This is a genomic window from Pelagihabitans pacificus (genome assembly GCF_009371985.2).
GTDB classification, from domain to species: domain Bacteria; phylum Bacteroidota; class Bacteroidia; order Flavobacteriales; family Flavobacteriaceae; genus Pelagihabitans; species Pelagihabitans pacificus.
Map to the genome: position 1 here is coordinate 1 of NZ_VIKU02000002.1, position 115,343 is coordinate 115,343.

The window sequence follows — 115,343 nt, forward strand, 5'->3', positions numbered from 1 at the left end:
GTCACCTCGGCCGCGGCATTGCCCGCGGCATCGGTGGCGTTGTAATAAATCGTGTAGCTGCCGACCGCGTCCACGAACTCCGAGGCGTCGATAACGACCTGGGAACCATCGTCGGTGGTGGCCCCCAGTTCGGTATAGCCCGCTCCCAGTTCGATCTCTTGCGGATTGGCCCCTATCAAGGTGATCACCTGTGCCGTGGTGTCGGTCTCCACCACATTCACTGTCCGGGTCACCTCGGCCGCGGCATTGCCCGCGGCATCGGTGGCGTTGTAATAAATCGTGTAGCTGCCGACCGCGTCCACGAACTCCGTGGCGTCGATAACGACCTGCGAGCCGTCGTCGGTGGTCGCCCCCAGTTCGGTATAGCCCGCGCCCAGTTCGATCTCTTGCGGATTGGCCCCTATCAAGGTGATCACCGGTGCCGTGGTGTCGGTCTCCACCACATTCACTGTCCGGGTCACCTCGACCGCGGCATTGCCCGCGGTATCGGTGGCATTGTAGTAGATGGTGTAGCTTCCCACCGCATCCACGAACTCACTCGCATCGATGATGACCTCCGAGCCGTCGTCGGTGGTGGCCCCCAGTTCGGTATAGCCCGCGCCCAGTTCGATCTCTTGCGGATTGGCCCCGATGAGCGTGATGAGCGGCGGGGTGGCGTCGGTCATTACCACGTTGACCGTCCTGGTCACCTCGGCCGCGGCATTGCCCGCGGCATCGGTGGCGTTGTAATAAATCGTGTAGCTGCCGACCGCGTCCACGAACTCCGTGGCGTCGATAACGACCTGGGAACCATCGTCGGTGGTGGCCCCCAGTTCGGTATAGCCCGCGCCCAGTTCGATCTCTTGGGGATTGTCGCCATTTAGAGTGATGATTGGCGGTGTAGTGTCATTACAGTCTACACTAAAGGTGGTCTGAGGGTCTACACCTGAGTCCAACGAAGTACTCGTAAAATGATTAACGTCGTCCACTTGAATACAGAACAGGTCAGGGTTGCCGTCGCTGTAAAATATAGTAATGGCATTGTTGTTTCCGTTCTGTATATTAAAAGAGGTCAATTGATTATCCGCCACGTCGATGTGTGTCAATGCATTGTTTTGGCTTAGGTCGAGCGTTGACATTTGGTTCACTTGAGCTTCTAGAATACTAAGCAGTGGATTCTGTGATAGGTTTAGCGCGCTTATTTCATTGAACTCACAAACCAATGAAGTAAGGTTGCCATTTTGGCTGACATCAAGTGCTGTCAGTTGGTTATCACGACAATTGATTACTTCCAAATTTACATTCTGGCTCAAATCCACACTTGTCAACCTATTAAGACCGCAATTAAGCGTTAGAAGGGCTGAAAAATCCTCGATACCCGTGAGGTCCGATATATTTTGGTCAGAGACGTCCAGTTCAGTGATTTGGTCAATGTTCACGGTGGGCACATAATCATCCGGGGGCCCTGAGTCGTAGCCGAGGTCAATCAAAGCCTGTTCAAAATTATCGTCGGGAACGAAAGTTCGGGCCAAGGCTGTGTCACAGTCCTCACTGAAGATGGTCTGGGCATCGATGTTGGTCCAATTTGCGGTCGCAAAAACTACGTCGCTCACTGAAATGCACAGGAGGTTCGGGTTGTCATCCGCGTCAAATAAAGTGATATTTGAATTATTACCATTACGTATGTCAAAGCTTTCCAATTGGTTATTCCCGGCATTTACATTTTCCAGCATGGGGTTTTGACTGGCGTCCATCTCGGTCAATAGGTTGCCTGCAAACCACAAGGTTCGCAACACTGAATTTGCATCCACTTCCAAAACGGAGAGTTGATTGTTATTGGCATAACATGATTCGAGGGCCGTATTTTGACCGAGGTCCAAGGCTGTCAACTCGTTGTCGTTGCAATTGAGAAAATTTAAATCTGGATTTTGCGATATATCTAGGGCCGTCAATCGATTAGCGGAAATATTCAAAGTCTGTAGGATTGTATTTTGATCTAGATCTATGGTGGTCAACTGGTTTTGTCTACAGCTCAAACTGACCAACGCGGAGTTCTGCCCAATATCTAATGCTGAGAGTTGGTTAGCATCAAGCCACAGACTCTCAAGCACGGAATTAAAGCTAAGATCCATAGTACTGAGCTGATTGCCGTTTGCCTGTAATTCTATTAAGGCTGTATTGTTACTGACGTCTAAATCCGTGAGCTGGTTGCTATTGACATTGAGCACCTCCAGAGCAATGTTTTGGCTAATGTCAATACTGGTCAACTGGTTGCTACTACAGGTCAAGAATCTTAAATTCTCATTTTCGGTCAAACTCAAGGTGGTCAATGAATTTCTGAAAAGGTTGAGCGTAACCAATGCGGTAAAATCCTCGATGCCCGCCAGGTCTGAAATACCTTTTGCGGGAATATCCAAAGTACCTACATTTTCAATGTTAGCAGTGGTAACATAATCATTCAAGATATCATCTAAGCCGAGGTCGATCAATGCCTGCTCGAAGTTGTCGTCGGGGACAAAGGTTTGAGGGCCCAACGGTATACTGCAATCTTCACTGAAACGACTGGTCGTATCTATATCGGTGAAATTTTCAGAGGCATAGACCAAATCATCAATATTTATACACTCCAAATTAGGATTGTCAAATGTTCGAAAAACAGTCATGTTCGTATTGTTGCCATTGCGGACATCGAGTGTCGTCAATTGGTTTGAAGAGCAGTAAAGCTCGGTCAGCGCATCGTTGTTGCTCAAGTCAAGAGCCACCAGTTTGTTCTCTATACAGGCAAGCGTTTCAAGGGCCACATTCACCCGTACATCAAGCTCGGTCAACTGGTTGACACTACAATCGAGTGTTTCTAGATTTGTGTTTTGCGCCAAATCTAGCATTTGCAGTACGTTGGAGTGGCATACGAGGCTCGTCAGGGCAGTATTTGAACTTAAGTCCAGTTCGGTAAGGGCATTTATAGCGCAGTTCAGGGTTCGCAAGGCAACGAAATCCTCTATCCCGGTTAAGTCGGTAATTCCCTGATTGGAAATATCCAAAATGGTAATTCCAGTAATGTTGGTCGTAGGCACGTAGTCATCAGGGATACCCATGTCATAACCAAGATTGATCAAAGCCTGCTCAAAAACGTCGTCCGGCACAAAGGTGACAGCGGCACTACAATCGTTGCTGAAGCGCGTTACCGCATCAATTTCGGTAAAATTGGTCTGTGCATAAGAGACATCACTGACGGTTATACATTCCAAGCGTGGGTTACCGACCGTTTGAAATGAGGTGATATTTGAGTTGTTTCCGTTGTCGATGTTGAGTTTTTCCAGTTGATTATCACTAGCATCAAATGATGCCAAGTTACCATTAGAGCTTAAATCCAATTCGGTCAAAAGGTTTTGTGAACAGGCTAAACTGCTTAAGTTATCATTTGAATCAACCGCTAAGCTTGTCAGTTGATTTTGGGAACATCTAAAAGTAGCTAAATCCGGATTTTGACTTACATCAATGCTTGTAAGTCTGTTGTTGGTAATGTTTAAAAGCCGTAAGGCCGGGTTTCGAGTAAAATCAACACTATTAAGGCGGTTGGCCGGGGCATTTACATGAGTCAGGTTTACATTGTTTCGTAAATTTAAGGAAGTAAGAAGGTTGTTGGCACACTCGAGTCGCGTAAGTGCGGTAAATGCCTCTATGCCCGTAAAATCCGAAATTCCGTTGTTGGAAACATCCAAGATGTCAAGGTTATCGATGTTGGCAGTGGGTACGTAGTCATCCAATCCCGTGTTGTCGTAGCCCAAATCGATTAGGGCCTGTTCAAAATTATCATCGGGTATGTAGGTGACATTATCGTCGCAATTCGTTCTGTAATCCGTTGAAGCATCTTTCGCTGGCCAGTTAGCAAGGCTATAAGTGACATCATCAACTTCAATACATGCCAGATTGGGGTTATCGGTACTATCAAAGCTTACTATTGAGGTGTTGTTGCCATTTCTAAGGTTGAGCTCGGTTAATTGATTGCCAAAGCAGAGTATTTCTAAAAGATTGTTATTCTCGCTTAGGTCCAGTCTTGTCAAACGATTGTTGAAACAACTTAAAAACATTAATGAACTGTTTTGGCTTAGGTCTACACCCGTCAATTCATTTTGGGAACAGTCCAAACGTTCCAAGACACTGCTTGAGCGGGCTGCCAGGAAGCTCAACTGGTTGGAGCTGCAGTCCACTACCTGCAAAGCCACATTCTGGTTCAGATTCAAGGATCTTAACTGATTGTTGCTACAGTTCAGCGTTGTGAGATTTGTAAAAGCTTCAATACCCGTAAGGTCTTCGATGCCTCGACCGGAGATATCGAGGCCTGTAACACGAACGATGTTCGCAGTCGGTACGAGCCTGTCCAATGGCGCGCTATCGTAGCCAAGGTCTATTAGAGCCTGTTCAAAGTTTGCATCGGGTATGGCGGTGTTCTGTGCCCCTACATAAGTACTTAATGATACGCTTAATACAAGTAGTAGTTTTTTCATAAAGGCATTTTTTAGTGTTACTATTTGGTGGCCGTATGAAACAAAGCTATATCTGTGCGTTTTTGGGCAATGCCAAAATTGTCGCACATCCTAACAGATTTGTTCCTGATTGCATTTTTTTGGGGGGAATGGCAAATCGTAATCCTTGGACTTTTCGTCCGGGCAGGCACCCGAAGTGGTTGGGAGCTCCTGGATTATCTTACCACAGCTAACTTATAGCTTCCTTATCACACTACTATCTATGAAAACTACGAGGGTAAAAAAATCTATGAATTCCTGTAGGAAGGTGCATTTTATACCACGTGCCATGGAAAAGAAAAATCGGTTGGTCGCTAATTTTGAAAAAAGGGAGGTAAACGCTATTGGTCCAACTGATATTCCAAGGCGATGCGCACGAGCCCAGCGGTATTTTTGGCCCCCAGCTTGCTCATCATATTCCGACGATGGGTTTCTACGGTGCCAAAACTTATGAAGAGCTTTTCGGCAATTTCCTGGGTGGTATATTCTTCTAAAATTAGTTTCAAAACCTCTTTTTCCCTACGTGAGATGCTGGGAAAGGGACTGGTCTTTTTTTGGCCACCGCCACTGGCGATGCTTTTTACGACAATGTCATTGACGGCCTTGTCCAAGTACATTTTACCTTGGTGTACCGTCTCGACCGCTTGTATCAATTCCTCCTGTCCCGCATTTTTGAGCACATAGCCTTTGGCTCCCCTGGACAGCATCATTTTAATCAAGCTACTTTCCTTGTGCATGGAAAGCGCGATAATTTTCAATTCGGGATTTTTGACCAACAGCTGTTTGCAGGTTTCCATTCCGTTCAGGCCGGGCATATTGATGTCTAGCAATACGACCTGGGCACTTGTCTTTGGAATCATTTCCAAGGCTTCTTCCCCACCGGTGGCGCTTCCGATTACGGAAATATGGTCGTGTTCCCGGAATAGCAATTCCAAACCCTCGATGACCATTTTGTGGTCGTCAACAATAAAAACCTGTATCATAGCGGTATGCTTATGCTGATAGTGGTTCCTTTTCCCAATTCTGAATCCCAATCGATATCCCCATCCAGAAATTCGACCCTACTGTTGATGCTTTTGAGGCCCAAGCCTCCTTTTGTCAAGGCCTCTTCATATAAAAACCCTTGTCCATCATCTTCCACAATTAGTTTTAGCTCTTTTTGATGGTCGAGAATTTGGATGAGAATATTTTTTGCCTCGGCATGTTTTCGGATGTTGGAGATGATTTCCTGGACCAAACGAAAGATCATTACCTTTTTTGAATCCTCCAAGGTATCGAATTTTCCGGCAAATTCCACGGTCGTCCCGTATCCTTCCCCGTTCAGTTGTTCGGCCAAATCCTCGATCGCCCCTTGCAGTCCCGAAATGGAAAGGGCATGGGGCACCATATTGTGTGAAATGCGCCGTACTTCCATACAGGCTTCATCGATCAGCGTATTCGTTTTTTGGGTGAGATCCAATTCCTCTATTTTTTGTATTTCTTTTTGAATCGTGGCAAAGTGGTTTTTCACGGTACTCAATAATCCGCCCAAACTATCGTGAAGGTCGTTGGCAATCCGAAGCCGTTCGGCCTCCTGCCCCTCGATCATGCTGTTCAGGGCCAATAACTTATTTCTTTGTTGCAACTCGATTATTTTTTGTTTTTGCAAGGCTTGTGCCTGTATGGCGATGGTACGTTGGTACTTGATGCGTTTTGTGAAGAAAATGACCGTTCCCAGCAACAATAGGGCAAGTGTTCCTATTGCCAATAGAATTTGATTTTTTTGTAATTCTTTTTGTTCAATAACCAATTGCTGTTCGGCAATTATTCGTTCTTTATTGGCGGTCTCGTATTTTTTTTCCAATTCAAGGATCTGCTTGTTCATTCCAATATCCAAAAGGGAGTCCTTGAGATCCATTAACGACTTTTGATATTCAAACCCCTCTTTGAACGTTCCATTTTTTTCATTCACCTCGATAAGTCCCTCGTAGTTCATCTGTCTTAAAGGCTTGGAGCCTATTTGATTGGAAATGTCAAGACTCTCCAAAAGATATTTCTTTGCCATTTGTGCTTTACCTAGTTTGATGTAGGTCGTTCCAACTTTGTTCAGCGATATGGCTATATTGTTTTTTGAGGGCATATCTTTTCGAATTTCCAAAGCTTCCATTTGATACCTCAATGCTTCTTCATAGTCTTCCTCCACATATGCCAAATGGCCAAGATTTTCCGTAACGGATGCGATGCCGTCAATGTTGTTCTCTTTCTTTTCAATGGCCAAGGATTTCAGAAGATAGTCCTTTGCCGAATCAAACTGTTTTAATTCGGCAAAGGTATTTCCCAGACTCTCATAAGTCATGGACAGACTGATTTCCCGACCGGCTATTTTTTCAAAGATTTCCACAGCCTCCTTGTAATTCTTGATTGCCTCCTCTTGTTTGCCCACTTTTCTCAAGATATGACCGATGGAATTCAACACCTCGGCTGCACTAAGTATGTTGCCCCTACTTTTGTGTATTTCCAGTATCTCATAAAAGATAGACAGGCTTTCAGCAAAATTTCCTAATTTTTGATGGATTACCGCGGTTTGGAAAAGACTGGAAGTGACGTCCAAAGAATCGGGATTTGCTTTGGAATACGCAGCTGATTTTTCAAGAAATTCCAATCCCTGGTCATAATTACCTTCGAACCTACTGATAACCCCGTAGTAAAAATTCGATTTGGCTACTCCTACCCCCACTCCGGCATTCCGAGAAAATTGTATTAGGGAGTCAGTATATAACCTGGCGGAATCAAGCTTTGTTCTTGTAGTTGCATAGGCCCATATCACTTCCCCATAATTATCGATTTTCTGAATCAGGGAATCCTTGTGGGTATTCGTTAAAACGAGCTTAAGGCTATCAAGTCTATGATCGTTTTGGGCATGTACATTGGATAAGGGTACAACAAGTAAAAAAAGAAATGATAAGAACCTTTTCATATGGAAAACAAAATAAACAAAATGACCGTATCGCTCGTTTAGGAATAGGGTCATTTTTTTGATAGCATGCTCATCGTATAAATCTTGCTGAACCCAATAAGTACCTATGACGGAAAAGTAATAAAACCAATAAACTTTTCTTGCCCATAGCGTTGTTTAGAGGACAGCTGTATTTCACTTTCAGCATCCTGTAATTTATCACTTTATTACCAAACTAGCCCAGTATTGGTGTAACAAGTGGGGGCTTCCTTGTTCATTTGGCTTTGACCCCCCATTTATTTTTGCACATTATTTAGCATAACCAAATTCATAATCGAAAATACGTCCGCTATTTCCATTAATTGTCATATCAAAACCTATTTTGGGTATTTTTCCATCAAAGAAGCGCAAAGCGGCCAATACCGCTCATTGTATTCGCCGTACATCGCTTTGATTAAGTCGTAAGGACTTCATCAGGGAACCGAAGTCGCTCAAATCTATATTGGAAGTAAGTTCAAGGATTTCAGAAGGAAAGGCCACTATCCTGAATATCTGGTCGCGTAGCAAAAAATCGGATTCTTCCCAGATGGAAAAATCGAAGTTGTAAACCAGCATTCCTTGGTCGGTAAAATACGGTCTTGGCAGTTGCCGCCACACATCTAGGTCATCACTGGTAATGAACTCAAGCCGATACACCAATACCACATCGTCGTTTTCTATCGATTCATCGTTTGCAAACGTTTGGAAAGGTGTGGCGTACCAATTTGCAGCTGGATTGAATAGAAGATCGGTTCCTATTTCGAAAATTTGAATCGGTGCCGCATCGACGCCGTCCATACCGTTTATTCCATCAACCCCATCGGAGCAAGAACCGGCGACCAAAATAATCATTAAAAATGCTAGGATATTAAAGGCTTTTTTTTTCATGATATTGGTTTAATGGTGAATTGATCCTAATATAATGGGTCTACCGAACAGAAATATCCATGAAATCCGTGAAGCGTAAAAAATCTATGAATTCCGTTACCGAGACCTATCCATTCAAAATTGATTCCACTATTGGAAGAACGTTCTAAAGAACCTGCTTTTGAGTACGGCAATCACCAGGTCACCATACAGGTGCCGGCCTGGAAAGACGATCGTTCTTGTAGCGTTAGAATGATATCGTTATCGAGGGAATGCTATTGGAAGATGTTTTTAATACCCGACAAAATGGTAAAACAAGCTTCTTTTCAGGGGTAGTAAAACTTCATATGGAACAGGCCAAACACAAAACAGCCCGCTTGTAGGCGGACTGTTTCTTCGTTGCTGTTCTGTCTTTAAAGTCTTAGTTATCATCTACCGTTTCGGAGGTAGCCTCGGCTTCCAATACGAAATCCTGTACCGTCTTGTTAGCGGCTACAAGGGTTACCTCCAAAGTGTCGCTCGATACATAGCCGTTCAGTTCCGCCAAGACCTTGTAAACTCCGGCATCGAGCCCCATGATGGCATAGTTACCGTCTACGTCCGAAAAGGCGGTCGTATTCAGTGTATCACCAGCGATGACCGAAATTTGGGCACCTTCCAAAGCCGTGGACATTTCTTCTATTACCTCACTAACGTTCCCGGTCAAGGTACCGGCCGTAGAGAGGTTACTCGCTTTGATAACCGGCTTGAAATTAAAGCCTTGAATACCCTCTACTTTGTCAATGCTTCCCTTGGCCACGAAAGAACGACTCACATCGAAATCAAGCAGCAGATCGGATGAAAGTCCGCCTGCCACGATTAAGCCGGGTTTGATGAATACTTTGATGCCTGTTTGTTCCCCGCTAGGCACTTTTAGGTCAAATATTCTTCCATCGGTCAGGACAACGTTGATTCCTTTCACATAGACCCGCACTAAGTCATAGGTGCCGGCAGGCACTTCGAGGTCGGCCAGCATCGCAGTGGTGCCATTGGTGAGTTCCAACAGGTTTACGTTAACATCGGTTTCCATCAGAACTAGGAAGGGGGAACCTTCCTTTATATCGCTATTCATATTGACATCATCGTTGGTAGCCTCCGAGTCCATTTTTTCCGAGACCATTCTGGCCTCTATCTTAAAAACGGTCACATTGGCCTCGGCGACCAGATCATAAGGAAAAGGTGCGTCGGTGAGTCGAACCGTCAATCTGCCCATTTCATCCGTTCCGGTTGCTTCACCATCATCTGAACAATTGATAAAAAGTAGTGTACATGACAAAAAAATTGCATAAACAAGCGTAGTCTTCATATTTGGGATCTTTAGTTTACGGCAGGGCACGATGTACCCTGCAATCGATTTTATCCTTTGTTAACAATACGGATTCGCGATACCCTACCCTAATTTTATGATTTTCGATGAAATGCACTTTCTACTTGAAACAGCTGGCTTTTTTAGAAGATATAAGTGCCAAACCCCGGTGATTGCCAGTATCGGCATTCACCTGCACCGGATTAAGAGATGATTTAGGAAACTGGCCCATTTAGCGCTATGTCGATCGAACCGCTCACAAAATATCGCAATATCGCCTCTTACATCTTGCGAGATTTCAGGATGATGTGCCAACATTGTAGTTGTGGTCCTTACAGAGAGTAGTGTCTTCCCGTGATGTTTGTTTTATTCCGAAGCGTTCTCTCCAAACGTATCATTCAATAGGCGTTTTAAGGCCTCCCATGATTTTTCATCGGCTTCCGCATTATACTCCAAGGGTAAATTAAATTTTTCCCCCAAAGCAGTGGCCTCCTTGCTGGTATAGGCATGCTTGGCATTCTCGTAGGCGATGTACTTATAATCCGCTTGAATGCTATCCATTGCTCTGGTGAAGTTGGCAACGGATTCAGGGGAAACGAAGGGATCGGCCGCACCATTTGCCACCAAGACCTTGGCCTTTAATTTTTCATTCGGCATAATCGGCAATTGTACCCCACTGTGAAAGGCCGCTACCGCATCCAGGTCCTTTCCGGCATTTGCCATAGTTAAAACCACACTCCCACCGAAACAGTATCCGATAGCGGCGATTTGGTCCATAGCAACGGTAGGATTGTTTTTTAGCACTTCCATGGCCGCGTCGAAACGCGCCTGGGCGGCCTCTATATTGCTCATCACCATACCGGAGAATTTTCCGGCATCCTCGGGATGGGCTGCTTGCTTGCCATTTCCGTACATGTCGACGGCAATGGCGGTATAGCCCAGTTCAGCTAACATATCCGCTCTTTCTCGAACATACTCGTTGTGACCCCACCACTCATGTACCACTAAAATACCGGGGCGCTTCCCATCAACATTTTTATCATACACCACATAACCCTTCATTTCGGTAGAATCGGTGCTATAGGTAATTTCCTTTCCTTCCAATAGCGGCTCCCTTGAAATCGTCTCTTCAGCTGCTTTTTTTTCTTGGGTGTTCTGCTTACAGGCCAAAAATGCGACCAAAAAGATGGAACAAACAACTTTTAACTTTCCCATACTGACTCTTTCTAATATTAAATTAAAACTAATTTGGATTCAAAAGCTATTGCCGGTGCCCAATGATTGACACCGGATGAACCGTACGTAATTCTTCACGATACATACGGTTTAACAACCAATGAGCACACAAAGCCGATTTGAAGGTACAAAAAGCAGCTCTAAACGGCAATTTCCCTTTGATCACAAAGACATTTTTTTAAATGGCAAAAACGGTTTGCGGCCCGGATTTTCAATCAAGCACTCCCCTGGTCTTTTGAGAGACCAATATCAAACAGACACTCCCTTTAGTACATTCATCATACAGTCTGGATTACATTTCCAGTATGGGTTTGATTACCTTACCCTCTTCCATATCGGCTACAGCCTCGTTGATGTTATCAAAGGGATAGTATTGTACCAGTTCGTCGAACGGAAAACGACCTTGCTGGTACAGCGCTATCAGGCGGGGAATGAATATTTTGACAGTACTGTCTCCTTCCACCACCCCGACCACTTTCTTTCCGGTATTGATCAGTTCGTTGGCATCAAACGCATATTCGGTACCCCCTTCCGGGGCCCCTACTACGGCCAGGATGCCTCGATTGGCCAACACGTGAAAGGCGGATTCCGCCACTGCCTTGATGCCTGATGCCTCAACGGCATAATCCACTCCCACTCCTGTGAGTTCTTTTATGACCTTAGGAGCATCCTCCTTCTCGCTGTTCACTAAATGGGTGGCCCCTAGCTTTTCGGCAAGCTCCAAACGGGACGGATTAATATCAACGGCAACAATGGTGGAGCAACCTACATTTTTAGCCGCCATAATGGCCGAAAGACCCACCGAGCCGACCCCAAAGATGGCGATGCTGGTACCCGCCCGTGGATTTAGGGTGTTCATGACGGTACCAGCCCCGGTTTGAATACCGCATCCTAGGGGGCCCAATAGTCTTAAATCTACTTCTTTGGTCACCCGCACCGTATTTCGTTCGTGGGCCAACGCGTAGGTTCCAAACGACGACTGCTGAAAAAAGGCGCCGTTCAGTTTCTCATCATTCCCTTTAAATATGGCATCGCCGGATGCTTGTCTTTTGTTCATAAAATTGAGCGGTTCCAATTGAACACAATACGAAGTGTCTCCTTCGCGACAAGGTCTACAGCCTCCGCAAGACCCGAAGGACAGAACGACATGATCTCCCACAGCCAAATCGGTTACATGACTTCCCACTTTTTCAACCACCCCGGCTCCTTCGTGGCCCAAGACCACAGGATAGTTGGAGGGCAACTTTCCTGCCTTCACCGAAAGGTCGGTATGGCACAATCCCGTAGCTACTACCTTAATCAATACTTCGTGGGCCTTGGGATCGTCGATTTCCACTTCTTTAAAAGTAAATTCCTTTTCTTTTGATGCCACCACGGCAACTTTTGTTTTTGTCATCGTTCCTAGTTTTATAAATCCGTTAATTTTTTCCGCTTTTTTAAGCTTCGCCCCTTGCGGGGTAATCGTGCTCAAGGACATAATCGATACCCTTCAAAAGGTTTTCAAATTCGGGTCGTGCAAAGGGCATACTTTGGATGGAAGCGCTGTACAGGGTTTCATCTGGACGTATTAAGAACAATCCCGGTTCGATGAAGATTTCAGGCTCCTCCTCCTTTATACCCTTGGAAATATACAAACCCCATTTTCGGGCCTCTTCAATGGGATATTCGTATCCGATGGGAAGATCCTTCACCTCCCACTCCCTATAAGCGGTTTTTGCCTTCTTCTCCGAATCGGAGCTGATGGCGATAAGATTGATGCCACGTGCGGTAAACGCTTCTATTCTATCCTGAAGCTTTTGTAAGTACCTTTTACATACCGGGCAATGTAACCCTCTGTAGAATACCAAGAGCGTGAAATTTTTCGGTGTTTGTTCCTGGAGCGACCATCGGGTGTCGTTAACCAAATCTAATTCGAGGGTTGGTACGTTTTGTTGCGTTTTTAGTTTCATAGCGTGATTTTTTATCAGTTTTATTTGCATGACCGACGAGCTCACAAGTACGCCTAACAGCCCGGCAGAGAGGTCGCGGTCGGCTAAGATGGCTCTGGCTTCTATTTGTCAATATGTGAGGTGGGAGCCAGCAAAACCCGAACGCTTTTAAAGATTTTGGGCTGGCCAAGGGCAGCCTAGAAATAACCTTAAGTTATTCCCAAAAATAAACTGATGGAGCCCATTTCATGTGCTGTATCGCTACAATTAATGCTGTTTACGCTTTTGGTACCGCCGTCCGTGTTGTGGTTTGAATGGGTGAGAAGGTGATTGAAAACCCCGATTCCATAAAGAGTACCCCTTTTCCGTTTTTACGTAACGAATGAAATCTTACCTTGTCTATTCTAACAGAACCAAAAAAAATGCTGGAAGTAGCCTATAAAATCGATCACACCGATGTTTTGGCCAAGGACATTGCCAATGCCATTGGGCAAGAGTTTAACGCACCAAGATTTGAGACTAAAAATGACCAAATTGAAGCAAGTGTAGAATTTTATAGACTACACGAGAATCTTTCGATTCAATTAAGTCAATTTCATCAAAATCGACCCGTAGTGGTTAGGCGACTAGGTACGGATAACGATGACCTCTTGATTCTGGATTTCCATTTATCCGGTACCGCAAAACTTAATGTCACGGACCATAGAATTGACGATACGGCAAATGGCCTAACCCACGGCGCCTATTTTGCAAATGCCAGTGTGGAGTCTTATGCAGAGTTTCCAGCAGGATTTTACAATCAACAATTTCATATTGTATTGGACAAGCACTGGATGGCCAGCTTCTTTTCCGAAGAAATAAAATCGCTACTGGAAAAGATTGAAAAGGCTACGCCGTTTTTTATGTATGAACGATTGAACAGTAGCATCACCGTTATTTTACTATCCATATTCAAATCTAATCGTCAAAGCAGTTTCCGTAAATCATTTCTTCATGGAAAGACATTGCAAATTTTGTCATTATTTTTTGATAAAATTCAGAACCGTGGGAAACACTTGCAACTTGGGGTTTCAAGTTATAACGATGTTTCGCGTTTGTTTGAACTTATGATTTATGTGGATAAAAATTTGGGTGAAGAGTTGAAAGTTTCCTTTCTTACTAAAAAAATCGGGTTCAGCGAAAGCAAACTGCAGAATCTATGTAAAGCGGTATACGGCAAAAGCCTGTTAAAAGAAATAACAGAACGCAGGATGATAAGGGCATTGGATTTATTCGCCGAGAATGGGGATTCCGTTTCCACTGTGGGGTATAAATTGGGTTATACCAACATGAGCCACTTTTCAAAAGCATTCAAAAAAATACATGGGTTTTTACCCTCCGAGTATCTCAACAGATAGTCGATCCAAAACTTTACATTTTATGGTTTTGGGGCATCGGCTTACGCTTTTTTAGCGGTGAATTAGTAAGTGAAATTTTATAATTGCAACGAAATTTTGTCATGGACAACAAAAAGATTAAAACGCTAGTAGTAATAGTCGTATCGGTTCTTGTAAGCTGTTCTATCGAAGCGCAACTAGGTATCGAACATCCAATATATAAACAAGTTTCGAAATTGGATAGCCTTTTGTTCCAAGAGGCCTTTAATAAATGTAATACCGATATACTTCATGGTTTAGTTGACCCTGATTTTGAGTTCTATCACGACCAATCAGGTTTTAGCGAGGGAAAAGAGCAGTTCATTAAGGGCATTCGAAACAATATTTGCGCTCTTGATTACAAACCTCAGAGAAGATTGACCAGTCAAGGTTTTCAGGTCCATCCTTTACTATCTGGAGGAGAAATCTACGGTCTTCTGCAAAAGGGTGTTCACGAATTCTATGCCATAGAAGAAAACAAAGAACCTTATCTGACCAACATAGCTGATTTCGCACATTTATGGATTAAAAAAGATAATGATTGGCTTTTGAAAAGGGTATTGAGCTACAACCACAAGACCCCCGGGCAAATGAAAAATGACATAGATGGAATTATTGAAGAAGCGTCTTTTTCATTTGAGGTCCTGAGAAAAGAACACCATATTCCAGCAATGGGAGTTGCCATCTTAAAAAACAACAAATTGCAACGTATTGGCGTATACGGGGAATTGGAGCGCGGAGTAACGGCGCCCTATGATGCCATTTTCAATGTAGCTTCCCTTACCAAGCCCATCGTAACTATGCTCACGTTAAAATTGGTTGAAAATGGTAACTGGGATTTGGACCAACCTTTATATAACTATTGGACAGACCCAGATGTTGTAGATAACCCAAATAGCAAAAAACTTACTACACGCCACATCCTTTCCCATCAATCGGGATTTAAGAATTGGCGGCGTCAAAATAAGTCCGGTCGATTGGAATTCGATTTCGAACCAGGACACGGTTTTCAATACTCTGGAGAAGGGTTTGAATATTTAAAAAATGCGTTGGAAGCAAAGTTTGACAAGAAACTGAAAGAACTTGCCGATTCTCTTTTGTTTCGACCACTAAAAATGGACGATACGTATTTCTACTGGAACGAAACCACTGATGAAAGTCGTTTTGCAAAATGGCACGATAAAGATGGGAAAGTTTATGAAACCTATAAAAACAAGTCAACAAGTGCTGCAGACGATGTATTGACAACTTTGGAGGACTACGGTCGTTTTGCGGAATACGTTTTGAATGGCGGTGGCCTTTCAAAAGAACTGTTCAATGAGATGGTCGCGCAACAGAATGGAAAAGAGCACAACATTAAAATGGGTCTGGGCTGGGAAATCCTTCCCAATCTGGAAGATGACCAGTACGCACTATTGCATACCGGTGGGGATAAGGGCGTAAATACCCTGATTATGCTCTTGCCAAAAACAGGGGAAGGTGTGGTTGTTTTTACTAATTCCGATAATGGTAAAAATGTGTATTTCCCCATCATCGAAGAGACGCTGAGCCTTGGAAAGCAAATAACAGGTAAAGCTGAATGATAGTTAAATGAAAAATGACCAACGACCTTTATTTGAGGATATAAAATCGGGAACCGAGTTCAAACGATGGTATTGGTTGAAAGAAGAGTTGGTAGACATTTGTAAACATTCCAACCTTCCATATTCAGGAGGCAAGTTTGAGCTGCAAGATAGAATTGCCTACGCTCTTGACAATAATGGTGAATTGCTTCAAAAAACCACGTTAAAAAAGGACTCAAAGTTTGATTGGGCGAAGGCAAACCTAACTCTAGAGACCATCATAACAGATAATGTCACCTTTGGCCCCAACTTCAGACGGTTTATGAAAGATCATATTGGCAGGAGGTTTTCCTGCCACAGTGATTTTATGGATTGGGTAAAGTCTAATTCGGGAAAAACCTTAAAGGATGCTATAGAGCAATGGAAAGTACTTGAGGACCGAAAAAAAAACCCAAATTTTAAGCGTGAAATCGCCGACCATAATATGTACAACCAATATACCCGGGATTTTTTGAAGGATAACCCTGGGACGACGATAAGGGATGCCAAAAAATATTGGCTGTTAAAACGACAGCTTCCCACAGATACTGGATTTATACGCTATGAGCCGAGTGACCTTAAACTATAAACATTGATAATCATTAACAGACTGAACCAATATGACTAAACTAACCCAACAGATGCTTTTTTTAGTAGGAGTTTTGCTGGCTCAAACTGCTTTTGCCCAAGATGATGAAAAGATTGAAATCTCCATACTAGGAACCTTTCATTTCGACCAATTTCATGATGGTGAAAGTGAAACTAACAACTTTTTTGGCGTCAAAAGACAACGAGAAATAGATACGGTGCTTGAGAAATTGAAAGCCTTCAACCCGAACCAAATCTATATTGAACGCGAACCGCGATACCAACCCCAAATAGACAGCCTTTATGGGCTTTACAAAACTGACAAACTCAAATTAAATGAACTTAAAAATGGTGCAGGCGAGGTGTATCAATTGGCGTTTCGACTGGCAAAAATGCTCGATTTGGAGGCCCCAAAATGTGTGAATCATTACGAAAGCACCTCGCAAAGCCTGATAAGTTCAGGCAGCAATATTGAAAAGTATCAAAGTGCATTAATCGAGTTTCAGAACCTGGGCAGAAGTGTTGTGGGCAATTTTCTAAAGGGTGAAGCCGCATTATCGGAAACCCTTTTAAAGATGAACCTGCCTGAGAATATTGCGCTATCCCATCAATTATTGTTCAACATCCCAGCTTATGTACAAGAGGGTGAATTCGCTTCATATGATACAATTGACGAAGAAACTATCGACAAAAGATATATTGGCGCTGAGTTCATATCCCTTTTTTATGAGCGTAACCTAAAAATATATTCCAATATCCTTAACACTCCACTTCAGCGTAACGGCCAACGTATTTTGTTTATCACCGGGCAAGTGCACGTAGGTGTGCTTCAAGAATTATTGGGGAAGAACGATCACTTTGCGGTTATTGAATCTGCTGACCTATTAAAAGACCACCCATAAAAATGAAGAAAATTAGCGTTTGCCTATCGATAGTAGCACTGCTTTTGATTTCCTGTTCGGAAACCAAAAAAGAAACCAATCAGGATAATGGACTGTCCACCTTCAAGAAAGAAATGACCGATTTGAAGGCCTATTTCCAAATACCTGGAATGGCCGTTATCGTAAAGAAAGATGATGAAATTATTTACGAAGACTACTTAGGCTACAGTGACATTGAGGCCCAAATAAAAGTAGATAGCACAACGCTGTTTCCAATTGCATCCCTGACCAAAGTGTTTTCTGGGATTACAATGATGTCATTGGTTGAAGAAGGAAAGCTTTCATTGAACTCGCCGGCCAACGAGTTCTTTGAAAACGACCCTTTTGAAAAGACCATTCAGGTAAAACATATCCTTTCGCACACTTCACAGGGAATACCACCTGGTGAGAACTTTTATTACAGCAGTCGGTTTGGAGCTTTGACCAATATCATTGAGAAGGCATTGGGCGATACATTTGAAGCCGGAATGCAAAGAAAGGTTCTCAGTCCCTTAAAACTTCAGCATACATTTTTTCTAAAGGATTCTAATTCTTTGAATACTAGAAAAGCGCCATTTGCCAAGCCTTATATTCTTGATGACGGTATTCAAGAGGGTTTTGTCGATTTTGGCTTTTCCACTGCTGCAGGTCTGGTTTCCACGGCCCGTGATTTAACGAAAGTGGACAATGCTCTGGATAATAATAGGTTGATTCCCGAATCATCCAAAATCCAAATGTTCTCAGCTTTTAAAAATGGATTGCCTTACGGCTATGGTATTTTTACCGAAAGCTTTGAAGGGAAAAAAATAGTTTGGGCGTATGGGCAATATGATTGTTATTCCAGCCTTTGGTTGAAAGTACCGTCTGAAGATATCACCTTAATAGTAATGGCAAACAACAATTTGATGAGCGACCCTGCTCGCTTGATTTATGGGAATGGGACTTCCTCCCTGTTCGTACTCAGTTTACTGAAAAATTTAGTCTTTGAACAGGAAGAAATGCCACTCTTTGAAGAAAGTAATAGTGGAATTACCCTTAAGTCTGCATTATATCGTGAAAAATTAAAAGCACAGGCATTGGCCGCTTCTTTTATGGCGCGGTACGATGTCAATGAATTTAAGGTGAGTAAAAAGTTATTGAATCACCTCTTCACAAAATATCCGGACTATCTAAAGTATGCAGACCTGGCATTACTACACAATCTGTCCTTTTTAAAAGAGGTGGCTTTTCACAGAGGCTTGGGCGAGTTCAATGACTTCGACACACAGTTGGTTGCGATAGGTGAAAAACTCTTGCAGCAAGATGCAAATAATCCTTATGCTAATTATTATCTGGGCAGCTTTTATGATAAAGCCGGTGAGCCAGAAAAAGCCACGATCTATTTTCAACGCATCGTAGGTGCCAAGAACTTTTCAGAAAACTGGTACACTGTTGAAGCGCAACAAGGGTTGAACAATCAATCTAAAAATCAGGACTAAATGAAACGTGTTTTAAATATTCTCGGTATTCTCATTCTAGCGTTACCTGCTTTTGGTCAGTATTCTATCTCAAAAGAGAAGCGGAAAAAGATTGATTCATTACTAAGGCAATATGATGGTAATCGACCAGGCTATGCCCTGGGGATTGTTCAAAATGGAGCATTGGTGCATTCCAAAGGGTATGGAAAAGCCAATCTCGATTATAACATACCAATAACCGATAGTACTGCTTTCTATATCGGTAGTATGGCCAAGCAGTTTACGGCAGCTGCATTGCTCATTTTAGAATCGGAAGGTAAGCTAGATTTCAAAAAATCGATTAAAGAGTACCTACCCGACTTCACAACATATAATTACGAAGTCACCATCGAACATCTTATCCACCACACAAGCGGAGTGCGGGAAACCAACTCTTTGCAGCTTTTTCAAGGTATTGACGGGAATTTTGAAGAAGTTTTTTCAACGGATGATTTATACGGACTCATTAAAGCGCAAAAGGAGCTCAACTTCAAACCAGGCTCAGAACACCGATACAGTAGCGGGGGTTATGCTGTTCTGGCCAAAATCATTGAAAAAATCAGCGGCCAATCCTTGCGTGCATTTTTGGAAGAACGCGTCTTTGAACCCCTAGGAATGAAGGATACTTTCGTCTGTGATAACCATAATGAGGTCGTACCGAACCGTGCGGTAAGTTACTGGCCTGTTGACAATGGCAGATTCGAACGACGAGTGCAAGTATTCGATGCTTATGGGGATGGCGGCATCATCACAACCGTTGAGGATTTGTTAAAATGGGACGAAGCATTCTATAAAGATGTATTGGGGGTAAAAAACTTTGCTGCAAAAATGTACCAAAAAGGAATACTGAACAACGGTAGTGAAATCGATTATGCGCGTGCGCTCAATGTCTGGGAACACAAGGGGCAAAAGGTGGTACAGCACAATGGGGGTATGCTGGGTTTTCGGGTGGATATGGTACGTTTTCCCAAACAGGGGACCACCATAATCCTTTTGGGAAATTCCGCCTTTCTCAATCCTACGGGGGATGCCCTTAAAATTGCCGAGATAATCCTTGAAGGTGTTTTTGAAAATGAAACCTTGGATGACAATGTTGTTCAAGAAAACACACAAAATATCAATATACCGGAATCCATTTCCAAAGAACGGGCAGGCTATTATTGGACCGACCAAATGAACTATTACCGAAGGATTTCCTTTCAAAACGACAGCCTTTTTTTGGATAGTGGAAACTATGCGCAAAAACAATACTTGCGACCTATTTCGCAAAATGAATACCTATTGCATTGTTCCCATGGACAAACGCGACTACTATTCGGAACAAATGATGACCAAGCACCCTTGGCCATCTATTTTGGGAGCACACGGCGGACCTTTAGAAAATTTGATGCCGCAGCTCCTAAAAACATACAGGAATTAGCCAAATATGTAGGTGTCTATAAAAGTGAGGAATTACAGACCACCTATACTTTTTTTAAACAGCAAAACAAATTATTCCTAGGAGTCAACAATAAACGGCCGATGCAGGTGTACCCTGCCGAACCCAATAGCACAGTGGTCTGGAACGGCAATGAAATGCTTTGGATTGGGTTTGGTGAAATCAAATTTGACATTGATGAGCGAAGAATCGTAAAAGGATTTGCTATTGGAGACCAACGCGTAAGTGGCGTGTCTTTTGAAAGAGAAAAAAACAATCAGTTAAATTAATAACATTTCCCTATTTCAAGTTGCACTAAAATTGCGCTGTATTGAGGAGAAAAAGGGTTTACCTTGCATTCGCCGGTACATCCCGATAGGGAATCCCAAGGAAGCATTCAAATCTTCACCGCGCGAAAAAGAGTGGCCGACTTTTTGTTATACTTGCGACCGTTCAACCATTTGGTTGAAGGCTCCAAGAAAAACAAAAACCCACAACCGATGTTGCGGGTTTCCATTTGCGGAGGAAGAGGGACAAGAACCAAAGATTTAAATAATTGAATATCAGTTATATAAATTCTACTATTTTAAAGACACTCACCGATTTACTCACCTATATTTAACCACTATTCTAATTAGGAGATATTCAAAATTTTCTTAAGGACTTTTGGCACATTCGATTTGGTCTTTTACCAAAGTTGTAATTTTATGTCAAATTGAAATCAGAACTAGAAATACGTGCCCTGTAAATGGACGAATCCACATTACTTCTGGAGTTTTATGAATCACTTGAAGGCATAGAATCTTTAAATATTTGGAATATTCAAAATGGTTTAAAAACTGTAGATAAATTTAGAGAATCAAATTGTCTATATCAGATTATTTCAGAGAGAAAAGCGTTAAGTTTTAATATTAATATGGGCATATTGGAAAGTAATGCCCAATTTGTTGACAAAAAAGGGAAGATTCAAAAAACAAGACTTACTGAGGATGATATTGATTACTTCAAAGGTCGACTCAGCGAAACTTCAAATGTAATATTGAAGTCAAGATATGCACATCTTATTTGGCAAGAATGCCACCATAAAAAATACTCCAAAATTGCAATAGAAAATACATCCAATCAATCAATTTGATAAAGGCAAAAGAAATTAGGGAATTGTCTATCATTCTTTCTGAAATTGCATACTTGTCTCATAAAACAAAAGAACTTCAGAATGAAGCAAGGGAGATTATTTTAGAACTGGCAAATGAACTTCCTATATGGGTCAAATTAAATATTCTGAGTTTAATTCTTGAGAGTAAATTGTTTCGAAAATCAGAGTTAAAAAAGGTAGCCAGAAGTATACCTGGCTGGCTTGAGGAAAAAAATCCGACATCATATTTTGCGAACAAGAATATTTTAGAATTGAGCCTAAAGCTCTATGAAAAAGTCAATATTTCAACCGAAAGCATCTACGAAAAGCTCGCAATTAACGAAGACATTATTTTACAAGAACATCCAAAAGATGAAGATTTTATAAAATTTACAACGATTGGTAATAAAGCCAGATTTTATAAAAAACCTGGCAAAATTAAAGAATCAAATAAATTATTTAAAAAGTATAATCGTCTAAAGCAAAAAGTTAAACTTAGGCACATTCAATATACACTGGATGAAGAGCATACGGAAATGTTCAATAAATTCCTCAAATGGAAATCTAAAATTATTCTAGATTGGCCTACTGAATCCATTCTTGCCTATTTTTCGGTTGATGAGGACTTACTCATTGACCCTGAAAAAAATGAAAAGATTGCCAGAGAGAGAATGAAAGACTCCATTCACAGTTTGTTTAAAACCAGTGTATTTGATATTAATAGTAATTACAGAGAACTAACTGATGATGAGAAAATCGATAAAGAAATAGTTCAATCTTATACTATATCACTTGGCATTGGTGTTGAAAGTCTATTTAAAAAAGTATTCACAGAGGGTATTATTTCAGGTAAATTAAACTACTACAAGATTTACCAATATTTAGAAAAACATACATGGTTTAATTTGAAGTTTAAGCGCAGTATGGGACTTCGAGACTCTGATGAGGATACCTCATGGCTGACACTATTGGCGCCCGGAATTCAGAATTTATTCTCACAGTATGAGCATTATATTTTAATGAACACAAATAGGGTCAACAATCTAATATTAGCACTAGATTCTTTAACCCTGAAATTTGAAGGATTGCTACGAGATTTCATAAGACTATGTGGAGGCCATACAACTACTGAGAAAAGAGGGGTGTTGAGAGAACAATTGCTGGAGGAACTGTTGGAGAACGATATTGTGAGAAAACATTTTTCAATTAAAGACATTACTCTGTTTAAACACTGTTTTACAAAAAAAGGTAAGGATATTAGAAATAATGTAGCTCATTCGTTTATGGAGTTCTCAGATTATACCTTACAAGCAACATTGCTCGTCTTTTTCTGTATATTGAGAATAAGCAAGTATACTTTTGAGGAGAAAGCCCATAGTAAATAGTCCTTCTGGAGATTTATTAGTAACGGTGCTCATAAAAGGCGTTAGTAATGAAATAGTAAATTATAATGCGCCTTCCCCCAAATCTAACCATAACTTACCCTGCGCCGGATCCTATTTCGATTTTATAGCGTCCAGATAGGTAAGCGTGAATTAAAATCGAAATAGGGCGCAAGTGCTAAGATTCTTTTTTTAATCCAGGAAACAACACACCTCTTATATAGTTTTTTGAATTCTCGGGATTACCTTTTTACCTGAGAATCTTCTAAAACAACCTTCTTTTCAACGTTAAAATTTTCTCATTTTTCTTAGTAGAGGATAGTAGCTACTAATTTAAAATTCATGAGTAAGTCAAGATGTGTCTTTTTGTTGCCACAAAGACATCTGGCTTTTCTCCCTATAGGCGCAAAAAAAATGCCCTTTTTGGTCAAAACTAGCATTCATTGATTTGCAAAAGCGAGCGAAACGAAGTTTCGTGCTGCAAGTCCCAATCCCGATAGCTATCGGGAACCAAACTAATCTGCTGGCGAGGCCAATTAATATTTTTCCGTGATTTTTTCATAAAAAATTTCCCATAAATAGGGGCTTCCCAGCGTTTTTTCGTAAAAAATCACGGAAAAGCAATTTTGCCCAGCAATGTATTTAATTGATAATCAATTGTATATGAATTATAACACCGCTTTAGCGTGTTATCCTCTTGCTATACAAAATTGGTCTACTTCGTATCCCTAATTTCGAATACCGGTAAACCGGCTTTCAAATACAAAAGTAGGATGCGCCCTATCCTGTTTTTGTCAACCCTGCCTTGGGCGAGGCAGGCGCTTATCTATCGGAACTCTACAAAAACAGGACAGGATCCGCGCGCAGAAGTTAGGGGTATGATTTGGGGGTAGATCATAATTTCAATGTTATCCAAATTGCAGAAATGGAAATACCAGGAATAACGGTAACTACTAATCACAATTTAAACCACCATCGGATATTGTCCAACCGTAGTTAGTCATAATGTTTTGTCTTGCGGATTCCGAGCTGCAATATTGACTGTTACCCCCATCAAAGGACACATTAACTTGTAAACTAGTCAGACTATTCCAACCTTCCAATAAAGCATCATAATTTAAAGTCGACAATTGCGTACCATCAAAAATATTGGTCATATCCTTAACTTCAGAAACATTCCAAGAACCTAAATCTTGGTCAAAAGATGTAGCAAAAAGGAACATATAGCTCATATCGATTACATTGGACACGTCCCATGCACCAATATTTTGGTTAAATATTGTGTTGGATGCAAACATCCACTGCATAGTGGTCACTTGCCCAGTAGTCCAATTCCCAATATCCTGATTGAATGCCGAGGTCTCACTGAACATACTGCCCATATCTTTCACTGAGCTAACATCCCATCCTCCAATATTCTGATTGAAAATGTCGCAGCCTAAAAACATACCTGACATATCTTCTACCTTGCCCACATCCCATGAGCTAATATCCATATTAAAAGCGTCACATTGAGCAAATAGAGCTCCCATATCTGTAATTGTAGATACATCCCAAGAATTTATACTGAGGTTACCTTCCAGTTTACGACATAAAGAAAACATCTCATTCATACTTGATACCATACTAAGGTTCGGTAGATCTGTAGCGAGGACATCCAGATTATCACAACCAGCAAACGCTAGCTCCATAGATGTCCATTCACCAGAACCCCATTGATCTACGGATATTAAATTCTTACGTACACCCGTCGATGTAAATTGATAGTTAAAATAGATTCTTGGAAATTGACCTGTTATTTTTACCTGATAGGTTCCTTGTTCTTGATATACATGAGTGGCGTCACCGGTCAAATTACTCTCTGTTTCTCCATCTCCCCAATCTATACTATAATCATAAATCTCACCTGAAAAGGTAGGAATTACAACTGTAGGTTCAGATGGAGTTCCCAGTTCTGTGTTCCATGTAGTTATAAATGCGCTAGCAGATGGCTCCTCCAATACTTCCACGGTCACCTGAGCCTTTATTTGCGCATTTTCATTGGATGTCACAGATATTATAGATGTACCGGGGCCAATAGCAGTTACTTTACCTGAATTGTCCACACTGGCAATAGCTTGCTCACTACTTTCCCAATCTATGGACTTGTTGGTTGCATTTGCAGGCTGCAAAGCAGCCGATAATTGCTGGAATTCACCCACGTGAAGGGTAAAATCAGATTGAACAATATCTATTCCGGTAACGGCAACGGTAGGATCTTCTTTGGGAATCGGGGTATTGGTAGGGCTATCCTTGCTACAGGCACTATTCAATAGGAGTATCAGAAATAATAGGAAAGGGACAACAATTTTATTATTCATAATTCGCGAATTATGAGCTGGACTTAGAAACTGTTTCGATTTTAGTTTATACAATTGGCCAGCTTCAAATGGTAAATGTTCTACAAGAACGATAAAAAAACATAAAAATTCTTTGTTCTAGCCCTATTTTTTATTGAGATAATAGAAGATTGGATAAATGAGATAAAATTAACTAAAGAAATGTGAATCAAATATGATAGGTAATAAATTAATAGATTACACTACTTTTTATTTTGTGCTCTGAAGCACATCCTTGGTTTTCAATTTATCTCTGAGCATCTGCATATCCTGGCTCACCCTTTTATTCAAAATCTTGGCATAGTGCTGAGTAGTTCTGAGATTTTTATGCCCCAACATTTTGCTTACCGATTCGATTGAAACTCCATTTGAGAGCGTTACCGTTGTGGCGAATGTATGTCTGGCTAAGTGCGTAGTAAGATTCTTTTTAATACCACTGATATGGGCAATTTCCTTTAAGTAAGCATTCATTTTTTGATTCGTTAGTACTGGAAGTACTCTATCATTTTTTAAATCTGGACTATATGCATGTTTGTTTAGGATTGCCTGGGCTGTTGGAAGAATAGGGATGTTTGCCTTTGATTTAGTTTTGGTCCGCGAGGTATTAATCCATAATTCGCCATCAATTCCCTTATTGATATCCTCTTTTGATAATTTCTTGACATCGGCATAGGCCAAACCCGTGAAGCAGCAGAAAACGAAGATATCTCGTACCTGTTCCAGCCGGAGGGTATGGAAATTCGTTTCTAGGAGATGGTCAATTTCTTCTCGGGAAAGATATTCCCGTTCCACATTTTTTAAGCGCACCTTCCATCGGACAAAGGGGTCTTTGGTAATCCAATCATTGGCATAAGCAATGCGAATGATCTTCTTGAAGTTGACCACATATTTGATTGCTGTGTTATGACTACACTTTCTGACAGCCTTTAAATAATATTCAAATCCTGTGATAAACTTGTGATTGACATCCTGGATTGGAATGTCATCCTTTTTATAATCGTGCTTAATATACTCTGCCAGATGTTTCTTTGCCGTTCGGTAACGCTCTGCAGTACCAGCTGCAAAATCCTGCCCTACGAGTTGCTCTACTTGGTTGTTGTGTTCCTGAAAAACCTCCAACAACATTTTTTCCGGCTTCTTTTTCCCTAAATAGGTGTCCTTAAGCATTACGGCCGTTACATGCCTGTCTTCATCAATGAGCTTGTCATAGAGTTTTAAGATCCTCATTCGGATGTTGCTCATATGCGAATTTACTTCCCTAAGTTCGGGAGTATTACCTCTCATCTTCTCTTTGGAGGTGTCCCATTTGGCTATATCTACCTTCCTTCGTATGCTCAGTTCGGTACGCCTTCCATCCACCGTAATCCTCATATACAACGGGGCTTGGCCGCGTTTATTGGCATCATTTCGCTTCGGATAAAAAAGGATGGAAAAGGAGTCATTCATAGGTGAGTGGTTTTTATTCACCTAAAAGGTACAAAAAAAGGCTTTAAAATGACTAATTCTTTAACATTTTAAGTATCAGAATATCAGTGATTTAACCCTCTAATCGGTGAGTACTTTTTAACAATGGAACTACTCACCGAATCACTCACCTATTTGTTGCAATTAAATGATATTATTTGAAATCAATAAAAATGAAAAACCCTGTAAATCATCGATTTACAGGGTTTATGGTAGTCTTTGATTGCTACCCAGCGGAGGAAGAGGGATTCGAACCCCCGGAGGTGTGACCCTCAACAGTTTTCAAGACTGCCGCATTCGACCACTCTGCCATTCCTCCAAAAAAACTACCACTAAAATCGAGGGACTTGCCCGTCCGAGCTTCAGCGTTGGAGCGGCAAATATAGAAAGGATTTTCTTTTCGTTAAAGTGTTTCGTCAGAATTATTCCATAACAAAAAGTTTCAATTATGAGCTACATTCTTCCGGCGACTTTCAAGCTTTTCATAACTTGACACCATGAAAAAGCCTTTGGTCAGTATCTTGATTCCTTTCAAAAACACGGAAACCTACCTTCCGGAATGCCTTCAGTCGATACTGGACCAAACCTATGACCACTGGGAAGTATGGGCGGTCAACGACCATTCTACGGACGGTAGTCTCAAAATACTAAAAGCATTTTCCCAAAAGGATGACCGGATTCACCTGCTACTCAATGAAGGCAATGGCATTATTGAGGCCTTACGTACCGCATATAATAAAAGTCAGGGCACGTTGGTGACAAGAATGGATTCCGATGATATTATGACGTCGAACAAGCTACTGGTGATGGTAGCGGCATTATTGGAATACGGACCGGGCCATCTTGCGGTCGGACAAGTGAAATATTTCTCCCATCGGGGTATCAGTAATGGGTACGAACGTTATGAGACTTGGTTAAACGGACTCATAGAACGAGGGATTAATTACAGTGAAATCTATAAAGAGTGCGTTATCCCCTCCCCTTGCTGGATGGTGTATCACGAGGATTTAGATGACTCTGGAGCCTTCGAATCCGACCGATATCCCGAAGACTATGATTTGACCTTTCGCTTTTATGAAAAAGGATTGAAATGTATCCCCTGCAACCAATTACTACATTATTGGAGGGATTACGATACCCGCACCTCCCGTACAAGTGAGCATTATGCCCAAAACTATTTTTTGGATATCAAACTGCACTATTTCCTCAAGCTGGAACATGACCGACTACGTCCGTTGACCGTGTGGGGCGCGGGAAACAAAGGAAAAGAAATCGCTAAAGGACTTCTGGAACGTGGGGTCGATTTTTATTGGCTCTGTGACAACCCCAATAAAATCGGTAAGGAGATATACGGTAAAAAAATGCTGCACTTCGAATATCTGAAGAAGCTGAAATCACCCCAAAGCATTATCACTGTTGCCAACGAGGAAGCACAGTGCATGATTCGGGCTTATTTTTCCGATTTGGGTCAAGAACCGATGAAGGATTATTTCTTTTTTTGCTAACGGCCTGGGCAGTGGGAAAGAACCAACCTTTAAGTTTTCCTAAATATCAAAACTTTTGGCCCTGAACCTTGAACTTTAACCCTTGAATTCCCTACATTTGCGCAATCAACATAGGAAATGCAGTTTAAATATCCGGAACTCCTTTGGGCCTTACTTCTACTCCTGATTCCTATTTTTATTCATCTTTTTCAACTTCGAAAATTTCAGAAAACACCCTTTACCAACGTCAAGTTCCTCAAAAAGGTAGTTGCCGAATCGCGCCGTAGCAATACCTTGAAAAAATGGTTGTTGTTATTGACACGACTGTTGTTGCTTACCGGTCTCGTACTAGCCTTTGCACAACCTTTTTTTGCGGAAAAGTCGGCTTTAAGGGAAAAAGAAATTATTGTCTACCTAGATGATTCGTTTAGTATGCAGGCCAAAAAAGAAGGCACCCCCTTGCTAGATGATGCCATACAAACCTTGATTCGATCGGTTCCCAAAGACCAACGCTTTACCCTTTTCACCAACGAACAGGTTTTTAGGGATGTAACCATTGAGGGTATACAAAATCAGCTCTTAGCAGTATCCTACAGCTCAAAACAACTAAATCTGGAAGAGATTTTTCTAAAGGGAAGTACCTTTTTCAGCCAAGATGCGGCCACCGAAAAGAACTTGATCGTGCTTTCCGATTTCCAGACTAGGATAGCTTCTTCAAAGACCGATTCCCTCATCGGAACCATCACCCATTTGGTCAAAATGACACCCGATAAAAGGGATAATGTTTCATTGGATTCGGCGTTTATCGCAACCACTACTGCAGGAAACAAAGAACTCACGGCACTTCTTTCTGCGAACGGGGCCATTGAAAGCACGCCTGTTTCCCTATTTAATAACGACACCTTAATCGCTAAGACTTCCGCTGGCTTCAACGATGAAGGAAAGGCAACCGTCAATTTTACGCTTCCCGAAAATGAACGTGTAAACGGAAAGCTTACCATCTCTGACAACGGTCTGAGCTATGACAACCAATTGTATTTTAATCTCGACAGAAAAGAAAAAATTAATGCGCTTTCAATAGGTAGTGCAGACGCTACTTACCTCAGGCGGATTTTTACCGATGATGAATTCCAATTCGATAATTTCCCCCTATCAAACTTGAATTACAGCGATTTAGCGCTTCAAAACCTGATTGTTCTGAACGAATTGGAACGGATTCCAACCTCCTTGATTACCAATTTAAAGTCGTTTACCGAAAGCGGAGGGCACTTGGTCGTGATTCCTGCGGATAATTGCGACCTACCTACCTACAACGCCTTGCTTTCAGGCTACTTTTCGACTAATTTGGTCCAAAAGATAAGTGCCGAACAAGACATTACCAACATCAGTTTCTCGCACCCCTTATACCGAGACGTGTTCGAAAAACAAGTGTCGAACTTTCAATACCCAAAAGTATCCCAATATTACGGTATTCGGACCAATGCTCCCAAACTACTCGCTTTTCAAGATAAAAGCCCATTCTTGGTGGGGAATGATGGCGTATACATTTTCACCGGGTCTATTGCCCCGAAGAACTCAAATTTCATCAACTCCCCTTTGATTGTTCCGACCTTTTACAATATGGGAATCAATAGCCTTAAACTACCTGTAATCTATAGTGTGCTGGGCGAACAAGTCAATCTGGATATAAGCACTGTACTAGCGAAAGATCATATTCTTAAAGTGACTAAAGAGGGCTATGAATTTATACCCCGGCAACAGTCGATGCCCAACAAGGTTACCCTCACTTTTGACGGCAGTCTTAACGAAGATGGTATTTACAATATCAAGGACGATGATCGTATCTTAAGAAATCTAAGTTTCAACCATCAAAGGAAGGAAAGCGTATTGACCTATTTGGCTACCGATCAATTGCAGGGAAGCTCAAATTCCCCATCGATAACTGCCCTTTTTGAAGAGATGGAAAAAGACAACCGTATCACCGAGCTTTGGAAATGGTTTGTTATTTTAGCGTTGTCAATGTTGTTTGTCGAAATCCTAATCCAAAAATTAATTCGATGAACGCCGACCAATTTCGGGAACCGGAAGGCAAAATCATCGAAGTACTATCAATGATTCTCAAGTACCATAGACTTATCCAGCCAATATGAACATACTTCTTAAATCGGCCAAAATCGTTGACTCCGACAACAAGGCGCTTCATCTAAAAAAAAGGGATATTCTTATCAAAAATGGCTTTATCGAAAGAATCGCCGCCAACATAGCACCGGAGGGTAAATCCAAGATTATCGATATAAAGAATCTACATGTATCAAAAGGGTGGTTCGATAGTAGTGTCAGTTTCGGGGAACCCGGCTACGAAGAACGGGAAACAATCGCCAACGGACTCTACACTGCAGCTAAAAGCGGATTCACCGATATTGTACTAAACCCAAATAGCTCCCCCGTTCCCGATAGCAGCTCCGATATCGTTTTTTTAAAAAATGCAGCTAAGAAGCACCTCACCGGACTGTACCCCTTGGGTACTTTGACCAGTCTGGCAGGGGGCGAGCATCTTGCGGAGCTCTACGATATGAAAAATGCAGGGGCCGTTGGTTTTTACGATTATAAAAGTCCCATCGCCAACTCAAACCTTTTGAAAATCGCCTTACAGTACAGTCAAAATTTCAGGGGATTGATTTATTCGTTTCCGTTGGATAGCAAAATAGCGGGCAAAGGCGTCGTGAATGAAGGCCATACCTCGACGAAGTTAGGCCTTAAGGGAATTCCCGCCCTATCCGAAGAACTACAGATTGCCAGGGATCTTTCCATCTTGGAATACGCGGGAGGCTCCTTACATATCCCGACTATATCCACGATCGGTTCGGTAAAACTGATAGCGCAGGCTAAAAAAAAGGGAATGGATGTGACGTGTAGCGTCGCCATACACAACCTTTGGTTTACAGATGAGGTTTTGGAGGAATTTGACGCCAACTTCAAGGTAATGCCGCCATTGCGCACCAAAAGTGACAACAGGGCCTTGATAAAGGGGTTAAAAGACGGAACTATCGATTTTGTAACCACTGATCATACTCCTGTAGACATCGAGGAAAAACGGGTCGAGTTTGATAATGCATCGTATGGGACCGTGGGGCTTGAGAGTGCGTTTGGCATATTGAACAAGCTATTCGATATGGAGACGACCATCGCTTTGCTTACAAGGGGAAGGAAGCGTTTCAAGGTGCCTTCGCCACTCCTTGGTCAAGGAGCATTGGCCAATTTGACCTTGTTCGAACCAGATACGGAAAAAATGTTTCAGCCAACCGATTTACTCAGCACTTCAAAAAACTGTGTGTTTGTTGGAAGCAAGGTTAAAGGCGTTGTTTATGGAAGTATCAAGGGAGAAAAAGTAATAATCTGACTATTTTTATGTTTTAACTGGAAATCAAACTTAAATTTAACATTATGGATCAACAAACAAAAGAAGCAGGTAAGACAATGGCCATTATTGCGTACATCACTTGGATTGGCCTGTTAATCGCTTTTATCATGAATAACGATAAAAAGAACGAATTTGCCGCTTTTCATATCGGACAGTCCGTACGAGTGGCCATACTTGGTTTCGCTAATGTAATACTAGGCCAGTTTCTTCCATCCGGATTGGGAATCATTTCTACGGTCATCTCCTTGGGCGTTCTCGTACTATGGATTTTAGGCCTGGTCAACGCTATTAATTTAAAGGAAGAGCCACTACCTATTATCGGAACTATAGGGGCGTAATTCCAATAATTGGATATTATTTGAAAAGAGGTTCAACGGGCCTCTTTTTTTTGTCAAGTATGCCTGGTTGGCCTAACTTTGAAGTATGAATGCTAAAGTAGAAGGAAAAACCACCGCCATCGTTGCCTATTTGACCATTGTTGGTGCATTGATCGCCATGAGCATGAATTCGGAACCTAGACATGCCTTTGCACGTTTCCACACCCGTCAGGCATTCGGACTTCACCTCTTTTTTCTAGGCTTTGCCATCTTTTTAAGTCAGTGGTTCAATGTGTATGCTTGGTACGGACTGTATATCTGCTACATTGTGCTATGGGGCTATGGCTTTATCGGGGCCATCTCCGAAAAAACGAACTCGGTCCCTGTACTCGGTCCTTATTTTCAAAAATGGTTTACCTTTATCCCGTAGCATGACCACCGCACCCCTTTCGCTCGAACATCTGATAAAACCCTCGACCCTGGAACAGGGGAAACCACCGGTTATCTTTCTTTTCCACGGATACGGCAGCAATGAGGAAGACCTCTTTTCGTTTGCCCCGGAACTACCGCCTGAGTATGCCGTCATTTCAGTTCGCGCCCCCTACCCACTCGAACCTTTTGGATATGCCTGGTATGCTATCCATTTCGATGCACCACAGGGTAAATGGAGCGATGATGAACAGGCCAAGGATTCACGAGAAAAAATAGTGACTTTCATAGAGGAAGCCTGTAGCACCTATCAGTTGGATTCAGATGCGATTACTTTGCTAGGTTTCAGCCAAGGAACAATTTTGAGTTATGCGGTTGCCTTATCCTATCCCGATAAAATCAAAAACGTTATTGGTTTGAGTGGTTATGTCAACCAACGTATACTGGTCGATGACTATCGGGAAAAAGACCATTCGAATTTGAATATTTATGCCTCGCACGGGCAAGTAGACCAAGTAATCCCCCCTGCTTGGGCACAACAAATACCCGAATTTCTAGACCGGCTTGGTGTCTCACATGTATACGAAGAGTTTCCCGTAGGCCATGGTGTATCACCGCAGAACTTTTATGCCTTTAAAAGCTGGTTGGAACGCAACACTTAATTGCTCCTGGTGTATAAGAGATGGTCTATCAAGGTGAAGTCGACCCCCAAATCGTCGTTCAGCTCATACTTTATCAAGAGCTCGCCCCAGTACTTCCCATCCGAAAAATCGGTAATGATCCATTTGTGATTGAGAAGTTTGATTTTATTGATTTTGAAGTCGCTCTCCATTCCTTCATAAGGAATTAGGGGGTTGTCGCCCTTTCGCTCGTTCGTTTCCAGCAGTTTGTCCGCGATATAACGGGAAGGATCCTCCAAGTTTAGATGGTCATAATAGGCAAGGGCATCATCGTTGTTCTGCAACGAAAAATATTGCATATCGAGCACTTGTAGTTGCGCTTTCTGGACCGAATCCTTGAGCTCGACTATATCTGTTTCCAATTTCTCGATAGTAGCATCCTTGGCTTCTGCCATCTTACCGCTACTCACAAAGAGGTACAGGCCGATCAAAGCGGCAAAAATAAATAAGTAAAGGAATATTTTATTTTTCAAAACGCGTGTTTTTTGTGAATCAAACGAATTGAAAGCTACTGTGGAGTTCATGACCCCAACCTGTTTTCAACGCTATTTACATTCGATTTTTTGTTGGACTTTTCCGTCGCTATAATTCTACTACCAAATTATCATAGGCCAAATGTACGCCTTTCGGTAATTTTTTTTCCACCTCGTCATGAAATCCGAGTAAATGGCTTATGTGAGTAAAATAGGCTATTTCTGGCCGCACTTTTTCAACGAAGGCCAAGGCTTCTTCCAAATTAAAATGCGAGTGGTGCGGTTCTTCCCTAAGTGCATTGATTACTAGAATTTTCGATTCCATAATCTTTTCCAGCTCTTTCTCCTCTATGGTCTTCACATCGGTAAGATAGGTAAAACCGCCGATGCGAAAACCGAATACCTGAAGACGGTTATGGTAGGCCTCGACAGGTATTGCTACGGTGTCACCAATCTTAAAAGGCGTATCTTTTTCAATGGTATTAATCGCTACGGCCGGTGCCCCTGGATACCGATTCTCATCTGCAAAAATGTAATCGAACCGTTTTTTCAAAGCGGCCACCACCCGTTCATGGGCATAAATCGGAATGTCGCCCTGGCGAAAGAAAAATGGGCGTATGTCATCGATTCCCGCCGTATGGTCGGCATGTTCGTGCGTGAAAAGAATGCCGTCTAACCGAGACACTTTATGGGTCAGCATTTGTTGTCTAAAATCGGGGCCGCAGTCGATCACATAGTTGTAGTTTTCCCAGGAAACCATGACCGATACCCGAAGCCTCTTGTCCTTGGGGTTTTTACTTAGACATACTGGGTGGGTACTACCGATAACAGGCACCCCCTGCGAGGTGCCGGTGCCTAAAAAAGTGATTTTCAAACCAGACTTCATCCAACGTCAAATTTATAACATAATTAGTTAAAAGATGCCTCGAACTTCTTAACTTTGTTGCCATAATACGAATGGAACAGTACCCGGAAAACGAATCGGAACGTACGATGTCCTATCTAGATTGGTACGAATAGCAAAATCCACAAAATGGCTTCAGTTCTAAAAAGGGACACCTCTTTTGAAAATATTCCCTCGATTAAGGCAAAAACACTTCGCATTAACCTAAATCCCGATATTTATGGAACTTTTGCCGAGATTGGAGCCGGGCAAGAGACAGCACGACACTTCTTTCGGTCTGGAGGAGCTTCCGGAACCATTGCCAAGGCAATGAGTGCCTACGACAAGGACTTTAGCGATGCCATTTACGGATCGGAAGCGGATGGGAGGTATGTTACCCAAGCGAGGTTAAAGCGAATGCTGGCCTATGAAATGGAATTAATGGAAGAACGTATCTCTAGGGAGAGACATCCCGAAAGACTCTTTTTCTCCTATGCCAACACCGTGGCAACCATCGACTTCTCCAAACGCTACAAGGGCCACGGATGGGTGGGTATTCGTTTTCAGTTAGACCCTGCCCAAAAAGAGTTCGATGAGATCATTCTGCACATCCGTTTCAAGCAAAACGAAGCCCGACTTCAGCAGGAAACCCTGGGAACGGTCGGGGTAAACCTTATTTACGGCGCCTTCTACAAATACGACAAGCCGCGAAAACTGTTGAGATATTTGTACGATCACATCGACAAGGATACCATCGAAATCGATATGATAAACTTTTCCGGACCAAATTTCAAGGATGTCGACAATCGATTGATGAGTCTTCAGCTCATACGAAACAACATGACCGATGCGGTAATGTTTGGCCCCGATGGTAATAATCTATTGCCAGCAGCCGAACTCTACAAAAAAAACATATTGGCTTTAAGGGGTAGTTTTAGGCCAGTGACCAAAGTGAATACCGATATGTTTCACAAGTCCTATGAAATTTTCATACGAGATCCATCGGTAGATCAGGAAAAAACAATTATCATTTTTGAAATCACGCTTAGCAATCTAAAGGCATCAGGGGAAATCGATGAGCAAGATTTTTTGGACCGGGCCGAACTATTATGCTCGTTGGGACAGACAGTGATGATTTCGAAATTTCAGGAATATTACAAGCTGGTCGAATATTTCAATAACTATACCAAGGCCAAGATCGGGTTGACCATGGGCGTAAACAATCTGGTCGATATTTTTGATGAAAAATACTACCGTCATCTTAGCGGTGGCATTTTGGAAGCCTTTGGAAAACTATTTTTCAAGGACCTACAGGTATACCTCTACCCCATGAAGAATACGGAAACCGGGCAAATTATGACCAGTAACAATGTGAAGGTACACCCGAGAATGAAGGAGCTCTACAAGTTCTTTAAGTACAATGGGAAAGTGATGGACATTATCGATTATGACCCCGAGATCATGCACATTTTTTCGCGTGATGTACTTAAGAAACTCATGAATGGTGAAGACGGTTGGGAAGAAATGTTGCCCGAAGGAATTGCCGAGATGATCAAAGAAAAAAAGTTGTTTACCAGAAAACAACTTCCGGAGAAGGTGGAAGAAGTAAAAAAATAAAGGGTCTGCCTATTTATTATCATAAGCAAGACCCCATTTGACAAGAAATAAAAGCTCTTAATCAAGCAGTTGTGCTGCGTGGTCTTTGGTCTTTACCTTCTCGATAACCTTGGAAACCGTTCCCGTTTCATCGATAACGAAAGTCATTCTATGAATGCCATCGTACTCCCTACCCATAAACTTTTTGGGACCCCATACGCCAAAAGTATTGATTACGGTGTGATCCTCATCTGCCAATAGAGGGAACTGAAAGTCGTATTTCTTTTTAAAGTTCGATTGTTTTTTCTGGGAATCGGCACTCACCCCCAATAAATGGTAGCCTTGGGCCTGAAGTTCGGCATAATTATCCCTCAAATTACAAGCCTCTGCGGTACAACCCGGGGTGTTAGCGGCCGGATAAAAGAAAACGATGACCTTTTTTCCTTTGTAATCCGATAGATTAATGGTATTTCCATCTTGATCTTTAGCCGAAAAATCCGGAACTTTGTCCCCTACTTTTAAAGTATTCATGGTGCAGTCTTATTAAATGTGTTATGTTTATTATTTTAAATACAAAGTTAAACAAAAATGACCAAAGCAGAAAAGGTTCAATTCGCTATACAAACACTTCAGGAGTTATATCCCGTAATACCCGTTCCCCTGGAACACAAAGATCCGTATACCCTATTGGTAGCCGTACTTATGTCGGCCCAAAGCACCGATATTCGGGTAAATCAAATAACGCCTCTCCTATTCGCCAGGGCCGATAATCCCTATGATATGGTGACGCTATCGGTTGAAGAAATTCGAGAAATCATCAAACCAGTAGGACTTTCGCCCATGAAATCCAAAGGCATACATGGACTATCAAGAATACTAATAGAGAAGTATGACGGTCAGGTACCCAAAGACATTGCCCTTTTGGAGGAACTGCCGGGCGTAGGTCATAAAACTGCCAGTGTGGTGGTTTCCCAAGCATTTGGTATTCCAGCATTCCCGGTTGATACGCACATACATCGCCTACTGTACCGCTGGGGATTTTCTAGTGGAAAAAATGTGATACAGACTGAAAAGGATGCGAAAAGACTGTTCCCAAAAGAGTTATGGAACGACCTTCACCTCCAAATCATTTGGTACGGCCGTGAATACAGTCCGGCACGCGGTTGGGACCTGAACAAGGATATTATTACCCGGACTATCGGAAGAAAAGAGGTGTTGAATACATACTACAAAACAAAAAAGGCCCGTAAATAACGGGCCAATTTTGCTTGTTGGAATGTTTTTAATTCAAGTTGTTCTCGAAACTTAGACTGCCGTATTCAACAATGTGAAGTGATTTGGAAAAATCCAATAAAAACCTCACCGTTTCAGGTCGAGCCTTTGTTAGTTCACAGTCATTTTGATGTTTAGCGTAGATTTTTTCCATATTGATGATCGTATAGTTATACTTAAATAACGCCACCAATATATAATTATTGTTCTACCCTGAACAAGTTCTCTTAGCTGGTCAGAACAATGTTGTGTTTGTCGATTATTTTTCGCAGGTTGATCAATGCATAACGCATGCGCCCCAATGCCGTATTTATGCTTACTCCGGTGTTCTCGGAAATCTCCTTAAAACTCATATCCTTGTAAATGCGCATTAGCAAAACCTCTTTTTGATCATCTGGAAGTTCCTCGATGAGTAATCTTAAGTCAGTATCGATTTGGTCTTTGATCAATTGTTTTTCGGCATTTAGCTTATCATCACCGATAACCGAAAAGATGTTGAAATCTTCGTTGCCTTCGAACATCGGCATACGTTTATTTCTTCTGAAGTGGTCGATGATCAAATTGTGTGCAATACGCATCACCCATGGCAGAAACTTTCCCTCTTCACTGTAGGTACCTTTTTTCAAGGTCTTTATCACCTTTATAAAGGTGTCTTGAAAAATATCTTCGGTCACATCCCTATCCAACACTTTGGAATAGATAAAACTGGAGATTCGTTGGTTGTGTCTGTTGATCAATATTTCCAACGCTTTCTCGTCTCCACTTATAAAATTATTCACTAATACTGAGTCTTCAACTTGAAATTCCATACAAACAAGGTTTTGGTTAAGTTAGGGGCCTTCTCGACTGGGAAAGCTTTTGATAGTTTTTAGTTTTTCATGTTAAAACATGCCTTTGTGAAAGACTGTTTCGATTTTTAATTATGACCTAAAACTAGACAATACCCCATCTTTGGGAAAAACAATGTTGTAAAACCACTTGTTTTTGATGTGAAATCGCACTTTCTCTAATCCCAATACAATTTATCCAACTATTGGGCGTTCCGCTCGAAAGCAAAATCATCGATAAACGGTCTAGTCTTATCACTGGGGAACCCCTTTTCTTTTCAAAAAGGTCATAAAAAAAACCCCGACCAAATGTCAGGGTTCATTACAAAAGTGGGCCAATAATTTAATTCTTATGACTTTCGAACACTATTCCTTTTACTTTCGAGATGTGAAGCGATCTGGAATACTCCAATAAAAAATGTATCGTATCCGGTTTCGCTTTCACGAGCCTACATATTGTTTTATCATTCGCGTAAATGTCTTCCATAATATCTTAGCATTGTTTCTGATAAGGATAACGGTACTAAGATACTTATAGTGGTCCTGTTCGACCTTTTGCAAATTAATTCGTTAAAACAATGTTGTTCTTATCTATGATTTTCCTGAGATTGATCAATGCATAGCGCATTCGCCCCAGGGCAGTATTGATACTAACCCCAGTTATCTCGGAGATTTCCTTAAAACTCATATCCTTATAGATACGCATGAGCAATACTTGCTTCTGATCTTCGGGCAGTTCCTCGATCAGTAGATTCAAATCACAATCGATTTGATCTTTTATAAGCTGTTTTTCGATATTGAGGCGGTCATCGCTTACGAACGAAAATATGTTAAAGCTATCACTTCCCTCGAACATGGGCATCCTACTGGTCTTTCTAAAGTGATCAATAATGAGGTTATGCGCTATACGCATCACCCATGGCAAAAACTTGCCCTCTTCGCTGTAGGTACCCCTTTTGAGGGTTCGGATTACCTTTATAAAGGTGTCCTGAAAAATGTCTTCGGTGATATCGCGGTCGTTGACTTTGGAATATATAAAACCGCTGATGCGTTGGTTGTGTCTGTTGATGAGTGTTTCGAGCGCCTTTTCGTCTCCGTTGATGTATCTTTTGATCAGTAGGGAATCGTCGATAAGTACTTCCATAACAATTACTTTTTTGGTTACAACTACAGACCTTTCTGGGGAAAAAAGTCTTTAAGGTTATTCCTTGAATTCTAAAAAAGTAATTGTTGATCTATAGGCTTTTAACGTTTTGTTATGTTCAAATATAGAAAAAATTAAGTGGAACAAACAAATTTGTGCTGTAAGAAATATAAAATTACATAAGGTGCCGAGCACTGCTAGCTAAAAATTAGCGCTTGTCGTATCTTTGCCAATATTCAAAAAAACATGCCCGCAATTACAGAAGTAAACCCCAAGGAAAACATTATTATCAAGGGTGCCAAACTCCACAATTTAAAAAATATCGATGTTGTCATCCCTAGGAATAAACTCGTGGTAATTACAGGTTTGTCGGGTTCAGGCAAATCCAGTCTTGCCTTCGATACTTTATATGCCGAGGGGCAAAGAAGGTATGTAGAAAGTCTTTCATCATACGCCAGACAGTTTTTGGGCAAACTCGACAAACCAAAGGTGGATTATATAAAAGGTATCGCACCCGCTATCGCCATCGAACAAAAAGTAAATTCGACCAACCCCCGTTCTACGGTGGGCACCACCACTGAAATCTATGATTATCTAAAACTGTTGTACGCCCGTATCGGGAAGACCATCTCACCCATTTCCGGTAAGGAAGTTAAGAAACATTCGGTGACCGACGTCATCGAACATATAAAGGAATACGAGGCCGGAACCAAGCTGTTGCTATTGGCTCCCATTACGATAGATGAAAAACGAGACTCCCTGAAATCACTTCAGTTACTATCGAAACAAGGGTATGCGAGAATCAAATATCAGGGAGAAGTAATGCGGATAGATGCTGCGCCCCGGGATATCGGAAAGCAATTCTATCTGGTGGTCGATAGGATTATCACACAAGATGATGAGGATTTTTACAATCGCCTGGCCAACGCCGTCGACAGTGCCTTTTTTGAGGGCAAGGGTGAATGTATCATAGAGGAACTCTCCAACGAAAAACAGACATTTTTTAGTAACAGGTTCGAATTGGACGGCATGTCGTTCCCAGAGGCCAATGTTCACCTTTTTAGCTTCAACAACCCCTACGGCGCCTGTCCCAAATGCGAAGGTTATGGGGACGTCATTGGCATCGACGAAGATTTGGTGGTTCCGAATACCGCCTTATCCGTTTTTGAAAATGCCATTTTCCCATGGCGTGGCGAGAGCATGGGATGGTACCGTGACCAACTGGTTAACGCCGCCTACAAATTTGATTTCCCAATTCATAAACCGTGGTTTCAATTGACGGAAGAACAAAAGGAACTCGTTTGGAAAGGTAATGACCATTTCATCGGACTGGATAAATTTTTCTCCATGTTAGAGGAAAAAAGCTATAAAATCCAGAACCGGGTAATGCTGTCCAGATATCGCGGGAAGACCCGATGCAATCTTTGCAAAGGCAAGCGCTTGAGAAAAGAGGTCGGTTATGTTCAGGTCCATGGCAAATCGATTTCGGATTTGGTCGAATTATCCATCGAAAAACTGATTCATTTCTTTGGTGGGCTTACATTAAGTGCCCACGATGCAAAGATTGCGTCTCGTTTACTGAAAGAAATCAATACCCGACTCGGTTTTTTGAGCAAGGTAGGATTGGGATACTTGACCCTTAACCGAAAATCGAATACACTCTCCGGTGGGGAAAGTCAACGTATCAATCTGGCCACCTCTTTGGGCAGTAGTTTGGTAGGGAGTATGTACATCCTTGACGAACCCAGTATCGGACTTCATCCAAAGGATACCGAGAATTTAATCGAGGTACTCAAGTCTTTGAGGGATCTTGGCAATACCGTCATTGTGGTGGAACATGACGAAGATGTCATGAAAGCGGCCGACCAAGTTATCGATATTGGTCCAGAAGCCGGTACGCACGGTGGGGAAGTTGTTGCCACCGGAAGCTACGACGAGATACTCGCTTCCTCCTCACTTACGGCGAACTATTTGAATGGTTCTGAAGAAATCCCCGTTCCCAATACAAGAAGAACGTCTAAAAGTTTTATCGAGATCAAAGGTGCCCGGGAAAACAATCTGAAAAACATTGATGTCACCTTTCCTTTAAACATGCTCACCGTTATTACCGGGGTTTCCGGAAGTGGTAAAAGCACCCTAGTCAAAAAACTGCTATACCCTATCATCCTAAAGGAAGTCGGAGGATATGGGGAAAAGGCTGGGCAGTATACCGCTGTGGAAGGTAAATATCAGTCTATCAAGCACGTGGAATTTGTAGACCAAAATCCCATTGGGCGGTCCTCACGATCAAATCCTGTCACCTATATCAAGGCGTATGACGATATTAGAACCTTATTCGCTAACCAGAAGTTGAGTAAGATCAGGGCGTACCAAGCCAAACACTTCTCCTTTAATGTAGACGGGGGGCGTTGCGAAAAGTGTAAGGGGGAAGGCGAAATCACCGTGGAGATGCAGTTTATGGCCGATGTACATCTCGAATGTGACACTTGTGACGGTAAGCGCTTCAAAAAGGAGGTATTGGAAGTAACCTTCGAAGGGGCATCTATCGATGATGTATTAAATATGACTATTGATGACGCCATTTCGTTCTTTGAACAACATAAACAGACAAAAATTACCTCCAAACTAAAACCATTGCAAGATGTAGGGCTTGGATACGTTACCCTGGGACAATCGTCCTCGACCCTCTCCGGTGGGGAGGCGCAACGCATCAAATTGGCTTCCTTTCTGGTAAAGGGTACTACCAAGGACAAAGCACTGTTTATTTTTGATGAACCGACCACGGGACTTCATTTTCACGACATCAAAAAATTACTCAAGTCCTTCGATGCCCTCATTTCTAGTGGGCATTCCGTCATCGTAATCGAACATAACATAGAACTCATCAAGTGCGCCGACTATATTGTCGACCTGGGACTTGAGGGTGGTGAAAATGGCGGCCAACTGCTTGTACAAGGCACTCCAGAGGAACTGGCAAAGGACACTATTTCGCACACGGCCAAGTATTTAAGGGAAAAGCTGTCCCGATCGAATTAAATTCCCTGGTCAACAAATTAATGAAAAGGGAATCTCCCTCAAAGGTCGTTTTCGATTTTTTACGAATCTGTTAGGGTATTTTTTGCCCCACTAAGTCCATTTTTTACTACTGCAATATATAAAGTACAACACCTCCAAAAAAGCAGTATGTACTCTAAAACACCTATTGTTTATTTTTCATTGAACTATATGAGCTACCAGTTTTAATTTTATATTTATTTGATAATGAGATACTTATAATAAAAATAAATTTCTGGCACGCTGTTTGGTATATACTAATCGAATGCGAATAATTCCATTCAGAACCGCCCTGTCAAGTGGCAGGCTTAAAACCTTATATCATGAAAAAATTCGTACTCTTTTTTTCGGCCCTTATTTTAGGTACCAGTGGTATCATGGCCTCCAGTACAGTAGAAAATAAGGTTGCCGAACGCAATGCTTATCGATACAACAACTCTTTCATCTTTGTGGAAGAAGGCATTACGTTTTCAGTTTATCCAGATGGTGAGTTTGATTTCTATATCGATAATTATATTAGTGGTCGTAGAAACGGTGTTACGTTTAACTCCGGATTTGATTATAGTCCCTATGCCCAGTACGATGATTATGGTGCTGTAATTCAGGTAGAGAACGTACCTATCTTTTACGACTATTACGGCCGTGTCACCCAAATAGGAGGTGTGGATATTAACTATCGTAACGGTCGGGTTCGAAGACTGGGTGGTATGTATGTGTATTACAACAATCGTGGTTTCTACGATTACCACACCGGGTTCATCAACGTGTACAACAGGTTTTATGTGTACAGGCCGTTTCACGCCTTCTTTGCCAGACCTACTTTGGGATTCTGTTTAGTGTATAACAGACCATACAGAAGGTTTTACCGACCCTTCAGGTACACCTATTACAGGCCCTATCGATTTAATCATAGAAGGGCGTATGCCAAAATCGGAAGAGAACATCGATATAACAACGTACGACGTGAAAGAGCTTCGGTTTATAGAAATGACAAACGAGTTGCTTTACGGGACAATACCAGAAGGTCTTCCAACATAGGCCGTAGCAACAGAACCGTAGCCAGTAGCCGAAACGATAGAAAGGTTCGAAGTAGCAATTCGGTACGAAGGGACAATGCCATTCGGAGCAGAGGTGCAGCCAGAACGAACGATGCCGTACGCTCCAATCGTTCCTCGAACAACCGTATTGCCGGAAGAACCGCCGTGGATCGCAGCAAGCGAATCGAGAGCAGGAATATCGAAAAAGGAACCGTGCGTTCGAACAACGGAAATAGAACAGTTACCAAAAGGTCGTCTACGGTACGTTCGCCCAGACAGAATACCGTTTCCAAAAGAACGGTTACGCGAACCCCGAAGAAAACCACGGTAACCCGAAGCACAACCAAGTACAAAGCGCCTCAGCGCAGTACGAAACAACGTACGGTACGTTCTTCGGCCCCGAAGCAAAGTAGAAAGACGGTTTCTAGAAGTACTTCTAGCAGAAGGGTAAGCAAAGCCCCGGCAAGAAGCAGTAACAACACTAGGGCTACGAGATCAAGAAGTACTAGAAGACAGTAATAAAGAAATAAAGATAGTTTTTAGGTTGGTTAGTTGTTTACCTCCGTAGTGGATTCGTCCGCTGCGGAGGTTTTTTTTAATCATTCGTATATCCTCCCTGAAATGGGCCGAAGAGACTTTTCCCCTGCCCCGACGAAGTATTTGAGTATCGAGATTATTTAGGTAATTCTTATTCCAATATACCTACACTGATAATCAAATGGTCGATTGAACCACGACCGTCGTTTCGTAATCTACTCCATTCACGAGTGGCGCCCGGATTGGTTTGTCTATTTACTTCCCTACCGCCTTGACAACTTTGACTTTGACGGATTTACTGATGGGTGTCTTGCTCTTATCCGCATAGTGGTTAAAGGGAACGAGCACATTGGTTTCGGGGAAATAGGCTGCCAAATTAGTTCGAGGAATGTTGTATGGCACCACCAAAAAACGATTCGCAACACGCGGGGTACCGTCATAAGTGCTGATAATGTCTACGAGATCAAGCTTTTTCAAGTTATGTGCCCGAATATCCTCTTGGTTCATAAACAACACCCTTCTTTCATTATATACACCCCGATACCGATCATCAAGACCGTAAACAGTGGTATTGAACTGGTCGTGTGAGCGAATCGTCATCAGAATAAACTCATCTTTTTCAAGCCGATGGTCGGGTAATGGGTTGATCGTCAATTGTGCCCGTCCCTTCGGCAACATACTGAAATCAAGTTCCCGCACATTGTTCGGCAAATAGTAACCCACCCCTTTTGAACGTTCGTTGGTATTATCAAACCCTTTGGCCACCTTATCAATACTATTTCTAATAAGCTCATAGTTTTCACCCATAGCCTTCCAATCGACGGGATGCTTCCCTTCAAAATACGTGTGTGCCAATTCGGCAATCAATTCCGGTTCGCTCTTGATATTGTCGGAGGCGGGCTTTAAAAGTCCACGGGATTGCCGTACGCGGCCCATGCTGTCTTCCATGGTAAGGTACCTTAACGTCCCGTTTTTCGTGTCTTTTTCGGAACGTCCAAATGTGGGCAATATCAAGGCGGTTTCCCCTGTGACCAAATGAGTGCGGTTCAATTTAGTGCTGATCTGTACCGTCAAATTACAGTTTTGAAGCCCTTTGGCGGTATATTCCGTATCCGAAGCGGCCATCAGAAAGTTCCCCCCTAGACAGATAAACACCTTTGCCCTACCCTCGTACATGGCCTCCATTGCCCCTACGGTATCTACCCCTTCCTTGGAGGGGGGCACAAAACCTAAATGCTTCTCTATTTTTTTATTGAGGGTTTTGTTTACGTAATGCATGATACCCACACTCCGGTCGCCTTGTACGTTGCTATGACCCCGCACCGGACAGGTACCCGCATTCGGTTTCCCGATGGCACCTTTGAGCAATAAAAGGTTCACGAATTCCTGAATGTTCCGCACGCCATTTTTGTGTTGGGTAAGGCCCATGGCCCAACAGACCACGATGTTGGAGTTATTGGCCAAAAGTTCGACGGTTTCATCGATTTTGCTTTCGGCAACACCACAAGCGTCTAAAAGATATGCCTCCCGATAGTTATCGAGATCCGCAAGCAACGACTCGTAACCCGCTACATATTTTTCAATAAACGAATGATCAAAAACATTTCCTTTCTTGGCATCCAATGTAGCCAGCTTTTTTAGCAGTAGCTTTACCAACGGAATGTCCTGATTGATTTTTACCTGAAGATGAATATCGGCCATATCTTCCCCCGGCCCTATCATCCCTTTTAATTTCTGCGGATTTTTGAAGTTGACCAATCCGGTTTCTTCCAGTGGATTGATGCTGACAACCTTGCCGCCATTTTGTTTGCATTTTTCAAGGGCGGATAACATGCGGGGATGGTTTGTCCCGGGATTCTGTCCCGCCACTATGACGACCTCCGCTTCGTAGAGATCTTCCAACTTTATGGATCCCTTTCCAATACCCAGGGTTTCGGAAAGCGCTACCCCGCTCGATTCGTGGCACATGTTGGAACAGTCGGGCATATTGTTTGTGCCAAAGGCGCGGGCGAACATGCCGTAGAGGTAAGCGGCCTCGTTGCTCGAACGGCCCGAGGTATAGAAAATGGCCTCATCCGGGGAATTCAAGCCTTTCAAATGATCGGCGATCAATCGATAGGAGTCCTCCCAGGAGATGGCTTCATAATGCACTTGCCCCGGTCGTAACACCAAGGGTTCCGTAATGCGGCCAAACTTGTTTAACTGATAGTCGGTGAGTTGGGACAATTGCTCCACCGAATACTTTTTGAAGAAATCGCTGTCGATATGCTTGGTTGTGGCCTCATCGGCCAATGCTTTCGCCCCGTTTTCGCAATACTCGGCAATTTTGGAAGGATTTTCAGGATTGGGCCAAGCGCAGGAGGGGCAGTCGAAACCATCTTCCTGGTTCATTTCAAGTAAGGCCCTCATCGATCGTAGGACCCCCATTTCCTTAAAGCTATGCCTGAGGGCTTCCTTAACGCCTAAAGGCCCCGCAGAATGTGTCATTGGTTCCTCAATCCTGATTTTTGAAAATTCCTCGGAACCCCGAATAGAGACCTTTCTATAAAACACCTTGTCTTTCATCCTTTACATTGCCGTCCTAGTCTTTCAACTTCCTTAATTCTTTCCCGACCGTCTTGCCGGCTTTTTTAAATTCCTTTCCTATTTGCTTGGCAACCGGTTGTATCTCCTTGCCTATTTTCTTGAATTCCTTTTTTAGGGCCCTTGTCCATTTCCTATACTCTTGGTCCGATTTTACTGTACGTACCGCGTTCTCCCCTTCCTTATACACTGCTTTCATTCCATTTTTGACCTCGTTTTCATCAAATTCCGTCTTCAATTTCACCCAACCACTTTTCACATCCACTTCTAACTGGTCCGCAGCGGTTTTCACATTGAATTCGGTGCCCTTTACCCATACCGTTCCATTTTTGGTACTCACCACAAAATCCGATTCCCCTTTGGCCACTTCAAAAAAGGCCTCCCCTTCCAAGGTAACTTTCCTTGGTGTAAAGTTTTCATCATAGGAAAGTAAGGTATAGTGATTTACTAAAATCAAGGAGCCATCGGGCAGCGTGGTCGCTTCAAAATTATCCTGGGTCTGCACCTCGACTCCATCATCACTGCAGGAAGAGGCGAAAAGCAGCATTCCCCATAAAAAACCAATCGAGAGGTTCCTAAGATTCATATCAATACGATTCGAGCGTTCATAAAGCAATCTGGACGTTTATTGCGTCATATTTTTACGGTACAATTCTGGGCAGCCGATTTATAGATCGCCTCGACCACCCGAATGTCCCTTAGCCCTTCTTCTCCGGGAACCAGCAATGGGGTTTTGTTCATAATCGCGGCAGCGTCCTCATCCATCTGCTTGGCCTGCTGGCTTTTCAACGGAAAATTGATGATGGTCCCATCGGACATACTTCCCTTGTTCCCTCCATAGGAAGAGTGGGGTTCCATCTTAAGCCATCCCCTGTCATAATTCACTTGCAGATAGTTCATACGAATTCCAAAACTGGTATGGCAAGCGGCGAGGGCACCGCTTGGGAATTCCAATTGGAACAACATCGTTTCCTCAACCTCATGATAAATTTCGGGTCTTGTAGTCGATGCCTGGGCTGAAACCGAAATGGGCTCCTCCCCGGTCGCCAATCGGGCCCCTTGCAGGGCATAGACCCCCATATCGCCCATGACCCCACCGCCCATATTTTTCTTCTGTTTCCAGTGGTCGGACCTACCATCAAAATAGCCCGCTGCAGAGGCAATCATTTTTACCGGACCAAAGGGCTTTTCCCTGGCGACTTTCATATAGGCCTGGATGTTGGGATCGTGTTGACAGCGGTAGCCGATGGCCAACTTTACCTTATTATTCGCGCACTCCTTGATCATCGCCTCACAATCGGCCACCGAGGGTGCCATGGGTTTTTCGCACCATACGTGTTTTCCTGCCCTGGCGGCCCTTATGGTATACTCGGCATGCATAGAGGGCGGAAGTACCACGTAGACTACGTCGATATCCGGATTATTGGCGATCGTTCCAAAATTTTGATAGTCATACACGTTACCATCCTTGATGCCATACTTCTGCTGCCATACCGGAATTTTATCCGGGCTACCTGTAACAATACCCCGAAGTTCACAGTTTTGGGTCAATTGCAACGCCGGGGCCAACACATCGGTGCTATAATAGCCCAGGCCCACCAAGGCGACACCTAACTTTTTATTTAGGTGTCTTTTAGACGAGAGTAGTATACCGGGGGCTATAGCGGCAGTGGCAGCCAACATGCCTGTTCTTATCATGAATTTTCTTCTCTGTGTTCCCATCCTTTACTGTTGAGGTTTTAAATTACGACAAGAAGGGGAATAAATCAATTATCCGTTATGAAAACGTTCATAACAGGTCGTCATCCCCTTGTTTAAAATGGATTGCTTTGCATTTCACGATTTATTGTCTTTCTTCGCTTAAATTTAATCGCTATGACCTTATTTATCGACATGGATGAAGTGATTGCCGACACTTATATGGCCCACATTGAAATTTACAACAAAGACTTCGATGGCTCTTTGACCGTTGAGGAGTGTATGGGCAAGGAAGTTTGGCAATGCGTACCGGAAGAACATCAAAAAAGTGTTCGTGACCATGCCAAGCAGGAGGGTTTTTTCATCAATCTAAAACCCATAAAGGATAGTAAGGAAGTTCTACAGGCTCTACATGAAAAATACGCGCTTTTCATCGCGTCGGCCGCCATGCAATTCCCCAATTCCCTTAGGGAAAAATCACAGTGGTTAGACGAGCATTTTCCCTTTATCCATTGGAAAAACCGGATACTTTGTGGTAATAAACATATCTTGAAAGGTGACCTTTTGATAGATGATAGAAGTTATAATTTGGATAGCTTCGATGGAGACACCCTTTTATTCACCTCTCCCCACAACATTCATAGTAATGGCCACCCAAGGGCCAAAAACTGGTTGGAGGTTGCAGATAAGCTGCTATGAGGAAGTACGCCGAGATAGAACCGAAGTAGGGATTCGAGGAAACAAAACCGGATGCCCCATTAGTTTTTCTTGAAAAACTTGGAAATAACCCCAAACACGTCCTCGGAAATGCGTAGGCGATACAAAACCCCTGTATACAACAAGATCATCAAAATAGCCTTGAGGCCAATATTAATGATTGCATGAAAAGGAAACCGCACGTAATAAAAAATCGCAGCGGTCACCAGTAAAAGGGCAAAAACTTTCAAGGTATCGTTGGAGAAAGGCAGAAGGCCGTATTTCCATCTCACGAAAAGAAGTTTTATGAGGTTGTAAATCAAAAATGCGGAAAAACTGGCAATCGCGGCTCCTTTAAGCCCGTAGGCAGGAATCAGCCATAGGTTGAAAAGCACCGTCAACACCGCGAGCCCGACACCCATGAAAAGCACTGCTTGAAAGTAATCCGAATTGTATAGAATAGAATTATTGTTTCCCATTATGGCATCGGAGACCTTTGCCATTCCAATCCAAAATACAATTACCAGTCCGCCCCGATAGCTTTCCGGTAACAAGGTATACAAATCGTTCAGGTTTAGTAGAAGCAGTACAAACAAAAAACCGCAGATAAGGAACAGGGTGAGGGAGCTTTTCCGATACAATTGTTTCAAGGCACCCATGTCGTTTTCATTCAACAGTTTGGCCGTCAAAGGATACGTGATTTGATGCATGGCCCGAGTAGGGACTCCTACGGCCGACGCCATAAAGCCGGCAACACTATAATACGCTACGTTCTCTATCCGGATGTACTGGTTGAGCATCACCTTATCAACTTCCAGCAGCACGATTGCAGTAGACCCTCCTAAAATGATGAGGGCGCTGTAGGTCAAAATCTTACCCATATTTGTGGGGAAATTGAAAGATAGCTTCGGCATTCGCAAACGAAAGGCAGATAGTTTCATAAAAATCGTTCGTGCCAAATAGAGCCCGACCAGTGACTTGATAAAGAAATCGACTGTGATGAGATCAAAATAGAGCAGTACCAACAGAAGGGTCTGACCAAGACGACAAAAGAGCTCTTTCATAAAATTCCCAAAAACCGATTTCATGTGAATACGGGCCCAGGCGTAGAATACCTCAAAATAAGCCATGGCCATTCCAATGAGAAAAATATACCAGACATAATCCTTTACCACCGGATTTTCACGGGCCAAAAAATTGCCTATGGCCTCGTTGGCCAAAAATGAAACCAAGGCCATCGGTACGATCAGGACCAATGGTAAGAGCAGCATCAGGGTAAGGAACCCCTCTTGTTTTTTAGGGTCGTTAAAACCACTGTAAAACTTAACCAAGGTGTTGGGAACACCGAAAGCCAAGAGTGGCATTAGGATAGTAGAGGCCGATAAAATAACCTGTATAAGGCCATAATATTCATCCGCCATGAAATTAGTATACAGGAATAAGACATTGATGGCACCGATACCAAAACCCAGATAGGTAACGATCGTATTGTTCATCGATTGTCGAAATACGATTCCCATTATAACAGTTTGGTGAGTTCTTCGGTCAATGCCTTTCGACTATAGCGCTCAATATGCTTCCCCTCAACATACAGGCTTCCCTTTTTATAGGCCTTGTACCATTCCAATACCAAGGCTTTAAGTCCTGATCGCTCTTGATAATCGAATGCCTGACCTGTTTGGGTTTCCTCAATAAGCCTACTCGCTTCCCATCCTTCGGGGCCCAAGGCCAAAATAGGCCTTCTGGCCGCCATATATTCAAATAGCTTTCCTGGAACGATACCTTTGGTCTCAATGGAGTCGATTTCAACTAAGAGCAATACCTGTGACCGTTGCTGTCGGCGAAGTGCTTCGGCGTGGGACAGATAGCCCCTCATTTTGATATACGGCGCCAATTCATAGCGATATAGGGTATCCAGCACATCTTTACTGACTACTCCTATAAAATCCAATTGTAGGTCTGCCCTGAAAAGTTCATTCTCGGCACATATGTCGGAAAGTACTTTCCAAAGGTTTTTAGGATTTCTTCCTGTAAGCAATGAACCGATATGCGATATCGTGAATCGTTCATCCAAATTAGCGCCCCCTATATAATCCGAATCGTAGCCATTGGTGATCACGGTAATTGGTTGTTTGGTAATTCCCTCGAATTCCTTTTTGGTGGTGCGACTCGTAACTATGAGCTGATTCGCGTGGTTCAGCACTAAACGCTCTAGTTCTTCGTGTTTTTGTTGTGACGATTTCGTAAGTCGAAGTTTCTTGTGGTATCCTATGGATGTCCATGGGTCACGAAAATCCGCCAGCCATTTGATGTTATGAAGCTGCTTCAGCTGATATCCTATCAAATGAACGCTATGGGGCGGACCGGTGGTGATGAGGGTATCTATGGATTCTTTCCCCAACAATTCCGATAAAAAACCAACCGACGGTTTTATCCAATATTTTCGTGCGTCGGGGATAAAGAGATTACCACGTACCCATAGCATGATTTTTTCCAGTGTTGACTGGTTCTTGACCTGAATAATGCCAGAACTAATTCGTTTGGTTTTTTTCGAGGACAAAAAACCAGCGGCGCGGTAGGGTTCAAAGATCGGTTGTTTATAAATGGTTAAACCTTGGGGGACTTGATCGACTAGGGAAGCGTCTTGGATGGGATAATGGGCGTTCTCGGGAATGTACACAAACGGTTCTACCCCAAAGTCACTTAAATACTTTACAAATTTCAACCACCGCTGTACCCCCGGACCACCAGCAGGGGGCCAGTAATACGTGATGATGAGTACCTTTTTCATCAAGCTTGGGGTTTTCCCCCTTTTTCCTTTGACCTCCAAAATGAATATCCTATGCCGGCCAAAGCTATTAGTCCCAACAATATGGAGCTGGCCAAGGTAATTTTGCTTCCCGTCTCAACTACTTCAGGCTCGAATTTAAACTCAATGGTATGGGTTCCTTCAGGAACTTCTAAGGCCCGAAGTACATAATTGACTTTAAAATGCTCCTGCCGCCTACCATCGATGTACGCGTTCCAACCATTGGCATAGTACATTTCGGAGAAAACCGCAATGCCTGCATTTGCATTCTTGGACGTATAGGTAAGATGATTGGGCTGGTAGTCGGTCAAGTTTATTGTTGCCGTACTGTCTACCTGAAAGTTAAACCGATTAATGTTGGTGAACTTTTGAGTATTTACTACCGCTTCCCTCTTAGTGTCCAAATTCGCGAGTTCCTTGATTTCCCCGTCGGCGCTGTTCACTTCAATTAATTTATCTACAAACCATGCATTCCCGTTCGCTTCCGGATTAACGGCAGGGTAGTTCCTACCCTCTTCATCCTGTTGTACCACATACTTTACGTTCAACATATTCAAAACGCCCATGTTTCCCTTAAAGATATAAAAGTAGAATAGGTCTTGCATCCCTGCGGGCTTCGCGGCGTGATATCCGGTAATCGACTGGTGAAAATAAGAGGTGCCTGCCGAATCCCACCCTTCGGCAGGATTGTATACCCGGAAAACGCCGTCGTCCTGCAGGATTCGCTTATGTAAGGCAGTCTCCGTAAACGGTTGGGACATCTGCCTTTTATTTACAAAACTGTCTTTGTTCACATAGCGTAGGTTAACCCCGACCAAATCGAACACAATGAGTGCCCCTAGGGCAATAATGACCACATTCTGCTTTAGTTTTTCTTTGAGATACAACCATAGCAGTCCGGCGGTTAGCAACACATAAAGGAACGATCGGAAAAGATCGGCATTGTAGACAGCCTTGCGATCCAAAACAATCAAGGAGTACAACTCATTTCCATAGTTGTCGGCAAACATTCGATCTCTCGGACCTTCAAAAGAAAACATCCCCTTGACAAGAAACAAGGCAGCTACGAGTCCCAAAACAGCATAGGAGGCGATTTTGACCGCTTTCATTTTGTCTTTTTTTGGGATGGAGGCATTGAAAATCGACCCCAATGCCAGAACTCCCAGTATCGGCGCGCATAGTTCCAGGATGACCTGAATCGAAGATACTGCCCTAAACTTGTCGTACAACGGGAAATAGTCGATCATAAAATCGGTCAAAAGACTGAAATTTTTTCCCCACGAAAGCATTAACGACATCAACACGCCCCCAAGCAACCACCACTTTGCCCGACCTTTGACCAAAATCAAGCCCAAAATGAACAAGAAAAAGACGATGGCCCCGATATAGGCCGGGCCGGAAGTTCCGGGTTGGTCTCCCCAATAGGTCGGCACCTGACCGGCGAACTCAAGTGCCCGGTTGCGCGGCAATCCCTGATCGATTAAAAAATCATACGCTTTGGAGTCCTCCCCTAAGTCCTCAAAGGTAGCTCCGCCGAATAGTCGGGGTACAAATAGATTTAAGGACTCTGCAATACCATAGCTCCATTGCGTGATATATTCTCGGTCGAGACCTTCGGTGTTTTGCTTTGGTGATCCGTCCGGGTTGATGGTTAACTCCGACTTGCCCCTTGTGCTCCAATCCGCGTACTCTTTGGTCGCCATTAAGCCTGTTGCGTTTGCGGAAATACCGAGGGTAACCGCTAATAGAAGGATTCCAACAGAAATGCCGAAATGTTTCAGTTGTTTATTTCGAATAGCGTCTACCAAATAGGCTACACCGAGAATAAGGACCAGCAACATGAAATAATAGGTCATCTGATAATGATTTGCCCTGATTTCCAAAGCCATTGCAATAGCTGTCAAAACAAATCCCCAGAGGTATTTTTTTCTAAAAGTCAATACAATACCCCCCAAAAGCAAAGGTAAGTAGCCAATGGCGTGGGCTTTTGCGTTATGGCCGGCTCCAAAAATAATGATCAAATACGTTGAAAAACCAAACGCCAAAGCACCGAGTATTGCCAGACGATAATCTACCTTTAGGCAACACAAGAGAATATAAAAGCCAATAAAATATAAAAAGAGATAATCGGCCGGCCTCGGAAGAAAACGGATCAGGTTATCCAGTTTCTTAATGTAGTCATGGGGATAGTAGGCCCCCAGTTGATAGGTCGGCATGCCCCCGAAGGCACTATTGGTCCAGTAGGGTTCCTCCCCAGTTCTTTTTCTAAAATCGTTTTGTTCCTTTGCCATGCCCGTATACTGGACGATATCGGGTTGATTCAGAACCTTTCCGCCTAGCACTGGATGAAAGTAGGCCAAGGCGACAATGACAAAAAAAACGGCTGCAAAAAAATGAACAAAGAACGCTTTTAAACCGGTTTTCATAGGTTTTTTTAAGGTAGTTGGTTAGGTGAGTTCTACAAAAGCAATCAATCGATTTCCTCGAAGTCGATATATTCCCCAACGTCTTGGGAGGAATCCTTTTTCCTTGTTTTCTTCTTTTCTATGATAATGTCACCTTGCTGTTCCCCGTTTGCGGAATTAAAATCGGCAAACTCCCCAAAACGCTCCCGAAAATGCTCTTCGGTCTTTTTGGCGGCATACCCGAATATTTTTGGTGCAAACATGCGTACCAAAATCTTGAAAAGGTAATAAACCAGCAAGATGATCAGTAGTGTCTTTAAAAAAGCCATAATATTTTCCCTTTAATATATCAAAAGTACGATTCTCACGTTTTAAACATAAGGCAAAAGTCTTAAAAATATAATAAAACCAGGTATAGCGGGCCGTCAGCAGATTCCCCGCATACATTTTCGATAGTTTTCGAACCGGTTGCCAAACAATAGTCTCAAAGTAATGAAGAAAGTAATTCGTCTATTTCTTGTTGTTCTTCCCTTTATAGGATTTGCACAATATACCGATGTCATCAACTCGAACCGACCAGGGCTTTCAGTAAGTGCCTACGCAGTAGGCAAGAACGTGATACAGTTAGAGGCGGGAGTTTTATTCGAACAACGGGATCATTCACTTTTGAATACCCAGAGCAACATATTCGGCGGAGATATCTCATTGCGGTACGGACTGCTATTCGAGCAATTGGAGATTAACTGGGAGGGTACCTTTCAAAATCAAAATATCACCTACGGAAACCTAGGTTTCAGCGATAACCTTACGGATTTTTCGAGAAATAGGCTTGGTCTTAAATATTTAATCTATGACCATTACAAGAATCCGGAACGGAACAAACCCAATTTATATAGCTGGAAGGCCAATTACGGTTTCAAGTGGAAAAACTTGATTCCCTCCATATCCATTTATGGAGGTACTACCCTTAATTTAGGGGATAATCCATTTTATGTCGGGGATCCCACTGTAACCTATAGGGCTATGGTCGCCACCCAGAGTAGACTCACGCCACGATTCGTTTTAATATCGAACATCGCCTATGACCGGATAAGTAGTGATTTCCCCGAGCTTAGCTATTTGATTTCCCTTTCCCATGGTTTTCGGAACCCAAAGTGGAGCATCTTCGTAGAACATCAAGGTATTGACAGCGATCGATATTCGGACCTACTTTTACGGGGAGGGGTGGCACACCTGTTCACCGACCATTTTCAGGCAGACATTCATCTGGGTGCCAGTTTCAAAAATACCCCGTCCAGAATATTTGTATCGGCGGGAGGGTCCTACCGTTTGGATTTTCATAAGGACAAGGTTATTTCCATCGATGAGCAAAAGGCTGGTGAAAATGGTGGTTCCATCAAGAGGAACTCCATGAAGAAAAAGACAAAGAACGAAAGGAAAAAAGCAAAAAAAGATGGTTCCGGTGCGGAGGATATTGATTTGGGACCATCCAAAAAACAACTTCGGAAATTGAGGAAAGAAGAGCGAAAGAAACTAAAGAATCAAAAGAAAGACAACGGGGCCATCGATTTTTAATAGTACCCTTTCAAAAATATCATAAACTTCCCCAAAATTGGCAAAGCTAATTTCATGCTCTTGCCAAATATCGCTAATATTGACCAGAGAAATTCTATTCAATGGTCACCCTAAAAGAAGCTATTACCAAATCGGATTTAAAGACGTTTGTAAAGTTTCCGTTTTCCTTATATAAAGATTCCCCTTATTGGGTACCGCCGATTATCTCGGACGAGGTACAAACATTCGACAAGACTGTAAATCCCGCATTCAAGAATGCGGATGCGTGGTTTTTTCTGGCTTATAAAGACGGGGTATTGGCAGGACGTATCGTGGCCATCATCAACTGGGTCGAAGTAAAGGAACAACAAGTCGCAAAAATGCGTTTTGGTTGGTTTGATTTTATCGATGACACCGAAGTGTCCGAAGCGTTATTGAACAAAGTGATCGAGCTTGGAAAACGGCATCGGCTCGCTTTTGTGGAAGGTCCGGTAGGATTCACAAATTTAGACAAAGCCGGAGTACTTACGGAAGGATTCAACCATATCGGAAGCATGGTAACTTGGTACAACCACGCCTATTATGTAAAGCATTATGAACGCCTGGGATTTAAAAAGGAAAAAGGATATGTCGAAAATAAATTCCCCAAAAGCAACGCGGATCCGGCCCTTTTTACAAAAATGAACAATTTGATTAAAAAGCGATATAAGCTTAGGGAAATCAATTTTACAAAGACCAAAGAGGTATTGTCGATGGCAGATCAAATGTTCGACCTTTTTAATGAGACCTATGCCAAATTGCCTACCTTCATTCCCATTTCCGATATACAGAAAGAATATTTTAAGAAGAAATACCTAAGTCTAATCAATCCGGAGTACATCAAGTTCATAGCCGATGAGCAGAACAAGCTCATCGCCTTCGCCATAGTGATGCCATCGTTCTCAAAAGCACTGCAAAAGGCAAAGGGAAAATTGTTTCCATTCGGTTTCTATCATCTCTTAAAGGCCAAAAAATACAATAAAGACGTCTATTTTTATCTGATCGGTATTCATCCCAATTATCAGCACAAAGGCGTTACCGCCATTATCTTCAACGAGTACTACAAAACCTTTTCGGAAAAAAATATCGAAATTTGCTACCGAACCCCTGAGTTAGAGGAAAATTTGGCCATCCGCCAGATGTGGAAACATTTTAATCCCGTCATTTATAAGCGACGGGCCACCTACAGGAAGGATTTGGGATAATTTTTTTCATCCTGACAAACATGCAGAAATTTCAAATTCCACCACAACGAAAGTCGTGATGGAATCTGTAATTATCCCTTTCTAAAAAAACATAACTTTCGTTGGCCTTCGTTTATTCTCCCATTGCGGCTGCAACTGCGGCTGAAAGTCTTTTGTAGGTACCATTGACCAATCGTTCCCGAATAGCGGAGAACGCATCAAGCGTCTCTTTGATATCTTCCATGGTATGGGTTGCGGTCGGAATCATCCTTAGTAGAATCAATCCTTTAGGTATCACTGGGTAAACCACTATAGAACAAAATATTCCAAAATTTTCCCGAAGATCCTTTACGAGCGCCATCGCTTCGGGTATACTTCCGTTCAAATAAACAGGAGTCACGCAGCTTGACGTAGTACCGATATCAAATCCCCGGTCTTTCAGTCCGTTCTGCAAGGCATTGACATTTTCCCAAAGCTTTGCCTTCAGCTCGGGTTGGTTGCGCAACATGTCCAACCGTTTCAACGCGCCCTTTACGTAAATCATCGGTAGTGATTTTGCAAACATCTGCGAACGAAGGTTGTATTTTAAGTAATCGATGATTTCTTTATCCGCGGCCAAAAAGGCACCGATACTGGCCATTGACTTGGCAAAGGTCGCAAAGTACACGTCGATATCGTCCTGAATACCCTGCTCCTCACCTGCTCCGGCACCTGTTTTGCCAAGGGTCCCAAAACCGTGGGCGTCATCGACCAAAAGTCTAAAATTGTATTTTTTCTTTAGGGCCACGATTTCTTTTAGCTTGCCTTGCTCCCCGCGCATGCCAAAAACCCCTTCTGAAATGACAAGAATACCACCTCCGGTCGTTTCCGCCATTTTTGTGGCACGTTCCAAGTTTTTCTCAAGGCTTTCAATATCGTTGTGCTTAAACGTAAAACGTTTTCCCATATGAAGTCGTACCCCATCAATGATACAGGCGTGCGAGTCAACGTCGTAGACGATAATATCATCTTTTGAGACCAAGGCATCGATAGCCGACATGATTCCTTGGTAACCGAAATTGAGTAAATAGGCGGATTCCTTTTGTACAAAATCGGCCAATTCCTGCTCTAGTTGCTCATGATACTTGGTATGGCCACTCATCATTCTTGCGCCCATGGGATAGGCAGCTCCGTACTCCGCGGCAGCTTCACTATCCACTTTCTTGATTTCCGGTAGGTTGGCCATTCCCAGATAATCATTGATGCTCCATGTAATCACATCCTTGCCCTGAAATTTCATCCTATTGGAGATGGGACCTTCCAACTTCGGGAAAACGAAATAGCCTTCCGCCTGGGAAGCCCATTTTCCCAAAGGGCCTTTATTTTCAATGATTCTGTCGAATAAATCTCTCATCCGTTGGTTTTATTTTGTGCAAAAATAGCTAATTTTCAGATAGTTTTAACAGGCGGTCGCCCGAGTTTTTGAACAGCACGTTGTGAACAACAACATAGCAATGACAGATTGCCACTGCTTTTGAAGTAATTTCTTGTTGGTTATCGAACGACCTGGACTTTGGGGGTCTCTTCTACAGTGCTGTCATTTAAAAACCCTTGGGCTTCCATCCATTCATCACTGTATATTTTGCTCATATAGCGTGATCCGTGATCCGGAAAAATGGCCACTACATTACTTTTGTCGTCAAAAACACCTTGTTCGTGCAATTGTTTAACAGCCTGCATTACGGCACCACAGGTATATCCTGCAAATATGCCTTCCGTTTTGGATATTTCCCTAGCCCTATGGGCACTTTCCTCATCGGATACCTTAATAAACTCGTCGATGACCTCGAAATCCGTGGCGGAAGGGATTAAATTCTTTCCAAGACCCTCGATGCGATAGGGATAAATTTCATTGGAATCGAATTCCCCGGTCTCATGATATTTTTTCAAAACGCTTCCAAAGGCGTCTACTCCGATAATCTTGATTTCCGGATTCTGCTCCTTTAGATAGCGTGCCGTACCGGAAATAGTACCTCCGGTGCCACTACAGGCTACCAAATGGGTGATTTCCCCATTGGTCTGTTCCCATATCTCAGGGCCCGTAGATTTGTAGTGTGCATCGGTATTCAGCTCGTTAAAATATTGGTTGATGTAAATACTGCCCTTGGTCTCTTCATGAAGCCTTTTCGCAACTTGGTAGTATGACCTTGGGTCATCAGCGCTTACGTGGGCGGGGCACACATAGACCTTTGCACCCATAGCTCGCAGCATATCTATCTTATCCTGGCTCGATTTCGAGCTTACCGCCAAGATACATTCATACCCTTTGATGATACTCACCATGGCGATACTGAAACCCGTATTGCCGGAGGTGGTTTCGATTATCGTGTCTCCTTTGGAAAGGATTCCCTGGCGTTCGGCCTCCTCTATAATGTGGAGGGCAATGCGGTCTTTTGAGGAATGACCGGGATTTAAGGCTTCTACTTTGGCGTAAAACGTCCCTTTAAAACCGTTGACAATATTTTTCAGTCGAACTAGTGGCGTGTTACCGATCAGTGCTAAAATATTGTCGTGCGCCTTATTTTTATTCTGCATGTAGGTTGTTTTCGTTAATCTTGAAATTAACAAAATTGACAGGGCAAAATTACTATTTTTTTTGAATTAGTCGGTTTTTCCTTCCAAATCAAGTAGAAAGGCGTATTCCTTGGCCACTTCCTTGAGCGATTCGAAACGACCGGAGGCCCCACCATGACCCGCCTCCATATTAATATCAAACAGCAATAGGTTATCGTCGGTTTTAAGTTCCCGCAGTTTGGCTACCCATTTTGCAGGTTCGAAATACTGCACCTGGGAGTCATGCAAACCGGTGGTCACCAACATATTCGGATAGGCCTTGGCGGCCACATTGTCATAGGGCGAGTACGATTTCATATAATCGTAGTACTCCTTTTCGTTCGGATTGCCCCATTCATCATATTCTCCGGTTGTCAAAGGAATGGAATCGTCCAACATGGTCGTCACCACATCCACAAAAGGCACTTGGGCCACTATCCCATTGTACAATTCAGGCGCCATATTCACGACCGCGCCCATCAAAAGCCCACCCGCAGAACCACCCATGGCATATAGATGCTCCGGGCTGGTATATTCCTCGGAAATCAAAAACTTTGAGCAATCGACAAAATCGGTAAAGGTATTTTTCTTTTTTAACAATTTTCCGTCTTCGTACCACGGTCTGCCGAGATACTGCCCTCCGCGAATATGGGCCAACGCGTATACAAATCCACGGTCTAGCAGGCTCAATCGTACGGATGAAAAATAAGGATCGATCGTAGCCCCATAGGAGCCATAGGCATATTGTAATATCGGGGTGTTTTTATCAAGGGGGGTGTCTTTATGGTATACTAGGGAGATGGGCACCTTTACCCCATCACGGGCCGTCGCCCAAACCCTTTTTTCACGGTAATTATCTTTATGAAACTTTCCGCCCAACACCTCCTGCTCTTTTTTCACCTCTTTCTCCATGGTCTTCATATTGAAATCAATAGTAGAACTCGGGGTTGTCATCGAATTATAGGCATATCGCAAAATTTCGGTGTCGAAATCGGGGTTGGTGCTTACATAAGCCGTGTAGGTTTCGCTTTCAAAGGGCAGGTAGTAACTATCGTTGTCGTCCCACCGAACTATTTTCAACTTATTCAGTCCGTTTTCGCGTTCCGAAAGGACATAAAATTCCTTAAAAATCGTTAGGTCCTCTAGTAAAACATCCTCTCTGTGGGGTATAAACTCCTCCCAGTTTTCAGCATTTGTGTTGTCCAAGTGCACTTTCATTAATTTGAAGTTGGTTGCACCGTCTTTGTTGGTCAATACATAAAAATGGTCATCGTAATGGGAAATCGAGTATTCGAGCCCTCTTTCCCTTGGCGAAAAAACCTGAAAAGTACCGTTTGGGTCGCTGGCCTTTAAAATCTGGAATTCGGAAGTCAATGTACTGTACGAACCAATAACGATGTATTTTTTTGATTTGGTCTTGTAGACATAGGTACCGAAGGTTTCATCCTCTTCATTAAATACCAATTCGTCGGCACTCTCCGGAGTACCAAGAACATGTTTGTAGATCTTATCGGCGCGGAGCGTTACCGGGTCTTTTTTGGTGTAAAAAAGTGTCTTGTTATCGTCTGCCCAGACAGCGCCGCCAGTGGTGTTGTCGATTTTATCGTCGTATACTTCCCCCGTTGACAAATTTTTGATTTGGAGTGTGTACTGTCTTCTAGAAACGGTATCGACCCCAAAAGCAGCCAATTCGTTGTTAGGGCTTATCGAGAGTCCCCCGAGGTTAAAGAATTCATGACCCACGGACATTTCATTTCCGTTGAACATGATTTCTTCTTCCGCATCCAACGTTTCTTTTTTTCGGGAGTATATAGGGTATTGTTGACCTGTTTCAAAGCGGGTAATGTACCAATAGCCGTTATTCTTGTAGGGTACCGAAGTATCGTCCTCCTTGATTCTGGACTTCATTTCCTCGAACAGGGCGGTCTGGAAATCATTTGTATGTTCGGTCATCTTTTGATAGTAGGCATTTTCTGCCTCCAGATGGGAGATAACTTCGGGATTTTCGCGATCGTTCATCCAATAATAGTCATCCGTCCGGACATCACCGTGTTTTTCCAATTCTTTCGGTTGCTTTTTGGCAACAGGTGCTGGAATCTGGGTCATTTCGTTTTCATGGTTTTTACAGGAAGCCGCAAAAGTAAGGCATCCTAAAATAACGGCTACAATTTTTTGGCTACGGTTCATAGAAAGGAATTTATGCGCAATTTACTAATTTAGCTACCGTAATAATTAAAAATAACGAGTATGTTCGGAGATATGATGGGCATGATGGGAAAGCTTAAAGAAACGCAGGCCAAAGTGGAAGCTACCAAAAAACGATTGGAAACGGTGACTCTAAATGAAAAGTCGTCTGATGGATTGGTGGAGGTTACTATTACAGCCAGTAGGGTACTAAAGGAAATCAAGATCGACGACAGCCTCCTTGCCGACAAGGAACAGTTGGAAGATTATCTTATTCTTACTATTAACAAGGCCATCGATGCGGCTACTAGGGTTAATGAGGCCGAGCTTGCGGGAGTCGCCAAGGAAGGGATGCCGAACATACCGGGAATGGATTCATTTTTTAAATAACTAGTTTACCAATACCCCGTTCGACCCTATTCAGGATATATGGCTTGAAGCCAAATAAAAAGGGCCTTCCGATGGAAGGCCCTTTTTTTGGTTGGTTAGTTACTCTTAAATCTCAAGGGATAAACACGTATCGTATCATTCCCGCAGATAGGCGAATATAAGAAACTCCTTTAAATTAACATATTTTTAAGAACAAAAAATGAGTATTTCAAAAGGGAAGTAGAAAAAAAAGACCGGTATCCCATTCGATACCCCTTTCTACAAAACCTTAACATCAATTAGTTGATTAAAAAGTAGAAAGTGGATAGCTTTATGAAAAGTACTAAAACGCTATGATAGAAATAATAAAAGAAACGGACCGTAGTTATCGGTTTCAACTAAAAAATACGCACGGTGCTACGATTCTTAGTAGTGTTCCTTTTTCCAATAAAAAGGAAATAAAAAAAACCGTTTCGGAACTGACCCCGTTAGTTCATAAACCAGCCGTATTCGAACGAAAAACGAATTATAAGGGCAAATTTCTTTTCAATCTAAAAAACGGGAATGGAAAAATTATCGGCAACAGTCCATTATTCGACTCGGAGGCCGGGATGGAAAATGGTATAAAATATGTTAAAAAGCGTATTGTCGACTTGGATATAGGTTCGAAGACAAAATAAATCATGAATACCCCACTAGGCCGAAAATTACTTTTTTGATAAGGGCATTGTTAGCTGAAAACCGAAGTTTTTGAGGATTTCTCCCTTTTTGGGATCGGAAAAAAAGTGATTTCCCACCACCGACATATACTTGGCATTACATAATCACAGACTGGTCAAAATCGATAAAAAAGCATCGTGATGTGCATCGGTATAATCCAAATGGGTAACGATCCGCAATTTTCCTTGTCCCATTCCGATGAGGTGTACATTTCGTTCTTTTAACTTTTGAATAAAGTCATCTGCCTGCATTTTTTCTTCGTCGACTTCAAAAATTATAATATTGGTCTCTATGGGTTCAACTTTTTTGATAAAGGAGATCGTTTGCAATACCTCCCCGATTTCCGCTGCTTTTAGATGGTCCTCTTCCAATCGTTCCAAGTGGTTGTCAAGCGCGTAGCTACCAGCTGCCGCCAGATACCCAGCCTGTCGCATGCCACCCCCAAGCACTTTACGTACTCGTAGTGCCCTGTCTAATAAGTCTTTCCCCCCTACCAAAATTGAACCCACGGGACAGCCCAACCCCTTACTTAGGCAAACACTGATCGTGTCGAAAAGGGCACCGTACTGTTTCGCATCCTCTCCCTTTCTTACCAGGGCGTTCCACAAACGAGCTCCATCCAAATGATAGGCAAGTCTATGTTTTTCACAAACCGCTTTGATACGCCTTAATTCCTCAAAATTCCAGCAGGCTCCTCCACCCTTATTAGTGGTGTTCTCTATACAGACCAGGGACGTTAATGGGCTGTGATAGAAATCCGGTGGATTAATGGCAGCTTCTACCTGTTCCGCAGTCATCATACCTCGATGGCCGTCGACCAACTTACACGAAACGCCACTATTAAAACTTACCCCTCCCCCTTCATAATTATAGACGTGGGCATATTTGTCACATATGAGCTGATCACCTGGTTGCGTATGCACTTTTATCGCCGTTTGATTGGTCATGGTTCCCGACGGAAAAAACAAGGCCGCTTCCATTCCGAATATGTTGGCCACTTTCGTTTCAAGTGCATTGATAGAGGGATCTGCCTTAAAGACATCGTCCCCTACTTCGGCCGTCATCATAGCATCGAGCATGCCCGGTGTTGGTTGGGTGACCGTATCGCTTATTAGGTTAATTTGCATTAGAAAATTTATTAATTACCAAGATTTGCTTTGGTAGTGGCGCCCCTTTTGAAATGGTATGTATCACTTTCAAAATCGTTGTTTAGGGAATAACAACAACATCATCATCATCAAATCACAGCTTTAGTGAAAACAATCCATTCCGATAGGGGAACCATCCGGAATTTTAGGGGTCGCTATCACTTTGAACTGCTCTGGGTGCTCATAAAAATTATCGATTCTTCTAGCCATTTCCTTATTATACGGGTCATCGGGCCTACCAAGCATCTCAGTTCTTAGTTGTCGTATCCGACTATTGGAGATGGCATTCACCTGCGGATGAACATCGGTTCGGGAGGCCAAGTTCATCAAATGAAAAAGTACCCGGAAATTAATGTTTCGTTGAACTTCATTGAGGTATGGGTCTTTAACCGACTTTTGTATGGTGTTTTGAATCACTTCCCCCAGTACCTCCTCCAAACCTAGGTTCTTTGGATACAAGGCTTTCTGCTGTATTAGGCGCGAGGCTCTTTCAGGATGGAGCAAAAGGCCCAAGGTCATATCTGCTGCCGTTTCCGGAGCGGAAAGCGCATCGAACGACACTCCGGTCTTTCCTTCGATCGATTCCCTGGTTCTCCCATAACCAAAGGCCCGGGGCGGAAACAAGGGAAGCTTATCCTTTGGGATTGCTATCTCTGAGGCATCCAATGTTTTCAGAATACTCCGTAAGGCCTGTATCTGGGTACTTTTGTCGACCGTTTCAAGCACTGTCTGCCCATCGCCTTTGGTGGCATAATTATATTCCAACCCACCTACTACCTTTGCCACAGCTTCGGTCTGGTACCGATGAAAGAAATAAAGGGGTACGAACACATCCTCCAGTACCGTATTGGGCTCCCCTTTTCGAATGTTGTCGATCGTAAAGTTGTCAATGGCAGTCGCCCTGATTTCTAACATAGCTTCCAACTCCTCGCTTACATTTTTGCCATTATCCCATAGATGGGCCAATGCATGGGCACTTCCCTGTGGGCGGGCATCCTGATCTGTGATAAAGCGCAGTCCATTCTTTTGGGCGTTCGTCAAAATATCGTTCAAGCCTTCCTTTTCCCTAACTCCCTGCGGAAAGTCTGCATACGAATAGGCCACCGATACTTTGTCCCATTCCCCTATTCCAGTGGCATAGGCGTTGGAAAAGTCGATTTTCCCTTTTTTTACCGAAAACTGGGGGTGCGGATAATCCATTACCGAAGCACGTTCGTTGGTGCTAGCGGCATAGTTATGGGCAAACCCCAACGTATGTCCGATTTCGTGGGCCGATAACTGCCGTATGCGAGCCAAGGCCATCTCTAGCATGGGCTGATAATTATCGTCCCGTTCGGCAAAAGGTTTGTTCATCAAGGCCTGTGCGATCAAGAAGTCCTGCCGGATGCGAAGACTCCCCAGGCTCACATGACCTTTCATAATTTCCCCGGTTCTAGGGTCTGTAATGCTACTGCCATAACTCCATCCCCGGGTGGATCGGTGTACCCATTGGATCACATTGTATCGCACGTCGAGGGGATCTGCGTCGTCGGGCAACATTTTAAGTTGAAAGGCGTCTTTATACCCTATGGCCTCAAAGGCTTGGTTCCACCATTTTCCACCATCCAACAAGGCTGAACGAACCGGTTCCGGGGTGCCGTTATCCAAATAGTAAATGATGGGTTCCACCGCCTCGCTTACCGCGGCATTCGGGTCTTTTTTTTGCAAACGGTGACGTGTTATAAAGCGTTTTAAAATGGGTGCTTCCACAGGGGTAGAATAGTCATAATAGGTGAAGGGATAGGCGCCACTTCTCGGGTCGAACTCCCTCATTTGAAAATCCCCATCGGGCAGTTCGATAAATGAATGATGCTGCGCCACGGTTACCAGTGCTGGATTCGGGACTACCGACCGAATATAGCTTCCTTTCGGCTCCCCCGAAAAGGTGAGGGTTACATCGAACTCAATATTTTTAGGAAATGCCTTTGTACGATCCATCGCCATGGCACTTTTATCCTTATCCAATTTATAAGTGCCCTGCTCGGACCGTTTCAATCGTTGTGCCACACCATGGGCATCTTTCATTAAAAAGTCCGTAATATCGATTATGTAAGAGCCGTTTTGTTCTTCCTCGATTTTGAAACCTCCCAAAATCGATTTGGCAAAGGCTTGCTGCACCGATTTCCGCTCCAATGCATTGTTCGTCAATGCCCTAAACTTAAGGTTGGGCTGTGTCAACAACAACTTATTTCCAGCTTTGGCGAAATACACAACCTGCTCGTTTCCGAGCTGCCCCCTATCCAACCCTATATCATTGCTTCCAATACCGCTACTTAGTGAATACACGTATAAAAATTCCTTTTCCAGATCGTCGACCTCCAAATAAACCTTATCGGTCTTTGCGTCGTAGAAGAAATCGAACAAACCTTCAAATTTTTGAAAATTTTGTTTGTTTTTTGAAAATTGGGCATTCACGCTATGAAGAGACAATAAAACAGCCAAGACTAGTAGTTTCTTTTCCATGTACATTTAATTTGGCCCTAATTTATAGAAAATAAGCTGAAATATAACTACTTGTTAGCCTGCTCAAATACTCCCCCGGAATTACAGGCAGGAATGTTTGTTAAGTTTTAAGGAGAACCTCTTTTTGAAATACAAAAAGGGATATTTCAAATATGCTGACTAAATTTTACTTAAAAACGAAAAAGTTCCCAAATAAATGCAAAATCTTCATTTCAGAAGCGCCGAAAAACCGTTATCTTTTGGGAAAGAATCATTTTATGACCAATCTGGAAAATCAAATCTTCTCCTCATATCAACGCAATCCTGAACTTTACGACGAAATATATGATCAAAAAGGCGATATAAAGGAGGTTTATCAAAAATTATTCGAACTATATGGAGAACATTCGATAGAGGATTATGTAAACTTAAACGCAAAGGCAAAATCTTCCTTTTTTAACCAAGGCATCACCTTTCAGGTATACGGGGACAACGATTCAAAGGAAAAAATCTTCCCGTTCGATCTTTTTCCCAGAATTATCGCTCCAGAAGAATGGGACATCATAGAAAGGGGAGCGATACAGCGTAGCAAAGCCTTAAACCTATTTCTCTGGGATGTATACCACGAAAAAAAAATAATTCGGCAAGGCGTTGTCCCAATGGACTTAATCGGTTCATCGGTCAACTATCTCGATAAGATGAACGGTGTTGATCCTACCGGGGGTATCTACAACCACATTTCAGGGACCGACGTCATTAAACACAACGATGGCAAGTATTATGTTCTGGAGGATAATATTCGCTGTCCCTCGGGGGTAAGCTATGTCATCTGTAACCGAACAGCACTCAAGCGTGCGTTGTTCGGGGTGTTCAACCACTATCAGACCCATACGGTCACTAATTATGCCGAAAATCTATTGGAGCTTCTTGAGTCGGTCAAACCAAAAGGGGTCGACGTACCAACATGTGTGGTTATCACCCCCGGCATGTACAATTCGGCATTTTATGAACATTCCTATCTGGCCAAAACCATGGGTGTGGAATTGGTCGAAGGTCGGGATTTGTTCGTTGAAAATGATTTTGTGTACATGAAGACCATCCGCGGTCCTGAAAAGGTGGATGTGATTTATCGCCGTATCGACGATTTATTTATCGACCCCCTGGAATTTAGGCCCGATTCCACATTGGGAGTGCCCGGTTTGTTTGCGGCCTACAAAAAGGGAAACGTCACTTTAGCAAATGCCCCGGGAACAGGAGTGGCCGATGATAAGGCAGTTTACACCTATATGCCCGAGATCATCAAATATTATCTCGACGAAGAGCCCATCTTAAATAATGTCTATACCTATCATTGCAGCCGACCGGATGAACTGAAATATGTATTGGAGCATATCCCGGAACTCGTCATAAAGCCAGTCGATGAAGCCGGCGGTTATGGAATTTCAATCGGTAATCGACTGACCAAGCAAGAAGTAGAGCGCGTAAAAATAGAAGTGGAAGCGAATCCCAGAAAATATGTTGCCCAGCCTATCATGTCTCTTTCAGTACATCCTACATATATTGATGAAAGCGAATCGTTCGAACAGCGCCACGTAGATCTCCGAACTTTTACAGTAATGGGCAAGGACAAGGAATTTGTGCTAAAGGGAGGCTTGACCAGGGTGGCTTTGCAGAAAGGGAACCTGATTGTAAATTCCTCGCAAGGAGGCGGCTCAAAGGACACCTGGGTGCTTAAAAAATAAAACCAGCGGGCGCTTGAAGATTCAAAAAGCAGTTCGCCTATTACAATCACCGAACATAACCAATACCACAATAATATGCTTGCACGAGTAGCCAACAATCTATTTTGGATGGGTCGTTATATCGAACGATCCGAACACATCGCCCGGTATCTGAGCGTTAACTATTTTTCTTCCCTGGATGCGCCGAATGAAATTTCACAGTCCCGACAGTTCGTGCTGCAGTCGATGCTTTTTATGGTCGGTTCACCGGTAGACGATAAAACGCATAAACTGCAAGAGGAAACTATTTTGTACAAAATAGGTCTTGACCCCGCTTATGATTTTTCGATCATTAACAATGTAAAGCACGCGAGGGAAAACGCCAACAGTGCAAGGGACTTAATATCAACCGAACTTTACGAAGCGATTAACAAATTTTACCATTTCACCCTTAATTATCCAAAAGAGGTGTTCGTGAAAAACGGGCTTTACGATTTTACCACCAATGTAACGGAAATGACCGCGGTTCTTAGGGGAAAAATAAGGGGTACCTTACTGCACGACGCTGTATATGCTATCATCATGTTAGGAATGAATATCGAACGGGCCACTCAGATTATACGTATCATAAATGCCAAATACCATGATGCTTTAAAGGCCCAGGGCAGTTATGGGGATAAATTTAGTAAGAGCTTTGAATGGACGACTTTGCTTAAATGCGCAGAATCGTATGATATGATGCGGAGACTTTATAAGAAAACCCCGACCAGTATCAGTACCTTGGAGTTTTTAATCTTGAATCCCAACTGTCCACGTTCCATTATGAACTGCCTTAATCAGGTCTATAACCACATAAAAATATTGCATCCGAGCAACAGATATGATAATCAGTCCACTGCCTTTCTAATCGGCAAGGTCAGGGCTGAGTACGAATATAAATTGGTCGAGGAGATTGAAGGAAACATCCAAATCTTCATAGAGGATATCCTACATAATCTGACCCAAATAAGCTTGAAGATCGAAAAAGAGTTTTTTAGTTTCTAAGATCTCCCACATAGCGTATCTTCGTTGGTATTCAAATGAAGTATGGCCCTCGAATACAGCATAAACTATGTGGCAAACAACCGCTACGAAAACCCGGTCAAAGAGGCTCACTGGCAATTTACGATTATTCCCGAAGCGAATAGCTCGCAGGAACAGATTACCGTTTCATTTCAAAATTCCTTGCATATCCCACACGATATTTCCATTAATGGATATGGCTTTCAAACGCTACGCGTAAGTGCAAGACAACCTTTATCGGAAGTGGTCTTCGAGGCGTCGTTTAAATTGATGAAAAAGGAAGTGAACCCTTTCGATTTTCAGCCTGAAGGAAATATCGAACAAACGTACAAAAAGATGGGGGGGCTTGATTTTAAAATAGATTTCGAGCCTTTCCTACGATGTACACGTTTAACCAATTTGCCCATGGAATACGGTGACATTTTTAGATTTGACTTTTCCAAAGCTGTTTTTGACAATCTAATCGACCTGAATAAATGGACGTACGAACATCTTTATTTTAAGACCAATGTCACCAACGTTGATACTACCTTGAAGGAGATTATCGAAAAACGGCATGGTGTCTGTCAGGATTTCACACATTTGTTCTGCACGCTGGCAAGGGCAAATGGCGTGCCGGCAAGGTATGTCTCCGGGTACCTGCACCAAGGCAACGGCTATTTCGGCGATTCGCAAATGCATGCATGGGCAGAAACGTATATTCCCAATATCGGATGGGTAGGTTTCGACCCGACCAACAACCTACTGGCCAATACAAACCACATCAAGGTAGCCCATGGTAAGGATTACAACGACTGTTCTCCTTTGAAAGGGGTGGTCTACACCGTCGGGACCAATGAGACCAGCCATACTGTTAAAGTAAAAGGCGAACAACAGTAATATTCCTAATTTCCTTTTTAGATCGTCAAAGTATCTTAATTTTGGGCAAAATTTTATAGTATGACAATTACAACAGACCTCTACAAAGGTCTTATAGATCGCCTTGGTGCGTTAAGGAGGTATCTTTGACATCGATGCCAAGTTGATCGAAATAGAAAACGAACAAGAGAAAACCCTGGCGCCCGATTTCTGGGACAATCCACAGCAGGCACAAGAACAGATGCGGTTTATCCAATCCAAAAAAAAATGGGTCGATGACTACAACGCTGCCAAAACCTTGGTTGGAGATTTGGAGGTACTTCTGGAATTTCAGCAAGAGGGTGAAATTCCGGAATCCGAAGTGGAAAAGCAGTATGGGAATGCTTTGGACCTAATCGAAAAAATGGAGTTCAAGAACATGCTATCGGAAGAGGGGGATGAACTTACGGCCGTGCTCCAAATAACGGCAGGGGCCGGAGGCACCGAAAGTTGCGACTGGGCTTCCATGCTCATGCGTATGTATATGATGTGGGCAGAGAAAAACGGATACAAAGTAAAGGAGCTAAACTATCAGGAAGGCGATGTGGCTGGCATAAAAACGGTTACGCTCGAAATCGAAGGTGAGTATGCTTTCGGATGGCTCAAAGGTGAGAACGGGGTGCATCGCTTGGTTCGGATCTCCCCCTTCGACAGCAATGCCAAACGCCACACCTCCTTTGCTTCCATTTATGTGTACCCATTAGTGGACGACAGTATTGAAATCGAGGTGAATCCGGCAGATGTTGAAATTACAACAGCCAGGTCTAGTGGTGCCGGTGGCCAGAATGTAAATAAGGTAGAAACCAAGGTACAACTGTTGCACAAGCCCACCGGGATTCAAATCTCCTGTTCCGATTCCCGTTCCCAACATGATAACCGGGCGACGGCCTTAAAAATGTTGAAATCCCAGCTGTACGAAATTGAACTCAGGAAGAAGATGGAAGCGCGACAAGAAATCGAATCCTCAAAAATGAAGATTGAATGGGGCTCCCAAATACGAAATTATGTAATGCACCCCTATAAATTGGTCAAGGATGTGCGTACAGGGGAGGAAACGGGGAATGTTGATGCCGTAATGGATGGTGATATCGATCGTTTCCTGAAAGCCTATTTGATGATGATGGGACAAAAGGAAGATGAATGATTTGTTGGCAGTTGCACTAATTGGTAATGAGATTAAAAATTGAATTTATACGTCATGATAAAAATTTACCATAACCCCCGTTGCCGCAAATCAAGGGAGGGTCTTGAACTGCTTGAAAATTCTGGCAAAGAATTTGAAGTAATAAAATACTTGGAAACGATTCCGACCAAGGAAGAGCTTCGGCATGTAATTGATTGTTTGGGAATTACCCCGGAAAATTTGGTACGTAAGAACGAAGCTGTCTGGAAAGAAAATTATAAGGGTCGACTTTTGTCCGAGGATGCGGTTTTGGATGCCATGATCCAACATCCAAAATTAATTGAACGCCCTATCGTGGTCAATGGAAACAGAGCGGTGATCGGAAGACCGACAGAAAAAATCAATGAAATACTACGTTTTTCATAATCAGTACTTATAATTTTTTGGAGTGTATGCTTAGTAGTGGCTGTGCACTTACCAACATGGATAATCTATGAAGTGTTCGCTAAGTTTTGTTTAACCTTTTGATCAATTTAACAAACAATTAACCGTGCTTTTTATACCTATAGCGTAATTTCGACAACTTAACATATTATGAAAACCTTATTCCAATCGTATCATCATTATTTAATCGTTCTTTTTTTATTATTGTGTTCCTCTCAAGAAATAGCGGCCCAGTTTGGCTACGGTCAAGGCCAATATGGGTACGGGAGAAGAAATGGTAGTATCGTACCCCAGGCACAAACCGAGAAAGAGCCCCCAAAACCCAAAACCGCCGATGAAATCGTCGATGGGGAAATGCCCCGGATTACCGAGGTTTTGGAACTCAATGAATTTGAAACGGCGGTGTTGAGTGCCATTTTGAAAAAATATGTGCAAGAGCGAATTGAGATGCAAATATTGAAATTGAGCCCGGATAAGATGCGGGAAGGATACGACAAAATTACGGAACGCCAAGACGAAGAATTAAAGGCGAGCCTCCCCTTGGAGAAGTACGAAGCTTTCGTTGCACTACAAAAGAACGGGATACAAGGAACCAAGAGATTGAAAAAGAAGGAAAAAAGAAAGAAAAAGAAAAAATCCAAAGACTAATATGGTAAGACTGGCTCTTATTGCCCTGATTTTTTTTACGACATTTCATACAGTTGCACAAAGGCCCGCAGGGCAGAGACCAGTTCCCATTAAAATCACGGGCACCGTTTTGGACCAGGATACCGGAGGTCCTTTGGAATATGCCACTTTAGTTCTTCAAAGCATAAGAAATCCCGATAAAATTACGGGAGGCGTTACCGACATCAATGGAAAGTTTGAAGTTGAAACCCTACCGGGACGCTTCAACGTACGCGTAGAGTACATTGCTTACAAAACCTACGCAATTCCCGAGCAAACCTTTAGGGCAAATACCGATCTGGGAACCATTAGATTGGCCCTTGATGTGGAACAGCTGGAGGCCGTGGAGGTAATCGGGGAGAAAACCACGGTTGAACTTCGATTGGATAAAAAGATTTACAATGTTGGCAAGGACTTGACCGTTCGCGGCGGTACGGTCAGCGATGTCCTGGATAACGTTCCATCGGTTTCGGTCGATGTGGAGGGAAATGTGCAGTTACGGGGCAACGACGATGTACGGATATTGATCAATGGAAAGCCGTCGGCCATCACCGGACTCAATTCTACGGAAGCTCTTCGTCAGCTGCCGGCAGAATCAATCGAAAAAGTGGAGGTCATCACCTCCCCATCCGCACGTTATGACGCGGAGGGATCTGGAGGAATAATCAATATTATTCTTCGAAGAAGTAAGCTACTGGGGTTAAACGGTGCCCTGACCAGCAGTCTAGGTTATCCTTGGCAAGCCGGTATCAACGGAAACTTGAACTACCGGGTAGGAGATTTCAATATTTTTACCAATACGGGATACAACTATAGGGAGTCTCCGGGAAATTCGTTGAACGCTACTTCTTATTTTGACCCTAATGGCGATTTTACGAATTCCATACGGGAAGACCGTAATTTTGAACGGGTAAGAAAAGGGCTGAACGCCAACTTCGGGGTAGAATGGTATGTAGACGAATCATTGTCGATTACACAAAGTGTTTTTATTCGCTCGAGGGATAATACGAGTGAAACTACCAATGACTTTTCACAAATCGATATTTTCGGGGGCGAGACCTCGGGTTTTAGGCGCGATGACGAAGTAGAGGATGACGATACTTTTCAATATTCTTTCAATTTCAATAAAAAAATCAATGATTCCGGGCATGAATTCAGTCTTGAGTTCCAATATGAAACCAGCGAGGAGGTAGAGGCTTCCAATATTATACAAAATGATTTCGATAGTGAGCGGGTACGCACGGCCGAGGACCAAAGGAGGGTCTTTTTACAGAGTGATTATGTATTGCCTATCGGGGAAAACAGTCAGTTTGAGTTGGGCTATCGTGGTGATTTCAATCGTTTGAATACCGATTACGATGTGACCTTTATCCAGCCAACGATCCAGGAGCTCCGAATAACGAATCCCAGCAACGTACTGGATTTCAAGGAGACAATTAATGCATTCTATACCCAATTTGGAAGTAAGGTTGAAAAAATCTCTTACTTGCTGGGGCTTCGATACGAGACCACTCGATTGATTATCGACCAACAGGAAACCAACGATTTTAACAGGAATAACTTTGATGGTCTTTTCCCAACAGTGAATATTAATTTCGAAATATCCGATAAAGAAAGTTATTCGCTGGGATATAACCGAAGGATACGTAGGCCCAGATCACGTTTTTTGAATCCCTTCCCCTCTAGATCAAGCCCTGTCAATCTATTTCAAGGAAATCCGAACCTGACCCCGGCCTACTCCAACCAAGTCGATTTAGGGTATTTAAATAGGTTCGAAAAGGTGACTTTAAATGCATCCGTATATTTCCAGCGGGCGACCGATGTAATCACTTTCATAACGGAAAACACAGGGGAGACCACTGTTTTTGATGGACAAGACGTGCCTATCATTCGGCGTACCCCTGTTAATTTAGCAAAGAACGACCGCTATGGTTTTGAGTTTACGACCAACTACAGACCGACTAAAAAATGGAACCTGAATGGGAACTTCAATCTTTTCAACCTCATAACTAGGGGTACTTTCAACAACCAGAATTTTGATGCAGAGAACGTAAGTTGGTTTGTACGGCTAAATAACAAAATCACTTTGCCGAAAGGTATTGATTGGCAGACGCGGGTCAACTACAGGGGGCCAACAGAAAATGCCCAGACGCGCAACAAAGGAATTTTATCGATGGACCTCGCCTTTAGTAAAGACTTGTTCAAGGAGAAAGGCTCCTTGGCATTCAACATCAGTGATGTCTTCAACAGTAGAAGACGGATCAGCGAAACCTTCACCCCTGCATTCTTTAGTGACAGCGAATTTCAATGGAGGGTAAGGAGTTTCAATCTGGCCTTCACCTATCGGTTCAATCAAAAGAAACCGCAGCGGCAAGGTCGACAGCGAAACGGTGATGATGGGGATTTTGAATTTGACGGCTAAAAGAAAAAGCTAAAAGAAAGTAACAAAAAAGGAGCTGGCCAGCTCCTTTTCTTATTCATTATCCTCGGCCAGTCTGGCCTTTCGCTTTTCTTTATACATTTCCATGAGGTTACCAAACAACCAATACGGTATTACAAAAGTCAGCAAGAAAATCATCAACCAAAAACCAATGGTCAATATCGTCAAGAAAGCTAGAAATCCTAAGTATTGGTCGAATTCGAACATGATATCCTATTTTATCGGTACAAAGATAGTTTGAAAAGGTGGAATCCTACAAATCTAATTTCAAAAAAAGTTAGGAGTTCGTAATTTTCAACAGACCTCCATTAAAAATGATTCCCTAAACTGCTACCTTTGTATTCCTTTTAAACCATACATCATGAGCTTTAGAATAGAAAAAGATACCATGGGCACGGTTAAAGTGCCTTCTGATAAATATTGGGGTGCCCAAACCGAACGCTCCAGGAACAATTTTAAAATAGGCCCCGCAGCCTCGATGCCATTGGATATCGTGTACGGTTTTGCTTTTTTGAAGAAAGCTGCCGCTTATGCCAATTGCAAATTGGGCGTGCTTTCGGCAGAAAAAAGGGATTTGATCGCCCAGGTCTGCGACGAAATTTTGGAGGGGAAACTCGATGACCAATTTCCCTTGGTCATTTGGCAAACCGGTTCCGGGACCCAAAGCAACATGAATGTTAATGAAGTAATCGCCAATCGCGCCCATGAATTGGCCGGAAAGATGATTGGAGAGGGGGAAAAAACCATACAGCCCAATGATGATGTCAACAAATCACAATCATCCAATGACACCTTTCCCACTGGCATGCATATTGCCGCCTACAAGAAAATAGTAGAGAACACCATTCCCGGAATCACACAACTTCGCAATACACTTGACAAAAAATCAAAAGACTTTGGGAACGTTGTCAAAATTGGCCGTACCCATTTGATGGATGCCACGCCCCTTACCCTTGGTCAGGAGTTTTCCGGATACGTCTCCCAACTAGACCATGGACTCAAGGCGCTGAAGAATACCTTGGATCATCTAAGCGAACTGGCGCTCGGGGGTACAGCGGTAGGCACTGGTTTAAACACTCCCAAGGGATACGACGTGCTCGTTGCCCAATATATTGCCGAGTTCACTGGACTACCGTTTAAAACGGCAGAAAACAAATTTGAGGCACTTGCCGCACACGATGCCATTGTGGAGAGCCATGGGGCCCTAAAACAACTGGCCGTATCGCTCAATAAGATTGCCAACGACATACGTATGATGGCATCTGGACCACGATCGGGAATTGGGGAAATCATTATTCCCGCCAATGAACCCGGAAGTTCCATTATGCCGGGGAAAGTAAATCCGACCCAATGTGAGGCCCTCACAATGGTATGCGCACAAGTAATGGGCAACGATGTAGCGGTTTCAATCGGAGGAACACAGGGGCATTATGAACTGAATGTGTTCAAGCCCGTGATGGCAGCTAACATATTACAGTCAGCCCAGTTATTGGGTGACGCCTGTGTCAGTTTTGAGAGGAATTGCGCATCGGGAATCGAACCCAACCATGAAGTAATCAAACAATTGCTTAACAACTCGCTAATGTTGGTCACGGCATTGAATACCAAAATAGGATATTACAAAGCTGCGGAAATCGCCAATACCGCACATAAAAACGGGACCACTTTGAGGGAAGAGGCCATCAATCTGGGCTATGTGACCGCCGAGGAATACGATGCTTGGGTGAAACCGGAAGATATGGTAGGCTCGCTTAAATAAAAAATAGGATAGTTACATCTGAACGACGACCAAAACCAATTATGGATTTTGCACAAAACGTGCTAACCTCGGCCTTGCGCCGGGGTTTTTTTATTTTTCATCATCCGGTCTTGTATTGTAGATGAATCAGCAGGGTTAAATTCATAAAAAAAGGGGCGGTTTTTTCAAACCGTCCCCCCTTTATCTAATGGATAGTGTTTCTTACTTAAGTGTAAACTTTGAAGTTCCCAACAATTTCAGACCGTTGTCATATACGTTGACCATGTAATTTCCTTTTTGGAATTCGCTTGCAGGCTTATTGATGTAATCACATACATCCAAAGACTTGTTCTCATAGTAGAAGTTGGTTCCTTTACTATAGGTTACAGAGGCACCATCATCATTGGTTTTAGAGTAGCTTTCACCTAAAACGTTTCCTTGAGGGTCAAGAACCTCGATGTAAAACTCACGATCACCGGCTTGTGCAATCACATTGTTGGCTACGGTAAAGCAAATTTTGAATTTGTCGGTTCTACTTGCTCGTGAAGTAGAGACCAATTTTCCACTATTTCTTTCCTTAACGGCATCAACCGTAAACGCAGTGATGTTCAAAGCAGAACCTTTTTCCACTACATCGGCCAATTGAGTGTTCTGAACCACCAATGAATCATTGAAAACTGTTTGCTTTTCCAACTCGGTATAGGTGCTGTCCCTTTGCATGGCAATCAAGGTATTCGATTGCTTCAGTGAGTCAACTTGCTTCAGCAACTGCTCTCTTTCTTTCTTAAGAACGCTTACTTGCCTTCTATACCTAGAAAGTGCTGAAATATCGGCTTTCATGGTCTTAACCGAATCAATATACTTCGCAATATTGTCCCTTGCGGTTACCAATTCCTCATTGGTAACGTTACTTTCCAAAATCGCTTTGTCGTACTCCGATTTCAAACTATTCAAGTCTTCGACTACCAGTTGCTTCTCCTGTGTTAGGGCAGCGGTGGTCTTCTTTTTGTCCTGGTAAAGGCTAACCGTATAAATGATAGTACCCAATAGTACTACACCTAGCAAGCCCGCCAAAACTTTTAGTCCATTGTTATTTTTTGTTTCAGTCATAACGTAAAAATTAATTACTTTTTAAAAGAATGTGTTTGTTTGTATCCCTCTATATACGGTCAGGTTTTCCATTTAGATTTTTTGGATTAAAAAATTTAAATCAACTGCCCTTTAATAGGTTCGGTTATCCTAACTTTATAAACAGGTTTATAATTTAGGAAAATCATGTCGTTGACCATCATCCCCTATGAGCCAAAATACGCCCAAAGCTTTAAAGACCTGAACATCGCATGGCTGAAGAAATATTTTTATGTGGAGGCGAAGGATACGATTTTATTGGAAAAATGCGAAGAATCGATTATCGATCAGGGCGGATTCATATTTTTTGCCCGCTACAAGGGGCAAATTGTCGGTTGTTTTTCATTGATCAGAATCAACGATACCACTTACGAATTAGGGAAAATGGCTGTAGAACCCACATTTCAAGGAATGAAAATAGGACAGCGACTATTGCAGTTCGCCCTAGACCTCGCAAAGGAAAAAGGCTGGAAGAAATTAGTATTGTATTCCAGCACCAAATTGCCTACGGCACTTCACCTATATAAAAAGTATGGCTTTAAGGAGGTTGTATTGGAAAACGACCTACCCTATGCCAGAAGCGATATTAAAATGGAATTGGAATTGAACAATTAGTGCGTTGTAGCATTTAAAAGATAAAGCAATCAAACAAAAAAGTCTTATGAGAAGTTTATTGACCCTCCTGGTAAGTTGTAGCTTGTTCTTAGTGGGATGTAAGGAAAATCAGAAAAAGACCGATACCCGGAAAAAGACGGATACAGGGGAGGTGGTCCAAAATGAAGGAACGGATGCGACAGCCGAGAACATCGGCATCATTCCCATTGAGCATGCCACAACGGTATTGGAATGGAAGGACATTACTATTTATATTGATCCAGTAGGAGGTACTGCTGCTTTTGAAGAACAACGACAACCAGACCTCATACTCATTACCGATATTCACGGGGATCATTTTAGTTTGGAAACCTTGGAAGAGCTGGATACCGAAAAAGCCAAAATCATAGTACCGAAGGCGGTGGCCGACAAGATACCGGAAGAATTCACCCCGCAGCTCGATGTTTTAAACAATGGGGATAGCAAGGAGCGGTATGGCATCACGGTGGAAGCCGTTCCAATGTACAATCTAAGGGAAGACGCAAAAGACTTTCATGTAAAAGGGCGCGGCAATGGCTACGTATTGAATATTGATGGCCAAAGACTCTATTTTTCCGGAGATACCGAGGACATCCCCGAAATGAGGGCTCTACAAAATATTGATAAGGCTTTTGTTTGTATGAACCTGCCCTATACGATGACCGTAGAAAGTGCCGCAGATGCTGTTTTGGAATTTCAACCCAAACAAGTATATCCCTATCATTATAGGGGTAGACCCGATGTAAGTGACGTGACCAAATTCAAGGAGCTGGTAAATCAAGGAAATCGGAACATCGAAGTGGTGCAATTAGACTGGTATCCTTCCGAGGATTATTAAGAAAAAAATGTAACATTCATCGTGAAAAACAGTCTTACAAAAAGAATAAAGAATACTAAACCCAAAAAGAACGACTAGATGAAATTAACATTCCATGGTCTTTTTTTCTTTGTCTCGGCACTCCTGATGATTGGTTGTGGTGAAAAGAAAGAAGAGAAGGCAGAAACAGCGCAATTCAAGGTTCCAGTTGAATATTACAAATTGGACAACGGCCTTAAAGTAATACTTTCCCAAGACCGTACTTCACCCACGGCCATCGTAGCAGTGTACTATAACATAGGTTTTCGCATCGAACCAAAGAACCGAACCGGATTCGCCCATTTGTTCGAGCACATGATGTTTCAGGGATCTAACAACCTTGGCAAAATGGAATTTGTGAAACTCGTGCAGCAAAATGGAGGTGTTTTGAACGGTTCTACCCGGTTCGACTTTACCAATTATTTTGAAATCGTGCCCTCCCATAAACTTGAAACCATGCTTTGGGCAGAGGCCGATCGCATGCGCGGACTCGATATTAGTCAGGAAAATCTGACAAATCAGCAAGGGGTTGTAAAAAACGAGGTGAAAGTAAATGTGCTCAATCAACCCTATGGTGGATTTCCGTGGCTCGATATGCCCCAATACGCCAATACCAACTGGTACAACGCCCATAATTTCTATGGGGATTTGGAAGACCTCGACGCGGCGAATCTGGAAGATGTCACTAGCTTTTTCAATACCTATTATGCCCCTAATAATGCCGCATTGGCGGTTGTCGGGGATTTTGAAATAGCGGAAACAAAGGCATGGATAGAAAAATATTTTGGAGATATTCCTTCGGCTACTATTCCCCCACAGCCCGATATTTCAGAACCCAGACAGGAAGAGCAGAAAGAGTTTACCAAAAATGACTCCTTGGCAAATAAACCGGCCATTGCGCTTGCCTATCAAATGCCGGAAAGAAACTCCCCGGAGTACTATGCAATGGGTCTTTTAGACCAAATATTGGTGCAGGGCGATAACAGTCTGCTCGCACAGAAATTGGTTAAGGAAAAGGGGTATACCTCCGATGTGAGCGGTGGTATTAACTATTTGGGAAACATGTTCAATTACAAAGGCCCTATGCTATGGATGTACGATCTAACCTATGACAAAGAGACCTCTAGGGAAGAAATCCTATCCGCTATCGATGAAGTGATGACGGGTCTAAAGGATAGTGTTGACCAGCAAATGATCGACAGGGCCATTATAAAAATTCGCTCGCAGTTGTATGACGATATAGGGGGGACTTTTGGTCTGGGAAGGGCCGATCTTTTGAGTAGTTTTGCCCTTTTCGATGATAATCCCGAACGCATCAATACGCTGGAGGATGAGTTCAAGAAAATAACCCCCACCATTGTCCGCAAGACCGTCGACGAGTATCTTAGGGATACGAACCGAACGATTCTCACCGTAAATCCCCTTTTGGCCGATAACGAAAAAACAGAGTAACGATGAAAAATATAGTAACATACTTTTTGGCATTTTCATTTTCCATCACTTGCCTTTTTGCGCAAGAGGAGGAAAAACAGAAAGAACAACCCCCCAAAGGCGGAGAACCTAAAAACTTTATCCTCCCTAAAAAGGAGGTCGTTGAACTCGACAACGGCCTAACCTTGGTCATGATTCCGTATGGTTCTATTCCAAAGGCCACGATTCGATTTAGTATCAAAACGGGAAATATCAATGAACAGGAGAATCAAGTTTGGCTGGCCGATCTGTTGGCCGATTTGTTGGAAGAGGGAAGTACTACCAAGACTGCCAGACAGATAGCCGATGAAATGGCGGGAATGGGTGGCAATCTGAACATTGGAGTGGGCGTACATACTTCGACCATCAGCAGTTCGGTGCTTTATGAATTCGCGCCAGATGCCATCGCCCTCATGGCCGACGTTCTAAAAAATCCCAAATGGCCCTCAGAGGAATTGGACCGCCTTAAAAACGATATGAAGCGTAACCTATCGGTACGTTTATCAACGCCTCGTGCACAGGCAAGCCAAGATTTCTTTGCCAGTCTGTATCCGGATCATCCCTATGGCAGGGTGTACCCGACCGATGAAATGATAGATTCGTATACTGTGGAAGATATCAAAAAATTCTATGAGGAAAATTTTGGTGCCCTTAGAACCACTGTTTATGTGGCCGGTAATTTCGATGCGGAAGAAGTAAAGGCTGCGGTTGAACGCTCCCTTTCCGATTGGCGTGAGGGCGCCCCATCAAACTACCCCATCGCACAACCGGTAACGAGCAACAAAGTCAAAATCATCGATCGGCCCGGTGCCCCCCAGTCTACAATATATTACGGCCTACCGGTCATTGACCCCTCGCATGAGGATTTCATTTCCCTGGACATTACCAATTCGATCCTGGGAGGGTCGTTTGCTTCTAGGATTACCAGCAACATCCGGGAAGACAAGGGTTATACCTACTCTCCTTATAGTACGTTGGACACCAACTATAAGACGGGCTTATGGTACGAGGTCGCCGATGTAACCTCCGAGCATACCGGGGCATCGATCCAAGAAATACAGAAAGAAATCGAAAAGCTTCAGAACGAGCCCCCTACCCAAGAAGAAATGGATGGCATCATTAATTACGAATCCGGTATCTATGTGCTACAAAACTCGACTCCAAACGGAATTATTGGACAATTGATTTTCTTGGACACGCATGATTTGGATGAATCTTTTTTGACCGATAAGGTCAAAAATATGCACGCCGTTACCCCTGCCCAGGTAAAGGAAATGACCAAAAAATATATAAAACCTGAAAACATGACTTTGATTGTGGTCGGGGATAAGGAGAAAATAAAAGACCAGATACCGGAGACCATTGGTGAACCGCTTAAACAATAATAAAAAAACAAGCATAAAAAAAACTCCTGCTAAATACGGGAGTTTTTTTATACTTCTCCTTATCTAATCAATTTCTTGTACTTGATGCGTTTGGGCATTAAATCACCACCCAACCGTTTCTTTTTATTTTCCTCATAATCGGAGAAGGAGCCCTCAAAGAAATACACTTGGGAATCGCCCTCAAAAGCTAGGATATGGGTACAGATGCGATCGAGAAACCACCGGTCGTGAGAAATGACCACTGCACAACCGGCGAAGTTTTCCAATCCTTCTTCCAATGCCCTAAGTGTATTGACATCCAAATCGTTGGTCGGCTCGTCTAAAAGGAGTACGTTGCCTTCTTCTTTAAGGGTCATTGCCAAATGCAAGCGGTTGCGTTCCCCACCGGATAGCATGCTTACTTTTTTATTCTGTTCGCTGCCCGAAAAATTGAAACGACTTAAATACGCCCTTGAGTTGACTTGTCGCCCTCCCATCATGATCAACTCCTGTCCGCCACTAAAATTCTCCCAAATGGTCTTTTCCGGGTCGATGTTCGAATGACTCTGGTCTACATATGCAATTTTTGCGGTCTCCCCTACCTCAAACGACCCACTGTCGGGCGTTTCTTCTCCCATAATCATTCTAAAGATAGTGGTTTTCCCGGCGCCATTTGGTCCTATAACCCCGACGATGCCCGCCTGGGGCAACTTAAAGTTCAAATCTTCATATAACAACTTATCGCCATAGGCCTTGCTAACTCCTTTGGCTTCGATAACATTCGTCCCTAACCGTGGCCCATTTGGAATATAGATTTCCAACTTTTCGTCAAGCTGTTTTTGATCTTGGCTTAACAACTTATCGTAATTTTTCAAGCGGGCCTTTTGCTTGGTCTGCCTTCCCTTAGCACCTTGACGCACCCATTCCAGTTCGCGTTCCAGGGTTTTCTGGCGTTTTGAGGCGGTTTTGCTCTCTTGGGCCAATCGCTTGGCCTTTTGATCAAGCCAACTGGAATAATTACCTTTCCAGGGGATACCCTCCCCTCTATCCAATTCAAGAATCCACCCGGCCACATTGTCTAGGAAGTATCGGTCATGGGTCACTGCGATGACCGTTCCCTTGTATCCTGCCAAATGGTGTTCGAGCCAATGCACCGACTCGGCATCCAAATGGTTGGTCGGCTCATCAAGCAAAAGAATCTCCGGCTCCTTTAACAACAAACGACAGAGTGCTACCCTTCTGCGTTCACCTCCCGATAGCACGGAAATTTTCTTGTCCGGTTCGGGAGTGCGCAACGCATCCATTGCAATTTCGAGCTTTGTATCTAGTTCCCATGCGTTCGAGGCATCTATTTGATCTTGTAGCGCAGCCTGCTTATCCATCAGTTTCTGCATTTTATCGGCATCTTCATATACCTCGGGCAGTCCGAACATATCATTGATCTTGTTGTACTCATCCAGTACTGCCACAGTTTCCGCGACGCCTTCCTTTACGACTTCCAAAACCGTTTTATCATCGTCGAGCTGTGGCTCCTGTTCAAGATACCCTACACGGTACCCTGGGGAGAACACCACATCGCCCTGATAATTTTTATCGGCCCCGGCAATAATCCGTAGCAAAGTTGATTTACCCGATCCATTGAGTCCGAGTATTCCGATTTTAGCTCCATAAAAGAAACTTAAGTAAATATTTTTGAGAACCGGGGTGTTGGCGTTCTTATAGGTTTTCGTTACCCCGGACATGGAAAAAATGACTTTTTTATCGTCGGACATTTCTAATTAATGATTATGAGGTTATTTGTCATGTAAACGGACGTACTTGTACATCGTTGGTTGGGCGTATTTATTCCTGGAAACAGCCTCTTTATGTTTTCTTGGACCTTTTAGACCCTACCCTTCAGAGCGTTGAAAACCCATGCAATCGCGAAAAAACCAATACCTACCGAGGCGAAACCCCAACCCGCTACGTCGTCGTATCTAAAAGCACCGAGTGCGATGAGCGCACACCCTACGAATATCATAATAAAAGTAGCCCAGGCAAGTACCGTGTTTTTGTTCATTCCCATTTTAAATGTGGTTTCGTTAGTTTCAGTGGTAATTTCAAATATCGGAAATTTTGCAGGAAGTTCCCCCCACTTTTTACCAAACTTTAGCGCTCGAAAGGAAAAACAATGCCTGTTTGTTTTCGCACTTTATCCATCAAGGAAATGAGATCAAGACTATTTTGATGGTTCCAAAGTCCACTCTGCAATTTTCCCGATCCCAGACAGGCATGCACTTCCTCAATTTCATGGGCGTACCCCTTTCCCGTGGTCGGAAGATCATTTCTTTCTTTCTGATCGTTAAGTACCACGGTAAAACCTTGTGTCTCGTGCCATCTTGGTTCCAAAAAAATGGAACCATTGCTCCCCTGAATTTCGGCCCTCATTTCGGAGCTGGAGGTGAGTCCACTATAAAGTAAGGCCTGTGCCGACCCGTATTTAAAAATCATCGAAGTCTGTACTTCGGCCCCGGTTTTATAAAAATTGGAGCATGAAAGAATTTTCTCGGGCATTCCTAAAATCAAATAGGCCAAAAAAATAGGATAAATGCCGATATCCAATAAAGAGCCGCCCGCTAGTTCCGGGGTGAGGAGTCTCCCTTTTTCATCCCTATCCAATCCATAGAATGCAAAATCTGCATGCAGGTACCTTATTTTTCCAAGTTTTCCCACATCGACCCATTCCTTTATTTTTTTGATGGAGGGATTGAAACGGCTCCACAGGGCTTCCATTAAAAATACATTTTTGTCCTTGGCAGTACCAACCATGTTTTGAACTTGGCCATGGTTGACCCCTAGGGGTTTCTCGCACAGGACATGTTTTCCATGCTCCATCGCCTTTATGGCCCACTCTTCATGCCCGGTGTGCGGAGTGGCAATATATACAACATCCACTTCCGAAGACTTCAACAGTGCTTCGTAACTGCCAAAAGCATATTCGGCGCCATACTCCGTGGCGAAAGAAGTGGCTCTGTCCAAACTTCTGGAGGCTACAGCCGTCAATACGCCACCATCAACGAGTTTTAAATCGTTTGCAAAACTATGTGCTATCTTTCCGGGACCTAGGATTCCCCATCGTATCGTTTCTGCCATACCTCATTGAAATTTCCCAAATGTAATGAATTTTAGTCCTTATCTTTAGCCCTAAAATGAAACTCGACCAACAATGGATATCAAATTCAATAAAAATGAAGACCATAATAAACTCTTACTTTCCGAGCTGAGAAAAAGGTTGGCTAAAGTAAAGCTTGGAGGGGGACGTGCACGTCAGGAAAAACAGCGAGCACAGGGAAAAATGACGGCTCGGGAACGTATTGATTATTTGTTGGATTCTGGTACGAACTCCATTGAAATTGCCGCTTTTGCAGGAGATGGAATGTACGAGGAACACGGTGGCTGTCCTTCGGGCGGCGTGGTTGTAAAAATGGGATATGTAAAAGGAAAGCTTTGTATCGTAGTAGCCAACGATGCAACCGTTAAGGCCGGGGCCTGGTTTCCCATTACCGGAAAAAAGAACTTAAGGGCGCAGGAGATAGCCATTGAAAATCGTTTGCCGATTATTTATTTGGTCGACAGTGCGGGGGTGTATCTGCCGATGCAGGATGAAATCTTCCCGGACAAGGAACACTTTGGGCGTATTTTTAGAAATAATGCCGTTATGAGTAGCATGGGGATTACCCAAATTGCCGCTGTGATGGGCAGCTGTGTGGCCGGTGGGGCCTACTTACCCATCATGAGCGACGAGGCATTGATCGTTGACAAGACCGGAAGTATTTTCCTGGCCGGAAGTTATTTGGTAAAGGCAGCTATCGGAGAGCAAATAGACAACGAAACACTCGGGGGTGCTACCACACATTGTGAAATCAGTGGCGTTACCGATTACAAGGCCAAGGACGATAAGCATGCTTTGGATACCATCATAACTATCGTCGATAAAATCGGGGAATTCGATAAGGCGGGGTACAACAGGAGCAAACCGCAAAAACCCAAGGAAAATCCGAATGATATCTATGGAATTCTGCCAGCCTCTCGTTCGGACCAGTACGATATGCTGGAAGTCATTGAACGATTAGTCGATGATTCCGAATTTGAACAGTACAAAGAGGGCTATGGCAAAACCATACTCACAGGATATGCCCGAATCGATGGCTGGGCGGTGGGTATTGTGGCCAACCAGCGAAAGGTGGTAAAAACCGCAAAAGGTGAAATGCAGTTCGGAGGGGTTATTTACTCGGATTCTGCCGATAAAGCCACTCGGTTCATTGCCAATTGCAATCAAAAGAAAATTCCTTTGGTGTTTTTACAGGACGTCACCGGATTCATGGTGGGTAGCAAAAGTGAGCATGGGGGGATTATCAAGGATGGGGCAAAAATGGTAAACGCCGTAAGCAATTCCGTAGTGCCCAAGTTTACCGTCGTAATAGGCAACAGCTACGGGGCCGGGAATTATGCCATGTGCGGCAAAGCGTATGACCCGCGGCTTATCGTGGCATGGCCTAGTGCGGAATTGGCCGTAATGAGTGGAAACTCCGCTGCCAAAGTATTGTTGCAAATTGAAAAGTCGTCCCTGAAGAAAAAAGGAGAGACTATAACGGACGCAAAGGAAAAAGAGTTGTTCGACAAAATAAAACAACGTTACGACAACCAGATTTCCCCCTATTATGCCGCTTCCCGTATTTGGACCGATGCTGTAATCGATCCTTTGGAAACCCGAAAATGGATTTCAATGGGTATTGAGGCCGCCAATCATGCCCGCATTGGGAAGTCGTTCAATATGGGCATACTACAGGTGTAGGTTTGATTTCAGGAAATAAAACCCAAAACCGCCCTTGCTTATTGGGTCTCGAGGACCACATTGATCGATGGTCGACCCTCCTCGACGGTCCGAAAGACCTCTTTCATCCCTTCACTTTTATAGCTTAAGATATCTCCAATCTTAGCGTCTAGGGAATAGCGCCCATTCCCGGAGGTCCTGGTGATAGCACCCGTGCCCATCACGGTGATGGAAACATCCTTCATAGGTTTTCCATTAAAAAACACCATTCCACTAATGGTTCTGGCGCTTCCGATGGATTTGTCTACGGATGTTTCAGCCAGTTCAGTACCTAGTAAACGTTCCATTTCCTTGTCTCGTAGCACGGTAGTATTTAAATAATAGGTCATGGCAGATTTACGTACCCGCTGCCATTTGCCCATACTGGTATACCGGATGTAGGAAGTACCAGGAATGTCGGTGGCTGCCAACGCTAGGCCTAACCCGTCCCCAAAAACTTGCAGCAGTTCGAGGCTTACAACGAAATCATCGGCCACTACCAACCCAAAGGGATTTAAATCTACCGCTATTTCCCCTTGATTCTGCTTTACCATGACCAATATGTTCTTGCCACCCAACTTGGAAGAGGGATAGGGTTTTGCCTGTTTGTAGATATTTACACGAAGTAATAAGCTATCCGAAGGATTTTCCCTCACATGGAAAAATAAGGTGTTTAATTTGCGAATTCTTTTGTTAGTATTGATGACCGTACCCAGTTCTCCCCCTAGGGCTATTTGGTCTTTCCAGTACCCCAATGTACCGGAAGAGACATAGGAGTATCCGATGGTGACTTTCTTACCCCCCTTGAATGCCCTGAAATTCGACTCCCTTGCACTTAGCACTATCTCGTTTAACTGAATGGGCGAAGGCTTCAGTTCGTAAATAGTCTTTCTGTCCTCAAGCAGTCTTGCGAAAGGTAAGACAAGCTTTGCGTATCCAATACAGGAGATTTCGACCAAATCCGATTCCGAGTGAATTGACTTGTCCAATGGAAGGGAAAAGAACCCGGTCTCATCGCTCACCGTCCCTATTCCTTTATTTAAAAAACCGATATTGACATAGGGTATAGGTTCCTTCGTTACCGCGTCCAAGACCTTGGCAGTCATTATGGACTGCGCCAGAAGAGATGACATACCTATTCCAAGGTAAACAAGAGTCCCGATAGTTGCGACCCTATAGCGGCCAATCATGAAATCAATTTCGCACAATATCCCTGCTGACATTGAGACGAAGGAGTTCTTTGTTGACCCCTTTGGTATGAAGACGGGTCAATTTCACCTCCTTACGCTGGGAGGCCTCGCCATAGTTGTGATACACGGTAGACTTGATATAGGTCGGGGTAAGACTTTTGTTGCCCAGGTACTTGATATTCACCGACCAGGGACCCGGTGTAGAACGGTCCAAAAGATATTCCTCGATCGAAAAACCTTTTGATTTCTCCTGCTGTATTCTTCCATTGTTGTGTTCCAAACTGTGCTTCCAGGTATAGTATTGACCATCAGGATTTACAAACTGTAATTCGAACTCCGCATCACTATTATCCCATTCAAATACCAAACGGGTTCCTTGATAGCTTTCTTCCTCTACAAAGAGTTTACCGGTTTCCTTTACCACGTCTTCACCACCCAAGGCCAATAGATTATTCAGTTCCCTATCCATTATTTTTGAGAAATAAAGCGTGTCTTCATTGATAAAGCCTTGGTCCACGAGATAGTAATACCGCGCGTAAATCGAGGCTGCTCTTTTGGAATTTTTTAAATCGCGATAACTACGGGCCAAATCCAAATACGACTGGGCATAATGTGGCCTCAAGATAAAAGTCTCTTTGATGACCTCATGCGCTCGCCTAAAATCACCCTGTTCCTGATAGGCATATGCCAGAGATTTCAATGCCAGAGGATTATCGGAAAATAGCTCCTTATGCTCCCCTATAATGGAATCCGCAAACTCACCCTCCTTCCATTTGGAAGAAAAATAGCGGTATGCCTCGATGAAGAAGCCCGGATTTGATTGCTGTGATGGTGCGGTAGCCATATATGTCGATTTTGCCTCTTCAAGTGAGGGACTGTTATATAGTTGTTGTAAATAGGACGGTAAATCGCGTGCCAATTGATCATCGGTAAGCGGACTTTCCTTAAGATAATTGTTTCGCAATCGTGCCTTATCTTTTAGTTCTTTTGAGTACGTCACGGTATTGCCAACCTTTGTATTGACGATCACCACTCCCCCCGCGGCAAGCGAACCGTACAATGTAACCGCCTGCAAGCCATTCAAGACTGCTACCCGTTCCATGTTGTCTGGAAGAATCCACAAAGGTGTGTCGGTGAAAACTTGTCCGTCAACATCAAAAATGGCCGCCTGATTGTTGAAAATCGATGACCTACCTCTTATAATAACGCCACCACCCTGAATACAATTACCAAAAACGGCCACACCCGGAAACTCATTTCGAATGACGTTGAGAATACAGAGACCTATTTGGGTAATACTTTCTTTGGGCAAGACCCTAATCTGATAGGTAGAAGCCTCCGCATCCAGTATACCATAGGCGGTTCGAATCAAATTTGGATTGGTAGGATACTCAATTTCAAGTTCTTCCTTTGACTTTCGCCTGCTTTTGGTCACCACTACTTCGTCGAGTTCCTCCACATCGGGAAACATCGTTATGTTAAGAATCCGCGTGACATCCTCTACGAGTATTGCAACGGGTTTCAAACCTGTATATCTATAGACCAATACCTGCCCTGTTGCAGTCGTTATTTCATACTTTCCATTTTCGTCGGTAAATACCTTTTTTTCCGAATCTTTGATAGATACCTCCACATTTTGTAACGGCTTTGTGCCGTCGGAGACGGTTCCTAAAACTGTCTTGTCCTTTTGTTGGGCAATGCCTCTGAAACCAAACAGCAAACCTGTTAACACGAAGAGCAAAAGTGATTTTTTCATAGCAGACGATCTTTATAGTTCAATAGATTTATAATATAGCAAATGGAAGACGTAATTCATATAAAATTAACAAAAAATAAACATAATTATCGCAAAATTAATAGTTTTACTATTAATCCTAAATGTACGGGAGTAGCGCGTTGTTTTCCAGGGTATTCTGATACGGTAGGCGTTTAATTTCCAAGATGCCCCTTAACTCTTGGAATCAATAGTAACTCGGTTTGGCGGCCGTTGACATAGCGAAAACCGTCTTCTCCATAAAAGCCAGCCTCCTCCAACATAATTCTGATATCCCTCTTCCATTCTGGAACGGTAACGGTAGTGTTTAACTCAATAGCATATACCGTATTCGGATTCAAGGGGTAATTTTCCCCGTCATCCTTCATTACGCCGCCCTGGGAGTCCCACATTCCGATGGTAGTTCCTGCGGAATGGCCATACGACCCCAGTGGATGTGTATATATTGAGGGACGCAATCCGGCTGATTTTGCTTCTTGTAGCGACTGAGCCAAGATTTCGTTGCCAGTACGTCCTTCCTTCATGTTCTGGGTCAAAAAGTCTTGCACACGGTTGCCATCTTCCAATGCCTCCATCAAAAAAATCGGGGCTTCAGTTTCCCCAGGCTTCAGTACATAGGCCAATTCCTGACAATCGGTGTTCAGCCGCAGATACGTGATGCCAAAATCACAATGAAGCAAATCACCAGGCAAGACGACCATACCTTCGGGCCGGTCGGAGAACGAATAGAGGTGCCCCTCGAGCTTTTCACTGGTACGCTGTACATCGACCGTTGGATGGAACCATGTCTCCAACCCCAAATCGGTCACCTTTTGTCGCATCCACCACTCGACCTCGGTGGTCGTAGTAACCCCGGGGGTAATCACTTTTTCGGAAAATGCCTCGGCGATGATGTCGTGGGTGATATCGACCAGTTGATCGTAAATCACCATCTCACGTTCTGTTCGTGTTTCTATCCAACGTACCGCCAACTGTTCTGCGGAAACCACTTTTTTCCGGTGCTTTTTAGGTAGGTTTTCCATGAATTCCTCGTGATCGGTCTTATCGAGCCCGTCCGCTATGTTATGGTCTTTGGAGAAATTCAATCCTATTTTCCGCGGATTTCTCTCCTCTATTATCTGCACCAAACGCTTCCACTGATCCGGTTCTTTTTCTTTATCCCAAGCCGAGGTAATATTCTCGCCCACATTGTAGCGCGCCACGGCCAATTTTTCAATGGAATTTTCCGACTTGTTCCGATAGAATACCAAAATGGTTCTTCGCCGGGCGTTCAACCAAGTGGCCGGGAGCATTGTTCGCAATACGGGATCTTCGTTGTATTCCCTAGAAATCAACACCCACATATCGATATCGGTAGCATCCATAAGTCGTGGAAGCAGATTATTGAAGCGGTCGGATAGCATTTCATCGACCACCTTGGCCCGCTCATTTTCGGGAAGAACCTGTTGGGCTCTGAGGTTCAAAAGGATAAAAAAGCAAAAAAACAAGAAGTATCTTTTCATCGTGTAAATGGTTTATCTTTTTTAAATTGGGATTGTCAACAATACTCTTTAAACACACTATTTATAACTGGTTTGGAAAACTACCATCCTACTGTAGGGGAGCCGTTATCCAGCCTTTGAAACATCGGTACACTACCCGTGTCAATATCGATTATTTTTGGTTCAGGGACTCGATGGAGGCTTTCCTATCAATCTTTCCATTGCCGGTTTCCTTTAACTTATCTATCTTAAAGATATGCTTGGGGCGTTCAAATTTCTCGAGGGAGGTAAGCGCATTGATCTTTTTCGACAATTCGGATGCATCAGCTTCTCCTTCCAAGACCAACACCAACTTCTCACCTAACCGGTCATCGGGAAGTCCGGCTACGAAAAATCGATTCTCGATCAAAGGAGTCAATTTTGCCTCGATTTGCTCGGGATTGAGTTTAACTCCGCCCGAATTGATGATATGGTCAAATCGTCCCAACCATTCGAATGTCGTGTCGGATAAAAGATTCACCATGTCGTTGGTAACCACCGATTCTTTTGAGATTTTTGGCGCATTGATAACCAAGCAGCCCCTTTCATCGATGGTCACCGTGATATCCGGTAGTGTCTCAAAGGGAGCTTCGCCTTCGTACGATGTTTTTGAGGCAGATCGGTTGATAGGCCTTACGGCTATATGGCTAATGGTCTCAGTCATACCATAGGTTTCAAAAACGGCTGTTTTCCTACCCTGCAGTGCCTGTTTTAGGGAAGCAGCGATAGGAGCACCCCCTACTATCAGGGTTTTTATTCGATTTATTTGATTCAAGGAGTTTTGCAACTGCAAAGGTACCATCGCCGCAAAATCATAGGTTTTATTGCCTAACGATAAAGGATCGGCAGACGGGGCTACACAGTCGATCTCCAGACCGAGTGCCATGGCTCGAACCAACATCATCTTTCCGGCGATATAATCGGTGGGTAGACAGAGTAGTGCCGTATCCTTGGGTTCCAATCCAAAGTATTTCCCGGTAGCAAGGGCGGAACCGACCATTTTTTGTTTTTCGAGTACGATCGTCTTCGCCTTTCCGGTAGTACCTGACGTTTTCACTTCAATCGTTTCTTTGTCATTGATCCAATCCGTCAAAAAATCACCTATGACCAGTTCAAAGGGTTCTCCTTCCTTGATAAGGCTATACGCCACTTCTTTAAGCTCTTCCCTGTTAAAGGAAATTCCATTGAATTTAAAATCGGGGTGTATCTCCCTAAAATCAGGTTCGGTCGTCATATGTCGCTAGATAGGTTTCCTTAGAGGGTACTTTTCCCGTTAAACGTTCTTTCCAGTCGCTCCAATTGTATTTTTTTGAAAATACGAACAACAATATGGGATAGATTACAAGTACCGGTATCAACACATCCCACCCTAATGTAGGTTGCGAAACGTCACGGTAAATAGAATCCGTCTGAAATGCAGTCCAGTCGGCCGTAACCAGCAATGCCCCGATAAGATTATTGGCGGCGTGGAAGCCTAGGGCAAGTTCCAAACCTTCATCCATCAAGGTTAGGATACCCAGAAAAAATCCTGTTCCGATATAGTAAACCATAATGCCGTATCCCAGTTTTTCGACCTCGGGATTCCCTAAATGCATCAAACCAAAAAGCACCGAAGTGATGATCAGTGGTACCCATCTGTTTTTCGCCATTATACCAATACCTTGCATCATATGACCCCGAAAGAGATACTCCTCAAAACTGGTTTGTAGGGGAATCAGCAGGATCCCAATGACTGCCAGGGTCAAAAAAGGGACCAGTTGAAAATTGAATACATAGTCTTCAGGTGAGAGGTACACGGTGGCCATGGTTAGCACAACTGTTAGTCCGCCCCACACAAAAAACGCAAAGAAAATACGCATCCAATCGATTTTAGCCCGGGAAGTGGTAAGCGAGGTAATCGATTGAGGATGCACCAATTTGGTCCAGCCCAAGACAATAAACAGGCCAAAGGCCAAAGGTACCAGGAGAATCACCAATACCGTGTTGGTTCCCAACGTTTCGATCATGTCTTTCATACTATCCTCTACGCTCACTGGAGATAATGCTATCAGCACATAATTGAGAATCATAAAAGCGATGAATCCGATGGGCAATATCCAATATTTCCATAATCCCAGATTGCCTCTGTAACCTTGTTCTATGTACATAAATCCTGAATCAAATTAGTTTTCCATTTTTTGTTGGTTCTATAATACAATTTTCCGTTCTCTACCGAAAGCGGACTTTCAAAGTTGTTGGTGTAAAGGCTCCCTGTGCCCAGGCCTTGTGGCTTTTTATTACCCAAGGTAAATGTCCATTGTGCGATGGCGTTCAGCCCAATATTACTTTCCAAAGCGCTGGTAATCCACCAACCGATATCATACTTTCGGGCTAACTCGATCCATTGCATACTTCCTTTGTAGCCCCCCACCAAACTCGGTTTTAAAATAATAAATTGTGGCTTGACCGTACGTAGCAGCCGTTCCTTTTTCGTTACATCGAAAATACCGATCAATTCTTCGTCCAAGGCAATAGGTAATGGTGTTGAGGCACAAAGCTGTTTCATTTCATCCAATTGACCCGGTTTGATAGGTTGCTCAATGGAGTGGAGCTTAAGCTTCGACAGACGCTGCAATTTTATGAAAGCCTCCGCAGGCGTAAATGCACCGTTGGCATCGACCCGCAATTCGATTTGGTCCGCGGCATATTTTTCCCTGATGGATTGTAGCAAGGCTATTTCTGTTTCAAAATCGATGGCGCCGATCTTCATTTTGATGCAGTGGAAGCCCTGCCCCAGCTTCTGTCGGATCTGTTCAAGCATAAAATCCTCATCCCCCATCCATACTAGGCCATTGATCGTGATTGGAACTTCCTTTTCCAAGAAGCCGGAAGGAAAAAGCTCGAATGGCGTATTGGCCTTCAACGATCTGAATGCCTGCTCCACCCCGAATTGAATGCTCGGGAATTTCATCAATCGGTCCCAAAGTACTTCCTTACCTAATTGAATATTGTCACATGTCCATTTCAAGGTTTCTTCATACTCGGGTCGATCATCGATACTCAAACCTTTCAGACGACCGCATTCCCCGATCCCAAGACGATCCCCTTCTACCAGAATCAGAAACCAAGTCTCCTTTTGCGTCAGTACGCCACGCGAGGTACCGCTAGGTCTTTTAAAATCGAGGGTATATTTTTTATAGTAGGCCTTCATAAACTCGTATCAAATTTAGCTATATTTTAGATGTCAAAATGAACAAATGGCGTCTATTACGGGGAAAACGGTATGGATTACGGGAGCTTCCTCCGGCATCGGGGAGGCTCTGGCCTATGAATTAGGAAAAAAGGGGTGTAACATCATTTTATCGGCCAGAAAGGAAACCGACCTCTTAAGGGTAAAAAGTAAGTCTCCATACCCCGAAAAGGTCGAGATTTTGACCTTAGACCTGATGGATTTCAAAGGGATGCCTGCAAAAACCAAGGAAGCCGTAGGACTTTTTGGGCCCATCGATATTTTGGTCAACAACGCCGGGGTGAGCCAACGCTCCTTGATCGTGGAAACGGATTTCAATGTTTTTGAAAAACTGATGGATGTCAATTATCTGGGTACTATAGCACTCACCAAGGCGATATTACCCTATTTTATAAACGAGAAGAATGGACATTTCGTAACGGTTACCAGTTTAATGGGGCGATTTGGTTCTCCCTTTCGCTCGGGCTATTGTGCTGCGAAACATGCATTACATGGTTTTTTTGATGTATTAAGGATGGAACACCAGAAAGATGGCATCCTAGTGACGCTTATATGTCCGGGATTCGTACAGACGAACGTTGCTAAAAATGCCCTTACGGCAGACGGAAGCCAACAGCGAAACAATGATGTGGCTACGGAGAAAGGGCTTCCCGTAGCCTTGTTCGCAACAAAAATGATACGGGCGATCGAAAACAAAAAATACGAGGCCTATATTGGAAGAAGGGAACTTATGGGAATTTATCTAAAGCGCTTTTTTCCCAAGTTACTGCACAAAGTTGTGTTAAGAAGTACGGTAAGATGAGGGTAGCCTAGGTAAAATTGAACCAAAAACGGACTCCTTCTGTCTTGTTGTCTACGTTCAACTTGGTCTGTAATTGATTTGCAAGACGGTTCATTAATCGGATGCCCATCGAAGAATTGGCCCTTTCCTCCGAATCTTCCGGAAGCCCGACCCCATTGTCGGTGTATTCGAAAAAGCCTTCCTTTACGCCTATTTTTCGAAGATGGATATAAATTTTTCCATTCTCGTCGTCGGTCGGAAATGCGTATTTGAAGGAGTTCGATACCAATTCATTCAAAATCAGTCCGAACGGAATGGCCCTGTCGATATCGAGTTCCACCCCCTCTGCATCTACCGTAATGTTAATGTTATGCCCTCCTTTTTTGTAGACCGACTGCACACTGTTGATAAGGCTTTCGATATACCCCTGCATCTCAATTACCGAAAGATCTTCGTTCTGATATAGTTTTTGGTGAATGAGGGCCATGGCCTTTACACGGCTCTTACCTTCTTCCAAAGCTTCTATAGCTGCCTTGCTGCGGGTATTTTTGGTTTGCAAACTCAGCAGGCTCGATACCATCTGCAAATTGTTTTTCACCCTATGATGGATTTCTTTTAAAAGCGAGTCTTTCTCAACCAGCGAATTCTCGATAATGTGTTTTTGCTCCGCAATAAGCCGTTGGTTCTTTATACTTCTCAGATAGGCGTAGACAAGTCCGGCTAGCGCCAAAAGGGTCAGCACCAGAAGGATAAATGCCATATCGTTACGTTCATCCAAGGCAATCATATCATTTTTCGATTGCTCTAGTTCCAACCGTTGCTGCTCCATCATCAGCAAGGTGTTATTTTTATCCTCACCCACCACCGTACCTAGCTGTTGAAGCCTCAGCTTGGATTCGTTGGTTTTTAACGAATCTGCAATCCGAATATTTTTTTTCAGATAATGAATAGAGTTCTTATAGTCTTGGGTCTTATCGTAGTATGAAGCATACAACTGATTCCGTTTGACAATATTTTCGGTCTTGACCGGGGTGAGACTATTGCTTAGATAGTCGGTGGCTTTTTCAAAATCCTCCAACTCAAGATAGCACTCTGCAATGGTGAGACTATTCTCGACCAGCTCCGAAGAGAACTTATCGGAGATTTCCTCCTTTATGGTTTCAATACTACGCTCCAAGAAAGGAACAGCCTCCTCATACTGTTCCATTAGTGCGTGGCATTTACCGATATTTCCCTCGATAATTCCTTTCAGGAGATTCGCCTGGGACATTTCGTTCTCAGATTTACTTTTAGCGGTATCGCTCAAAAAAACATTGATGAAACCAGCGGCTTTGTTATATCTTATGAGTGCCGTTGGGGCAGACTTATCCAACCGGAGATAATCACCCACCGTGTTATAGAAAACGGCCTGCCCATAATAATCCGATTCATCGATTTTCTTTTTTTCCTCTTGGAAATAATCGTCCATCGCCTTGCGATAGAATCCTAGATTGGCATATATGTCATAAAAAGAGATATTTTCTGTAAGGCCTAACTCCCTCTTTTCTTTTCGTATGTCAATTTGATCTGAATAGAACTTCAATTGGCCGTAACTCTGATCCATGAGATTCAAAAGAATCTCTTTGGTCTTTAGACCCAACTCCTCTTTTTCTTCATATAGATCCTTTGAAATGGCAATGCTCTTATCATAGTCACCTAAATCATGATATACTTGTGATTGCATCAAAAGATAATCGAGTATGGCGGAAGAATCGTTTTTCTTCTGTGCATCGAGCAAATAAATATTCACCTGATCCAACCAGTCATAAGCAGAATTTTCGCGGTACCTATTGGGAGTTCTAAAAAAGAAATCGAGGCGACTATGTGATTGTTGGTCTCTTTTGAACGTTTCAAAAAGATTGTCGTTCAAGACACCCGTTTCCTGTGCAGCTACAAAGCTAGTGGCAAAGAAACCCACTAGGGAAAGAAAAAAAAGCTTGTTCAAAAAATTATTCATATCGGTTCTAAGGGGCAACCTATATTTCTGTTTTGGTATAGTGTACTGTTTTATCATCTGGTAATTCAAAGAAGCTTTATACCTCTTTGATTAATTCCCGACCTAGTTTCAAAAATATCGTATTTGTATCAATTCATTTCAATATTGTTGTGTAACCTTTCTTTTTTGTGGTCAAAGCCTGAGGGTGCGACAGCCGCATCCTAAGTGTTTTCAACTAGTCTCATGCCCTGCGGACATACCAATAGCCCTTACTTGACATCGACGTACGGCAACGATTACCCTTTTCATTGTAACTTGTTCCTGACGTAAAGACCACAAAAATAGGTGTTTAAACTAAAAAGAGTCCTGACCTAATCGTCCGGACTCTTTTACGAGAACACTATATGAAAATGAAAAAATTATGAGCACTTTTGACACGTTATGTACTATAACGCTACAGAACGAATGTATTCAGATTCTATAATCCTTGAAAGAAAATGTTGTGAACGATAGGAAAATTGTTGTGAGCAGTTGGTTTGAGGAGGTGTAAAATCAAAAAAGATCCCCAGCAGGGATCTTTTTTGCAAGTCGTTTCGTTGAGATGGTTTAAGAATTCATCGACGAAATTATAAACTCCTTAAACTCTTTCGAGATGGGGATCAAATTATTGTTGATCATAATGTCTTTGGAATTAATGGCATCGATATGATCGACATTTACGATGTACGATTTGTGCGCACGATAGAATTTGTTTTTGGGAAGTTTCTCCAAATAGTCTTTTAAGGGAGAGCGAACCAAAAACTTCTTATCAACCGTGTTCACCTCAAGATATACATTGTCGGCCTTGATAAATTGAATATCGCCAAATTGTATTCTATAGTACAGATGTTGTTTCTTGACAAATATGGAATCCTTTAAAACGGAATTGGAAACAGCGATATCCTCTTCCTGCATGGATTCTCCACCTTTGGCTTTATCGGAATGAATAAAATTAGATAGTGCAATCTCAATCGAGGTGTATAAATCTTGCTGCTCAAAAGGCTTCACCAAGTAGCCGTTCGGTTTAACGGTTTTGGCATTTTCAACAGTTGCCCGATCGGAGTTGGAGGTAACGAAAATAAATGGGATATCGTAATTTTCACGAATGTGTTTTCCTAAATCGATACCGGTCTTATCGGATGCCAGTATGATGTCGATCAATACAAGATCCACTTGCTGGGTTCTCAATACTTCTTCGGCTTGTTCGTAAACAATTACATTGTCAACAATCTCGTATCCGATTTCTTCAAGCATCGATTGCATATCATCCGCAATGATGACATTGTCCTCGACGATCAGTATTTTAATTGGTTGTTCCAAGGTAGGTAAGTTTTTTTGGTGGTTTCAAATTTACAAAAATTTATTATAACTGATGTAGGTCAGTACGGCCAAAAGAAATGTGCTCAATGCCAATTTCTTTAGCTCGGGATCAAATGAACTTGGTTTTTTTATATGATAAACATTGATGAAATGTATACCGATAGGAATAAACGCCAACAAAGGCAAAAACTGTAAAATCTCTCTTGCATGTTGCAGGGTAAAAAGTAGCATGGTGATAAAAGCTACTATCAAAAGTGTAAAATGATAGCGTTTGCCTTTCACGTATCCCAATTTTACAACTAGGGTGTTCTTTTGCGATTTTTTGTCCGATTCAAAATCCCTTAAATTGTTGAGATTCAATACCCCGGCACTTAAGGCCCCTATCGCAACTGCAGGCAATAACGCAGTAACAGTAATGTATTTGGTATATAGGAACATCGAGCCTAGTACTGCCAAAAGTCCAAAGAACATAAAAACAAATAAATCTCCCAACCCCTTGTAACCATAGGCCGATTTTCCGACGGTATATTTGACGGCGGCAAAAATGCTGAATATTCCCAAAATAAGGAACAGCAACATGAGTGCTATATTTTCCGAGCCAAAGGCCCTATAGATTACGGTTATCACTAACAACAAGCTGACTACGGTGGCTACCGCAATTCCTTGTTTTAGCTCCCTCGACGTCAAGAGGCCACTTTGCAGGGCACGTTTTGGGCCGATTCGATCTTCATTATCGGTACCTTTCACCCCGTCACCATAGTCATTGGCGAAATTGGAAATAATCTGAAATCCTATTGTTGTCAGCAAAGCAAGAAAAAAAATTAGTAAATCACTTTTGCCATAAAGATTTGCAAGAGCAGTACCCATGACCACTCCCGATATTGATAGTGGCAGGGTTCTCAACCTAGCTGCATAGAGCCAAGCACTTATCTTCGTCACTAATATGGATCTTCTATTTGAACTCGTTTACCGTCCTTGTAAGAGGCTACAAAGGCGTCTTGGAAACCAAGATCTACCAACTGCTTTCTAAACAACTGGGCTTCCTCCAAGGTTTCAAAATTTCCAAGGGAATAGGAATAAAAGGGATTGGTTTTTACGAACATGGTATTGGTCAGCGCCTCCGAAGCCAGGGTAACGTTGTTTTCAACGAACGATTTCACTTGCACGGAGTAAATCTTTTCTTTCTCCAGAAACTCCTTGGCAAGATAAAACTCCTTGACCAGGCTCAACTCCTCATTCTGTAATTTCAGATTATCGATTCGTGTTTTAATGGCATCTAGACTATCTATAGATACCAAAAGATTGCTTTGATTCTCGTATTTGTTTGAGCTGCTAAGACCCGCTGTAAAAGAAGTTATTGCTAATGTACCGATTAGGAAGAGGCCAGTGATACCGGCAAGTACATTTCGTTGAACCTTACTCTTTTTGAGTTCTCTGTTCTTAAATTTTATCTGGTCCAAAAGACGTTCGTTGATTATCTGCGCCTTATCAATGTCTTTATGCAATTCAAGTAAATCGCTTTCTTCTATAAATGGCATGTGTTATTGAGTTTTAGGGGGCTCGACTCGATAAAGTTAACCAAAACTAATTCAGCTTAACAAAATTAATGACCCAATTGTTGCAAAAATAGAATTTTTAGTGGTAAAGTGGCAAAAAACCGATGTTAAAATAAGGTAGTTTGCTGGTATACATCGTCTTAACGTTTCAGGATATGGCATAAATACCGTCATCCTTAATCGTTATCTTTCTGGCCTTGTAAAGTGTACCTATTCCCTTCTTAAATGTTTTTTTACTCATTTCGAGTTCTTGGGCAATCGTCTTCGGGTCCGACTTATCGTGCAAGGGTAAATAACCGCCATGATCTAGCAAAATCCTATAAATTTTATCCGCAGTCGGTTCCAGCACACTTTTACCAAGCGGCTGCAGTACTACATCTATCTTGTTATCGGATCTGATATTCTTTATATATCCCTTCATTGTATTACCAACCGCCATTCTCTTGAATACATCATTTAAAAACACGAGTCCCTTGTGTTTGTCATTAATGATTACTTCCCAGCCAAGGTCGGTAAGGCGCGTTACCAGCAAATCAACCTCATCGCCCACCCCGACCGAAATCGCTTCATTGCTTAAAAACTTATCCAGTTTATTCGATGCCACCAAACGAAAAGACTGTTCATCCATGTAGCAATACACCACGTACCATTGGCCCTCTTTCATTTTCTCGCGCTGTTCCCTGAAAGGAACCAATAACTGCTTTTCCAAACCCCAATCTAAAAATGCCCCTATTTTGTTTACTTCTACTACCTGAAGAAATCCAAATGTATTTCTTTTAATAAAAGGATTCAGGCTTGTAGCCACCGGACGTTCTTCATGATCGAGGTAACAAAATACAGTGAGCTCGTCCCCAATTTCAAAAACTTTGGGAACGTATTTATTGGGTAGTAAGATTTCGACACCTGTGTCGCTTTCCAAAAATAGGCCGACGCTGGTATCCCTTGCAATTTTAAGTGTATTATAGTTTCCCAATTCTATCATACGACAAAAGTACTCTTAAATTAAATGAACGGGTGTAGTTTCGTCCCCCATTTTTCGAGAACCACCTGTACTTATATCCCTATTCCCCATAAAAAAAGCCACACATTTTTATTGTGTGGCTTTGGTCGAACTCCTTTAACCTTTGTTACTTATTGTAGGCAGCAGCTTTGTTAAAGTGCTTGCACAACATGTAGTAAATTACTGCCCGGTGTTTGTTTCTGTTGGAAGTGCCATACTTGTCGACAACACTTTTAATAGCTGGCATTAGCTCACCATTGTCTTTCATCCCAAGCTTCTTTACCAAGTAATTGTTCTTCACTGTTTCAAGTTCTTTTTCATCAGAACCTGAAACTTTTGAAGCATCAAGATTATAAATAGCGGGTCCTAAGCCAATGGTGACCTTGGTCAATAGATCCATGTCTGCCGTTTCCCCAAATTTATCCTTGATGTCTGCCGCGTACTGTGTAATTAATTCGTCTCTTTTGCTCATAATAGTTAGTGTTCTAATTGTTAACGGTTAATAAAAACCGAAGATATAAAATCGAAGTAATCGAGCAAAATTTTATTATTCAATAATCTTGGAGTACTGATTTCCAGCAACTTAGGATGTCGGCTTTTTTCGTAAAAACTAGCGAAAACGTTTTCGAGACCCAGGGCGTCATCCGCTGATGCATACTCAAATCCGAACATTTGACACAGTTGCGACGCATTTAGATCGTGGGCGGTCTCAAAGTATGTTTCGAAATTATCCGTATTTTCCCTCCCGGGTAAAATCCTGAAAATACCCCCACCCTGATTGTTGAAAAGTACTATACGAAAATCGGGCCGTACGTAATTATTCCATAATCCGTTACTGTCATAGAAGAAGCTAAGGTCCCCTGTGATAAGTAAGGTAGGGGCGTTCCCGTAAACGGCGGCGCCAATAGCTGTCGAAGTGCTTCCGTCTATTCCGCTAGTACCGCGATTACAGAATACTCTTAACGAAGGATCTAAATCGAACAATTGCGCATAACGTACAGTGGAGCTGTTAGCCAGCTGCAACCGATATCCCTTGGGAATCGCTTGCAAACTTATGGCAAACCCTAGCATATCTGAAAACGGTATTTGCCCAAGATAGGCTTTCCTCTTTATTTCATAGGATTTCTTAATATTGTTCCAATAACTAAAATAGTCGCTCTGCACCCCTTGAACCAAGGGTAGAAACTTTCCCAAAAAGGTATTTGCCCCGGACTTGAAATGATGGGATAGGCAAAAGAACGTATCAAAAGCTTTCAATGAATCCACATGCCAGTGATGTAACGGCTGGTAGCGCCTTAAAAAAGCCTTTATTTTCTTTGATACGACGAGCCCTCCAAATGTTAGGAGAATCTCGGGCTGCAAACGTTTAAACCATTCTTCCCGATTTTCCAACTTCTCAATTGGTGCAATAAGACTGTCGATACTTGGGAAAAAGTTGGCATGATGCAGATTTGAAGTAGTTTCTGTGAGTACAATGATCGACGGGTCCGAGGCGAGATGGTCCAAATAGTGTTGAGAAACCGTGTCTGGATAATTTACCCCTACAAGCACCATTTTTTTTGCAGTAGAGTTCCATATATCCGCAAAGTGGTAGATCTCTTCAACACTGTATTCTTCCGTAGACAACGCCTTTTTAATCAATGCCGTTACCGTTTGTTGGGTATGCTTTTCATACAAAGGCTCTTCAAAGGGGATATTGACATGAACCGGAAGCTGGGATTCGATGGCTGTATTCAAAGCCTTGTTCAATTCTGTATCGTTAAACGTTTGAACCGATTCCTGAATTTCTTCGGGACTTCCCTTTTCTAGCCAGTGCGGAACATATCTCAAGATACTATCGGTTGCGTGCACCACATCTTGGCGCAAATGGGTCGAATAACCGATATGTCGATGGAACACATTGTCTTGGCGTATCGTTTGCCCATCCCCTACGTCTATTTTATACCTTGGCCTATCGGCGGAAATCACGACTAACGGAATCTGACTGTAAAAAGCTTCGGCAACCGCGGCATAGTAATTTAACAAGGCACTTCCCGAAGTACAGGTTACCACGACCGGTTCGCGTAGTTGTTGTGCAATACCCAAGGCAAAAAAGGCGGCACAACGCTCATCGACAATACTAAAACAGGAAAAATAAGGATCTTCCGAAAATCCGATAATCAAGGGCGCGTTTCGCGAACCCGGAGAAATAACGATGTTCTTGATACCTTTTGCCTTGCAATGCTGCACTAAAGCTTGGGCAGCGGGAATACTGGGGTATTTCATTAGGGCAAAAATACAAAGCAATGATTTCTAAACCCAATCGAAGGTAAAAAACTATGCCTTGGTCAAGACCTGTAGCATCGTTTTGCTTTTGTTTACGGTTTCTTCCCACTCCCCTATGGGGTCCGAGGCAGCGGTGATGCCGCCGCCGACATACAGTAGGACATTATCCTCGAGTACTTGCATGCATCGAAGATTGACAAAAAGCGATGTGGAAGCTTTTACGGCCCTATACGCTTTGTTCTCCCGGTTATTTTTATCGGATGTCCTATTAATCTCGTTTATGAAATTGAGTTCTCCTAGAAAGCCGGTATAAAACTCCCTCGGGTAGTTTTCATTGGTAAGAATGAAGTTTTTGGCCATTAACATTGGCGAACCGCATACCGCGGGAGTAGGATGCAAGGCCTTTATAAGGTCATTTGGATTGCCCTTTGTGCGGCCGGATAGCCTTGTTTGCAAATGCCAGAGATTACCGGCGCGTACCGTCTCTGGAGTGGCAACCTGCAGATCGACCGTCTTTCCTTTTAAAACACTCTTCATATAGTCGGTGACCAGCTTTTGTTCCTCTTGCTCTTTCTTTCCCCAACTAGGAGTCCCCCCTTCTACATATGGTTTTGTGCCGGCGAGCGACATGCTTGTAAACCTTTTGTTTTCGATAGAAACGAGTATTTCTGGAGTAGCACCCAGCCAGCATCCTACTTTTGGGTGATACCATAAATAGCGGAAGGCATTGGGATATCGTGCCAATATTCTTCTGAATAGTTCGATAACATGGGTAGTACATGGTACGTTCAATCGTCTGGAAAGCACCACCTTTTCGAGATCGGTGGTCTTTATTTTCGCCACCGCCTTTTCGACCAATTGAATGTGAAATTTTTTTTGGGAGGTATCGGCCAGAGGAACAGTAGGATGTTCGTAAGCTTCGGTTTCAAACGGATATTCCGTGGCTTCAGGTGTTTCAGTATTTTTTATCAGAATTGCAGGTGATTCCGAATCAAAAGGGGCAAATACAAAACCGGTTTCAGTAAAATCGGAGATAGTATGGATTTTGGCGTCTTCCTGAAATATGGCCTTCACGACTCGTTCATCGGGCTTGCTATAGACCACGAACGGCAACTCTTGGGAGAGTTGTGCCAGCACCTTATCCATCAACGCTGAAAACATACTACTTTTTGGGAAGTGAGATGGTGGTAAGTTTGCAAGACGAAATTAAAGTACCCTCCACATCGGTGATCTTAATATCCCAAAGCTGTGTGGTGCGACCTTTGTGAACGATCGTCGCCTTGGCAAAAACCTCTCCTTCCCTAATACTCTTTACGTGATTTGCGGCGATTTCTATCCCTCGCACCACAAAGTTCTGCCCATCCAAAAAGATGAACGAAGCCATACTCCCGATACTCTCCGCCAGCGCTACCGAAGCACCTCCGTGCAAGACTCCATCGGGTTGATGCACTTTCGGGTTCACCGGCATCTTGCCCAAGAGATAGTCTTTCCCGACATCTATATATTCAATCTGCAAGGTCTCCATCAAGGTATTCTTGGTCGCCTCGTTACAAACTTTTAGTATTTTTTCCTTTAAATCGTCCATCAACTATTTTTTGTAAAATTAGGGATAACATCCCGAAAAAAGTATTTATATTTGATTTTATTTTAACGAACGTTCAATAAAATGCCAAAAGTAAAAACATCCAAGGACGAAGTGCTTCAAAAGGTGATCGAAACCATTCGTAGAAAGGGCATTGCCAATAGCAGTATGAGCGATTTGGCCAAGCAGTGCGCTATTCAAAAATCGCATTTCTACTATTACTTCGATAGTAAGGAAACCTTGATCAAAGAAGTGTTGGCCACCGTTAATAGTTATATGTCCTACAATCTTAACAAAACCTTGGATGATACTACCCTGAGCATTACTGAAAAGCTGAAACGTATCAATCGCCTCATACATAAATTATTTCTTCAATATGATGGTGGTTGTGTGATGGCCAATACCGCCTTGGAGTCGGCTCATGCAAATCCCAAATATTTTGAGGAAATCCGCTTTTTTTTCGAACAATTCATTGATGGCATGAGACAACTACTCTCAGAAAAACACTCCCCCGCCCGGGCCCAATACCTGGCAGAGCAAATTGTACAGGACCTCGAAGGCGGTATCTTGTTAATGCGCATTTATAAAGACCCAAAATACTTGAAGAACGCTATGCGGCGGATGTCGAACCTAATACTCCATTAAATGCAATGGCTCTACAAACTTGCAAAAAAACCCTTCTTTGGAAACTATATGGTTTCTTGGCGCAATCCGCTTAGTGAAACACAGCGATTGGAATGGAAACTTATTCGATTTCAAAGCAATTCCAGGGCGCTTCTTAGCGGACTGGTGGCAGAGTCCAAATCTACCGTAACCAAAGGTGTTATCGTGTTGGGACATCCTATGGGTAAGGAAGCAAAGGGTTATTTCCTCAAAAACGGATATACCGATCTCCTTCGGGAAAATGGATATCACGTACTTATTTTCGACCTAAACGGTTTTGGCGAAAGTCAAACAGGTAATTTTGATTACTTCGAGGATATTATTTCAGCGGGATATGAAGCAAAAAGGCGCTATCCGGAATACCCGCTTGGGTATTTTGGAATATCGATGGGCGGTCAATTCGCCACCATTGCCTTTGCCGAAGGCCATCCTTTTGAATTTGCCATTGTTGAGAGTGCGGCCAATACATTGGAAGATTTTTGGATACATTATCCTTTCGCCCACAAAGCATTAAAACTACTTTATTTACTGATGCCCCGGTATCAAAAAAGAATCCGAATGATCGATAGGATAAAAAAGGCGAACGGTCTTCGAAAGCTCCTGCTTATATATATAGAGAACGATGCAGTAATTTTGGATGATGCAGGTAAAAAATTCAAGGAGGCCTGCCCGCTACCCACCGAATTGGTCATTTTTAAAAATGCGAAGCACGCCGAACTTGCTAAATCGATTCATCGGGACTCCTATTTTAAGGTAATCCTCGACCACTTTAATGCAAATTCCAATTTAGTCGTTCAATGCAGAAACTAAGTATACATACACCGAATGATTACAAAATTTCTGCCCATCATTTCGAAGCCCGAAAGTCAAAGGGAAAGACCTTTGTGATTTCCGGCGGTGTAGGGCTTCCACAACGGTTCTTTTTCAACTTCGCCACTTGGTTGTCCCAACAAGGGTTTCATACCTACACCTTCGATTATAGGGGTATTGCCTTATCAAAACCGAAAACATTGAAGGGGATGGGTACTTCCTACCGCGACTGGACACAGAATGACTTCAATTCACTAACCGAATACGTTCGACATAAACATCCGGAAGACTCCCTTTATCACATTGGCCATAGTTTTGGCGGCAATAGCCTTGGGATGAGTACCGCCTACCGACACTATGAAAAATTTATGACGGTGGGCTCCCAATTCGGTTACTACGGAAATTTTCCCTTATCGATGCAAACAGTTATTTCATTAGGTTTTGGAATTATCGCTCCTGCCCTCTCATCGGTCTTGGGTTATTTCCCATCGCACTGGCTTGGATTAGGGGAAGCCTTGCCCAAACAGGTAGCCCTCGATTGGGGAACACTACTTCTGCACAAACGGTCGATGCTTGCCCTTGCAGACCGCTACGGGAGCAACCACTATGAAAAGTTAACACAGCCCATGTTAATCATTAGCTTGGATGATGATACCTTTGCACCGAAGAAGGCGGTGGATGTATTGGCAACCAATGTCTTTGTCAACGCAAAAACGGAAAGGTTACACCTAGTGCCAAAAACTTACGGGCTCAAACAGATAGGTCACAACGACTTTTTTAGAAAAAAACATCGGGAAACACTTTGGCCCATCGTTACAGATTGGTTCAACTTATAATCTTAGTTCTATGAACGGCACATATTTAAACTCCACTTTTTTCATCAATTCAGACCATCCGAAAGTCTTGGCCTATGCCCATTCTAAAATTGAACCCCACGCTAGCGATACGGAAAAGTCCATCGCCCTTTTCGAAGCCGTCCGGGATGGCTATTTCTATGACCCCTACCATTTGGACTTAAGGCCCCAAGCCTTGGTTGCAAGCAATATACTACAAAGACGGGCTGCCTACTGCATCGAAAAAGCCGTTTTATTATGTGCGCTGTTGCGAGCTGTTGGGATTCCTTCCCGATTGAATTTCGGGAATGTTAAAAACCATATCGCCGTTGAGCGAATTGTTAATATTTTGAAGACCGATGTACTGGTATTTCACGGATGTACTGAGGTACGATTAGCGGACCACTGGATTAAACTCACCCCTGCCTTCAACAAATCACTCTGCGAAAAGTTGGGTGTTCCGGTATTGGAGTTTGATGGAAAAAAAGACGCCGTTTTCCAACAGTACAGCGACGATGGCACCGTTTTTATGGAATATGTACATGATTATGGTAGTTTTGATGACCTTCCCTATGCCAAAATGCTGAATAGTTTTAGCGAGCATTACCCACATCTCGAAATACCCGAAGACCTTATCTTGAACTTAGACTAAAATTCTAGTATGGCATCATCGGAAAAACAAACTCGGTACACCACCACGAATACTTATTCTGTCTTAAATTCACTTGGCGATGGCACCAGAAACGTTTGGGTCGTGCTCCACGGCATCGGCTATTTGAGCCGGTACTTCTTAAAGTATTTTGAAGAGCTCCCAAAAGAGGAGAACTACATCATTGCCCCACAGGCACCTTCAAAATACTATTTGAACGGGGAATATAAACATGTGGGAGCCAGTTGGCTGACCAAGGAAAACACTATTGACGAGACCGAGAATATCATGAATTATTTGGATGCGGTACTCGAGGCGGAAAACCTCCCTCTAGACAGGAACCTGATCGTTTTTGGCTTTTCCCAAGGAGTTTCCATTGCCACAAGATGGGTCGCCAAACGAAAGGTGGCATGTAGGCAACTGGTCCTATACGCTGGTGGAATTCCCGACGAACTCAGCTCCTCGGATTTTGCGGTTCTTGAAAAAAACAAGACCCAAGTTACCATTATCGTGGGTGATAAGGATGAATATTTAACGGAGGAAAGAAGAAAACTGGAATCGGACAAAATATCCAAACTGTTTCGCGGGCGGGCAAAAGAGATTATCTTTAAAGGTGGGCATGAAATAAAGAAGGAACTCATTAATCAATTGGCCTAATGCAATCACAACTCTATCTAGAAGACAACCGGGTGTTGCTTCGACCCCTAGAGGCCTCTGACTGGAAGGGTCTTTGGCCAATTGCCCAGCAAATAGACTTGTACCGTTTTGGCTCAAACGATGTTTCTACCCAGGATAAATTGAAAGCTTACATCAGCGAGGCATTGACTGAGGCCCGGGACGGAAGTGCCATTCCCTTTTGCATCTACGATAAACAGGGCGATGCTGTTGTCGGGTGCACGCGATACGGACTCATCGACACCAAAAACAAAGTGGTACATATTGGTTGGACGTGGATTGCCCCGGCCGTTCAGGGTACTGGTTTCAATCACCGAGTCAAATTCTTGATGCTGAAACATGCATTTGAGAATATGTATTTTGAGAAAGTGGAATTCAGAATCGATGAACGAAATAGTCGTTCCCGAAAAGCGGTCGAAAAACTAGGGGCAAGCTTGGAAGGTATTCTCCGAAAAAATGTTATTACAAAAGACGGTTTTAGACGCAGTTCTTGTTGTTATGGAATCTTAAGGGACGAGTGGGAGGCAATCAAGGCAAAACATTTTAAGGAGTTCCTTTGAAAAGAAAAATCGCCCATATCACCTTAGTGGTCAAGGACTATGACCGAGCCATCGCCTTTTACACTGAAAAGTTGGGGTTCGAACTCTTTGAAGACTCCTACCTTAATGAACAAAAACGTTGGGTGGTCGTAGGCCCGTCGAATTCCGATGGATGCCGCCTCCTCTTGGCCAAAGCCAACGGGGAATCGCAGCATCATGCGGTGGGAAATCAAACAGGGGGACGAGTGTTCCTGTTCCTGGAAACCGATGATTTCCAAAAAGACTATCAACAACTGAGCAATAAAGGAATCGAGTTTATTCGCCCCCCTAAGAAGGAATCCTATGGGACCGTGGCGGTCTTCAAAGATTTATACGGAAACCTATGGGATTTGATTGGGCCTAAAGGGTAGCAATATACGCTGACCTATTGAAAAGAGAAGCGGCTCCGCAGGTATAGAACCTCAATCCCCCTGCTTTACTTCCTCAGTTAGCTCGTAATACGTAATTTTTCTAGTAGTATATGAATTGTCCGGCGTAATGATTTGCTTTACCCAATTTCCGGATTCCTCGTTGTCGAATTGGTAGATATACTCTTTTCTCTCAACCGCTTTACCCCTTTCGGTCTTGGTGCTTATGAGTCGATCCGATTCATCATACCCGTAGGTAATAATCGTTTCTGGTGCGAATTGCTTTATTTTTAGGTCAAAGTAAAAATCGGTTTTTGATACAAGTCTATCGCTACCATCATACACTTCTTCCATGGCGGTATTTGGGGCTCCCTCAATATATTTTTTGGTCAGTACAACCTTCTCGGTAGCCCCGTTCCTCGACTTTCCAATAGAGGTCCGAATCGATTTTTGTATTTCACCGTTTATCAAGTAGCTGACTGTATGTTCATTTTTGTAATCCTTATATTCGACGTTGGTTTCATCAATGCCCTCTTCGTTGGTGCGAATAATCTTTGCCAACTGGCCATTTGCATCGTACAGATACTCGTACTGGTCTAAAAAGGACTTGTCGTACGAAACGATTTTCTCTACCACCTTCCTGTTTTGTGTAGAATCGATTTGATAAAAATTTGCAATGCTGGTAGCTTCATCGAACTGTTTATCCCGATAATTTTCAAACCTTTTTTCAATCAGTTCCCCTTGCTCGTACTTGTAATAAGTGACATCGTAGTCGTTCTCGTTATAACGTGTTACCGATTTTGTGAGCCGCCCGTCTTCATCAAAGTCATATTCTTCCTTTCCATAATCGGTGCTGACCAGACACCTTTTTACCTTTCCCCTCAAATCAAAATCCGCAATAGTGAAAATCCTGATTTCCTGCGAATGTAAAATAAAGGACCCGACCGTTGCATAAAAGAGAAAAAAGAAAGCGTAGTTTTTTATCATGGCGCAAAATTACTTTTATTCTCCCAAACGAAAACAAAATAAATACCAAATAACAATGGGGCGGATGAAACCGCCCCATTTTTTATGAAAATCCATAAGTCGTTGTTATTTGACTTCTTCGAAATCTACATCCTCTACGTTGTCACCTTCAGTGGCTCCTTCCGAAGAAGCAGCTTCCCCTGCGGTGGCCTCACCGTTTTGCTGTGCCTCGGCCTGTGCTTTGTACATTTCCTCGGAAGCAGCTTTCCATGCTTCGTTGATTTTCTCCAAAGCCGGAGCGATTACTGCCAAATCCTTGGTTTCGTAAGCCTTTTTCAATTCCTCCAAAGCATCCTCGATCGGCTTCTTCTTGTCGTCTGACAATTTATCGCCAAATTCTTTCAGCTGCTTTTCGGTCTGGAAAATCATGCTATCGGCCTCGTTCAATTTATCAGCGGTTTCCTTCGCTTTTTTATCGGATTCTGCGTTGGCTTCCGCCTCTGCTTTCATCTTTTCGATTTCCTCCTCGGTCAATCCGGAAGAAGCTTCGATACGAATATCTTGCGATTTACCGGTTGCCTTGTCGGTAGCCGAAACCTTTATAATCCCGTTCGCATCGATATCGAAGGTCACCTCGATTTGAGGCACACCACGCTGTGCGGGAGGAATTCCGTCTAGGTGAAAACGCCCTATGGTTTTGTTATCCGCCGCCATGGTACGCTCCCCTTGCAGCACGTGAATCTCAACGGAGGGTTGATTATCGGCCGCAGTGGAGAATATTTGTGATTTCTTGGTAGGAATCGTAGTATTCGCCTCTATCAATTTAGTAAATACGTTCCCCATGGTCTCTATTCCCAATGATAAAGGAGTAACATCCAACAACAATACATCTTTCACATCACCGGTCAACACGCCTCCTTGGATTGCAGCTCCAACTGCCACCACTTCATCGGGGTTCACCCCTTTTGAAGGCTTTTTACCAAAGAATTTCTCAACCGCCTCCTGTACTGCCGGAATCCTAGTGGAACCGCCCACTAAAATAATTTCATCGATATCGCTTTTTGACAAACCTGCCGCTTTCAATGCGGTCTGGCAAGGCTCAATGGTACGTTTTACCAAATCCTCTATCAACTGTTCAAACTTTGCCCTTGTAAGGGTGCGTACCAAGTGTTTAGGTCCACTGGCCGTAGCTGTCACATATGGAAGGTTCACTTCGGTCTGGGCGGAAGAAGACAATTCTATCTTCGCCTTTTCGGCAGCTTCCCTCAATCGTTGCAACGCCATGGCATCATCGCGCAAATCGATTCCTTCGTCTTTTTTAAATTCCTCGGCCAACCAATCAATAATTTTCTGGTCTACGTCGTCACCTCCCAAATGGGTATCGCCATCGGTCGATAATACTTCGAATACTCCATCACCCAACTCCAGGATGGAAACGTCATGGGTACCTCCACCAAAGTCGAAGACTACGATTTTCTGGTCTACACTTTTCTTATCCAATCCGTATGCCAAAGAGGCTGCCGTAGGCTCGTTTATGATTCGCTCGACGGTCAATCCCGCGATTTCGCCCGCTTCTTTCGTAGCCTGACGTTGGGCATCGTTAAAGTAGGCAGGTACGGTAATGACCGCCCTGGTAACATCTTGCCCTAAATAGTCCTCGGCTGTTTTCTTCATCTTCTGAAGAATCATGGCGGAAAGTTCTTGAGGCGTATATAAACGACCATCGATATCTACTCTTGGTGTATCGTTATCCCCTTTTACTACTTTATAAGGTACACGATCTGCTTCTTTCTTTGATTCGGAATATTTGTTCCCCATGAATCGCTTGATCGAATAGATGGTTTTATTCGGATTCGTTACTGCCTGTCTTTTGGCAGGATCTCCTACTTTGATTTCACCACCTTCTACAAATGCGATGACAGAGGGTGTTGTTCTTTTTCCTTCGGCATTGGGAATTACGACTGGCTCGTTCCCCTCCATTACGGAAACGCAGGAGTTGGTCGTACCCAAATCTATACCTATAATTTTGCTCATTGTATGTGTTTTAAATATTAGTGCCTGATTTTTAAAGTCGCTACATAAATGACAAACAATATGCCAAGACACAAAAACTGACAGGATGTCATTTTAAGTTGCAAAGGCAGAAGTAAAAAAGTGAGTTTGGCTTAAAGTGTTTCTTGTAAAATTTAGTATTTTTAGGTGCATGGTCAAAGAGGCCAAAACCGCGTAACCAATCTAAAAAACCATGAAATTAGGTGCATTTTCCGTCAGCCTTAGTGTCAAAGACCTCAAGGTTTCCAAACAATTTTATGAGAACTTGGGTTTCACCGTCTTAGGGGGAGCCATGGAAAAGAACTATTTAGTAATGAAAAACGGTAATTCGTTGATCGGACTCTTCCAAGGGATGTTCGAAAACAATATTTTGACCTTTAATCCAGGTTGGGATGAAAATGCCGATACGCTTGAAACGTACGATGATGTAAGGGATATTCAACGCGCGCTTAAAGCCAAGGGTGTTCAACTTCTTACCGAGGCGGATGAGAACACAACGGGGCCTGCAAGTATAGTCATTGCCGATCCAGACGGTAATACCATATTGATCGATCAACATATCTAATGGGTGATCGGAACTACCTCTTGGCAGGTGTTAGAACGATACTTTTGAATTCTATAGGCCCATGATCCCCTTGTATAAGGATCGGTCCGGGTTCCGCCTCCCTATTATCCATGGCTCCCCCGGTCATACCAGGAATATTTTGTTCGCTAACGATCGTTGATCCGTTTGCGACTATGGTCACTCTTCGTCCGATCAAGGTGATATCGAAAGTCTGCCATTGGCCGGCCTCTTTGGCGACCATTTCATTAGGGTCCAAAAAACCATAGACTCCTCCAAAATAGATACTGGCAGGTTCCAACCCTTTGTTATCCGCTATTTGTACCTCATAACGGCCACGAAGATAAATACCGCTGTTGCTGCCTTCGGGATATCGAAATTCGACATGAAGTTTGAAATCGCTAAAAGATTCGTCCGATATTAAATTGACCCCGGACTTCGGACTCTTCAAAACACCTTCCTCGACCGCCCATTGGCTCTCCCCTTCGGTATGCCAACCGCTTAAATCCTTTCCGTTGAAAAGGGCGATGGGTTTTCCCCAAACAATATTCTCATTATACGCTAATTTGGGTGATCGGCTACCTGTCCAATTGTAGGTATTACCATCGGTATAGACCATGGTACCCTTAAGCTCGCCGCCATTCAACATCCCTTCGAATTGCATGTCACCGGTACCAGGTTCCCATTGCGGAGGAATGGTAAAACTGAACTTTCCGTCGCTCAATTTTACTTCGGCTATGGGCCGTGCACTTCCAAAAGCATAGACAAAACGTCCGACCAGGGTATTGTTACCGGAATGTGTAATCTCCAGCCAAGAGGGAAGTTCCTTGCCATCCTGTTCAATGATCAAGTTCCATCGGCCTTCCAATGGATTGGTTTCTTGGGCATAGGTATCAATCGAAAAGATGCTTGATAGAATTGAGGCAAATAAATAAATTAGTCGTAACGGGTGGTTCATGATGCTCTCTTTTAAGGAAAAGTAAATATAGCCAATCTGACGAATACTAAGGCTTCTTCCCAGAGCATGCCGTCGTAGCCCTAGAATACGCCTGGCATTCCATCATTTTCATTAACTTTAAGGCAAACGCTATTCATAACTACCAACCTATTTAAGATGAAAAATAAAAGCCAATCCTCCAAACAACCGTCTACTAATCAGTCAAGAAGGTCATTCATTAAAAAAGGTGCACTTGCCACCTCCATCTTTATTGTGCCCAGACATGTGCTCGGAGGGGTCGGATACCTTGCACCCAGCGATCGCTTGAATTTGGCGGCTATCGGTGCGGGTGGAAAGGGCTCTAGTGATATCTTTAACGCGTCCGTCAACGGACGCGAAAAAGTAGTCGCCCTCTGCGATGTCGACTTCTCCGGTTCCGCCAAAAAGTCTGTTGAAAACTTTCCAAAGGCAAAACTGTATGCCGATTACCGGGAAATGCTGGAGAAGGAGAAAGGCATCGACGCCGTTACCATCTCGACTCCGGACCATGTGCACGGCCCCGCGGCGGCGAACGCTATGGAACGCGGTATACATGTATACGTACAAAAACCGATGACCCACAATATTCGCGAGGCCCGTATTCTTACCGAAATGGCAAGAACCAACAAGATTGTCAGTCAAATGGGAAACCAAGGGGGATCCAACCCGCTTTTGGGTATGGTTCAGAAGTGGGTCGATTCCGGCGTGCTAGGTTCCATTTCAAAAGTGCAAGTATGGACGAACCGTCCCGTATGGCCCCAAGGCGGTCCCATGCCGTCGCCCGACCCGACTATGAAACCAGAATCCTTGGATTGGAATCTGTGGTTGGGGCCTGCTCCCGAGAAACCCTATATACCCAACATGCATCCCTTTAATTGGAGGGGTTGGTGGGACTATGGTACGGGGGCCCTAGGTGATGTAGGTTGCCATTTGATCGATATTCCCTTTCGGACCTTGGGACTCAGATATCCTACCGACGCGGAGTGCAGTGTAGGGTCTGTCTTCTCACAGATGTGGACCGCCGATTATCATCCGGAAGGTTGTCCGCCCTCTTCTTTTATCACCCTGCATTTCGGGGCTACGGAAAAAACCAGGTCCCCCATTGAAATGACCTGGAGCGATGGAGGCATTCGTCCTTCCCATCCGGATATTATTCCGGCCGATAATGATATCGGTGGAAAAAGCAGTGCCAATGGTGTTTTGATCATTGGCGAAAAGGGAATTATCTCGACCAACATTAACGACAGCTCTCCGTTAATGCCCAAATTATATTTGAACGACGGCACTACGGAGTTCGGTCCGGAAGTAGAGGAAAACGA

Annotated in this window: 96 protein-coding genes and 1 tRNA gene (1 of these 97 running past the window's edge); 46 read left to right on the forward strand and 51 right to left on the reverse strand. The window is 43.1% G+C overall.

The window, feature by feature from the left end:
- The 8 genes from FK220_RS07380 to FK220_RS07415 form a co-directional block, all read right to left on the reverse strand.
- A partial coding sequence (locus FK220_RS07380) for an immunoglobulin-like domain-containing protein (protein WP_152573678.1) occupies positions 1-4,487 on the reverse strand: 4,487 nt, incomplete at its 3' end.
- A gap of 359 nt (positions 4,488-4,846) precedes the next feature.
- Entirely contained in the window at positions 4,847-5,488 is a 642-nt protein-coding gene (locus FK220_RS07385) for a response regulator (RefSeq protein WP_152573679.1), read from the reverse strand.
- Positions 5,485-7,461, reverse strand: a complete 1,977-nt coding sequence (locus tag FK220_RS07390) for a tetratricopeptide repeat-containing sensor histidine kinase (RefSeq protein WP_166204824.1) — start codon at positions 7,459-7,461, stop codon at positions 5,485-5,487. Before FK220_RS07390 ends, FK220_RS07385 begins: the two co-directional genes overlap by 4 nt.
- Before the next feature lie 405 nt (positions 7,462-7,866).
- Positions 7,867-8,367, reverse strand: coding sequence for a hypothetical protein (locus FK220_RS07395; RefSeq protein WP_152573681.1), 501 nt, complete (start codon positions 8,365-8,367; stop codon positions 7,867-7,869).
- Between the two features lie 400 nt (positions 8,368-8,767).
- Positions 8,768-9,691: a DUF4382 domain-containing protein gene (locus FK220_RS07400; RefSeq protein WP_152573682.1), complete on the reverse strand. Its 924-nt coding sequence runs from the start codon at positions 9,689-9,691 to the stop codon at positions 8,768-8,770.
- Positions 9,692-10,057: 366 nt separating this feature from the next.
- Positions 10,058-10,906, reverse strand: coding sequence for a dienelactone hydrolase family protein (locus FK220_RS07405; protein WP_152573683.1), 849 nt, complete (start codon positions 10,904-10,906; stop codon positions 10,058-10,060).
- A 313-nt stretch (positions 10,907-11,219) separates the two neighbouring features.
- Entirely contained in the window at positions 11,220-12,323 is a 1,104-nt protein-coding gene (locus tag FK220_RS07410) for an NAD(P)-dependent alcohol dehydrogenase (protein WP_152573684.1), read from the reverse strand.
- Positions 12,324-12,363: 40 nt separating this feature from the next.
- The gene (locus FK220_RS07415) at positions 12,364-12,876 is read right to left on the reverse strand and encodes a redoxin domain-containing protein (protein ID WP_152573685.1); all 513 of its coding nucleotides are present in this window, start codon (positions 12,874-12,876) and stop codon (positions 12,364-12,366) included.
- 401 nt (positions 12,877-13,277) lie between these two features.
- Between FK220_RS07415 and FK220_RS07420 the strand changes: the two genes are divergently transcribed.
- The 8 genes from FK220_RS07420 (at position 13,278) to FK220_RS07455 (ending at position 22,812) form a co-directional block, all read left to right on the forward strand.
- Complete coding sequence (locus FK220_RS07420; protein ID WP_152573686.1) at positions 13,278-14,252, forward strand: helix-turn-helix domain-containing protein; 975 nt, start codon at positions 13,278-13,280, stop codon at positions 14,250-14,252.
- Between the two features lie 101 nt (positions 14,253-14,353).
- Positions 14,354-15,853, forward strand: coding sequence for a serine hydrolase (locus tag FK220_RS07425; protein WP_152573687.1), 1,500 nt, complete (start codon positions 14,354-14,356; stop codon positions 15,851-15,853).
- Between the two features lie 7 nt (positions 15,854-15,860).
- Positions 15,861-16,460: a DUF6434 domain-containing protein gene (locus FK220_RS07430; protein ID WP_152573688.1), complete on the forward strand. Its 600-nt coding sequence runs from the start codon at positions 15,861-15,863 to the stop codon at positions 16,458-16,460.
- Positions 16,461-16,491: 31 nt separating this feature from the next.
- Positions 16,492-17,361 carry a DUF5694 domain-containing protein gene (locus FK220_RS07435; RefSeq protein ID WP_166204826.1) on the forward strand — a complete coding sequence of 290 codons (870 nt, stop codon included), beginning with the start codon at positions 16,492-16,494 and terminating at the stop codon, positions 17,359-17,361.
- Positions 17,362-17,363: 2 nt separating this feature from the next.
- Positions 17,364-18,857 carry a serine hydrolase domain-containing protein gene (locus tag FK220_RS07440; RefSeq protein ID WP_152573690.1) on the forward strand — a complete coding sequence of 498 codons (1,494 nt, stop codon included), beginning with the start codon at positions 17,364-17,366 and terminating at the stop codon, positions 18,855-18,857.
- Positions 18,858-20,582, forward strand: coding sequence for a serine hydrolase domain-containing protein (locus FK220_RS07445; protein WP_152573691.1), 1,725 nt, complete (start codon positions 18,858-18,860; stop codon positions 20,580-20,582).
- A 458-nt stretch (positions 20,583-21,040) separates the two neighbouring features.
- Positions 21,041-21,427, forward strand: a complete 387-nt coding sequence (locus FK220_RS07450) for a hypothetical protein (protein ID WP_152573692.1) — start codon at positions 21,041-21,043, stop codon at positions 21,425-21,427.
- Positions 21,424-22,812: a DUF4209 domain-containing protein gene (locus FK220_RS07455; RefSeq protein WP_152573693.1), complete on the forward strand. Its 1,389-nt coding sequence runs from the start codon at positions 21,424-21,426 to the stop codon at positions 22,810-22,812. Before FK220_RS07450 ends, FK220_RS07455 begins: the two co-directional genes overlap by 4 nt.
- A 950-nt stretch (positions 22,813-23,762) precedes the next feature.
- On the opposite strand, the gene FK220_RS07460 is transcribed toward FK220_RS07455, so the two are convergent.
- From FK220_RS07460 to FK220_RS07470, 3 genes are all read right to left on the reverse strand, one after another.
- Complete coding sequence (locus FK220_RS07460; protein ID WP_152573694.1) at positions 23,763-25,169, reverse strand: BspA family leucine-rich repeat surface protein; 1,407 nt, start codon at positions 25,167-25,169, stop codon at positions 23,763-23,765.
- A 228-nt stretch (positions 25,170-25,397) separates the two neighbouring features.
- Complete coding sequence (locus FK220_RS07465; RefSeq protein ID WP_152573695.1) at positions 25,398-26,633, reverse strand: site-specific integrase; 1,236 nt, start codon at positions 26,631-26,633, stop codon at positions 25,398-25,400.
- Between the two features lie 252 nt (positions 26,634-26,885).
- Positions 26,886-26,970: transfer RNA gene (locus FK220_RS07470), tRNA-Ser, on the reverse strand.
- A 178-nt stretch (positions 26,971-27,148) separates the two neighbouring features.
- Here FK220_RS07470 and FK220_RS07475 point away from each other — a divergent pair.
- From FK220_RS07475 to FK220_RS07500, 6 genes are all read left to right on the forward strand, one after another.
- Positions 27,149-28,156 carry a glycosyltransferase gene (locus FK220_RS07475; RefSeq protein WP_152573696.1) on the forward strand — a complete coding sequence of 336 codons (1,008 nt, stop codon included), beginning with the start codon at positions 27,149-27,151 and terminating at the stop codon, positions 28,154-28,156.
- 117 nt (positions 28,157-28,273) lie between these two features.
- On the forward strand, positions 28,274-30,196 hold the full coding sequence (locus FK220_RS07480) for a BatA domain-containing protein (protein ID WP_152573697.1): 1,923 nt from the start codon (positions 28,274-28,276) through the stop codon (positions 30,194-30,196).
- A gap of 85 nt (positions 30,197-30,281) precedes the next feature.
- A complete protein-coding gene (locus FK220_RS07485) occupies positions 30,282-31,535 on the forward strand; it encodes a dihydroorotase (protein WP_152573698.1) in 1,254 nt (417 codons plus the stop codon).
- 44 nt (positions 31,536-31,579) lie between these two features.
- Positions 31,580-31,894, forward strand: coding sequence for a DUF4870 domain-containing protein (locus tag FK220_RS07490; RefSeq protein WP_152573699.1), 315 nt, complete (start codon positions 31,580-31,582; stop codon positions 31,892-31,894).
- An 85-nt stretch (positions 31,895-31,979) separates the two neighbouring features.
- A complete protein-coding gene (locus tag FK220_RS07495; protein ID WP_152573700.1) occupies positions 31,980-32,303 on the forward strand; it encodes a hypothetical protein in 324 nt (107 codons plus the stop codon).
- Position 32,304: 1 nt separating this feature from the next.
- Positions 32,305-32,964, forward strand: coding sequence for an alpha/beta hydrolase (locus tag FK220_RS07500; RefSeq protein WP_152573701.1), 660 nt, complete (start codon positions 32,305-32,307; stop codon positions 32,962-32,964).
- Here FK220_RS07500 and FK220_RS07505 read toward each other — a convergent pair.
- Positions 32,961-33,455 (reverse strand): hydrolase, encoded by a 495-nt coding sequence (locus FK220_RS07505; protein WP_152573702.1) that lies wholly within the window; start codon positions 33,453-33,455, stop codon positions 32,961-32,963. The two genes, FK220_RS07500 and FK220_RS07505, sit on opposite strands and share 4 nt — an antisense overlap.
- Positions 33,456-33,564: 109 nt before the next feature.
- Complete coding sequence (locus FK220_RS07510) at positions 33,565-34,341, reverse strand: MBL fold metallo-hydrolase (protein ID WP_394352419.1); 777 nt, start codon at positions 34,339-34,341, stop codon at positions 33,565-33,567.
- Positions 34,342-34,488: 147 nt separating this feature from the next.
- Between FK220_RS07510 and FK220_RS07515 the strand changes: the two genes are divergently transcribed.
- Positions 34,489-35,955: a nucleotidyl transferase family protein gene (locus FK220_RS07515; RefSeq protein ID WP_152573703.1), complete on the forward strand. Its 1,467-nt coding sequence runs from the start codon at positions 34,489-34,491 to the stop codon at positions 35,953-35,955.
- Between the two features lie 57 nt (positions 35,956-36,012).
- Here FK220_RS07515 and bcp read toward each other — a convergent pair whose 3' ends face one another.
- A complete protein-coding gene (gene bcp / locus FK220_RS07520; RefSeq protein WP_152573704.1) occupies positions 36,013-36,465 on the reverse strand; it encodes a thioredoxin-dependent thiol peroxidase in 453 nt (150 codons plus the stop codon).
- 57 nt (positions 36,466-36,522) lie between these two features.
- Between bcp and FK220_RS07525 the strand changes: the two genes are divergently transcribed.
- Positions 36,523-37,188, forward strand: a complete 666-nt coding sequence (locus tag FK220_RS07525; RefSeq protein WP_152573705.1) for an endonuclease III domain-containing protein — start codon at positions 36,523-36,525, stop codon at positions 37,186-37,188.
- 245 nt (positions 37,189-37,433) lie between these two features.
- Here FK220_RS07525 and FK220_RS07530 read toward each other — a convergent pair whose 3' ends face one another.
- Together FK220_RS07530 and FK220_RS07535 are read right to left on the reverse strand one after the other, a co-directional pair.
- Positions 37,434-38,015: an RNA polymerase sigma factor gene (locus FK220_RS07530; protein WP_152573706.1), complete on the reverse strand. Its 582-nt coding sequence runs from the start codon at positions 38,013-38,015 to the stop codon at positions 37,434-37,436.
- Positions 38,016-38,595: 580 nt separating this feature from the next.
- The gene (locus tag FK220_RS07535; protein WP_152573707.1) at positions 38,596-39,177 is read right to left on the reverse strand and encodes a sigma-70 family RNA polymerase sigma factor; all 582 of its coding nucleotides are present in this window, start codon (positions 39,175-39,177) and stop codon (positions 38,596-38,598) included.
- Positions 39,178-39,423: 246 nt separating this feature from the next.
- On the opposite strand from FK220_RS07535, the gene uvrA reads away from it, so the two are divergent.
- Together uvrA and FK220_RS07545 are read left to right on the forward strand one after the other, a co-directional pair.
- Positions 39,424-42,213, forward strand: a complete 2,790-nt coding sequence (gene uvrA, locus FK220_RS07540; protein WP_152573708.1) for an excinuclease ABC subunit UvrA — start codon at positions 39,424-39,426, stop codon at positions 42,211-42,213.
- Positions 42,214-42,554: 341 nt separating this feature from the next.
- Positions 42,555-43,787 (forward strand): hypothetical protein, encoded by a 1,233-nt coding sequence (locus FK220_RS07545; RefSeq protein ID WP_152573709.1) that lies wholly within the window; start codon positions 42,555-42,557, stop codon positions 43,785-43,787.
- A gap of 273 nt (positions 43,788-44,060) precedes the next feature.
- On the opposite strand, the gene FK220_RS07550 is transcribed toward FK220_RS07545, so the two are convergent.
- From FK220_RS07550 to FK220_RS07560, 3 genes are read right to left on the reverse strand one after another with little or no spacing between them, the layout of a single operon-like run.
- Entirely contained in the window at positions 44,061-46,370 is a 2,310-nt protein-coding gene (locus FK220_RS07550; RefSeq protein WP_152573710.1) for an FdhF/YdeP family oxidoreductase, read from the reverse strand.
- Between the two features lie 16 nt (positions 46,371-46,386).
- Entirely contained in the window at positions 46,387-46,974 is a 588-nt protein-coding gene (locus tag FK220_RS07555) for a FecR family protein (protein WP_152573711.1), read from the reverse strand.
- A gap of 47 nt (positions 46,975-47,021) precedes the next feature.
- Complete coding sequence (locus FK220_RS07560; protein WP_152573712.1) at positions 47,022-48,110, reverse strand: Gfo/Idh/MocA family protein; 1,089 nt, start codon at positions 48,108-48,110, stop codon at positions 47,022-47,024.
- A gap of 153 nt (positions 48,111-48,263) precedes the next feature.
- Here FK220_RS07560 and FK220_RS07565 point away from each other — a divergent pair, with 153 nt between their 5' ends.
- Complete coding sequence (locus tag FK220_RS07565; protein WP_152573713.1) at positions 48,264-48,785, forward strand: 5' nucleotidase, NT5C type; 522 nt, start codon at positions 48,264-48,266, stop codon at positions 48,783-48,785.
- 59 nt (positions 48,786-48,844) lie between these two features.
- Here FK220_RS07565 and FK220_RS07570 read toward each other — a convergent pair whose 3' ends face one another.
- From FK220_RS07570 to FK220_RS07585, 4 genes are read right to left on the reverse strand one after another with little or no spacing between them, the layout of a single operon-like run.
- On the reverse strand, positions 48,845-50,302 hold the full coding sequence (locus FK220_RS07570) for an oligosaccharide flippase family protein (RefSeq protein ID WP_152573714.1): 1,458 nt from the start codon (positions 50,300-50,302) through the stop codon (positions 48,845-48,847).
- The gene (locus tag FK220_RS07575) at positions 50,302-51,573 is read right to left on the reverse strand and encodes a glycosyltransferase family protein (RefSeq protein WP_152573715.1); all 1,272 of its coding nucleotides are present in this window, start codon (positions 51,571-51,573) and stop codon (positions 50,302-50,304) included. The genes FK220_RS07570 and FK220_RS07575 overlap by 1 nt, the downstream gene beginning before the upstream one ends.
- Positions 51,573-54,017, reverse strand: a complete 2,445-nt coding sequence (locus FK220_RS07580) for a YfhO family protein (protein ID WP_152573716.1) — start codon at positions 54,015-54,017, stop codon at positions 51,573-51,575. Before FK220_RS07580 ends, FK220_RS07575 begins: the two co-directional genes overlap by 1 nt.
- A gap of 44 nt (positions 54,018-54,061) precedes the next feature.
- A complete protein-coding gene (locus tag FK220_RS07585) occupies positions 54,062-54,325 on the reverse strand; it encodes a DUF4834 family protein (RefSeq protein ID WP_152573717.1) in 264 nt (87 codons plus the stop codon).
- Between the two features lie 163 nt (positions 54,326-54,488).
- On the opposite strand from FK220_RS07585, the gene FK220_RS07590 reads away from it, so the two are divergent.
- Both FK220_RS07590 and FK220_RS07595 read left to right on the forward strand, forming a co-directional pair.
- Entirely contained in the window at positions 54,489-55,571 is a 1,083-nt protein-coding gene (locus FK220_RS07590; RefSeq protein ID WP_152573718.1) for a transporter, read from the forward strand.
- A 101-nt stretch (positions 55,572-55,672) separates the two neighbouring features.
- Complete coding sequence (locus FK220_RS07595; RefSeq protein WP_152573719.1) at positions 55,673-56,794, forward strand: GTP cyclohydrolase; 1,122 nt, start codon at positions 55,673-55,675, stop codon at positions 56,792-56,794.
- A 112-nt stretch (positions 56,795-56,906) separates the two neighbouring features.
- Here the strand turns inward: FK220_RS07595 and FK220_RS07600 are convergent, their stop codons facing one another.
- From FK220_RS07600 to FK220_RS07610, 3 genes are all read right to left on the reverse strand, one after another.
- Complete coding sequence (locus tag FK220_RS07600) at positions 56,907-58,166, reverse strand: aminotransferase class I/II-fold pyridoxal phosphate-dependent enzyme (protein WP_152573720.1); 1,260 nt, start codon at positions 58,164-58,166, stop codon at positions 56,907-56,909.
- A 140-nt stretch (positions 58,167-58,306) separates the two neighbouring features.
- Positions 58,307-59,347 carry a PLP-dependent cysteine synthase family protein gene (locus FK220_RS07605; RefSeq protein ID WP_152573721.1) on the reverse strand — a complete coding sequence of 347 codons (1,041 nt, stop codon included), beginning with the start codon at positions 59,345-59,347 and terminating at the stop codon, positions 58,307-58,309.
- 66 nt (positions 59,348-59,413) lie between these two features.
- Positions 59,414-61,552 (reverse strand): S9 family peptidase, encoded by a 2,139-nt coding sequence (locus FK220_RS07610; RefSeq protein ID WP_152573722.1) that lies wholly within the window; start codon positions 61,550-61,552, stop codon positions 59,414-59,416.
- Between the two features lie 60 nt (positions 61,553-61,612).
- On the opposite strand from FK220_RS07610, the gene FK220_RS07615 reads away from it, so the two are divergent.
- Both FK220_RS07615 and FK220_RS07620 read left to right on the forward strand, forming a co-directional pair.
- On the forward strand, positions 61,613-61,939 hold the full coding sequence (locus tag FK220_RS07615) for a YbaB/EbfC family nucleoid-associated protein (protein ID WP_152573723.1): 327 nt from the start codon (positions 61,613-61,615) through the stop codon (positions 61,937-61,939).
- A 332-nt stretch (positions 61,940-62,271) separates the two neighbouring features.
- The gene (locus FK220_RS07620) at positions 62,272-62,598 is read left to right on the forward strand and encodes a YegP family protein (protein WP_152573724.1); all 327 of its coding nucleotides are present in this window, start codon (positions 62,272-62,274) and stop codon (positions 62,596-62,598) included.
- 144 nt (positions 62,599-62,742) lie between these two features.
- Here the strand turns inward: FK220_RS07620 and FK220_RS07625 are convergent, their stop codons facing one another.
- On the reverse strand, positions 62,743-63,765 hold the full coding sequence (locus FK220_RS07625; RefSeq protein WP_152573725.1) for a threonine aldolase family protein: 1,023 nt from the start codon (positions 63,763-63,765) through the stop codon (positions 62,743-62,745).
- A gap of 123 nt (positions 63,766-63,888) precedes the next feature.
- The gene (locus FK220_RS07630) at positions 63,889-66,288 is read right to left on the reverse strand and encodes a zinc-dependent metalloprotease (RefSeq protein ID WP_238718948.1); all 2,400 of its coding nucleotides are present in this window, start codon (positions 66,286-66,288) and stop codon (positions 63,889-63,891) included.
- A gap of 257 nt (positions 66,289-66,545) precedes the next feature.
- Here FK220_RS07630 and FK220_RS07635 point away from each other — a divergent pair, with 257 nt between their 5' ends.
- The 7 genes from FK220_RS07635 to FK220_RS07665 all read left to right on the forward strand — a co-directional run bounded on the left by FK220_RS07635 (position 66,546) and on the right by FK220_RS07665 (position 74,602).
- Positions 66,546-68,009: a circularly permuted type 2 ATP-grasp protein gene (locus FK220_RS07635; protein WP_152574285.1), complete on the forward strand. Its 1,464-nt coding sequence runs from the start codon at positions 66,546-66,548 to the stop codon at positions 68,007-68,009.
- Positions 68,010-68,084: 75 nt separating this feature from the next.
- Positions 68,085-69,032, forward strand: coding sequence for an alpha-E domain-containing protein (locus FK220_RS07640; RefSeq protein ID WP_152573727.1), 948 nt, complete (start codon positions 68,085-68,087; stop codon positions 69,030-69,032).
- Between the two features lie 42 nt (positions 69,033-69,074).
- A complete protein-coding gene (locus tag FK220_RS07645) occupies positions 69,075-69,929 on the forward strand; it encodes a transglutaminase-like domain-containing protein (protein ID WP_152573728.1) in 855 nt (284 codons plus the stop codon).
- A 60-nt stretch (positions 69,930-69,989) separates the two neighbouring features.
- Positions 69,990-71,091, forward strand: a protein-coding gene (gene prfB, locus FK220_RS07650; protein WP_238718949.1) for a peptide chain release factor 2 whose coding sequence is annotated in 2 segments (ribosomal slippage) — positions 69,990-70,055 and positions 70,057-71,091 — 1,101 coding nt in all. Because the reading frame shifts where the segments join, the coding sequence is not laid out codon by codon here.
- 54 nt (positions 71,092-71,145) lie between these two features.
- Positions 71,146-71,496, forward strand: coding sequence for an arsenate reductase (glutaredoxin) (gene arsC / locus FK220_RS07655; RefSeq protein ID WP_152573730.1), 351 nt, complete (start codon positions 71,146-71,148; stop codon positions 71,494-71,496).
- 168 nt (positions 71,497-71,664) lie between these two features.
- Positions 71,665-72,162, forward strand: a complete 498-nt coding sequence (locus FK220_RS07660; RefSeq protein ID WP_166204828.1) for a hypothetical protein — start codon at positions 71,665-71,667, stop codon at positions 72,160-72,162.
- 1 nt (position 72,163) lies between these two features.
- A complete protein-coding gene (locus FK220_RS07665) occupies positions 72,164-74,602 on the forward strand; it encodes an outer membrane beta-barrel family protein (RefSeq protein WP_152573731.1) in 2,439 nt (812 codons plus the stop codon).
- Between the two features lie 51 nt (positions 74,603-74,653).
- On the opposite strand, the gene FK220_RS07670 is transcribed toward FK220_RS07665, so the two are convergent.
- On the reverse strand, positions 74,654-74,827 hold the full coding sequence (locus FK220_RS07670; RefSeq protein ID WP_166204831.1) for a hypothetical protein: 174 nt from the start codon (positions 74,825-74,827) through the stop codon (positions 74,654-74,656).
- A 154-nt stretch (positions 74,828-74,981) separates the two neighbouring features.
- Between FK220_RS07670 and fumC the strand changes: the two genes are divergently transcribed.
- Positions 74,982-76,379, forward strand: a complete 1,398-nt coding sequence (fumC, locus tag FK220_RS07675) for a class II fumarate hydratase (RefSeq protein WP_152573732.1) — start codon at positions 74,982-74,984, stop codon at positions 76,377-76,379.
- Positions 76,380-76,580: 201 nt separating this feature from the next.
- Here the strand turns inward: fumC and FK220_RS07680 are convergent, their stop codons facing one another.
- Positions 76,581-77,468, reverse strand: a complete 888-nt coding sequence (locus tag FK220_RS07680; RefSeq protein WP_152573733.1) for a hypothetical protein — start codon at positions 77,466-77,468, stop codon at positions 76,581-76,583.
- Positions 77,469-77,633: 165 nt separating this feature from the next.
- Between FK220_RS07680 and FK220_RS07685 the strand changes: the two genes are divergently transcribed.
- The 4 genes from FK220_RS07685 (at position 77,634) to FK220_RS07700 (ending at position 81,830) form a co-directional block, all read left to right on the forward strand.
- A complete protein-coding gene (locus tag FK220_RS07685; RefSeq protein WP_152573734.1) occupies positions 77,634-78,101 on the forward strand; it encodes a GNAT family N-acetyltransferase in 468 nt (155 codons plus the stop codon).
- A 46-nt stretch (positions 78,102-78,147) separates the two neighbouring features.
- On the forward strand, positions 78,148-78,957 hold the full coding sequence (locus tag FK220_RS07690) for an MBL fold metallo-hydrolase (RefSeq protein WP_152573735.1): 810 nt from the start codon (positions 78,148-78,150) through the stop codon (positions 78,955-78,957).
- A gap of 78 nt (positions 78,958-79,035) precedes the next feature.
- Entirely contained in the window at positions 79,036-80,427 is a 1,392-nt protein-coding gene (locus tag FK220_RS07695) for a M16 family metallopeptidase (RefSeq protein WP_152573736.1), read from the forward strand.
- Positions 80,428-80,429: 2 nt separating this feature from the next.
- Entirely contained in the window at positions 80,430-81,830 is a 1,401-nt protein-coding gene (locus FK220_RS07700; protein WP_152573737.1) for a M16 family metallopeptidase, read from the forward strand.
- A 59-nt stretch (positions 81,831-81,889) separates the two neighbouring features.
- Here the strand turns inward: FK220_RS07700 and ettA are convergent, their stop codons facing one another.
- The 3 genes from ettA to FK220_RS07715 form a co-directional block, all read right to left on the reverse strand.
- Positions 81,890-83,581: an energy-dependent translational throttle protein EttA gene (gene ettA, locus FK220_RS07705; RefSeq protein ID WP_152573738.1), complete on the reverse strand. Its 1,692-nt coding sequence runs from the start codon at positions 83,579-83,581 to the stop codon at positions 81,890-81,892.
- Positions 83,582-83,691: 110 nt separating this feature from the next.
- A complete protein-coding gene (locus tag FK220_RS07710) occupies positions 83,692-83,874 on the reverse strand; it encodes a CAL67264 family membrane protein (protein WP_152573739.1) in 183 nt (60 codons plus the stop codon).
- A gap of 83 nt (positions 83,875-83,957) precedes the next feature.
- Positions 83,958-84,941, reverse strand: a complete 984-nt coding sequence (locus tag FK220_RS07715) for a Gfo/Idh/MocA family protein (RefSeq protein ID WP_152573740.1) — start codon at positions 84,939-84,941, stop codon at positions 83,958-83,960.
- A gap of 73 nt (positions 84,942-85,014) precedes the next feature.
- Between FK220_RS07715 and FK220_RS07720 the strand changes: the two genes are divergently transcribed.
- The gene (locus FK220_RS07720; protein ID WP_152573741.1) at positions 85,015-86,643 is read left to right on the forward strand and encodes an acyl-CoA carboxylase subunit beta; all 1,629 of its coding nucleotides are present in this window, start codon (positions 85,015-85,017) and stop codon (positions 86,641-86,643) included.
- 38 nt (positions 86,644-86,681) lie between these two features.
- On the opposite strand, the gene FK220_RS07725 is transcribed toward FK220_RS07720, so the two are convergent.
- The 6 genes from FK220_RS07725 to FK220_RS07750 form a co-directional block, all read right to left on the reverse strand.
- The gene (locus FK220_RS07725) at positions 86,682-87,794 is read right to left on the reverse strand and encodes a carboxypeptidase-like regulatory domain-containing protein (RefSeq protein ID WP_166204833.1); all 1,113 of its coding nucleotides are present in this window, start codon (positions 87,792-87,794) and stop codon (positions 86,682-86,684) included.
- 61 nt (positions 87,795-87,855) lie between these two features.
- Entirely contained in the window at positions 87,856-89,607 is a 1,752-nt protein-coding gene (locus FK220_RS07730; RefSeq protein WP_152573743.1) for a carboxypeptidase-like regulatory domain-containing protein, read from the reverse strand.
- A 173-nt stretch (positions 89,608-89,780) separates the two neighbouring features.
- Positions 89,781-91,127 (reverse strand): M24 family metallopeptidase, encoded by a 1,347-nt coding sequence (locus FK220_RS07735; protein WP_152573744.1) that lies wholly within the window; start codon positions 91,125-91,127, stop codon positions 89,781-89,783.
- A gap of 151 nt (positions 91,128-91,278) precedes the next feature.
- Complete coding sequence (locus FK220_RS07740; protein WP_152573745.1) at positions 91,279-92,379, reverse strand: AMP-binding protein; 1,101 nt, start codon at positions 92,377-92,379, stop codon at positions 91,279-91,281.
- Entirely contained in the window at positions 92,363-93,292 is a 930-nt protein-coding gene (locus tag FK220_RS07745; RefSeq protein WP_152573746.1) for a CPBP family intramembrane glutamic endopeptidase, read from the reverse strand. The genes FK220_RS07740 and FK220_RS07745 overlap by 17 nt, the downstream gene beginning before the upstream one ends.
- Complete coding sequence (locus FK220_RS07750) at positions 93,283-94,335, reverse strand: o-succinylbenzoate synthase (RefSeq protein ID WP_152573747.1); 1,053 nt, start codon at positions 94,333-94,335, stop codon at positions 93,283-93,285. Before FK220_RS07750 ends, FK220_RS07745 begins: the two co-directional genes overlap by 10 nt.
- 46 nt (positions 94,336-94,381) lie before the next feature.
- Here FK220_RS07750 and FK220_RS07755 point away from each other — a divergent pair, with 46 nt between their 5' ends.
- A complete protein-coding gene (locus FK220_RS07755) occupies positions 94,382-95,176 on the forward strand; it encodes an SDR family oxidoreductase (RefSeq protein WP_152573748.1) in 795 nt (264 codons plus the stop codon).
- 7 nt (positions 95,177-95,183) lie between these two features.
- Here FK220_RS07755 and FK220_RS07760 read toward each other — a convergent pair whose 3' ends face one another.
- From FK220_RS07760 to FK220_RS07800, 9 genes are all read right to left on the reverse strand, one after another.
- The gene (locus tag FK220_RS07760; protein ID WP_152573749.1) at positions 95,184-97,151 is read right to left on the reverse strand and encodes a histidine kinase dimerization/phosphoacceptor domain -containing protein; all 1,968 of its coding nucleotides are present in this window, start codon (positions 97,149-97,151) and stop codon (positions 95,184-95,186) included.
- Positions 97,152-97,736: 585 nt separating this feature from the next.
- Complete coding sequence (locus tag FK220_RS07765) at positions 97,737-98,489, reverse strand: LytR/AlgR family response regulator transcription factor (RefSeq protein WP_152573750.1); 753 nt, start codon at positions 98,487-98,489, stop codon at positions 97,737-97,739.
- A gap of 30 nt (positions 98,490-98,519) precedes the next feature.
- Positions 98,520-99,428, reverse strand: a complete 909-nt coding sequence (menA, locus tag FK220_RS07770; RefSeq protein ID WP_152573751.1) for a 1,4-dihydroxy-2-naphthoate octaprenyltransferase — start codon at positions 99,426-99,428, stop codon at positions 98,520-98,522.
- Positions 99,428-100,027 (reverse strand): SPOR domain-containing protein, encoded by a 600-nt coding sequence (locus FK220_RS07775; RefSeq protein ID WP_152573752.1) that lies wholly within the window; start codon positions 100,025-100,027, stop codon positions 99,428-99,430. Before FK220_RS07775 ends, menA begins: the two co-directional genes overlap by 1 nt.
- Positions 100,028-100,193: 166 nt before the next feature.
- On the reverse strand, positions 100,194-101,027 hold the full coding sequence (locus FK220_RS07780) for a CvfB family protein (RefSeq protein WP_152573753.1): 834 nt from the start codon (positions 101,025-101,027) through the stop codon (positions 100,194-100,196).
- Positions 101,028-101,172: 145 nt separating this feature from the next.
- Positions 101,173-101,517, reverse strand: a complete 345-nt coding sequence (locus tag FK220_RS07785; protein WP_152573754.1) for a DUF2853 family protein — start codon at positions 101,515-101,517, stop codon at positions 101,173-101,175.
- Positions 101,518-101,537: 20 nt separating this feature from the next.
- Positions 101,538-103,310, reverse strand: a complete 1,773-nt coding sequence (gene menD, locus FK220_RS07790; RefSeq protein WP_152573755.1) for a 2-succinyl-5-enolpyruvyl-6-hydroxy-3-cyclohexene-1-carboxylic-acid synthase — start codon at positions 103,308-103,310, stop codon at positions 101,538-101,540.
- 51 nt (positions 103,311-103,361) lie between these two features.
- The gene (locus tag FK220_RS07795) at positions 103,362-104,471 is read right to left on the reverse strand and encodes a chorismate-binding protein (protein WP_152573756.1); all 1,110 of its coding nucleotides are present in this window, start codon (positions 104,469-104,471) and stop codon (positions 103,362-103,364) included.
- Position 104,472: 1 nt separating this feature from the next.
- Complete coding sequence (locus FK220_RS07800; RefSeq protein WP_152573757.1) at positions 104,473-104,895, reverse strand: PaaI family thioesterase; 423 nt, start codon at positions 104,893-104,895, stop codon at positions 104,473-104,475.
- Between the two features lie 81 nt (positions 104,896-104,976).
- Between FK220_RS07800 and FK220_RS07805 the strand changes: the two genes are divergently transcribed.
- The 7 genes from FK220_RS07805 to FK220_RS07835 are packed head-to-tail and all read left to right on the forward strand — an operon-like array spanning position 104,977 to position 109,471.
- Positions 104,977-105,537, forward strand: a complete 561-nt coding sequence (locus FK220_RS07805; RefSeq protein WP_152573758.1) for a TetR/AcrR family transcriptional regulator — start codon at positions 104,977-104,979, stop codon at positions 105,535-105,537.
- Positions 105,538-106,365 carry an alpha/beta hydrolase gene (locus FK220_RS07810; protein WP_152573759.1) on the forward strand — a complete coding sequence of 276 codons (828 nt, stop codon included), beginning with the start codon at positions 105,538-105,540 and terminating at the stop codon, positions 106,363-106,365.
- Positions 106,353-107,201, forward strand: a complete 849-nt coding sequence (locus tag FK220_RS07815) for an alpha/beta hydrolase family protein (protein ID WP_152573760.1) — start codon at positions 106,353-106,355, stop codon at positions 107,199-107,201. Before FK220_RS07810 ends, FK220_RS07815 begins: the two co-directional genes overlap by 13 nt.
- 10 nt (positions 107,202-107,211) lie before the next feature.
- Entirely contained in the window at positions 107,212-107,850 is a 639-nt protein-coding gene (locus FK220_RS07820; protein WP_152573761.1) for a transglutaminase-like domain-containing protein, read from the forward strand.
- Between the two features lie 9 nt (positions 107,851-107,859).
- Positions 107,860-108,504, forward strand: coding sequence for an alpha/beta hydrolase (locus FK220_RS07825; protein WP_152573762.1), 645 nt, complete (start codon positions 107,860-107,862; stop codon positions 108,502-108,504).
- Positions 108,504-109,082: a GNAT family N-acetyltransferase gene (locus FK220_RS07830; protein ID WP_152573763.1), complete on the forward strand. Its 579-nt coding sequence runs from the start codon at positions 108,504-108,506 to the stop codon at positions 109,080-109,082. The genes FK220_RS07825 and FK220_RS07830 overlap by 1 nt, the downstream gene beginning before the upstream one ends.
- Positions 109,079-109,471, forward strand: a complete 393-nt coding sequence (locus tag FK220_RS07835) for a VOC family protein (protein ID WP_152573764.1) — start codon at positions 109,079-109,081, stop codon at positions 109,469-109,471. Before FK220_RS07830 ends, FK220_RS07835 begins: the two co-directional genes overlap by 4 nt.
- A 51-nt stretch (positions 109,472-109,522) precedes the next feature.
- Here FK220_RS07835 and FK220_RS07840 read toward each other — a convergent pair whose 3' ends face one another.
- Positions 109,523-110,455 (reverse strand): hypothetical protein, encoded by a 933-nt coding sequence (locus FK220_RS07840; RefSeq protein ID WP_152573765.1) that lies wholly within the window; start codon positions 110,453-110,455, stop codon positions 109,523-109,525.
- A 105-nt stretch (positions 110,456-110,560) separates the two neighbouring features.
- Positions 110,561-112,468 (reverse strand): molecular chaperone DnaK, encoded by a 1,908-nt coding sequence (gene dnaK / locus FK220_RS07845; protein WP_152573766.1) that lies wholly within the window; start codon positions 112,466-112,468, stop codon positions 110,561-110,563.
- A 211-nt stretch (positions 112,469-112,679) separates the two neighbouring features.
- Here dnaK and FK220_RS07850 point away from each other — a divergent pair, with 211 nt between their 5' ends.
- Positions 112,680-113,051, forward strand: coding sequence for a VOC family protein (locus tag FK220_RS07850; protein ID WP_152573767.1), 372 nt, complete (start codon positions 112,680-112,682; stop codon positions 113,049-113,051).
- Between the two features lie 13 nt (positions 113,052-113,064).
- Here the strand turns inward: FK220_RS07850 and FK220_RS07855 are convergent, their stop codons facing one another.
- On the reverse strand, positions 113,065-114,006 hold the full coding sequence (locus FK220_RS07855; protein WP_152573768.1) for a 3-keto-disaccharide hydrolase: 942 nt from the start codon (positions 114,004-114,006) through the stop codon (positions 113,065-113,067).
- Between the two features lie 156 nt (positions 114,007-114,162).
- On the opposite strand from FK220_RS07855, the gene FK220_RS07860 reads away from it, so the two are divergent.
- A protein-coding gene (locus FK220_RS07860) for a Gfo/Idh/MocA family protein (protein WP_152573769.1) crosses the window boundary here: on the forward strand, positions 114,163-115,343 show its 5' portion. Its footprint extends 298 nt past the window's final position; 1,181 of the gene's 1,479 nt are visible here — the first part of the coding sequence; the start codon lies at positions 114,163-114,165; its stop codon lies beyond the right edge, outside the window.

What these genes read in the sequence shown, in the direction of transcription:
- FK220_RS07385 (WP_152573679.1), bottom strand. Translation starts at nt 5,488, where the DNA reads ATGATACAGGTTTTTATTGTTGACGACCACAAAATGGTCATCGAGGGT.
- FK220_RS07390 (WP_166204824.1), bottom strand. Translation starts at nt 7,461, where the DNA reads ATGAAAAGGTTCTTATCATTTCTTTTTTTACTTGTTGTACCCTTATCC.
- FK220_RS07395 (WP_152573681.1), bottom strand. Translation starts at nt 8,367, where the DNA reads ATGAAAAAAAAAGCCTTTAATATCCTAGCATTTTTAATGATTATTTTG.
- FK220_RS07400 (WP_152573682.1), bottom strand. Translation starts at nt 9,691, where the DNA reads ATGAAGACTACGCTTGTTTATGCAATTTTTTTGTCATGTACACTACTT.
- FK220_RS07405 (WP_152573683.1), bottom strand. Translation starts at nt 10,906, where the DNA reads ATGGGAAAGTTAAAAGTTGTTTGTTCCATCTTTTTGGTCGCATTTTTG.
- FK220_RS07410 (WP_152573684.1), bottom strand. Translation starts at nt 12,323, where the DNA reads ATGACAAAAACAAAAGTTGCCGTGGTGGCATCAAAAGAAAAGGAATTT.
- FK220_RS07415 (WP_152573685.1), bottom strand. Translation starts at nt 12,876, where the DNA reads ATGAAACTAAAAACGCAACAAAACGTACCAACCCTCGAATTAGATTTG.
- FK220_RS07420 (WP_152573686.1), top strand. Translation starts at nt 13,278, where the DNA reads ATGCTGGAAGTAGCCTATAAAATCGATCACACCGATGTTTTGGCCAAG.
- FK220_RS07425 (WP_152573687.1), top strand. Translation starts at nt 14,354, where the DNA reads ATGGACAACAAAAAGATTAAAACGCTAGTAGTAATAGTCGTATCGGTT.
- FK220_RS07430 (WP_152573688.1), top strand. Translation starts at nt 15,861, where the DNA reads ATGAAAAATGACCAACGACCTTTATTTGAGGATATAAAATCGGGAACC.
- FK220_RS07435 (WP_166204826.1), top strand. Translation starts at nt 16,492, where the DNA reads ATGACTAAACTAACCCAACAGATGCTTTTTTTAGTAGGAGTTTTGCTG.
- FK220_RS07440 (WP_152573690.1), top strand. Translation starts at nt 17,364, where the DNA reads ATGAAGAAAATTAGCGTTTGCCTATCGATAGTAGCACTGCTTTTGATT.
- FK220_RS07445 (WP_152573691.1), top strand. Translation starts at nt 18,858, where the DNA reads ATGAAACGTGTTTTAAATATTCTCGGTATTCTCATTCTAGCGTTACCT.
- FK220_RS07450 (WP_152573692.1), top strand. Translation starts at nt 21,041, where the DNA reads ATGGACGAATCCACATTACTTCTGGAGTTTTATGAATCACTTGAAGGC.
- FK220_RS07460 (WP_152573694.1), bottom strand. Translation starts at nt 25,169, where the DNA reads ATGAATAATAAAATTGTTGTCCCTTTCCTATTATTTCTGATACTCCTA.
- FK220_RS07465 (WP_152573695.1), bottom strand. Translation starts at nt 26,633, where the DNA reads ATGAATGACTCCTTTTCCATCCTTTTTTATCCGAAGCGAAATGATGCC.
- FK220_RS07475 (WP_152573696.1), top strand. Translation starts at nt 27,149, where the DNA reads ATGAAAAAGCCTTTGGTCAGTATCTTGATTCCTTTCAAAAACACGGAA.
- FK220_RS07480 (WP_152573697.1), top strand. Translation starts at nt 28,274, where the DNA reads ATGCAGTTTAAATATCCGGAACTCCTTTGGGCCTTACTTCTACTCCTG.
- FK220_RS07485 (WP_152573698.1), top strand. Translation starts at nt 30,282, where the DNA reads ATGAACATACTTCTTAAATCGGCCAAAATCGTTGACTCCGACAACAAG.
- FK220_RS07490 (WP_152573699.1), top strand. Translation starts at nt 31,580, where the DNA reads ATGGATCAACAAACAAAAGAAGCAGGTAAGACAATGGCCATTATTGCG.
- FK220_RS07495 (WP_152573700.1), top strand. Translation starts at nt 31,980, where the DNA reads ATGAATGCTAAAGTAGAAGGAAAAACCACCGCCATCGTTGCCTATTTG.
- FK220_RS07500 (WP_152573701.1), top strand. Translation starts at nt 32,305, where the DNA reads ATGACCACCGCACCCCTTTCGCTCGAACATCTGATAAAACCCTCGACC.
- FK220_RS07510 (WP_394352419.1), bottom strand. Translation starts at nt 34,341, where the DNA reads ATGAAGTCTGGTTTGAAAATCACTTTTTTAGGCACCGGCACCTCGCAG.
- FK220_RS07515 (WP_152573703.1), top strand. Translation starts at nt 34,489, where the DNA reads ATGGCTTCAGTTCTAAAAAGGGACACCTCTTTTGAAAATATTCCCTCG.
- bcp (WP_152573704.1), bottom strand. Translation starts at nt 36,465, where the DNA reads ATGAATACTTTAAAAGTAGGGGACAAAGTTCCGGATTTTTCGGCTAAA.
- FK220_RS07525 (WP_152573705.1), top strand. Translation starts at nt 36,523, where the DNA reads ATGACCAAAGCAGAAAAGGTTCAATTCGCTATACAAACACTTCAGGAG.
- FK220_RS07530 (WP_152573706.1), bottom strand. Translation starts at nt 38,015, where the DNA reads ATGGAATTTCAAGTTGAAGACTCAGTATTAGTGAATAATTTTATAAGT.
- FK220_RS07535 (WP_152573707.1), bottom strand. Translation starts at nt 39,177, where the DNA reads ATGGAAGTACTTATCGACGATTCCCTACTGATCAAAAGATACATCAAC.
- uvrA (WP_152573708.1), top strand. Translation starts at nt 39,424, where the DNA reads ATGCCCGCAATTACAGAAGTAAACCCCAAGGAAAACATTATTATCAAG.
- FK220_RS07545 (WP_152573709.1), top strand. Translation starts at nt 42,555, where the DNA reads ATGAAAAAATTCGTACTCTTTTTTTCGGCCCTTATTTTAGGTACCAGT.
- FK220_RS07550 (WP_152573710.1), bottom strand. Translation starts at nt 46,370, where the DNA reads ATGAAAGACAAGGTGTTTTATAGAAAGGTCTCTATTCGGGGTTCCGAG.
- FK220_RS07555 (WP_152573711.1), bottom strand. Translation starts at nt 46,974, where the DNA reads ATGAATCTTAGGAACCTCTCGATTGGTTTTTTATGGGGAATGCTGCTT.
- FK220_RS07560 (WP_152573712.1), bottom strand. Translation starts at nt 48,110, where the DNA reads ATGGGAACACAGAGAAGAAAATTCATGATAAGAACAGGCATGTTGGCT.
- FK220_RS07565 (WP_152573713.1), top strand. Translation starts at nt 48,264, where the DNA reads ATGACCTTATTTATCGACATGGATGAAGTGATTGCCGACACTTATATG.
- FK220_RS07570 (WP_152573714.1), bottom strand. Translation starts at nt 50,302, where the DNA reads ATGGGAATCGTATTTCGACAATCGATGAACAATACGATCGTTACCTAT.
- FK220_RS07575 (WP_152573715.1), bottom strand. Translation starts at nt 51,573, where the DNA reads ATGAAAAAGGTACTCATCATCACGTATTACTGGCCCCCTGCTGGTGGT.
- FK220_RS07580 (WP_152573716.1), bottom strand. Translation starts at nt 54,017, where the DNA reads ATGAAAACCGGTTTAAAAGCGTTCTTTGTTCATTTTTTTGCAGCCGTT.
- FK220_RS07585 (WP_152573717.1), bottom strand. Translation starts at nt 54,325, where the DNA reads ATGGCTTTTTTAAAGACACTACTGATCATCTTGCTGGTTTATTACCTT.
- FK220_RS07590 (WP_152573718.1), top strand. Translation starts at nt 54,489, where the DNA reads ATGAAGAAAGTAATTCGTCTATTTCTTGTTGTTCTTCCCTTTATAGGA.
- FK220_RS07595 (WP_152573719.1), top strand. Translation starts at nt 55,673, where the DNA reads ATGGTCACCCTAAAAGAAGCTATTACCAAATCGGATTTAAAGACGTTT.
- FK220_RS07600 (WP_152573720.1), bottom strand. Translation starts at nt 58,166, where the DNA reads ATGAGAGATTTATTCGACAGAATCATTGAAAATAAAGGCCCTTTGGGA.
- FK220_RS07605 (WP_152573721.1), bottom strand. Translation starts at nt 59,347, where the DNA reads ATGCAGAATAAAAATAAGGCGCACGACAATATTTTAGCACTGATCGGT.
- FK220_RS07610 (WP_152573722.1), bottom strand. Translation starts at nt 61,552, where the DNA reads ATGAACCGTAGCCAAAAAATTGTAGCCGTTATTTTAGGATGCCTTACT.
- FK220_RS07615 (WP_152573723.1), top strand. Translation starts at nt 61,613, where the DNA reads ATGTTCGGAGATATGATGGGCATGATGGGAAAGCTTAAAGAAACGCAG.
- FK220_RS07620 (WP_152573724.1), top strand. Translation starts at nt 62,272, where the DNA reads ATGATAGAAATAATAAAAGAAACGGACCGTAGTTATCGGTTTCAACTA.
- FK220_RS07625 (WP_152573725.1), bottom strand. Translation starts at nt 63,765, where the DNA reads ATGCAAATTAACCTAATAAGCGATACGGTCACCCAACCAACACCGGGC.
- FK220_RS07630 (WP_238718948.1), bottom strand. Translation starts at nt 66,288, where the DNA reads ATGGAAAAGAAACTACTAGTCTTGGCTGTTTTATTGTCTCTTCATAGC.
- FK220_RS07635 (WP_152574285.1), top strand. Translation starts at nt 66,546, where the DNA reads ATGACCAATCTGGAAAATCAAATCTTCTCCTCATATCAACGCAATCCT.
- FK220_RS07640 (WP_152573727.1), top strand. Translation starts at nt 68,085, where the DNA reads ATGCTTGCACGAGTAGCCAACAATCTATTTTGGATGGGTCGTTATATC.
- FK220_RS07645 (WP_152573728.1), top strand. Translation starts at nt 69,075, where the DNA reads ATGGCCCTCGAATACAGCATAAACTATGTGGCAAACAACCGCTACGAA.
- arsC (WP_152573730.1), top strand. Translation starts at nt 71,146, where the DNA reads ATGATAAAAATTTACCATAACCCCCGTTGCCGCAAATCAAGGGAGGGT.
- FK220_RS07660 (WP_166204828.1), top strand. Translation starts at nt 71,665, where the DNA reads ATGAAAACCTTATTCCAATCGTATCATCATTATTTAATCGTTCTTTTT.
- FK220_RS07665 (WP_152573731.1), top strand. Translation starts at nt 72,164, where the DNA reads ATGGTAAGACTGGCTCTTATTGCCCTGATTTTTTTTACGACATTTCAT.
- FK220_RS07670 (WP_166204831.1), bottom strand. Translation starts at nt 74,827, where the DNA reads ATGTTCGAATTCGACCAATACTTAGGATTTCTAGCTTTCTTGACGATA.
- fumC (WP_152573732.1), top strand. Translation starts at nt 74,982, where the DNA reads ATGAGCTTTAGAATAGAAAAAGATACCATGGGCACGGTTAAAGTGCCT.
- FK220_RS07680 (WP_152573733.1), bottom strand. Translation starts at nt 77,468, where the DNA reads ATGACTGAAACAAAAAATAACAATGGACTAAAAGTTTTGGCGGGCTTG.
- FK220_RS07685 (WP_152573734.1), top strand. Translation starts at nt 77,634, where the DNA reads ATGTCGTTGACCATCATCCCCTATGAGCCAAAATACGCCCAAAGCTTT.
- FK220_RS07690 (WP_152573735.1), top strand. Translation starts at nt 78,148, where the DNA reads ATGAGAAGTTTATTGACCCTCCTGGTAAGTTGTAGCTTGTTCTTAGTG.
- FK220_RS07695 (WP_152573736.1), top strand. Translation starts at nt 79,036, where the DNA reads ATGAAATTAACATTCCATGGTCTTTTTTTCTTTGTCTCGGCACTCCTG.
- FK220_RS07700 (WP_152573737.1), top strand. Translation starts at nt 80,430, where the DNA reads ATGAAAAATATAGTAACATACTTTTTGGCATTTTCATTTTCCATCACT.
- ettA (WP_152573738.1), bottom strand. Translation starts at nt 83,581, where the DNA reads ATGTCCGACGATAAAAAAGTCATTTTTTCCATGTCCGGGGTAACGAAA.
- FK220_RS07710 (WP_152573739.1), bottom strand. Translation starts at nt 83,874, where the DNA reads ATGGGAATGAACAAAAACACGGTACTTGCCTGGGCTACTTTTATTATG.
- FK220_RS07715 (WP_152573740.1), bottom strand. Translation starts at nt 84,941, where the DNA reads ATGGCAGAAACGATACGATGGGGAATCCTAGGTCCCGGAAAGATAGCA.
- FK220_RS07720 (WP_152573741.1), top strand. Translation starts at nt 85,015, where the DNA reads ATGGATATCAAATTCAATAAAAATGAAGACCATAATAAACTCTTACTT.
- FK220_RS07725 (WP_166204833.1), bottom strand. Translation starts at nt 87,794, where the DNA reads ATGTCATCTCTTCTGGCGCAGTCCATAATGACTGCCAAGGTCTTGGAC.
- FK220_RS07730 (WP_152573743.1), bottom strand. Translation starts at nt 89,607, where the DNA reads ATGAAAAAATCACTTTTGCTCTTCGTGTTAACAGGTTTGCTGTTTGGT.
- FK220_RS07735 (WP_152573744.1), bottom strand. Translation starts at nt 91,127, where the DNA reads ATGAAAAGATACTTCTTGTTTTTTTGCTTTTTTATCCTTTTGAACCTC.
- FK220_RS07740 (WP_152573745.1), bottom strand. Translation starts at nt 92,379, where the DNA reads ATGACGACCGAACCTGATTTTAGGGAGATACACCCCGATTTTAAATTC.
- FK220_RS07745 (WP_152573746.1), bottom strand. Translation starts at nt 93,292, where the DNA reads ATGTACATAGAACAAGGTTACAGAGGCAATCTGGGATTATGGAAATAT.
- FK220_RS07750 (WP_152573747.1), bottom strand. Translation starts at nt 94,335, where the DNA reads ATGAAGGCCTACTATAAAAAATATACCCTCGATTTTAAAAGACCTAGC.
- FK220_RS07755 (WP_152573748.1), top strand. Translation starts at nt 94,382, where the DNA reads ATGGCGTCTATTACGGGGAAAACGGTATGGATTACGGGAGCTTCCTCC.
- FK220_RS07760 (WP_152573749.1), bottom strand. Translation starts at nt 97,151, where the DNA reads ATGAATAATTTTTTGAACAAGCTTTTTTTTCTTTCCCTAGTGGGTTTC.
- FK220_RS07775 (WP_152573752.1), bottom strand. Translation starts at nt 100,027, where the DNA reads ATGCCATTTATAGAAGAAAGCGATTTACTTGAATTGCATAAAGACATT.
- FK220_RS07780 (WP_152573753.1), bottom strand. Translation starts at nt 101,027, where the DNA reads ATGATAGAATTGGGAAACTATAATACACTTAAAATTGCAAGGGATACC.
- FK220_RS07785 (WP_152573754.1), bottom strand. Translation starts at nt 101,517, where the DNA reads ATGAGCAAAAGAGACGAATTAATTACACAGTACGCGGCAGACATCAAG.
- menD (WP_152573755.1), bottom strand. Translation starts at nt 103,310, where the DNA reads ATGAAATACCCCAGTATTCCCGCTGCCCAAGCTTTAGTGCAGCATTGC.
- FK220_RS07795 (WP_152573756.1), bottom strand. Translation starts at nt 104,471, where the DNA reads ATGTTTTCAGCGTTGATGGATAAGGTGCTGGCACAACTCTCCCAAGAG.
- FK220_RS07800 (WP_152573757.1), bottom strand. Translation starts at nt 104,895, where the DNA reads ATGGACGATTTAAAGGAAAAAATACTAAAAGTTTGTAACGAGGCGACC.
- FK220_RS07805 (WP_152573758.1), top strand. Translation starts at nt 104,977, where the DNA reads ATGCCAAAAGTAAAAACATCCAAGGACGAAGTGCTTCAAAAGGTGATC.
- FK220_RS07810 (WP_152573759.1), top strand. Translation starts at nt 105,538, where the DNA reads ATGCAATGGCTCTACAAACTTGCAAAAAAACCCTTCTTTGGAAACTAT.
- FK220_RS07815 (WP_152573760.1), top strand. Translation starts at nt 106,353, where the DNA reads ATGCAGAAACTAAGTATACATACACCGAATGATTACAAAATTTCTGCC.
- FK220_RS07820 (WP_152573761.1), top strand. Translation starts at nt 107,212, where the DNA reads ATGAACGGCACATATTTAAACTCCACTTTTTTCATCAATTCAGACCAT.
- FK220_RS07825 (WP_152573762.1), top strand. Translation starts at nt 107,860, where the DNA reads ATGGCATCATCGGAAAAACAAACTCGGTACACCACCACGAATACTTAT.
- FK220_RS07830 (WP_152573763.1), top strand. Translation starts at nt 108,504, where the DNA reads ATGCAATCACAACTCTATCTAGAAGACAACCGGGTGTTGCTTCGACCC.
- FK220_RS07840 (WP_152573765.1), bottom strand. Translation starts at nt 110,455, where the DNA reads ATGATAAAAAACTACGCTTTCTTTTTTCTCTTTTATGCAACGGTCGGG.
- dnaK (WP_152573766.1), bottom strand. Translation starts at nt 112,468, where the DNA reads ATGAGCAAAATTATAGGTATAGATTTGGGTACGACCAACTCCTGCGTT.
- FK220_RS07850 (WP_152573767.1), top strand. Translation starts at nt 112,680, where the DNA reads ATGAAATTAGGTGCATTTTCCGTCAGCCTTAGTGTCAAAGACCTCAAG.
- FK220_RS07855 (WP_152573768.1), bottom strand. Translation starts at nt 114,006, where the DNA reads ATGAACCACCCGTTACGACTAATTTATTTATTTGCCTCAATTCTATCA.